Below are 115,343 nucleotides of genomic sequence, written 5' to 3' on the forward strand. Positions count from 1 at the left end.
CCAAAAACTGGGTGACAGAACGAACCAAAACACTCAAACAAGTGAGTTAATATTGGAACATAGAACTGGACACCCTATAAGATAATATAACTCAAGTTTCGCTCCACACGCCCTGAACCAACGGTCACCGGCGAAGGGAAAGGTAAAGGGCAGAAGCTCCTAGCCCGTACTTAAACCATATGCGAAACTTCTGTAATATAATATAATATAAGAATAATGAAGTATATAATTTTTGATTTTGATGGAACCATCGGAGATTCGCAGAGCTTGATAGTGAAGACCTTGCAGGATACGATGCGTGCAAGAAAACTGGAGGTGAAATCGGAGGAGGCTTGTGCCAAGACCATCGGTTTAAGACTGGATGAGGCTTTCGTCTCGCTCTTCGGAATGAGCGATGAGGAGGGAATGGAATGTGCGGCAACCTATCGCGAGATTTTCCTGGATAACAAGAAGACAATGAGCGTGCAGCCCTTCCCTCACGTAATAGAAACCCTGAGAGCGTTGCACCGTCAGGGCTATGTTCTGGGTATGGCCAGCAGTCGAAACCATTGCTCGCTGGATGGATACGTGAAGCAGATGCAGCTGGAAGATATTTTCTCTTCTATCGTGGCAGGCGATGATGTGGAGCATGCGAAGCCGGCACCCGATATGGTCTTCAAGGCATTGAAGGAGATGAAGAGAACGGCAGATGAAACCCTTGTAGTGGGCGATATGACCTTCGATGTAGATATGGCGCATCATGCCGGCTGCAAGGCCTGTGCCGTGACTTATGGCAACGGAACCCGCCAACAGCTCGCCTCTGCCGAATGGATCATCGATGATTTCGCAGAACTTCTGGAAATCGTAAAAGAATAAACTGAACTCTGAATAAAAAGATAATTTTATCCTTGCTGGAATAAAAAAGCGGATAAAGTTATCTTTTTATTCATTTTTTTATAGTAACTTTGCATCCGCAATTGGTTCGCTGCCACCTTCTGCCGCCTCAGGCAGGATGAGTGCGTAGTGATTAAAAGGGAATCGGGTGAGAAGCCCGGACAGTCCCGCTGCTGTAAGCGTCTTATTGCGGCAAGCTCCATGGTCACTGACATTTTTTCGGGAAGACCGCTTGCCATGAGTTTTGCATCTTTTTATGTTTACATAGAGTGAGATGCGGGGAGGACGCAAGTCAGAAGACCTGCCGTTGCCATCGGAAACAATATGATGAAAGAGTGTCTTTAGGATAAGAGATTCCGATGATTCTATCCAACCCCGTGGGATGGGTTCGTGATGGAGACACAGATAATAATATAAAAAATAGAATGAATGAAGGCATTGAGGATATTTTGTCTCGGTGGCTTGCTACTGTTGTATGCACAAGTGGGTATGGGGCAAGATACCATTCGTACCGAGCACTTGCAGGAAGTAAAAGTGAATGCTCGGCAGTACCGGATACTTACGAGCACGTCGCCTCTCCAGCTTTTGGACAAGGGGGATATGTTAAGGCTTGGCGTTACGGACATGGCCGACGCTTTGCACCGCATGCCAGGCATCAACCTGCGCGACTATGGTGGGGCAGGAGGAATGAAGACGGTAGCTGTGCGTGGATTCGGAGCGGGACATACGGGAGTGAGTTACGATGGTGTGCTGCTCAGCGAATGTCAGGGCGGCGAAATAGATGTGTCCCGTTATTCGCTCGACCAAGTGCAGACATTGCGACTCACCATTGGTGACAACGACGACATTTTCATTTCGGCCCGGCAAGCCTCGGTGGCAGCTTTACTTGCCATCGAGACCATGAGCGAGATTCCCATCGACCAGCAGCCTCACCTCTCTACTCAGTTGCAGGTGGGGTCCTTCGGATATGTCTCGCCTTATCTGCGCTATGTGCAGAGATTGTCTGATAGGTTCACCCTCCAGGCGATGGGTGAGTACACCTATGCCGAAAACAACTATCCTTTCATCTTGCACAATGGTAAATATACTACCCATGAGCGAAGAACCAACAGCCGGATGAACTCGGGGCATGGCGAACTGAATATGCACTGGATGATGGGCAGACGATCCGATGGCATGAGCCGGAGCCAATTGTGGGCAAAGCTTTACTATTATGACAACGACCGACAGTTGCCAGGCATCGTGAGATTTTATACCGATGTAACAGCCGAACAGTTGCACGACCGCAACGCCTTTGCTCAGGCGAGATGGCAAGCCAGAAGTCTTGATGACCGTTGGATGCTGAAGGTGCAAGCCAAGATGAACTGGGCGAGTTCTGCCTATCAGGACACGCTCGTGGCAAATCGGCGCAATGATGCTACCTACTGGCAGAGGGAATATTATACTTCGGCAGCACTGATGTGGATGCCGGATGATGGCTGGGCGGTGGATTACTCTGCCGACTGGATGATGAACTCGCTCAACAGCACCCTCGCCACCGACCTGCGACCTTATCGACATGGCATCCTGCAGTCGCTCTCCGTTCGATATGCGAAGGGAAGATGGGTGGCTCTTGCCAGGATGCTGGCTTCGGTTTACCTCAACAGCGTGGGGCGCAAGATAGAGACTCAGCCAGGCAGCGCCAATCCTGCCAAGGCAGGACAGGCAGCCAAGGATGCACGCCGGCTTTCGCCATCGCTTTCGCTTTCCTATCGGCTCCTGGGGAATGGTACAGCCAGCGATGAACTTTATCTCAGGGCTTCGTACAAGGACATCTTCCGGGTTCCTACTTTCAACGAGAACTATTTCTTCCATTATGGAAGTTCTGATCTGAAGCCTGAGAAAACCCGACAGTTGAATATCGGGCTTACGTGGAAAAAAACTTCTTCAGGAGATGGGGGGAATGGCGAATCCCTACGTTATAAGGGATGGAATATTCAAGCAACGCTGGACGGCTATTGCAATCGGGTGACCGACAAGATTGTGGGCGTTCCTTACAATATGTTCGTTTGGCGTACTGTGAACTTGGCACGGGTTGATGTAGTTGGCGTGGATGCCTCTTTGCGTGGTTTCTGGCAGATGGCTCCGGGGCAGCAACTCTCGCTGCAAGGGTCGTATAGCTACCAGCACGTGGTGAACCATACCGACCGCTCGTCCAGATATTATGGCAATCAAGTAGCCTACATCCCTCTGCACTCGGGCAGTATTGCCTTGGGGTGGGAGAATCCCTGGGTGAATGTCTCGCTCCATGGACAGGGAATGAGCAAGCGATGGGCCAACAACGAGCACTATGACGGCACCGAAGTGGATGGTTACTGGGACATGGGGCTGACGCTCTATCGTCAGCTGGACGGACTGAGTCTTTTGGGGAAATCCCTGAGAGGTGTGAAGGTCAGGATGGATGTGAAGAACCTGCTGTCGGAGCAGTATGAACTCGTAGGGCATTATCCGATGCCTCGCTGCAGCTGGATGTTAAGCATCGGGTATAACTTCTAGATAGTAACAAATTAGATTCAAATATAAACAGAAAAAAGAAAATGAAAAAGTATTTATTAGGTTTGGCGGTGCTCTTGATGGGTACTGCAGTGATGACATCATGTAGCGACGACAACGATGGTCCTGAGACTTATCTCCAGGTGTATAGTACGGGCGCTTATGTTGTGAATTCAGGTAACATGTATAGCAATATTGAGAGCTCTCTCACCGCTATCGACTATGCTTCAAGCACAGCCACACAGAACGTATTCAAGACTGCTAACGGTCGTTCGCTCGGTAATACTGCCAATGACGGCATCGTATATGGCAACAAGATTTATCTCGCCGTAGATCAGAGCAACACCATCGAGGTAATCGACAAGAAAACCAAGCAGAGCATCAAGCAAATCAAGACCACAGACCTGCTGGGCAATGCCGAGGGTGCTGAGCCTCGCCATATCATCGCAGATGGTGGCAAGGTATATTTCACCACATTCGGTGGCTATGTAGCAGCCGTGGACACCACAAGCTTTGCTCTTCAGAAGAAGTGGCAGGTGGGCAGCTATCCTGAGGGCTTGGTCATCGCCCATGGCAATATCTATGTAGCCAACAGCAACTATGGTAAGGGCGGCGGCAATATCTCTTGCATCAATCTTGCCAACGACAATGTAGAGACTAAGAATATCGAGGGCGTGAACAATCCTACCAGCATCTATTATGCATCTAATGTTTTGTATGTTCTCGACAACCAGTATTATGATGCTTCTTATAATGCTTATGGCGAGAATGCCCTACGTGCAGTGAGTTTCGCCGAGGGCAAGTCACAGAAGGTGGCAGATGGCAACTATGCTGCATGCGTAACCCCTGGTGCTACAACAACAGCACGTACGAGTGTGAAGGAGGTTCGTCCTTATTTCTTTGTGCTCAATGCACCTTTTGGCGGCACTCCTAGCGTGAGTGTGCTCGCAGCAGGAAGTACGCAAGCACAGACGATGACACTCTCAGAGATGCCTGTGAGCCCATGCGGTATCTTCGCCGACCCATTGAACGGTCATATCTTCGTGCTCTCTTATAGATTGGGCGATAATGGCTATGCCGACTATAATGGTAACGGCTATGTAGTGGAGTATGACAGCACTGGTCAGAAGCTGCATGAGTATGAGACTGGTGTAGGTTCTTGCGCTATGTTCTTTGACTCTGCCTACAAGACAGCATACGCAGAATAAGATGTCGCGAGACAGATGATTATATAACTCATCCAATCCATGGGGAAGTGTCGTTTCGGCGCTTCCCTTGTTTTGTGTGTCATCAGTGCTTGCTGATGACAGTGGTTTGATAACCCAGCAGATAACGATAAATGTTCCTAAGGCAGGAACGCTGAGTAGTTTGGGATAATTGTACTCTTTGAAACAAAAAAAAGAGGGTGCGTCTTGTACTTATGACACACCCTCTCTTTTGTTTTTATTGTTTCCGAAACGATTATTCTTATCGTTTCCAAGTCCTTCTTTATCTTTTTCGAATCTTTATTCCTCCATCAACTTGCGATAGCGACCCTTCTTGATCTCTGTATCGCCCAGGCGGCGGGCCTTGTTGATTTCATACTCAGAATAGCTGCCCTCGAAGAAAAAGACCTCACCATTGCCCTCGAAGGCAAGGATATGGGTACAGATACGGTCGAGGAACCAGCGGTCGTGGCTGATAACCACTGCACAGCCGGCAAATGCTTCCAAACCTTCCTCCAAGGCACGCAGCGTGTTCACGTCGATATCGTTGGTAGGCTCATCGAGAAGCAATACATTACCCTCCTGCTTCAATGCCAAGGCCAACTGCAGACGGTTGCGCTCACCACCCGAGAGAACACTGCAGAGCTTGCTCTGGTCGGTGCCCGAGAAATTGAAACGGCTGATGTAAGCACGTGCATTCACATCTCTGCCCCCCAGACGCAAGGTCTCGTTGCCCTGAGAAATCACCTCGTAAACTGTCTTCTGAGGGTCGATGTCCTTGTGCTGCTGGTCAACATAAGCCAGCTTCACGGTCTCACCCACCTCGAATGTACCGCCATCTGCCTGATCCAAGCCCATGATGAGGCGGAAGAGGGTAGTCTTGCCGGCTCCGTTAGGACCAATCACACCTACGATGCCGTTAGGAGGAAGCATGAAGTTGAGGTCGTTGAAGAGAACCTTCTCGCCGAATGCCTTCTTTACATGCTGAGCCTCAATCACCTTGTTGCCCAGACGAGGACCGTTAGGGATGAAGATTTCCAGCTTCTCCTCGCGCTCCTTCTGCTCCTGGTTGAGCATCTGCTCGTAAGAGTTCAGACGAGCCTTACCCTTAGCCTGACGGGCCTTAGGTGCCATGCGAACCCATTCCAACTCGCGCTCCAATGTCTTGCGGCGCTTAGAGGCAGTCTTCTCCTCCTGAATCATTCGCTTGGTCTTCTGGTCGAGCCAAGAAGAGTAGTTGCCCTTCCATGGAATACCCTCGCCACGGTCCAACTCCAGAATCCACTCGCTCACGTCGTCGAGGAAGTAGCGGTCGTGGGTTACGGCGATGACGGTACCCTCATACTGCTGCAGGTGCTGCTCCAGCCAGTCGATGCTCTCAGCATCCAGGTGGTTGGTAGGCTCATCGAGCAGGAGTACATCCGGCTTCTGCAGGAGCAGGCGGCAGAGAGCCACACGGCGGCGCTCACCACCCGAGAGATTGGTAACAGGCCAATCACCAGGAGGACAATGCAGGGCAGCCATCGCACGCTCCAGCTTGGAGTCGATGTTCCAGGCATCGGTAGCATCAATGATATCCTGCACCTCAGCCTGGCGCTGCATCAGCTTGTCCATCTTATCAGGGTCTCCGTAATATTCTTCGAGACCGAACTTATTGTTGATGTCCTCATATTCTGCGAGTGCATCATAGATTTTCTGCACACCCTCCATCACGTTTTCCTTCACGGTCTTGTTCTCGTCAAGCGGAGGATCCTGAGGCAAGTAGCCCACAGAGTAGCCTGGGCTCCAAACCACCTCACCCTGGGTAGGTTGCTCAAGCCCTGCGATGATTTTCATCAACGTAGATTTACCGGCACCGTTCAAACCGATGATACCGATTTTTGCTCCGTAGAAGAACGATAGGTAGATGTTCTTCAGAATCTGCTTCTGGTTTTGTGGGATAATCTTGGATACACCCACCATTGAGAAGATGATCTTCTTGTCGTCAACTGTTGCCATATATATTATTAAATAATGTGTATTTGTGAATAAATAGAGTAAATTGCCGAAATTGGCACTAACAGTTGCAAAGATACATTATTTTTTTGAAATTCTTGCCTTTCTTTCCAAGAAAAGTTGTATATTTGCAATTAAATGATTTTTTTGTTGATTAATTAAAGAAAGGACAATAATATGGATGCAACTTATATTGACTTGACCATTCGCCTTTCTCTTGCCCTGCTTTTGGGAGGTGCGATAGGCATTGAGCGAGAATACCGTGCCAAGGAGGCTGGTTTCCGCACCCACTTCCTGGTGGCATTGGGAAGTGCGCTTTTCTGTGTGGTTTCGCAGTATGGATTTGGAGTGGATCTGAAAGATTCCTCGCGTGTGGCGGCGCAGGTGGTTTCGGGCATCGGATTCCTGGGCGCCGGTACCATCATTTTCCAGAAGAATGTGGTGCGTGGTCTTACTACGGCGGCTGGCTTGTGGGTGACGGCGGCCATCGGATTGGCGTGCGGTACGGGAATGTATGTTGCGGCGGCTCTTACCACGGTGATGGTGCTGCTGGGACTGGAGGTGCTGAACTATTGGATTCCGCCATTGGGAACCACTACCGTTGAGCTGAATTTCTCTGCCCCGTCTCGTGAGAGCGTGAAGAAATTCATCAGTCAAATCAAGCAGAAGGGAATGGAGGTGCATTCCTACGAACTGAAAGAGCGCCGGTTATCCAAGGAGGAATTCCTGGAGGCGAATATCGAAGTGAAGGCGAAGAAGGATTTCCATACCCTGGAGATTCTTGACCTGATGAACGATTTCTCGGATGTCACGATTTCTGCGATAAAATAGAAATCCTACGATAAGTATCTATGATAAAATATAAAGAAAAAAGGAGTTAAGACCATCATCTTAACTCCTTTTTTCTTTATATACTGTAAAATCTTATCGTCTTTATTATGCTTGGAAGATCCTCGCCAGATAGTCGTAGTGTTCGCCTTCTGCCACGAGTTCACTATGTAGGCAGCAGGTTTCGGCGATGGATTTCAGTAATGGGAAATCCACGTAGAGCCAGTCGAAGCGGTCTCCCTTTACATCCTTGTAGATCATCTGATAATCTACTTCTCCGTAATAGGCTCCATTCAGATTGATGTCGAAACTTCCATCCTCATTCTCATAGATGTATTTCAGGTCGGAGGAATCGATGAGAATCTGACCGCCCGGATTCAGCAACGCCTTCAAGCGCTGGAAGAGGTCAGGGAGATGCTCTATCTTTCCGGCAATTCCCGTTCCGTTCATCAGAAGGAGAATCGTATCGAAACCGCCTTCAAACTGCTCCTGATTTTCTCCGGAATGATTCTCCTGAATCTCTCCGGAATGATTTCCACTGCTCAGATGTGGGTCGAAGAGATTGATGCATTCCGCATCCTTCACTCCTCTCAACTTCATTGCTTCGCAACTCAAGGGCGAAATATCTATCGCCTTCACCGTAAAGCCCTTCTCTTGCAGGGCGAGCGTATGGCAACCGCTGCCGGCTCCAATATCCAGCACCCGTCCCTTGGCTAGCTGCAAGGCCTTCTGTTCCAGCACCGGCATTTCCCGGGTGCTTCTGAACAGATGTTTCACTGGCATTTCGTCTTCCTCGAACATCGAAGAGAGCACTCTCAGTCGGGCCGCCTTCCCCTGCTTTTGGAAGTCGAGAATGGCTGCGCCCATCGGGTCTTTATCTGCTGATAATATTTCTGTATTCATTCTTCTTTTTTTCTATCTGTTTTATCTCAAGCTTATTCCTATTTTACTCAAGTTCCGCAAGTAAACTCCATACGCCCTGAAAGGGCAGAAGCTGCTAGCCCAGGGCAACGCCCTGGGTTTTTATGGACGCAAACCTGTCGCCCTGTAAGGGCAAAAGCTTTCAAGTACCAGGCAATTTACAAAGCTTTTGTCCTTACAGGGCGCATTGTAGGTTGCCGTTATACCCAGGGCGATGCCCTGGACTAGGAGCTTTTGGGCCTTCAGCCCGTTCTTGAACCCCATGCGAAAGTTAACTCCTTTACTCCTTAAATATGTTCCTCCTTATAGAACTTAACTCCTTAAATATGTCCTTCCTTATAGAATTTCAACATATTGATGTTGAGGATGGCGAGGTATTTGGCCTGGAGCTCGTTCTGCTTCGCTTTGAGCAGGTTATCCTTTCCTGTTCTTAGCTCAACGATATTCTTCAATCCCAGCTTAAACTGCTCGCTCAGCAGATTGTAACTGGTCTGGGCACTCTCGCTGCTAACCTTTGCCGCCTTAAACTGGCTCTGGTTGGTGGTAGCCTGCAACCAGTAGTTCTCAATGGTAGAGTAGAGCTGGGTCTGCTGGTTCTTCAGGTCGAGCTGGATGCTTTCGCGCTGAATCAAAGCCTTGTTCACCTGAGTCTTGGTGGTTCGGTTTTCAAAGAGAGGGATGCTCACTCCTACGCCGCCTCCAACGCTGAAGTTGGTCTTCAACTGCTTGGCAAGACCATTGCTGTTCATGGAAGTATTGCTGGTAGAGATACCTCCGTTGGCGCTGATGGTAGGCAGCTTGCCCGCCTTTGCAATCTTGATGTTCAAGTCGTTCTGAGCCAACTGATTCTTGATGGTCTTGAACTCCGGACGGTTGTCGAGAGCCGCAGCATAGACTCCGTTCATTGCCGGAACAGCCACGAGAGCCATCTCATCGGTGGTATTCGGAATCTCGATGTCAAAAGCTTCATCGCTTGTAATCTGAAGCAGTTCCTTCAACTGTCGCTTATAGTTCTTCACATTGCTTTCAGCCTGTACGATGTTGAATTCATCCTGAGCCCGCTGAGCGGTGAGCTGTGCCAGGTCAGCCTGACTCATCTTACCTATCTTCACCATCTCCTTGCCACGTTCTTCGTTCTGCTGGCTCGAGAGATAGCTCTCCTTGTTCACCTGGATAGCCTCTGTAGAGTAGAGAATCTGCACGTAGAGCTGCGCAATCTGTTCCTGCAGCTTGATGGCCTGGGTAGCCGAATCGAGCTGTGCAGCCTCGGCAGAGAGTTGGTTCAGCTTTACCTGATTATGGTTCTTGTTTCCATTCCAGATGGTATAGTTACCCATCACGGAGTAGTTTCCGTTGTAATACACCTTGTCGATGCTGGCTCTTGAGAAACCATCACCGCTGATACCGCTAGCCACCCAAGGAGTATAGTTCACGCTTTGGTTGGTGCTGGCGCTGAGCGACGGAAGCAGAGCAGCTTTCGACTGCAGATAATCTTCTTGGGCGCTTGCCTTGGTGAGTTGCGTCTTCTGAAGAGCGATGTTGTTGGCAAGCGCATAGTCGATACAGTCTTTCAGCGACCATTGTTTTGCCTGCGTAGCCAATGGTGCCGCCACAAGAAGCAGCGCAGCCATTGCGTTTTTTACTTTTCCGTTCATAATCTTCTTCTATTTTCTTTTTATCCCGTTTTATTTATTTCAGAAAGATATTAATCTGATTGCATTTAGACGGAAAAGTTTAGCATAAAGTTTCAATTTTAACAATCCTTGTGATTTTTGTAAAAAAATGGAAAGGGAGGGGGCAAAGCATTTTCATACGGGTATTACCTCAATTGTTTAGTCGATTTTACAGAAATATGATTATTTTGTAAAATCGACTAAACAATATGCATGATTTGGCATAAAAAAGTAGCTCGTGGATTTCACGGTTGTAATTCTCTTAATTGATAATAAAGTCCGTGAGCAAAAGAATGCCCACGGACTTTATTTTCTTAGATGAATGGTATCATATAGAAAGGTATCAACAATGTGTTTCCATCTTTTTGTAAATCCTTATTGTAGATCAAATAGCGTTGCGCTACAACCTTCGAATATTTCTCACAGAAATTATCGAGTGAGGCGTGAGTCTTGTGACTGGAAGATTTTACTTCGATTGGACATAGCTTATTGCCATGTGATATGAGAAAATCTATCTCATAGTAATGCTTTTCGTCCTTTTTCCATGTGTGGTAAAAAAGCCTGTTCCCCGAAGCTGTAAGCATTTGAGCTGCAAGATTCTCATATACGTATCCCAAGTTGGCTGCTAACTTGTCGGTTAGCAGCTTTGTGTAGATAATATTTTCAGTATAAGACTTGTCCCAGAATGCAAGGGTAATAAACAAACCTGTGTCTGCAACAAACATTTTGAACTTATCAAAGTTTGTGCTCAACGGCATTCCAACGTTAGGATCATCTACGTGATATGCCATATTGATAATCTTACTGTCTTCCAATGTTTTGAGCAGTTCTATCATTTTTCCCTCGTTTGTTTCGCCGATTATAGAAGAAGGAACGTAGCGTGATGCGTTACGACTGAGTGCTGCTGGTATGGATAAGAACATTTTGGATGCTCGCCCTGAAGGGTCTATCTTTAGTAAATCATCCTCGTAGAGTTTGATGATTTTACGCTTCGTTTCATCTACCTTACTCAGATTGTTGGTGTCTAGATAGGTATTGATGGCTTGTGGCATTCCACCAACTAACATATAGAGGCGTAAGTTTTTGATAGCTTCTCGGTGAGCACCTTCCAAAGAAAGCTTCTTTTCCCAAAACTTAGCTAGAATATTTATAGAGGTTTTGTCGCCGATAGCCCATCTGAACTCCTCATAATCCAAGGGATACATTTCTATTCTGTCTTCTTCGCTTGGAATGGTAATGTCCTTGGTGTTCTTTTTCACGCTAATCAGTGAGCCTGTCTCAATATAGTCGTAACGACCATCTTGCACAAGATACTTAATGGCTTGTCGTGCAAGTGGGCATTGTTGTACTTCATCAAAGATGATAACAGAATTTCTGTCAATTAATTCCATATGATACATTTGCTGTAATTTGAGGAAGAGTAAGTCTAGGTCCATCAAGTCTTCAAATAGTTCTTTCACCTCTTTTCTTGCTTTGTTGAAGTCGATGATAATGCATGACTGGTATTCCTTGCGGGCAAATTCTTCAACAATTGTTGATTTTCCCACACGGTGAGCGCCTTCTATCAGAAGGGCTGTCTTGCCATGATTCTCTTCTTTCCATTTGAGAATCTTGTCGTATATTTTGCGTTTAAATATTCTTCGTTCCATATTACTTTTCTTTATTTCAGTGCAAAGATACGAAAAAATATCTGAAAATGAGAGAGATAAATGAAGAAAATCCGATTCCCCTGTTTTTTTTTAGGGCGAAATATCCGATTCCCCCGAAAAAAAATAAGGTGAAATATCCGATTCCCCCGAAATTTTATATCATGGTCTTGTCACCCCCCCCCTCTTTGATTCTGTGGTTATCTGCTATTTCTGATGATTTCCTCAGCCTTATCCTTTTCGCTGTCAAAGCTGAATACTTTATAGATGAGGCCTGTATTCTGAAGATCCACGATATGTGGCGCCATCATTTTGAGCGCTTTCAGCTGTTCGTCGTCGAAAGGAAATATCTTCATGATGCGGACCACCTGGGCGCAGGAATAATAGCAGCCGAGGCTAGCCACTTCTATCAGGTCGAACTTGTTGTCATCGAAGCTTGCTTTCTTCACCTTATTATATAGTTTGGAGAAGGAAGCATCATCGAGGCTGTAGCTATAATCCATTCTGCCATCGGGATCACATCTTCCATCGTAGATGGGTGGGGTAGGGTGTTGTGGTTGCTGTACATTTGATGTTTGGCTGTTTGGTTCTATGATTCTTGTATCGTACTGCACAACCTTTCCGTTTCTGTCGAAGAAGACCGTGATGTATTTGGAATCTCCAAACAGATTATTATATTTAGCATATTCCCATTTGTCCCCATACATGTCGAAACTGGTGAGCTTAGGTTCTCCGAGAATGGCTATTACTTCCTGCTTGGTCATTCCCCGCTCCACGTTTCTTTTCCCCTTAGCCGAAGCCGAGAGGCATACGGCAAACATCAATATGGTTGTGGCGATGAGTGCCATTACTTCATTTCTTTTCATAAGCGGTACTGTTTTTGAAAGTTATTATCTTGAGCCCCTTTTAAAAAGAGTGCTCGGTCATTATCTTGTTTACGCCTGCAAAAGTACTACTTTCTTCCGAAAGGAAACGAGAAGGATTCCCTAAAGTAGAAGGGGGAATCCCTATTCAAGCAATGGGAAGCGTTTGATCAGATTCAGTGACCTGGAATAGAAGTATAAGGAGTCTGTTTCTAGAACCTTCTGACTACAGTGAGCTGAGCCTAGTGACAACCCTCTTTAGTTGTACGACTATACACCCTTTAGTTGTACGACTATACACCCTTTAGTTGTACGACTATACACTCTTTAGTTGTACGACTATATACCTTTTAGTTGTACAACTATACATCTTTTGGTTGTACAACTATACACCTTTTGGTTGTACGACTATATACCTTTTAACTGTACAACTATATACCAACTTTAGGGTCGAACCATGAAGCGAATAAGTTTACGGCAAGACTTCTGCTCCATCATTTTCTCAGCAAGGAGAATATGGAATGGTTGGCTCAATATGCCGAGTTTGGCTTGATGAATGAGCAGAAGTTGGCTCTAGTCTTCGTGAGAGAAGTGGGTGCGATAGATAATGCTACTTATCGCCAGCTGGATTCTTCGATTACTCATGCCCGTGTACGCTTGGAGATTCATAAACTCTGTGATCTTGGATTCCTAGAGAAAAAAAAGGCAAGGTCGTAACACTTATTATATAAGAACCTCCAAGGTGGTATCCTTAGGAGAAAGGTTACGACCTTAGTGCGAAAGGTTACTACCTCAGCATGGTACATTGGGAGAAAAGATACTACCTCAGCATGGTACATTGGGCAAAAAGATACCACCTCAAGGCGAGAAGATACCACCTCAGCATGGTACATTTGAGATCGAAAGCCAACCGAATAGTCGTAACGAATTACTGAGGGAACTTCCTAAAGGGCTCCAAGAACGAGTTGCAAAATTAGGAAAGTGGGCATCTCGGGAAAAGGTTAGTCAACTCCTTGTAGATTTATGCGCTTTTAAGCCTTATAGCTACGAAGAGCTTGCTTTGATAATTCAAAGAGCGGCCAAGCCGATGAAGGATAAGTACATAAAGCCTTTACGATTAGCAAACAAGCTCTTCTATTGGATTCCTGAGATGATTAATCATCCACTGCAAAAGTATGTAGCTGACCCCTTGATGGCGAGAAGTAATACAAAGAAGAAAAAATAAAATGAAAAAGTCCGTGGGTAAATAAATTCCCACGGACTTTCTTATTATATAGTTATTGAAGCTTATGCCTTGAAGCTCTCCAAGTCTTCTGCCTTGAAGTTCTGGATGTATGCTGAATGGCCGAGAACTTCTTCCTCTGCCATGCGAACATAAACATTGGCACTCTTGGCAAACATCTCTGGAGCCTTGGTAGCATCATCGAGGATGAGGAGTGACATTACGATGTCGCCAGTCATATTGTAGAGACGGCGAGCCAGGAAGTCGTGAATTGCCTGATCGTTAGCTTCCTTCACCTTGTTGATGGCTGCCTCGTAAAGATCTACGAGCTTAGCTACACGCTCCTTCAATGGCTTCAAGTCATCTGATACCTCGCTCTCCAACATCTCCTTGATGATGCTGAGATAAGTACCGTTGGTGATGTAGCGGATAGCTGCAACAACCTGAAGCTGAGTAGTTCCCTCGTAGATAGAGAAGATGCGGGCATCACGGAACAGGCGCTGGCACTTGTACTCCATGATGAAACCAGAACCACCGTGAATGCTGATGGCATCGTATGCATTCTGGTTGGCATACTCTGAGTTCATACCCTTAGCCAATGGTGTAAATGCATCAGCCAAGCGGGTATATTTCTTCATCTCCTGACGTTCCTCTGGAGTGAGCTTGGTGTCGCGGGCGATGTCTTCCAAAGCCTTGTAGATATCTACGTAGCGAGCGCAGCAGTAGAGGAGTGAACGACCTGCATCCAACTTAGCCTTCATTCTTGAAAGCATGTCATATACAGCAGGGAAGTTGATGATCTTCTCTCCAAACTGAGCACGCTCCTTGGCATAAGCCAGTCCCTCGTTGTAAGCCTCCTGCTCAACACCTACACTCTGAGCTGCAATACCCAGACGGGCACCGTTCATCAAAGCCATCACGTACTTAATCAATCCGAGACGGGTGTTACCGCAAAGTTCTGCCTTGGCATTCTTATAAACCAACTCGCAGGTTGGAGAACCATGAATACCCAACTTGTGCTCGATGTGACGAACAGTTACGCCACCATCACGCTTGTCGTAGATGAACATAGAAAGGCCACGACCATCCTTGGTTCCTTCCTCAGAACGAGCCAGAACCAAGTGGATGTCTGAGTCACCATTGGTGATGAAACGCTTCACACCGTTCAGACGCCATGTGCCGTCCTCATCCTGTGTAGCCTTCAACATCACGCGCTGCAAGTCAGAACCTGCATCAGGCTCTGTCAAGTCCATACTCATGGTCTCGCCAGCGCAGATGCGAGGAATGTACTTTTGGCGTTGCTCCTCAGAACCGAACTCATAGAGTGTATCGATACAGCTCTGGAGAGACCAGATGTTCTGGAAACCTGCATCAGCAGCTGCGATAATCTCAGAAGCCATAGAGAAGATGGCGTTAGGCAAGTTCAAACCGCCATAACGACGAGGCATTGACAAGCCCCAGAGGCCAGCCTTGCGGGTAGCATCGAGGTTCTCGAATGTCTTGCTGGCATAAATCATGCGACCGTTTTCCAAGTGTGGACCTTCGAGGTCAACATCCTCAGAGTTTGGTTCGATGATGTTAGCAGCTACATCGCCAGTAATATCCAGCAATCGCTTGTAGTTCTCGATAGCATCCTCGTAGTTTACTGGAGCATCTTCAAACTGGTCTTTTTCAGCGTAGTTGCGCTCCTTCAAGTCAACAACACGCTTCATCAATGGGTGATTGAGATGAAATTCAATCTCAGGGTGATCACTATAGTAATTAGCCATTTTGCTTTTCTTATTTAAATAATGTATAATGCAGATTACTTTGAATTCTGCTTGTAGTACTTGATGAGCTTAGGAACCACATCCTCTACATTACCGTTGATAACGTAATCGGCAATCTTGTTGATTGGAGCATCTGGGTCGTTGTTTACAGAGATGATGATGCCTGAATCCTGCATACCGGCGATGTGCTGAATCTGACCAGAGATTCCGCAGGCGATATATACCTTAGGATGAACGGTAACACCAGTCTGACCAATCTGACGGTCGTGATCTACCCAACCTGCATCTACTGCAGCACGGGAAGCACCAACCTCACCATGGAGGAGATGAGCCAACTCGAAGAGCTGGTCGAAACCTTCCTTGCTTCCTACGCCATAACCACCGGCTACAACGATGGCAGAACCCTTCAGGTTGTGCTTGGCAGCCTCTACGTGGTGGTCGAGTACCTTTACTACGAAGTCCTCAGCAGGAACATACTTGCTTACCTCTGGATAAACCACTTCCTTCTTGCACTCACCCTCGTAGATGCTCTTCTGCATCACGCCAGAGCGGACTGTAGCCATCTGTGGACGGTGGTCTGGGTTTACGATAGTAGCCACGATGTTACCACCGAAGGCAGGACGAATCTGATAGAGCAGACCCTCGTAGTGCTTGCCGCTCTTCTTGTCGTCGTAATCACCGATTTCAAGCTCTGTACAGTCGGCGGTAAGACCGCTGGTCAATGAAGAAGAAACACGAGGACCGAGGTCGCGACCGATAACGGTAGCACCCATCAATGCAATCTGAGGCTTCTCCTCCTTGAAGAGGTTGACGAGAATGTCGGTATGTGGAGCTGAAGTGTATGGGAACAAGCCCTCAGCATCGAAAACAAATAATTTATCTACACCATAAGGGAGAATCTGATCCTCTACCTGACCCTTGATGCCGGTACCAGCCACGATGGCATGGAGTTCCACGCCCTGCTGGTTAGCGAGCTTACGACCCTTGGTGAGCAATTCCTGAGATACTTCGGCAACGGTTGTGCCTTCTACCTCGCAATATACAAATACGTTGTTCATTGTCTTTTCTAATAAAGCATTTTTTAATGAATCGGAATCTGAATCATCCTTCGATGATTATCCGATAATACTTTCGTCCAACAATTCCTTCATCAGTCCGTCGATGTCCTCATCGCTGCTGGTCAAGGTCTTGCTCTCCTTTGCCTGGAACACGATGTTCTTCACGGCCTTCACCTTGGTAGGTGAACCGCTCAAACCGCACTGTGCAGGGTCGCCATCCACATCAGCAACGCTCCACTGGTTCAGGGTGAGGTAAGGGCGCTCCTCATAGAGGTTGGCCCAAGGCTCATCACCCTTGCGCTCCATAGGGCAGGTAGCGTATTTATATTTCATTACGAGCTTCACGTTGCATGGGCGACATGGAGCAGCACTTCCGTTTACGGTAATTACCAGTGGCAATGGAGCCTCTACGGTCTCAACACCACCATCGATGAGGCGGCGGATAGTAGCCTTGCCGTCTTCTACCTTGAGGATTTCCTCTGCGTAGGTTACCTGGTTCAATTCCAGTTTCTGAGCCACCTGAGGACCTACCTGCGCAGTATCACCATCGATAGCCTGGCGACCGCCGATTACGATATCCACGTCACCGATCTTCTGGATTCCGGTAGCAAGGGCATAGGAAGTAGCCAGTGTATCAGCACCGGCAAAGAGGCGGTCGGTGAGCAACCAACCCGTATCTGCACCACGATAAAGACCCTGGCGGATGATTTCTCCAGCACGTGGAGGACCCATGGTCAAAATTCCAACTGTAGAACCTGGATTCTGCTCCTTCAGACGGAGAGCCTGCTCCAGCGCGTTCAAATCTTCTGGATTGAAGATAGCAGGAAGGGCTGCACGGTTCACGGTGCCCTCGGCTGTCATCGCATCCTTACCCACATTTCTTGTGTCAGGTACTTGCTTGGCAAGTACAACGATTTTCAAACTCATATTTAAAAATGGTTATTGTTATAATTCTCTTAAGTTGTTAGTGTTCGGAGCTCAAATCCTTGATTTGGGAGCAAACACGTCGGCAAAAGTACCATTTTTTTGTCTTTTACCCAAATATTTCGAAGAAAAAATGCACAAATTACTATATATTGTGCGCAAAACGTAATATTTGTGCAGTTTTTTCTTGCTGGTTTTGAATATTTATTGTAGTTTTGCAAACAAAATATGGCAAATCTATCTTTTATCTGATAATTTGTCCTGGACAAGAAAAGTAGCTTAAAATTATGAAGAAAGTTTTTGTAAGTGGTTGTTATGACCTGTTGCATAGCGGCCACGTTGAGTTTTTCCGCCAGGCGTCTCAGTACGGTGACCTCTACGTAGGTATCGGATCCGACCAGACGATTCTCGGCTACAAGCATCATAAGACGTTCTATCCCGAGCAGGAGCGCCTCTTTATGGTGAAGTCTATTAAATATGTAAAGGATGCCTATATCAATGCTGGTGATGGCATTATGGACTTTGTTCCTACCATCGACATCGTGAAGCCTGACATCTTTGTGGTGAATGCGGATGGCAGCAGCGAAGCCAAGCGCCAGTTCTGCCAGGAGCGGGGCATCGAGTATGTGGTGCTCCAGCGCACTCCGGCTGATGGCCTCACCGCCCGTTCGAGCACGGATATCAAGGATTCTACCTGTCAGCTTCCTACCCGTCTCGACCTGGCTGGTACCTGGATAGACCAGCCATACGTAAGCTGCCATGCTCCGGGCTGGGCTATCACCATGTCGCTCCTCCCTACCTTCGAAGTGCGTGAGCGCTGCGGTCTTTCTACTTCAACCCGCAACATGATCAAGAAGATATGGCCGGTGAAGTTGCCTGACATGAATCCAGAGATTCTTGCCAAACTGGTGTTCTGTTTCGAGAACGATCCTGAGCGCAGCGACGGTATCGTGAGTGGTGCGCAGGATGCCATCGGTATCTGCATGCCGGGACTGGTGAGACATTATTATGATAACCGTTTCTGGCCGGATAAGTTTGAAACCTGTCTGGATGAGAAGGTTCTCTCGTGGTTGGAGAGCCATGTCTGCATGATTCCGATGGAGCCACGCCGTCCGGGCTGTTCTGTGGTAGAGGGCAAGGACATTACCGAGCCAAAGGTGAAGAACCTTGCCAAGGCTGCCGATGACTGCTGGAATGCTATCCTCGCAATGGATTTTGCAGCCTTTGCATCTGCCTTCCAGGCATCCTTCGATGCTCAGGTAGCCATGTTCCCAGCCATGATTCAGGGCTGCGTACAGGGCTTCATTGATGAGTATTCCGTCCTTCCTGAGGTTCATGCCTGGAAGATGCCGGGAGCTGGTGGCGGCGGCTATCTCGTGCTGGTGGTAGATGATGTGAAGTCGTTTGCACGGCAGCATCCGGAGGCTATCGAACTGACAATCAGAAGAAAGTAAACAGCCATATAAACAAGAAATGCCACAGCATATTCGCTGCGGCATTTTTTGTTTTATTAGAAAATCTTTATTCGATTTATTCGAAGCTCTTTTATTCGAAGTTCTTTATTCGATTATTCGAAGCTCTTCAGTCTTGCGATATACTTGCCGAGAATATCGAATTCGATATTCACCACGGTTCCTACTTCGATGTTGCAGAAGTTGGTGTTCTCTCGGGTGTAAGGTATGATGGCTACGGTGAAGGTGTTGTCGGTTGGCTCGCAGACGGTGAGTGAAACGCCGTTCACGGTCACGCTGCCCTTATCTACGGTGAAGTAACCCTTGCGCGCCATCTCCTTGTTCAGTTCATATTCGAAGGTGAAGTAGGTAGAACCGTCTGCATCCTTCATGTTGATGCACTTGGCGGTTTCATCCACGTGTCCCTGCACGATATGGCCGTCCAGTCGGCCGTTCATGATCATCGAGCGCTCCACGTTCACCTTGTCGCCCACCTTGAGCAGTCCCAGGTTGCTGCGGTCCAGGGTTTCCTTCATGGCAGTAACGGTATAGGTACCGTCCTTGATTTCCACCACGGTGAGGCAGACGCCGTTGTGCGCCACGCTCTGGTCGATGCCGAGTTCATCTACGAACGAACATTTCAGGGTAAAGTCGATGTTCTCCTTATCCTGCTTAATCGCCACTACGGTGGCCATTTCTTCTACGATTCCACTAAACATATATTCTATTTTTATTTTGTTTCATGATTATTTCAGTTTGCAAAGATATTGCATTAGCTTGAAGCAACCAAATTATTTAAGTTCTTTTGATAAAATAATCGAGATATATTTGTTTAATTGCCATATTTTTTATATTTTTGCACATTATAATATGTGCACATGATAAATGTGATATACATGTCTTTCCAAAACTCTACCGAATATGAAGAAGAATGAAATCCCAGTGGCGCAAAACAATGACTTCGATGGTCTTGTAGTCCATATTCAGCAAACGCAAGATGTATTGCAGAACAATGCTCGCTTAGTGATAAATCGCCACGTCACAGCCAAGGCTTGGTTGACGGGCTATTATATTGTGGAGTATGAGCAGAAGGGAGCTGATAGAGCTAAGTATGGTGAGCAACTTTTGAAGAAGTTGGCAGAGAAGTTGAAAGACAAGAAGACTTTCAGCTATAGAACATTGTGACTTTATCGACAATTCTATCTTGTATATAACAGATTGGGGTTACCGATAAAAAAGTATTTATGTGGCAATCTTTCAATTGTTCACTCATCTTGCAGCCATTCTCCCTATTAGCGACCCTTTAGAGCGTACTTTCTACGAGACGATGGCAATTCGTGGTACTTGGAGTGTCAGAGAATTGCAACGCCAGATTGATTCCAACTATTATTTCCGCAGTGGATGGAGTCAAAAGCCTGAGGCGTTGGCGAAGTTGGTGGAAGGCAAGGCTGAGACAGATACGCTCGCCCTTGACATCAAGTCGCCATTTACCTTTGAATTTTTGGGTTTACAAGCCAAGGATGTAGTGGAAGAGTCTGACTTGGAGACAGCCCTCATCACCCATCTTCAAGACTTTATCTTGGAGCTTGGTATGGGCTTCTGCTTTGAGGAGCGTCAGAAGAAAATGTTGATTGACGACCGCTCTTGCGTAAGGAAAATGAGGGATTATATAATAAGGTATAGGAGCAGCAAAATTAGATAACACAGTTTAGGTAACAATAAAAACATTTGAAGACAATGGAAATCAAGGAAGGATATATGCCCTTCATGGGCTATCAAACATATTATCGTATCGTAGGTAAAACAGAGGAGGGCAAGAGCCCTATCATCCTCTTGCATGGTGGACCAGGCAGTACCCACAACTATTTCGAGCTATTGGATAGGGTAGCGGAATCAGGTAGAGCTGTCATCATGTACGACCAGTTGGGCTGTGGCAACTCATTTGTGGAGGGACATCCCGAACTCTGGACTCCTGAGACTTGGCTCAACGAACTCTGTGTGCTCATCGACTATCTCCACATCGACCATTTTCATCTCTTGGGACAGTCGTGGGGTGGCATGCTCGCCATCATCTATCTGATAGAGAAGCAAGCAAAGGGCGTGAAGTCAGCCATCCTCAGCAGCACTCTTTCGAGCAGCAAGCTTTGGGCAAGTGAGCAACATCGCATGATTAAGTTTATGTCGGAGGAAGACCAGCGTGCCATCGCTGAGGCTGAGGCGAAGGATGACTTTTCGAGCGAGGCGTATGCCAAGGCGAATGAACACTTCATGCTCCTGCATTGTGCCGGTGAGGTGACGGAGGATAGTCCAGAGTGTCTTCGCCGGAAGAAACGTGCTGGTGCTGAGGCTTATCTCCATGGTTGGGGACCAAATGAATACACTCCTACTGGTACGCTCCGTGATTATGATTACACCGACCGCTTGGGCGAGATACAAGTACCATGCCTTGTGATGAGTGGAACCAATGACCTCTGTACTCCATTGGTAGCAAAGACACTTTATGATGGTATCCAAGATTCCAAGTGGCATCTCTTCGTAGGAGCCCGACACATGCCATTTGCCGAGCAAAATGATGAGTATTGCAAGGTATTGGAAGAATGGTTAGGGGAGAAAGATTAGGCTTCTTCAAACTTTTGAAAAATGGAATTTCATCCAATCGATTGGACAAATTAAAATAAAACCGTCCAATCGATTGGATGAAATGTATAGAATCAATAATCAATATTAGTAACTTAAAGAGAGCTTTTCTCTTTTTCTGGTGCAAAGGGTAGTAAGTTATTTCCAAACTTGCAAGAAGGCACGATTAGGTTACTCAGTTTCCCTGAGGTTACTATTACTGATAATGAATGGCTTGTGAAATGTAGATTTAACGATAATTAATGTGAACAAGCTATGTTAATAGAGAAACTATTGCTTCTTGAGAGTTAAGTTGGGCTCTATTCCATTGATGCCAAGTCCTAGAATGTTGGTTACTTCCCTGCATCCACAATCACAATTCTTAGCCGATGAACATCCATTGCAGGCTGTAGGCTGATAAGAGCGGAATGCAAATTTGTTCCAATAATCAGTATCCTTAATCCAAGGTTCTTCGAAAACATTTCCTACGATGTGAGGAGAATGATTGCAGGTTCTTATTTGTCCTGCTGGATCAATAACGAAGAATCCTTTTGCCGCAGCGCATAGATACCCTACATGTATTCTTTTGTATGAATTAGCAGAAGCTATGATGCACTTTGGTATTTCTGTACCCACATTTCCATAGCGATTAGCTAGTGTTAGTACTTCTTCTGCAGTATCAAGCATTCCGTTGATTTGCTCTGTGGAAAGGCAAAGTTCATTCATATATTTCAAACCACGTCCACCAGGCAGAAAACGGTTGAGAAGAATTTCTGTAGCTCCATTGATGAGGGCAAGCGATATGGTCTCAAATAGCTCATAATAGTTCTTTTTTGTAACGGTAATGTTTGCTGTGCATTCTAAGCCGATTTCTTTGGCTTTCGAAAAGTATTCTAACACATAATCTGCATTAGCAACTCCTGTATGCTCTTCAAATGATTGGTAGCCAGGAAGGCTCATGCTAAGATGAACATTCATTTCCTTGAAGAATTTGAGTTGTTCTTCATTCATGAGTTTTCCATTGGAGATGAGTATGATTGGATAATTCATCTTCCTTTGGTTGCCAATCATTCGGATGTGTCCGATGATTTCATGAAGATCATCTCTTAGCAATGCTTCTCCGCCAGACAAAGAGAAAGTCTTTACCCCATAGTCATATAGTTTTTCTATTATCCATTTCCTTTGAGTGGTGGATAGTTCCTTTCCTAATGGATATGAAGAGTTAGGCGCATACCAAGGGCATGAGCAAAACAAGCAATGGTGATTGCATTTATATGTCAATTCCAAAGCAACAGACTTTGGAAGAATGGGTATGCTATTCTTCATTGCTATCATTTTCTTTTATTCCTATTCCTGTCATTCTCTTGATAGTATCTTGCTCATCCATGATGCTATGGTAGCGGTCATAACTATCTTCAAAATAAGACTCTCCTTTTAAGAATGCCAATACGGCTTGATAGTCATAAAGTGATTCCATATCAGTTATAGCTTGATGATAGTCCTTGTCGCTTTTTGTCTTGAAGCAGAAAAGATGGTATGCATTTTCCTCACAGATATCATCTTCGGAAGTAAATGGTAAATCGAAAAACTCTGCTTCTTCCTTCGCTTCTAGGGCGCATGAACCACATATTACTTCAAGAGACGCATCATATCCCAAATCTTTTATCTCTTTGATGATGGAGTTGAACATTTCTTCATCACTGTGGAAAGCTTGATAGGTCAATGGACGATGGCAATGTTGGCATATTGTGGAAAAACTATCTATCATCGAAGGTTCATAGCACATGGCTCCCATGTGATTTGCCAGATACGTTGGCAGCTTTTGAGCAGCTAGTTCCTTTAGCTGCTCAATAAGCTCTTCTCTGTTAAGTGAATGTTTCATATTCCTGTTACTTTTTTCTCTTGATAGGAGAGAGGTTAAACAATAATTTATCTATGTCTTCTGCTGGCATGTCTTTGAAGGACTCTAGAAGTTCCTCTTGTCTGGGCTGTCCCATGGTTAGACGGTAGAGGCGTAATACAGACTTCATGTGTCTGTATCTATCATAGTCCATGCTCAGAGGATAGAGTGGTACAATAGATTCGATATACTCTCTGTCTGTTTCAGCTATGCTTTTTAGCATATCTTGTGGAATCGACCAATAGGGAACTAGCTCGCAGAAGCCCTTATCTTTTGCTTCGGTTCTTGCCAAATCAAACATCTCATTCCAGGTATATGTCTCAGGGTGGAACTTGGCTACGTTTCGTCTTACAAACAAACTCTTGTATCGATCTATTCTTCCTTCTCTCTGCTCCATGTCTTGTGGATTGGATGAGATGTTCCAGTGCATGATTTTACGGCAATACCAATGGAAGTCAAGACCTTCTTGTCCTACGCTTGTTGAGGCTAAGACGAATGGACGAAAAGGAGAGTTGAATGCCAAACGAACATCATTTGCCCTGTTGGTGGCTTGATCTGTCATTCTAATGTTGCCATAAGGCATAGCGTAATGAGTGCGGATTCTCCATTTCTTTTTCTTCTCTTTGCCAAATGACTCGGTAGTATCAATCTCTTGATAGTTTCGATCGATGAACGATTCTATCATTCTTTTCTGAATCATTTCTACATTTCGCTCACCATTACTTCTTTCATCTATCATGTAGGCGAACTCATCCAATACGGCTTGCAGATTGCCCATCACGCAATAATCGATGACTTGCTTGAAGTAGGTTTGAACGCTCTTCTTGTTGTAGAGTATGTCTATGACGGCTGCATTGTATCTACGGTTGAAGATATTATTGCAGAATTTTGTTGCTGCTTCTTGGGCTAAGTCTTTGTTGCCCAATAGACGATAAAAGCAAATACCAGGTGAACCTATAGCCATATTGACCAAAGTGTCTAAGCCGTCTTCGGATATTAGGATTTTCTCTCCTGCATTCGAATCTAAAAGTCTTATGGCTTCCAAAAGAAACTTTACTGTTGTTGGCTGCTCAACTAAGGTGAGTCGGCCTGTGTTCTTTATATTCTCCTTTATGTTGGCTCTTATTTCTTTGATGTCTTGTCCAAGGTTGGTTTTTGGATTATAGGCATCTGTCAAGAAATCAGAGCTGCAAGTTACCAGTTCCAAGCTTTCTCTACGTAATCTTCCTGTGCCGGCTTTTTCTCCCTGTTGTTTATCAAGTGCATCCTTTTCGGAATTTTCTTTCGTGTTTGTATATGTGGCAGATGGAAATGCACGGCTGATACTCTTTTGCTCGACGGCATAGGAAATCATACAAGCTATCATACGTGGTACCATTTCCCATGCAGAAAAGACCAACACCTTGGAAAAGTCATGGTTCTTGGCAAACATGTTGTTGGCTGGTATCTTGTAATAAGGGTGAGACGCTGGAATCCAAAATAGTTGCTCTCCATGCTTTTCACCTTTTTCATCAAATAGAATGTTGCTTAGTTTGGATAATTTTGCATTGCATAATGGAATGTCGTTATATTTATATATATCATTTGTCTTCAACAGAAGTCTTTGTTTCTGCATATTGCTATTCCATGGATTCTCAACGTATGCTTTTACAAGTTTCTCCTTTAGCTTATATTTATCCATGAAGGACAACAAATAAGGAGAAGATTTGGCGTATTCCATAGGCAAAGTTTTTACGCTGAATCTTCCTTCGCTCATTTTGTTGCATTCATCAATAACCTCTTGCATTTGGCAATAAGACACAATATCCCCTGTACTGATTTTCAAGTGGGTGTCATCTTGGGCAGAATTGCGGTAACGCTCTGTTCTGCTCATGGCTTGATACATTGCTTCCTCTGCTATGTTCTTTCTAGCAATGAGTATGTCTAAGTTATCCGATGAGATGTGGCACAATTCTTTTGAATAGTCATGCCAAACCTGTTGGAATGTAATGTCCTCTCTGTTGTCAAAGAGAAAATCTGTCAACTTGTTGAAGTCTTGATATTGAGTGTCTATCTTGTTTTCATTCAATTCCTCCAAAGTCGTGAATGGTTTGTAAGGTGTGGCAGACACTAACAATATGAAAGGACCATCCTCTTTTCCAAAAAATGTACGTGTTAGCATAGCCTCTTCGCTATTCCCTTCCAAGTCAAGAAGTGAACTGAAGCGTTGGAACTCATCCATGATAACCAAATCGGGATTAAGTTCTTTCATGCTAATTTTGCAGAAGATGATTCTGAACTGAGTGATGGCTCTGTTCTTGGTGTTATAGTCAGCTTTTTCCTCTATGGCTTTGAGAAGTAAATTCTTAGCCTCTTGATAGTTGTCATCCTTTACCACTTCTTTGCAGATGTTTTCTCTGTATCCAGTGCATACTTTTTCTATTTCAGAGACTTCGTTTTCGTATTTTTTGATGGTATTTTCCCAATTGTCGTTATTTGCTTCATAAATGTTTAGACGATTCTTCAATGCCTTCGTATGTTCTTTGAAGTCTTTCACATGGCTAAGTATAGCGAACATCAGCGCACGTTCGTTCATGTTGCCCGCTGATGTTTGGAGATTGAAAGATGTACCAGGTGTGAGAGGAATCAATATGCTAGGTTTGTCCTTCTTAGCCTCGATTAGCTCTTTCACCTTTTTAGCCACGATGAAGTGCTGCATGGACAATCTGCTTTCTTCTATGTTCATGACATCCTCTATTCCCAAGTTTTCTGTGTTTTGCTTTACGATATTGGCGTTGGAGCAGATATACACTACTCGATAGGTGTTGTCGTTCCATATACCATATTCATCGCTTAATTCTCCAACTGCTTGAATGACACCTTTGGACACGATAGTCTTACCCAGTCCCACTTCGTCTGAAAGCAGAACTCGGCGTTGCTTCTTGCTTTTGAATATATCAACGATGTGTTTTACCGTTGCCTTTTGAAAATCCTTTAATTCCTTTTCCATCATTATTTCTGTTTTATGGCTTCCTTAAAAGTTTTGTAGATCTCAAGAAATTCTTGGGTGTATTCTTCTTTGCCGATTTTTCTGATGACATCCTCTATCTCTATGAACTTTTTGGGATTGCTGCTAGCAGCTTTCAGCAGTTGCTCATAAATGTTGAGTGAGAGAGGCACGGAATCTTTATCATTGCCGTGCTGAGCAATCAGCTTCATGCTTTGTTCTGCATCAAACAGATATTCGTCTATGTCATCGGTCAGTATAAATGACAAGTAACGGAGAAACTTCTCCTTGCTATCCACAAACGTTTTATATATAGCAATGTCTCTATCTTCGTATGGTATGCCTTCGGTCGGAATCTTGATGACTTTGTCCATATTCTGTCCATTGGCATCTTGTACCGATATAATGTAGAAGTCTGACAGTTGAGCCAATGTCAGGTTTGAAAGTATTGCCTCGTTTTCTAGTTCTACTTTGTAACCTGCTGTTTGCATGGGTGCAATCTGTATTCTGTACCTGTTGTCGTGATGTCCTGCCTTGATAATGACATTATAGTTGCCATCTTTACAGGAATAGCACTTTGCCAAGAAGTTATTCGTGATATAATTTCGTACAAAGGCTTCTAGCTCTGATGTCTCATGCGTTTCTTCTGATTCTGGAGGGAAGTTGACGGTCTCGAAGATTTTACTTTCTTCTCTTGCATCCATTTGTAGAAATTCCTCTTTGAAAGAGTCAAATACTAAATGCTTGCCATACTTGTATTGCAGTCGGATGATGAATTCTGAATTTTTATGGAAGGCTGCATATGTGGCATTAGCAGATCCGACGAACAGAAAATTTCCGTATTCCCCTTTAGGGTTACATACTAGAAATGTCTTTGCATGAAGGTCAGTTGGCATAATGTCGTTATGCGTCATTCCATCTTTCATTACGTAGATTTCATGATTTTCTTTATTGAACAGGTCGTATATGTCTTTAGATACATATCCTGATGTGGTAACGAGAATGTGCCTGTTTTTTGCATTCTTGTCTAACTCTCGTAGAGTTTTTATGTCAATAAATGGAGAGATGGTCATTTGGTCTGTTCCTTGCCATGCTTCTGGATAACTGATGTTCTTGTTCAGGTTTTGCCCAAAGAGTATCGGGATGAATTCATACCCATCCTTTTCGAATAAATCTGTATCTATCTCAAAATGTTTGACTTTTCTTATGGATTCAATGACCATTTTCATCTTTTTCTTCTTGTCTTTGATGATGTGCTGGTTGTTGGTAGTGCCATTTCCCATCAAGGGAATTAATGAAGTCAGAAAGTCAATGAGAGGCTTATGCTTCTTGTTGTTGATGGTTTGTTTCCCGATTTTACCAGTGAGGCTAACAACCATATCAAGGTTATTGTCTAGAGTAAGGTTTCTGCTCATGACGATGACTTTGATTTGCTGGTCGTTTTTTTCTTCTCTGTTGGTCTCTTTGATAATCCATACTTTCGGATGGAAGTTGGATAGAAATTGAGACTTTTGAGGGCTTTGTACTTCATAGATACAGTTATCCATGAGGGATAGATAGGGTTGGCAGTTTGATGGTATGTACGTTCCACCTTTGTTGCAGAACAACACAAATTTGTTTGCACTTCTTCTAATTCCTTCTAATAGGCAAATGGGGGATTGAACGGCAGCTTCGTTGTTGCTGCTTAGCAAACCTAATGCCATAGGGATGATAAGCAATGCTTGTGGATTAACGCTATAGGTTGTACCAATAGCGAAGTCCACGTCATAGCCTGGTGAGACCAGCATCTCGCCATAAGTATAATTGCAGAGTTGTTCTTTAGCCATTTAACAGTCCTTTCTTTATTTCTGTGATGATGTTATATACGGTTCCCCAACGATAATCGAAGAAATAGGCTTCTATTCTGTCGATTCCCTTATATTTGTTAGGATTCGCCAACTTACTTCTTGATGAACCTTTTGTTTGTTTTTCCCGATTAACAATGATTTCTTGCAATCGGATGAAGTTTTCATCTGTAGGGTTGTTAATTAATGAGCATGCTTCTTTGCAAAATTTGATGGATCCATTGTCTTGTAGGGTATAGCCAACGAAATCTAATGCTTGGAAGAGGTTTTCTTCGCTAAAGTCTGATTTCCATTCTTCTTTCAACTGTTCGTAACGTTCAAATTCCTTTTCTGCTTCTTCTGTTCTATCTGTTCTTGTGTAAAACACATAGTTATAGACTAACCGAAGAAGATACTGAAACTTAGAAAATCTTGCGGATAGCGTATAAATCATGAAATGCTCATCGGTTATGTATTTCTTCCATTGGTCTCCAAGGTCGAAATATGACTTCTGGGCAAGTCCAATAGGGTAGTTGTCACGAAGAATAGTAGCCAAAAATGAATCTTTGGCTATTGATGAGGCTATTATCTTGTCTTTGATAAACTTAGCTTCGTCAGATGTCAAGTCTATATTGATGGGAGTGTAGCCATCAAATGTATATGACAATCCACCGCCATCAAATAGTTGGTAATTGCCTGATAACTGATTAGCATCTCCCATTTCTTTTTCTTCATCTTGGGAAATGTATTTCTTGGGTTGTTTGTGGATGGTCTTGCTTTTTTCATAAATAAGACTGTAGATGTTGCTGTTTGTCAATATCATACCATAAGAAACAAGTGCGCCATAATAGATGTAAACTGGGTCGTATTTTACGTATTTGCTATTCTCGGCTTCTGCCGCATCGATTACACTACTTCCTGTTATTCCCCAGTTGTTGGCTGGTTCTGTACCTCGCAATAGTTGACGAGTCAATTTAATCTCCAGATTCAATACCTTGGCTCTTACTTCGTTTGCACTTTTGTATGTTCCTTTCTCTGCTTCCAAAAAAAGAGAAGGGAGTATGGCATAGTATTTTGCTCTATTATGTAAAGTAGAGATTCCAGGAAACAACTTGTTGGAAAAGGCATCGCGAATGCGCCCCAGTCCAAGTTCGTCAATTGCTTGATGCTCTTGGATGGCTTGCATTACTTGGTGCATTTTAAGTTGTTCCTCTGTGCTGAAGTTTATGAATCCTAATTTCATTCTTATTTCTTTTTTGTTGTGACATGGTTACAGACATAGTTACTTTTTTCTTCATTAAGTAACTTTGTCAGTCTTGTTGTTCCTATTTAAGTGAGACTAAAAGTCCTTTTCCTTTCACCTATCTTGCAATCATTTGTGAATCATTTGTTTATGGTGAAAGGAGAATGGAGAAAGCTGCCTTTGTTACTTTAGAAAATAGATAGGCGCATGGGGAGTTCCTTCCTTCACCATGATACCCTTTTCGCAGAAATGGTTGAGCCACTTCTGAGCCATGTATGGAGTCAAGCCGAAGTGGATGCGCAGGATGCGAGTGGTGATGTAACGATTCTTTTGAAGATACTCCTTGATATTCTCTAACATCTTTTCCTCGGAGTATTTTGTAGATTGGTTGGAATAACGGGAGCGGACGAAATGGACGTTGCGCTGTACTTCCTCCATTAGCTTACCTTCTGGTCGGAAGTTGATGCCGGTGATGCGTACTTCCTTGCCCGTAATCTTCTTGTCTGGATTCTCCTCTGGCATCTCTAGGCTAGCCGACATGGAGAAGTAGCCTATCTCTGGGATATAAAAGCGGCGTCCCATGGAGAATTCTTCCACCAAAAGGTCATGAAGCTCTGCCAACACCGCAGCCACATCTCCCTTGGTGAGTGAGCAGCGGCTCTGGATTTTCTCTTGCAGTTGCTTCTCGGTCATAGGTTCATGCTGCACGATACGAATGTATTGGCGCTTTTCTCCTGTGCCCTGGGCATTGTTGAGCATGTAAATGTCGTATTTCAGTTCCATATTTCTTGTTGTTTGATGGTTCGTTGTTTTCTATATTCTTTGTCTTCTATGAAAGATGATGCAAATATATATAATAATGTGATAACTTGTATCTTTTGGTGTAAACTATTAGATTTATTTAAACATTGGTATATGTCATGTGATTATACGGCATTTGTCATCCGACCGTATGATAAGTGTCGTATAATCGTATGACAAATGTCACGCAATCGTTATAATTGCTTCCTTGCATCATATAAGTCACAACATTGTTACCATCCATCTCACCCTTGGCAATTCGCAGGGGAGGTATGTGATGAGGCTGAGACTATCTATTACACCTTCGGACCTGAGAAGGCGCAGGAAATGGGGTTCAGTGGATGCAAGGTAGAAGGTGAATAAAAGGCGTTTTTCAAGAAACGCTCATTCAGAATGAGTGGTTTTGCTCAGAATTACTCATTCTGAATGAGTAAAAATGATAGAAATTACTCATCGAGTGGTTATCGTAGGATAGTAAATGCTGTAGATGTTCTCTGGCTTCTCATTCATGTCGGCATTGAAATTTACCTCTATTGGGGATGCGCTAATTTGAAGCAAAAATGCCATCTCCATCAAAACTGATAGAGGTGGCATTGGGTTCTATGCAGTATATCCTTTCTTACATCACATATGTATTAAATGAATGTGACTGAAAGTTGAGATTTTTATAATTTATTGTTCATATGCTTTTTGATAAAGCGACCCACATGATTCTCTTGTAGAGTTGTTGGGAGGGCTTTGAATATTTTCTTTTGATTCGAAGAACCTTTTATCAAATGCTGATAGAACAGATAGCAGATGATGCCAGGAGAATGGATATTGCTGAGTGCGTAAGCCGTATACTTGCGCTCGTCCCATCCATCATGGTTCTTGCTTTCCTCTTCCACCCACTGCTTATAGAAACTTGATCCTGTGAGGCTGTAGTAACCATTGTGTACGCTTAGCTCTGCTATCTCTCCTGGTACAAAAGGAATGTCTATCCATTCCGAGCAGATGGTTCCATCTTTCATCAGTGCTCTCACTCTTCCCATGGTAATGTCCTTCAAGTCGTGCTTGTATGAGAAGTTAGTGCCGTTGGTAGCCACAAGGATGGGTTCTACATACATATCTGTTTCGTCTTTGTAACAGATAAAATAGCCACGGTCCCAAAGTTCAGGGTCACGCTTGCCAATAATCTCAAAGTTGCCTTTCAGGTTGGTCTGAGCATCTTTAAGCATCTTGGTCAACTGCTCATTAGGTACTTCTTTTTCTTCTTTTGTCTCTTCTTTAGGAGCTGCCTTTTCGTTTATGGTGTCTTTTGGGATTGTTAAATCGACTGTATATTGTGTGGCTTTATACGTTTGCTGGTTTATTTCATTTGCTACGTGGTGCTTGTTTAAAGGAGCTTTTCCTTCTACGATGCTGATGTTTCCTTCATAGCCTTTTTCGTTAACCCAACCATTCTCTACGATATGGCCCCATTCTATGGCACAGACTCTGCGCATGCCAGAGTGACCCATCTGTTGGCGATTGATAAGGACGCTATATGCCGAGAAATTTCCAACCATAATAAGGTCGTTGCCTACAGATATGTCAAAGTTCATCCATGTTTTAAGTGGGTTGTTGTTTCCATCTACCATATAGTAAAAGTCAGTTACAGGCTGATTGCAATCTTTTTGAAAAGCCTTGTTGATTCTGTCCAGTTCCTTGAGAAACTTGTCTTTCTTGAGAGTTTTAAAGCGATATTTTTTCCAACTCCATTGTGCTGTGTCACCAACCTCATTTTTTGCTCCTGATTGATTCATGGTGAACGCCTTGTTGCTTACCAATTTCTCCAAAGCCTCTTTGAAATAAGACTTTTGTGCCTGTGCTCCCATTGATGAGAACATCATGAGTAATAAATATATGACATACTTTTTCATGTTCTTTGTTCTTTAATGTTTATACCTTATTATATATACTTTCTTTAGAGTTTTACGGTGATTCGCCGTATTTGTTGGCGGTCATCCTCACTTTGCACGGCATTGCTTGTAGTGGCTTGAGCTTCTGCTGTCTGCATTTTGAAAAGATGCTCTTCGGGCAAGGTTGACATAGGGAAGAGTACCGGACCTTTTTCTTCGGTGTCTGGCATGTCATCTCCAAACTCAGCTTTAGGTTTAGCCTTCCTTTTGGGAGCATTGAGCTTGGCGAAAGTCTTTTTCTTCTCGTATGTTCTGCTCTCTTCTGTGATGGCTTTTTCTGCTGTATTTTCCTTTTCTGCCGTCAAATTCTTTTCTTGCATCATAGCTTTTTGCATCGGCTGTGTAGCCTTTCTCACAGCCATTGTCGCATTGCCCGACGCAGAAGTGGTATCCTTGGGTGGTTGCAGGATGATAGCGATGATGCCAGCCACGCATGCTGCGCAAATCCATGGAAAGATACGCAAGGTGCGATGGCTGACCAAGCTCTTCCTAGCCTTCTCTATTACTTGTTGCTTGGTTTGGGAGGAGGCATGGAAATCACATTGAGGTTGGAGCAGTTGCTCTATATCCTCAAATCCTTTGTCATTATGGATGTTCTTTTGATCTTTCATATACTTTTCTCCTTTCTGAGTCGTTGTTGGATATGTTGGATGGCATAGCGATAGCGAGATTTCACGGTAGCTTCTGGTATCTCCTCCAGTTCGGCTATCTCTCGGAACGTCAAGTTGTCGTAACATTTCATTCTTACGATTTCCGCTTGCTCCTGTGGAATATCTTCCAGCAGTTTTGATATTCTGAGAAATTCCTCGTGTATTTGTTTGTCACCATTGCTGTTAGGTATGCTTGCCGCTTCATTGATAGCTATGATTTGCGGACGATTTTTGCGCAAGTAGTCTCGGCATGCGTTGCTAACAGAGCGAATGATGTAGCGGTCCAACTCTTCCACTTGTTGCCCTTCTTTCAGTTTCTTGAAAGCTGCAAGCAGCACCTCTTGCACAATATCTTCTGCATCCTCACGTTGCCCGATTCGAATATAGGCAAAACGAAATAGCCAGTCTTGCCGATTGTCGACAAGACTCTCCAGTTGTTTTATGAGTTTTGGATTGTCTATATTCATTCGTTTCTTGTTTTTATGTTTCTAACTTTACTCATATAAACGTATATTTCTCAAAAAAGATTTAAAAAATACTCTTTTTTTTCATTTATTTGTTTCTATTGTGATTGTTTATGTAAAAATGAATGCTACGAAGTATGGAACATAAGAAGATAGTGATAGTTTGCGTAAAAAGAATAGGCACGCATCCTTTCGTGGGTGCGTGCCTATACCTTTTTATTATATGCTACTTTTAAATCACCTTGACACTCTTTTTTCCTTCTCTTCCATCAATCACGATTTTCTCGAAGACGATGGCTGGGTCGTTAGGAGTGAGGGTGAGGCTGTGGATGCCATCGGTAGTAGCCGGCAGTTCCAACTCTATCACTTGATCCACGATGCGAGTGGCTATCGTTGGATAATAGATATTGTAGATGTTCTCCGGCTTCTCGTTCAAATCTTTGTTGAAGTTAACCTCTACAGGAGAAGCACCATCTAAACTTACACCATAGGTTAAGCCGCCCTTGTTGAGATAATCCAAGGTTGATTTAGTAATCACATGAATGCGAACCTTCTGCTTGCCATTGGAAACATTGCTATTAAATGCCTTGTCATCCGAAGTTTTGCTAACTTGCATCTTAAATTTGTAAGTGATGCTGGCTCCCTTTACACTCTTGGTATATGGCATCAGAGTCATTGCCGATACGCTTTTGCCCATGAATGGAATCTCTGTCCATTTTGCCTCGGCAGCATCCGTCTTGCTGCTATAGTAAGGAGCTTCGATTTCTACCACGCCGTTGTTTTCGCTGATAATCACTCCATCCTTGGAGGTTACCCGGAAGAGCTCCGGACAGGTATCCTTCTCGAAATCATCATTCCAACTCTTATAGCCGATATGCTTCTGGGTCATCATTCCGTTCCACTTGCCGCCCGACATCTTGTGGTTGTAGAAGTCGCAGATCAGTGAGTCGCGCTTGAAGAGGCGCTCGCACTCATCCGCCCATACGTTCGCCTTCGGATTGCCCTGCTTGTAGAGGGCATTGTTCTGAGCCTGGGCAAAATACATCTGATGCAGGTTGCTCATCATCTCGATAGGGAAGAGGATGATCTGGCGGTAGGCATCGTGATAGGCTGCCGGCAGACTGTTGTATTGGCGCAAGGCATCTGCTTCGAGCTGGAGATGCTGGTTCACCACCTCCTGCCATTCGCCGTTCTCCAGACTGTAGGTGTTCTTGTCGAGCATCTCCGGAGTGCAGCGGCCGTTGTATTTGCATACGAGGTTCAGGATGCGTGCCGCTTCATCAGCCTGCGATTCGCCGAACTGCTGGGCGCACCAGTCGCGGGTGTGGCGGGTGATGCTGTTTACATCGTATTTGCGAGGATTCCAAGCCATGTCCATAAACTGGCTGATAGGATATTCCATCGGCTTGAGGTCGCCCACGTTGAGAATCCAGAGTCGGTCGATGCCGTTCTCATAGGCAAGCGTCAACTGCTCCCAAGGGTTCTGCACAGGGGTAACATTGAGCATCTTCGAGTTTCTTGGCGCACCCACGTAATCTACGTGATAGTACAATCCCCAACCGCCCTTGTGCTTGCGTTCCTTGTCGTTAGGCACACGGCGTACGTTGCCCCAGTTGTCATCGCAGAGCAGCAGGGTTACGTCATCAGGTACCTTCATACCCTTGTCGTAGTAATCCAGCACCTCTTTATATAATGCCCATACCTGCGGTGTCTCGCTTGCCTTCTTTCCCGTTACATCAGCGATAATCTTGCGCTGGTCGTTGATGATGTTGGTCATCAGTCGTGTATCAGCCTCTTCGCTCATCGCCTCATCGCCGTCGCCACGCATTCCGATGGTTACAATCTGTTCGGTTCCCTTCATTCGTTCTATGCCTTCACGGAAGAACTTCTGCAGGTTAGCCTTGTTCTTCTGATAGTTCCAAGGTCCCCATCCCTTTCGGTTGCGGGCGTATTCCTGGTGGTTGCGTGCCATCGGCTCATGATGCGAGGTGCTCATCACCACGCCCATTTCATCTGCCGTCTTCTCGTTCTCCGCATCGTCGGCATAGAAAGCCCAGCCCCACATGGCTGGCCACATCATGTTGCCCCTGAGGCGCAGCACCAGTTCGAAGACGCGCTGGTAGAAGCGGTGGTCGCCATACTCGGTGCCGTATGTATTCTTCACCCACGAGGTGAGGCAAGGTGCTTCGTCGTTGAGGAAGATGCCACGATATCTGACGGCTGGTTCGCCATCGGTATAGATTCCCTTGTTTACGAAGATGGAATCGTGATGAACCACGGGCACGTCAGCCCAGTCATACCAAGGCGATACGCCCATCTGCTGGGAGAGTTCGTAGATGCCATAGATGGTGCCTCGGCGGTCGCTTCCTGCGATGACGAGCTGCTGATCTACGAGGGTGATGATGAATTTCTCGCGCTTGCCCTTGAGTTGTCGGGCATCGATGCGTTTCTGGCGCACCAGCTGGTCGATGGCGGCAGAATGGCCCAGGGTTCCTACCAGGATGCCTGGCTGGGAGTTTTTGCCATGGGTACTGCCATACAGGGAGGTGAGGGTAGCCTGACATCCGCTTACCTGACGGAAGTCCTTGATAAGTGCCTGGACCGCATAGCTTACACCCTTGCAGTCGTTGGCATCCATATAGATTTCAACCCGGTTGCCTGGGTTGAGAAGTACATCGCCCTGATGGAAATGTACGAATTGCTGGGCTGCCTGCACGCTGAAAGAAGAGAGCAGGGCAGCGCATAACATAATTGATTTTTTGATCTTGTTTAGTCTCATAAATAATAATTGCTGTTGTGGGTGCAAAGGTAGGAAAAGTTTTGGGAATATTCTTTGCTGGATGTAATCTCTTCTTTTTTATATGTTTCATTTGTGCATTTCTGGGCCTTTCTCTTTGCTTTTTCAAAGATTTATCGTACCTTTGCATAAGAAAAGCTGCACTCGGCAAATTGAAAGCAAGCTTTCTTTGCGCTCGTTTGCATTTTCTTTGCACATAAAAATAAGAGGATTAGAATTATGATAGACAAACCGACGATAGCACGTATCATGGACTCCACCAAGATAGAAGAGGTGGTGTCTGAATTCGTCACGCTCAAAAAGCGCGGCATCAATTATGTCGGCTTGTGTCCTTTCCATAACGATTCCCATCCATCCTTCTCCGTTTCTCCTACGCGTGGCATCTGCCACTGCTTTACCTGCGGAAAGGGTGGCAATGCCATCAACTTCCTGATGGAGCTGGAGCAGATGACTTATCCTGAGGCTCTGAGATGGTTGGCTGACAAATACCATATCGAGATTCAGGAACGCGAGATGACCAACGAGGAGAAGCAGCGCGAAAACGAACGCGAATCGATGTTCATCGTGAATGAATGGGCGGCGAAATACTTCCAGGACATCCTGCAGAATGATGTGGACGGTAGAGCCATCGGCATGCAGTATTTCAGAAGCCGAGGATTCAGAGATGACATCATCAGGAAATTCCAGCTGGGATTCGCCCTGAACCAGCGCACGGCGCTCTTCGACGAGGCGGTGAAGAAAGGATATCAGCCGAAATACCTGGTGGATACCGGTCTCTGCTTCAAGGTGGACAAGGAGGAAGCGGGCAACAAGAGCGGACAGGATAAGTATCTGGACCGATTCTCCGGGCGTGCCATCTTCCCGTGGCTGAGTGTGAGCGGAAAGGTGGTGGCTTTCGGCGGACGTGTGCTGGATACCCGTACCAAGGGTGTGAGCCAGAAATACGTGAACTCGCCCGACAGTATCATCTACCACAAGGAGCGGGAGCTCTACGGACTGTATCAGGCAAAGAAGGCCATCGCCAAGGAAGACTGCGTGTATATGGTGGAGGGATATACGGATGTAATCTCCATGCACCAGTGCGGCATCGAAAACGTGGTGGCCAACTCGGGTACGGCGCTGAGCATCCATCAGATCAGACTGCTCCACCGATTCACCAGCAACATCGTATTGCTCTACGACGGCGATGCTGCGGGCGTGCATGCAGCGCTGCGAGGTACCGACATGCTGCTGGAGGAGGAGATGAACGTGAAGGTGCTCTTCCTGCCGGATGGAAACGACCCGGACAGCTTTGCCCGAAGCCATACCGCTGCAGATTTCAGAAAATACATAGAGGAAAACCAGAAGGACTTCATACAGTTTAAGACCGACCTCTCGCTGAACGGCGTGACCGATCCGGTGAAGAGAAGCCAGGCAATCAACAGCATCGTGGAGAGCATCTCAAAGATCAAGAACCAGATTACCCGAGCCTCTTATATCACCGACTGCGCCCACCGGCTGGGCGTGAACGAGGCGATTATCGTGAATGCGCTGAACAACTTCGTGAGAAACGGCATGAGCGAGCAGGTGAAGGCTGAACGGCGCGCAGCTGGACTGAGAGACCCGAAGGCTACTGCCCCACAGCAGGGAATGCAGGCTGCTATGAGGGGCGTGACGCCGCTGGACAAGCTGCTGGAGGTGGAGGACCTGCTGGTGAAGCTGATCATACACCACGGAGAAAAGCATATTGTGGTGAAGGATGTGGAGGGCAACGATATAGAACTGCCGATAGCACAATATATCTATCTGGATATGTCGGGCGATGAGTTCAGGTTCCATAACGAACTTTATAACAGAATCTTGCAGGAAACGCTGGAGCATCTGGAGGATGAGAACTTCGTGGCAGAAACCTATTTTGCCAACCATCCGAATCCGGAGGTGAGCAGGATTGCCAGTCTGCCGACGGGAGAACAGGAGGTTTCTACGGCGAGTCTGCAGCTGCAGCTGAATGCTGAAAAGCTGCGCCAGTTTGTCTTCAAGGATCTGCTGAGCTTCCGCACACATTATATCGCACAGCGACTGATAGAGGTGCAGCAGGAATTTGCCAGAAATCCTTCGAACAGGGAACTGGTGGAGGAGTTTATGAAACTGAAGAAGATGAACTCGCTGCTTGCCAGCCAGACCAACTCGGTATTCAACTAGATTAAAAAAGAAAGGTATGATATATATTCATTGGATTTATCTCTTGCTTTATATGGCAATCATGATTCCCGCTATCACCACCGTCTTGATGGACAACCGACAGCCCGCCAAGACGATGGCGTGGATTCTTGTGCTTGCCTTCATGCCTTTCGTGGGAATCATCTTCTACATCTTCTTCGGGCAGAACACGAGAAAGGAACGGCTGATCAGCGATAGAAGCATGGACCAGTTGACCAAGCGCTCGATGCTGGAGTTTGCCGAGCAGGAGAATCTGCATATCCCAGCCAACAACAAGCCGCTGATGAATCTCTTTACCAATCAGAACTGGGCATTCCCGTTTAAGGACAATCAGGTGGATATCTTTACCGATGGTTATGAATTCATCTTCTCCTTATTATATAATATAGGTAAGGCTCAGCATCACATCCATCTGGATACCTACATCTTCGAGGATGATGCCCTGGGCTATCTGGTGGCTGATGCCCTGATAGACAAGGCGGAACAGGGAGTGGAAGTCAGACTGATATACGATGACGTGGGCTGCTGGAAGGTGAAGGATGCCTTCTTTGAGCGCATGAGGGAAGCGGGCATCGATGTGCATTCGTTTATGCCGGTAAGGTTTCCGGCGTTTACCAGCAAGGTGAACTACCGCAATCACCGCAAGATATGCGTGATAGACGGCAGGGTAGGATTCATCGGTGGTATGAACATTGCCAAGCGCTATGTGAAGGGCACCGGGAAGCAGAAGTGGCGCGATACGCATCTGAGGATAGAGGGCGGAGGCGTGTATGCCCTGCAGCGTGCTTTCCTGATAGACTGGTATTTTGTGGATCGCACCTTGGTGTCAAACCGAAAGTATTATCCTCCGGTGGATTCGAAAATCAGGAATAATTGTCTGGTGCAGGTAGTAACGAGTAGTCCGATTGCTCCATGGCCTGATATCATGCAGGGATATGTGCGCATTCTGCTCCAGGCGCAGAAGTATGTGTATATGGAGACGCCTTATTTCCTGCCTACCGAACCTGTGCTTTTTGCGATGCGCACGGCGGCGCTGGCGGGAGTAGATATCCGCCTGCTGATGCCTAGACATTCCGATGCCAGGATGGTGGAGTGGGCTTCGCGTTCTTATCTGATGGAGGCGATAGAGGCTGGCGTGAAGGTTTATCTCTATACGGGTGGATTCAATCACAGCAAGTTGCTGGTGAGCGATGACAACCTCTGTACCGTGGGCAGCACGAATGTGGATTTCCGCAGTTTCGAGAATAATTTCGAGGCGAATGCCTTCTTCTATGATGAGGAAATGGCTCAGAGAATCAAACGGATTTATCTGAAGGATGAATCCAGCAGCATTTTGGTGGATGATGTGGCGTATTTCGTAAAGCGCCCGTTCCTGAAAAGATTGTTCGAGAGTATTGTAAGATTGCTTTCGCCGCTGCTGTAATTAGGCACGGATTTTTATTAAGCCGTGCCTAAATTTGCTTTTATCTGAATATCGAGAAGTTTACGCTTCCGTAACTTCTATGCTCCAGGAATCTTGGATGGTCGGAGAAATCGTAGTTCTTGCCATGCTCGAAAACGAAGATGCCCTCTTCGTTCAGAAGATCGCCATTGAGTACGAGGTCTGGAATCTCGGGAAGCTTCTCCAGTGCGTATGGCGGATCGGCAAAGATGAAATCGAACTTCTGCTTGCAGGTTCTCAGGAAGCGGAATACATCGCCGCGAATCAGAAGATCCCTGTCTTCGCCCAGTTTCTTGAAACACTCGCGGATGAAGTTGGCATGGTCGCGGTCGGCCTCTACGCTGATTACTCGGCTGCATCCACGGGATACCAGTTCCAGCGAGATGCTGCCTGTGCCGGCAAAGAGGTCGAGGGCTGTGGCATCCTCGAAATCGATGTAATTCTGCAAAACATTAAAGATGTTCTCCTTTGCGAAATCTGTAGTTGGTCGCGCCTTGAACGAACGTGGTATGTCGAAGTGGCGACCCTTATATTGTCCTGTTATGATTCTCATAATTAGCTTTTAACTATCAATTTTTAACTATTAACTTTTAACAATCAACTTTTAATAATCAATTCCTACTTGCTTAAGTAGAGCGTCAGCAGATCGAACGGCATTCCCTTGATTTCCGTGATGGGCGCACGATTGAATTCGGCGCTTGGATTCAGGAGAAAAGTCTTCTTGACATAGAGCTTGGCATTGTAGAGGAACCAATCCTTATCCGGAATATCGCCCGAAACATGCAGCTCATCCTGCATCTGCTGCAATCCCAGCTGCTTCCATACGAAGAGGATGAAGTAGAGTGCATCCTTGGCATAATCAGCCTGGAAGGAATTGTAGAACTTGAATCTGTTTTTCTCGAAACAGAAGATGTCCACCTTCTTGTCGTGGAAATACGCATAGAGCTTGTGGTTGATACCCGTGAAGCTGCGCTTGTGCAGATAGTTCCACATCGGCTGCATGATAGGAGTGAAGCGCACATCCTGGAAGTTGTCTTCTATCACCATCTTCAGATCCTTGTTGATCGGGAAAACGGCCACCACATTCAGATTCGGCTGCACCCTGTAGAGGATGGCATCGCTGTGGCTGCCCGTGAAGGCATGCTGATAGAGCACGGTGAGGTCTTCCTCGTGGAATTCCTCGATAGGTACCAGCAGGATAGGCGTATCGATATAGACACGCACCTTCTGATAGCCGCGCTGCAGGAGTTCGCTTTCGCCGAAAGCCTGTCTGAGGTTGGCTGCTATCGATACACCGCTTTTCACGGTGTAAGGTTCGTATATCAACTGGTGCTCGGCTTCGCGATCTACAACCGAGAAGCTGAGTGTATTCTTGCTCACACGGATGGTGAGTCGTGCTTGCTGTGTTCTTTTCTTACCAATTACTTGCATTGTCGTTGTCTTTGGTGATGTCTCCGATCTTTAATCCAGGGAAGTTGCCGGCATCGGAAGCTTTTTCTGTTACCTGTTGGATCGCCTCCTCGTTGAGACCATCGAGATAGTCTTCGTAGGTGGCTCCACATTCCATCAGCGGAATCTGCTTTCCGCTTTTATGGATAATGGTAGTGGCGGCGAGCGAGAATTTCCTGCCATCGGAATAAGGGATGAGGGTATCCTCAGCCTTGAGATACTTCGCCTTGACGAGGACAGCGAAATCGCCGGTATAGACTCCGTGCTTCGCCCTGTATCTTTCTTCGGCAGAACGGATGAGCATCAGTTTCTCCTTCACCTCGGCTTCGCGGTTCGCCATCTGTTTCTCGAAGATGAGAGGCTGGCTGATACTGAGAGCGCAAAGTAGCATCATGATGATGACGCAGGCGCCCAGGATGGCATTATTGTTTATTTTTCTTAATTTCATTCTCATTTCAAAAAGTATTAGTACTTTTGCATCTGCTTCTGCAGCTTATCTTCTGCAAAGATAATGCAAGTGAGCGCAATGAAAGCTTGCTTTCACATTGCCGAGTGCAGCTTATCTTCTGCAAAGATAATGCAAAACGGAGACAACGCAAAATATTTGGTATTGAAATTATTAATTATTAAAGGATAAATAACAAATTGATGATAATAGACGAGCTAAAATATAAGATATTGCAGCAATTTGGCTTTCCGCCAACCCAGGAACAGGCACATGCCCTGGAGGTGTTTGCTGAGTTTCTTACCGATAGAGATCCGCATGCCGTGATGATTCTGCGAGGTAGTGCGGGTACGGGTAAGACAACGCTCTCGGGTGCCATCGTCAGGACCCTGAAGGAGATTCGTCAGAAGGTGATGCTCCTGGCACCTACGGGTAGGGCTGCGAAGGTTTTCTCGCTGAACAGCGGTTCGCCTGCCTATACCATCCATCGCCGTATCTATCGTGAAAAATCGTTTTCGGGGGTAGAGGGACAGTTTAATCTGAATGATAATCTCTATACCGATACGCTTTTCATGGTAGATGAGGCATCGATGATTGCCAATATGGGATTGGGAGGGATGAGCTTCGGAAGCGGATGCCTGTTGGATGACCTGGTGCATTTCGTGTATCAGGGACGGAACGACCGCTTGCTGCTGATAGGTGACAAGGCGCAGTTGCCTCCTGTCGGAGAGGAGGAATCGCCAGCCCTGCATGCAGCGATGCTGGAGGGATATGGACTGAAGGTGTATGAATGTGATCTGAACGAGGTGCTCCGACAGAGCGAGGAATCGGGTATTCTCTATAATGCCACGATGATCAGACAGATGATTACGCATGATGACATTACCCAACTTCCGAAGATTCATTTCGCTGGCTATTCGGATATCAAGCAGATGCCTGGAGCCGAACTGATAGAGGCTCTAGCCGACAGCTATCACCATGTGGGGCTGGACGATACCATCGTGGTGACCCGCAGCAACAAGCGTGCAAACATCTTCAATCAGGGCATCCGCAATATGGTGCTGGATAGGGAGGAAGAGCTTTCGCAGGGCGATATCCTGATGATTGTGAAGAACAATTATTACTGGATGGAAGAAGAGAGGAAGAGTAATAATAAACTTCAAAGCAACGAGATTCCTGCTTTTCTGGCGAATGGCGATCGGGCGAAAGTGCTGAAGGTGCGCCGCCGCATTGACCTCTATGGCTTCCGCTTTGCCACGTTGCTGCTCCAGTTTCCCGATTACGGCAACTATGAGCTGGAAGCTACGGTGCTGCTGGATACATTGACGAGCGAGGCGCCTGCCCTGACACATGAACAGCAGGAGCAGCTTTTCCATCAGATAGAAGAGGATTATCAGGATATTCCGCTCAAGACAGATAGGATGAAGGCAATCCGACAGGATCAGTTCTTCAATGCCCTGCAGGTGAAATTCGCATACGCCGTAACCTGCCACAAGGCGCAGGGCGGACAGTGGGCACATGTGTATGTGGATCAGGGGTATATGACGGATGATATGCTCAATCCCGACTATATCCACTGGCTCTATACCGCCTTTACGCGAGCTACGGAAATGCTGTATCTGGTGAACTGGCCGGAGACGCAGACGGTTCAATGTTAGAGAAAAAAGTAAATAAATGACAGAAAGTTTGATAGTCTGAGAAAAAAGTCGTACTTTTGCAACGAATTTATTAATTTATCATATAAAGAAGTAAATGGAAAATAGAAAAGTAGCTTTAATTACAGGTATCACAGGTCAGGATGGCTCTTACTTAGCTGAATTGTTGTTGAGTAAGGGGTATGATGTTCACGGAACAATCCGTCGCTCATCTACCGATTATCGCGAGCGCATCGCACATTTGGAGGGTACCCCAAACTTTCACCTTCATTATGCCGACCTCGGTGACTCTATGAGCATCATCCAGGTGATGAACAAGGTGAAACCAACCGAAGTTTATAATCTCGCAGCTCAGAGCCACGTACAAGTGAGCTTCGACTCTCCTGAGTTTACAGCCGACGTAGATGCAACAGGTGTACTCCGTATTCTGGAGGCAATCCGCCAGTGCGGTTTGGAGAAGACTTGCCGTATGTATCAGGCTTCCACATCTGAGCTTTATGGTAAGGTAGAGGAGGTTCCTCAGAACGAGAACACTCCATTCCATCCTTATTCTCCATACGCAGTTGCCAAGCAGTATGGCTTCTGGATTGTCAAGGAGTATCGTGAGGCATACAATATGTTCTGCTGCTCGGGTATTCTCTTCAATCACGAGAGTGAGCGCCGTGGTGAGACTTTCGTTACCCGCAAGATTACATTGGCTGCAGCCCGTATCAAGCAGGGCAAGCAGAGCAAGCTCTATCTCGGTAACCTGGATTCTCTCCGCGACTGGGGTTATGCCAAGGATTACGTAGAGTGTATGTGGTTGATTCTCCAGGCAGAGAAGCCAGAGGATTTCGTGATTGCAACAGGTAAGCAGCACTCAGTTCGTGAGTTCGCCCAGTTGGCTTTCCACCACGTAGGCATCGAACTGAAGTGGGAAGGCAAGAATGAGAACGAGAAGGGTATCTGCGTTGAGGGTCCTGAGGAGCTTATCGGCAAGACTCTCGTTGAGGTTTCTCCAGATTTCTATCGTCCTACCGACGTGGTTAACCTCTGGGGTGACCCAACAAAGGCAAAGGCTAAGCTCGGCTGGAATCCAAACACCACCTCTTTTGAAGATCTCGTCAAGATCATGGTAGAGAGCGATATGGCCAAGGTGGCTGCCGAGGCTGCCGGTGAGAAGGTTCGCTGCAACCTCGTGGAATACTTGGAGAAGGGTATTGTTAAGTAATAGTTAACAGTTGATAGTTTACAATAATAATCAATGTTATCAAAAGATTCTAAGATTTATATAGCAGGACACCACGGACTCGTGGGTTCTGCTATCTGGAATAACCTCGAGAAGAGAGGCTATCACAATCTGGTGGGTCGTTCTCACAAAGAACTCGACTTGACCGACCAGTATGCAGTAGAGAAGTTCTTTGATGAGGAGAAGCCGGATGCTGTGGTTTTGGCCGCAGCCTTCGTGGGCGGAATCATGGCGAATTCGCTCTATCGTGCCGACTTCATCATGCAGAATATGAAAATGCAATGCAACGTAATCAGTAATGCTTATTCTCATGGTGTGAAGAAGCTCCTCTTCCTGGGCTCTACCTGCATCTATCCGAAGGATGCTCCGCAGCCAATGAAGGAGGATGTGCTCCTCACTTCTCCGCTGGAATACACCAACGAGGAATATGCCATCGCCAAGATTGCCGGACTGAAGATGTGCGAGAGCTACAACCTTCAGTATGGTACCAACTATATCGCTGTGATGCCAACCAACCTCTATGGTCCGAACGATAACTTCCACCTGGAGAACAGCCACGTAATGCCTGCGATGATGCGCAAGATTTATCTTGCCAAGCTCATCCACGACGGCGACTGGCACAGCATCGAGGTAGATATGAACAAGCGTCCTATCAATCCTACAGACAAGCTCCGTGCCATCATCGGCGAGGGTAATGTGGATGGAAACAACTCTCATGAGCGCATTCTGAAGGCACTGGAGTTCTATGGCATCTACGACAACAAGGTGGTGCTCTGGGGAACCGGAACACCGCTCCGTGAGTTCCTCTGGAGCGAGGATATGGCAGATGCCAGCGTACATGTGCTCCTGAATGTGGATTTCAAGGACATCATCGGTATCGAGAAGTACAGTTCTGTATTCTATGGTGCCAAGGTAGATGGTGCCGTGGATAGAAACAATTCTGAGGGCCGTGGTGGCGCTATCCCATCTCTCGGTGAGATTCGCAACTGCCACATCAATGTGGGAACCGGTAAGGAACTCACTATCCGTGAACTTTCTGAGCTTGTAGTAAAGGCGGTAGGTTTCGAGGGTGAGGTTGAGTTTGATGCCAGCAAGCCTGATGGAACCCCAAGAAAGCTCATCTCAGTAGATAAGCTTCATAGCCTCGGCTGGACTCACAAGGTAGAGATCGAGGATGGTGTGAAGAAGCTCTTCGACTGGTATCAGGAGAGTTTGAAGGACTAATCTTTTGGTAGAGAAATATGAAAAGCGATGGACTGCTGAAATCCATCGCTTTTTCGTTTTGTATTATTTGTGGATAATATAAAAATAAAAAATCCGATTCTCATAATGAAAACCGAATCTTTATATCTTTGAGTTATTTTTGGGAAAAGTGGGTAGTGATGGATTCGAACCACCGAAGGCATAGCCAGCAGATTTACAGTCTGCCCCATTTGGCCACTCTGGTAACTACCCAAAAGCTTTTGAATTGCGAACTTTCTTTATTTGATAAAAGCTTTGTTCTTAAAAGCGAGTGCAAAGGTAGTGCTTTTTTTTCATTCCACCAAATTTTTCTGCATCTTTTTTCACTTTTTTCTCAAAAAACTTCATTTTCCCCCTAAAAAGAAGGTTTTTGCCCTTTCAGGGCGTCTTGTTGACTGCCATTATACCCAGGGTGTTGCCCTGGGCTAGGAGCTTCTGCCCTTTACCTTTCCCTTCGGCCGGTGACCGTTGGTTCAGGGCGTGAGGGGGTATGAGCTTTTATCCTTTTACTTTTTACCCTTTAACTTTTATAATGTGGTGTCTGCGATGTTTTCTCGACAATCTTCTGTGCTTGTAGTGCTCGATTTTCTTGATAGAAACGAAGACGGTTAAGCCCAAGACCACTGCAAGAAGGAAAATCACGATGCCACCACCCAGGTTGTCACCCTTTACTTTCGACCACATATCCAGAACTTCCGGAGTATGATCACCGGCATCATGAATCATCGCACATCTTGCCACTACCGTGCTGTCAGGATACATAATCGGGTTGAGATGCGCCTTTCTGCCTTCCTCTCCGAAGAAATAAGCCAGATTCACCGTCTCAGGATAAGCCTCCTTGTCGCTCATTGCTTCGAAGACCTTCTTGCCCGCTATACTGCTCACATATCCCGTGGTTTCCATATTAGCGAGAGCCACATCCTCTCGGCAGAGATAGTTGATGAAGTAGGAAGCAGCCTTCGGATTGCGGGAATACTTCGGAATCACCCATCCGTCGAACCATACATTGCTTCCCTCTTTAGGAACTTCGTATCCCAGATCTACGCCCACTTTCCCGGCTTCTTCTATCGCCCAGACCGCATCACCGCTCCAGGTCATGTTCAGATAAGCCTTGCCTTTGGTCATCGTCTCCTTGCCGAAATCAGCCTCCCATCCCTCGATGTTCGGTTTCAGCGCTTTCAGCTGTTTCTCTACGATGGCAACTGCTTTTGGCGAATAATCGTTCATCAGTTCCGGAACGGTCACCTTGCCGGCAGCCAGTTCCTTGCGGTGCTCCCAGATCAGGGCGGTGCCGTAAGAATCGCGGTAGGAATCCTTCATAAGAAGTTTGCCACGATATCTGGGACTCCACAGCGTGCCCCAGGTTTGCGCGTCTTTTATAGGTACGTGTACCTTATTATATAAGATGCCGCAGGTTCCCCACATATACGGAACGGCATAATTGTGGGCGATTCTGCCATGATTCGAGGTGGCGTCAATCTGCTTCACGATGTATGGCGACACGTTCTTGAGATAATTCGACGTCTTGCCGAAAGCGGTGTCGATAGGCAGCAGAAGGTCTTTGCGAAGCATTCGCTCAATGATGTATTCTGATGGGCACACCACATCATAATCTTCGTGACCACGCTCAATCTTGGTGAGCATCACTTCATTGATGTCGAAGGTCTGGTAGATGACGCGGATCTTCTTGCCCGTCTGCTCCTCATACCATTTCGGGAATTCAGCAAGAATATCCTCATCGATGTAATCTCCCCAGTTGTAAACCTTCAGAATCTCCTCTCTGTTCTCCTTATTGTAACAGGAAGAGAGCGGCAGAATCATCAGCAGGCTCAGGAAGAGAAAAGCAATTGTCTTAACTCCTTTAACTCCTAAAAATATCTTGTTCTTCATTCTTATTTCTTCTTGTTTTTATCCGAACGACGATTGATGATAATCAGCATCACGAGCACCAATACGAAGATGATCGTACTCAGCGGACGAAGTTCCGGCGTCAGGCCTCCCTTTCTGGCATCGGCATAAATGAAGGTGGAGAGTGTCTCCAATCCCTCGTTTCCGATAGTGAAGATGGTGACGGCGAAATCGTCGATACTCATCGTGATGGCGAGCATGAAGCCCGAAATCATACCGGGCAGAATCTCCGGAATAATCACCTTGCGCAATGCCTGCATCGGAGAAGCACCCAGGTCGAGTGCCGCTTCATAGAGGTTCGGGTTCATCTGCTTCAGTCTAGGCATCACACTCAGGATGACGTAGGGCAGACAGAAAGTGATGTGAGAGAGAACCACCGTGGTGTAGCCCTGCGGAATGCCCAGCGTGATGAAGAGCAGGAAGAGCGAGATACCGATGATGATGTCGCCGTTCAGAATCGGGATATTGTTGACGAACTGGATGGCGTTTCTCGCATACCGGTTTCTCAGATTGTAGATTCCGATGGCGGTGAGGGTTCCGAAAATCGTAGATACGGTGGCGGTGATCAGTGCGATGGTAATCGTATTGATGAGTGCCGCCGTGAGCGAGTGGTGGGTGCCTTCTACGAAGAGATTCTTGTAGAGCTGCAGCGAGAAGCCCGTCCAGTTGCCCATGACCCTGGCCTCGGTAAACGAGAAGATGACGATGATGAGGATAGGGGAGTAGAGCAGCAGCAGGAGCAGCCACAGATAACCCTGACAGAATATCTTCTTCATCATATCCCTGGTAAATAGTGAATTCATCATCTGATACCTCCTTCCTGTTTACTGCCGTCGCCGGCGATGAGTGTTGATGCACCGATGAGGAAGAGCATGATGAGCGAGAGGGCTGCACCATAGTTCCACATCGAATTGTTGATATTCTCCTGGATGGTGGTACCGAAGAGCTTGATGTTGTTCATCGTGAGCAACTCTGAGATGGCGAAGGTTGAGATGGTTGGCATGAACACCATCAGGATTCCGCTTGCCACGCCCGGCATCGACAGAGGCAGTATCACCTTATAGAACTGTTGCCAAGGCGATGCGCCCAGGTCTTCGGCTGCCTCGATATAACTGCGGTCCATCTTCTGGAGGGTGTTGTAGATTGGATAGATCATGAAGGGGATGAAGTTATATACCATACCGAACAGCAGTGCTCCCTCGCCCAGTGGCAGGTCGGCGAAATCGAAGAGTGCCACGGTAGCGAGTGTTCTCACCAGGATGTTCACCCACATGGGCAGGATGAAGAGCATCACGATGGTATTGGCATACTTCATCTTGGTCTGCGTGAGTATATACGCTGCCGGATAGCCCAGCAGGATACAGAGCAGGGTGTTGAGAAAGGCGATTCCGATGGAATACACAAAGGTATTGATGGCTTCGGGATGCGCCAGGAATTTCTGGAAATTATAGAGCGTGATGTGACCATACTCATCGGTGAATGCGAAGAACACGATGAGCAGCAAGGGGAGCATCACGAAAATTGCCGCGAAGATGGCGTATGGAATCGACCAACTCTGTCGCGAAGAGATAAACTTAATGAGTTTCAATTTCTGATCTACAATTTTATAATTTAATAAGTAATCACTAATTTCTTTCTTCTTTTTCGAATAATAGGAAAACTTCTTTTCGAATTTACTGGAATCTGATATTCTTTCGAGGAATGGTGATTGCTACGTGGTCGCCCAGATCCCATACATCCTGTGTATCCACATAGAGCTTCTCGCCCCAGTCGGTGTCGATGGTCAGGTGATAGTGGTCGCCCTTGTAAAGGATGAAGCTGATGTCGCCCGTAAAGGTTCCTTCGCTCTCGTTGTCGAAGAGTTCGATCTTTCCGAAATCCACGTTGACATTAATCACTTCCTTGCCGTCTTCATCGGTATGAATCAGATTCTTCTTATCCTCCGGAATCTCTATCTGGTATTCGCAGCCCAGGAACTCGATGGTGCCGTCTCCATTCACCTTTGCTTCGAAGGTATTGGTGGTGCGCTCCTTCTTCATAATGTGGATGTTGTCGGGAATCACGCTCATGCCGATGCTCTGTCCCACCTCGAAATGCTTGTAGTTCTGAATCAGGAATTCGCAACCCTTGTCGCTTTCGGCAAGCATCTCGTAGTGTACGCCCTTGAAGATGGATGAGGTAATCTTGCCGACAAACTGGGCGTGCTCTGTGTCGGTGCTCACCTCGATATCTTCCGGTCTAATCACTACATCTACCTCCTGGTTGCATCCGAACCCCTTATCCACACAAGGAATCTCCGATCCGGCAACCTTTACCAGACAGTCGTGGATCATCGTTCCGCAGAGGATGTTGCTCTCGCCGATGAAATCTGCCACAAACGAATTGGCTGGCTCGTTGTAGATATCGGTAGGCGTTCCTATCTGTTGGATTTCTCCCTCGCTCATCACCACGATGGTGTCGCTCAGGGTCAATGCTTCTTCCTGGTCGTGGGTAACATAAACGAAGGTGATTCCCAGACGGTCGTGCATCTCCTTCAACTCCAGCTGCATGTCTTTTCTCATCTTGAGGTCGAGTGCTGCCAGCGGTTCATCGAGTAGGAGTACTTCCGGCTCGTTGACGATGGCACGGGCGATGGCGATACGCTGCTGCTGTCCACCCGAAAGCGAGTTCACGTCGCGATATTCGTAATCACTCATGTTCACCATTTTCAGGGCACGCTTCACCTTGGGTATGATCTGGTCTTTCGGCGTGTCCTTGAGTTTCAAGCCGAAAGCGATGTTGTCAAATACATTGAGGTGAGGAAACAGGGCGTATTTCTGAAACACCGTGTTCACGTTTCGTTTGTAGGGTGGCAGGTTGGTAATGTCGTTGCCGCTGATGGTTATCACGCCTTCTGTGGCTGTTTCGAATCCTGCCAAGAGTCTCAGAAGAGTAGTTTTTCCGCATCCCGAGGGACCGAGAATGGTCATGAATTCACCCTTTCTCACAAAGAGATTAATGTTGTTGAGGGCTGTTTTCTCGCCGAATCTTTTCGACACATTTTGTATGTCAATGATGTGCTGTGCAGTCTTGTTCATTTTATCGTTTAAATTTGGCTGCAAAGTTACTCATTTTCGACAAGAAAATGCTATAAAAATACAAAAAAATAGTCTCTGCAAGTTACAATCCTGTTGCAGAGGCTAAAAAAGTTTGATATGGAGATACAGAAGTCTAAGCTTCTGCATATTTATTCGTAATATATGCAAGAGGGGCTGCGTTGTTATGCAAGGAATGTGCCTCGCCCATCTTCTTAAGGAGTATGGTAAGCTGTTCTATGCTTCTGTCGAAGTCATAGTTCTTCCATCTTGCCTTGAAGAAGAAACTCTTTGGAATGGCCAGATAGCTTTCAGCGTTCTTCCAGAAGAGTACAGAGTTTGTATTTGTGTTAATCTGCTGGCAGTCTGCATAGTTGATCACGTAGATATTCTTGTTGCTGCCAATGCATTGTGGGATATAGACGATGCGTCTGTTGGTGATAACCAGTCCCTCTGTTCGGTTGTTCCAGATAGAAGTATCGCGAGCCAGCAGGATAATCTCGTCCTGTCTCAACTTGAAGTTCTCTCTAAACATCTCCTCTACTTTGCCAGGAATGTCTAGGATGAAGCAATCTGCATCATTACTCTGATGAATGATCGAAACATCGCCATAGCGATGAGCGCGTACGCCTTCTTCGAAAAGCTTCATACAATGAAAATCGTAATCGTATCGTTCCATAAGTTCTTCGTTAAAGATTATAAGTCATTTTATCATATTTCTAATAATTGTATTTGCAATAACATCTGTCTTCTGCTAAGTACCAATCATTTACTCTTTCTTGCCTCTCGTATAATATCTTTTTTAAAATAGCCGAGTGCAACGTCTCTTTGGCTGCAAATTTAAGGAAAAAAACGATAGGTTGCAAATTTTTAAGGGATTATTTTCAAAAAAGAAGGGAAATGAAACAAATTGAACCAGTTTGAACCAGTTTTTAGTGATTTGTTTTTGTTTTATGAGCAAAATGCTGTACCTTTGCCGCTATGATTGTAACAGTAGAATGGATGGAAGAGTGGTTTCGGCGTTTCGACCACGACTACTTCGGCGGCAAACTGCCCGTTCCGGAGTTGGGGCTGACCCGTGCCAAGACCCGCCTGGGACAGCTTGCCTACAAGCGTGCCACTCGCTGGGGGCGCACCAAACTCTATGATTTCAAGCTTTCCATGAGTACGTATTACGATATGACCGACCGGCAGGCAAAGAGTGTCCTGCTCCACGAGATGATTCACTACATCATCGGCTTTACCGGTTTGAAGGATACGGCTCCTCACGGCATCGTGTTCAGGGGGATGATGGATAATCTGAACAGGAAATACGGTTGGGATATCCGGGTGATGACTTCCACCAAGGGCTGGAAGGTGAGTGAGTGGGCAGAGGAGAGGCAGAAGGCAAAGGGACCGCAAACCTATCTGATGCTTGCCATCGAAATGCAGGATGGCAAGCATTATCTTTCGCGTGTGAATCCCAGCTTTGCCCGTCGCATCGAATCGAAACTGGCTCTGGTTCGCGAGCTCCGTTCTCATCGCTGGTACACCACCCAGGAGCCTTATTTTGAGGATTATCCGCAGGTGAGAAGTCTTCGGGGCAGACGAATCTCGAAATCCGATTTCGAAAAGCTTCGGAATGTGTTGACTCCATTCGAAATGTAAGTCCTGCGATGTATGATTGATAAAATGTATTGTATATAAATGAATTAGAAAAAATAGAGATATCGTATGAAAAGAATGATTACCATTGCCTTCATGATGACGGTTGTCGTGATGATGGCGCATGCTCAGGGAGCATTGAAGAGAGTGTATAATGAGACTATCGACCCGATGACTCAGATAGACGAGGGATTGCAGAAGGCGAAGGCTGAGGGCAAGTTTGTGATTTGTCAGGTGGGTGGCAACTGGTGCCCATGGTGCCTGCGCTTTGCCGATTTCGTAGAGAAGGATACGGCGGTGAACAAGGCGGTGAACGATAACTTCGTGTATCTTCACGTGAATTACAATCCTCGCAAGAAGGAAGGCGATGCTTCTGTTGAGAAGGCTGCGCAGCTGATGAAGCGATTGAATTATCCTCAGCGTTTCGGTTTCCCAGTCTTCGTGGTTCTGGACGAGAATGGAAATGTACTCCATATCCAGGATTCCAGCTTCCTGGAGCAGGGCAAGGGCTACGATGAGCAGAAGACACTCCGATTCCTGAAGAACTGGACTCCTAAAGCGGTGAAGCAGTAAGGACGAAAAAATATAAAATAGAAAAGCAGTTAAGCTGCAGTTTTGAATAAAAAAGCTCCACATACCCAAAAGGGCGTGTGGAGCTTTTTATCATTATATGTCTTTTACATTTTTCCTTTTATGCGTCTTTTACAATCCTCTTGCCTTTAGGAAACCAGAGGCATCAGGTTCCTTCATACCCGTGAAATCGGTGAACATTTCCATCTGGTCCTTGGTATTACCACGGCTCAGAACCTTATCACGGAATGCCTGACCGATAGCTGGATCCAAGGCACCATGCTTGGCAAAGTAATCGGCTACATTCACGGCGAGCACCTCTGTCCAGAGATAGCTGTAGTAACCGGCAGCATAACCGCCACCCCATACGTGATTGAAATAGGTGGTAGAGTAGCGAGGAGGAATCTGGGAATTGAGCAGACCCACATTATTGAGGGCTTCCTTCTCGAAGGCACTTGCCATATATGGAGATGGAATCTCGTCTGGCGTCAACTCGTGCCAAGCCAGATCAAGGCAGGTAGCTGCAAGGTTCTCCCCCAAAGCATAGGCTGGCTGGAAGTTGATGCTCTTCAGCATGCGCTCCTTCAAGTCTGCTGGCATCGCTGCACCGGTCTCAGTGTGACGGGCGTAGTGATCGAAGATTTCTGGGATGCTGGCAAATGACTCGTTAAACTGTGATGGCATTTCCACGAAGTCGCGAGCCACTGCTGTGCCCGAAAGGGTATTGTAACCGCACTTTGACAACATGCCGTGGAGAGCGTGACCGAACTCATGGAACATGGTGCAAACCTCATCCCATGTAATCAGGGTAGGCTGACCCTCAGGAGCCTTGGCATTGTTGCATACATTATAGATAATAGGCAACTGTCCCCACTTGTCGCTCTGCTTGGCGAAGGCACTCATCCAGGCACCTCCACGCTTGGTAGGGCGACGGAAGTAGTCGCTGTAGAAGAGGGCGATAGGCTTGCCGCTCTTGTCGCTTACCTCGAATACTTTCATGTCAGGATGATAGGTAGGAATGTCCTTGCGCTGCTTGAAGTTCAGACCATATACACGATGAGCAGCATAGAATACACCATTTATCTGAACGCTATCCACATTGAAGTAAGGCTTGATTTCATCGTCAGAGATATTGAGCATCTCCTTCTTCATCTTGGCAGAATAGTAGAAGCGGTCGTATGGCTGGAGCTTGAAGTCCTTGCCCTCGCTCTTCTGTGCGTAAGCTTCGATTTCGCGGGTCTCGGCATCTGCCTTAGGAGCGTATTCCTTGATGAGGCTCTGCAGGAAGTTGTTTACGTTCTTGGCAGTCTTTGCCATCGTCTTCTCCAGTGAATAGTCAGCATAGGTGCTGTAGCCCATCAACTGTCCCTTCTCGGCACGGAGCTTGGCAATCTCGGTTACGATAGGGAAGGTGTTGAACATAGGGTCGGTACCGTCGGCACGGTGGATGCTTGCCATGTAAACCTTGCGGCGGAGCTCACGGTTCTGGAGATTGGTGAGGATAGCCTGCTGGGTAGTGTTCACGATGACGATGCAGTATGGAGCCTTGTTGCCCAGGCTTTCTGCATCTTTTTTGCACTGTGCGATGTCGGCGTCGCTGAGTCCGGCAAGTTCTTCCTTGCTGTTCACCCAAACCACAGAGTTGTTGGTAGCTGCAGGAAGAAGATTGCCAAACTGCTCCTGGAGGTCTGAGATGCGTGTGTTGATTTGCTTCATGCGCTCCATTTTCTCTGGAGAGAGCAGGGCACCTGAGCGGACGAAGCCTTTGTAGATGACTTCGGTGAGTTGCTTGTCTTCGCCCTTGAGCTTGTTGTACTCATGGTCGTAAACGTATTTGATACGTTCGAAGAGTTTCTGATTGAATGAAATCTCGTTGTCGAGGTCGGTGAGCAAAGGCATCACTTTCTTCTGAGCCTCTGCGATTCCAGGAGTCTTGTGTGCGCTGGTAAGACCGAAGAACACATTGGAAACACGATCCAGCAACATACCGCTGTTCTCGTAAGCGAGGATGGTGTTCTGGAAGGTTGGCTTCTTCTTGTTGCTGATAATCTTCTGGATATTGGCACGCTGTTCCTTGATACCTGCTTCGAAGGCAGGGAGATAGTCGCTCTCCTGAATCTTGCTGAAATCTGGAGCGCCGAAAGGAAGACTGCTCTTTACCAGGAGCGGGTTCTGGCGGTTGCCACCTGCATTCTGGGCAACCGATGAGGTTGGCATCTGCAAGAGTGTTGCAGCCAAACCGAGGGTAAGAAATGTCTTGTTGAAATTCATTTTTATTATTTTTGTATTGATTAGTCCGCCACTCCGATAGGTTTTTCCATATCTTCAAGTGCGAGTTCCACCTCTACATATTCAGATGGCGAATTTGAATACAAAGGTAATTATAATACATCACAATTCTGCATAAACGCAGTGAATTTTACGTTTATTTAGCAACTTGATGAAAACATCGCAGAATAGTTAAATAAGCACAAGATTTCGTCTCTTCTGCCGAATTATCTTTTAAAAACATTACTTTTGCAAAGAATAAAGAATAAAAGAAATAATTGAAATAATAAATGGAATCATCTTCAAAATGAAAAATAAAGGTTTATCATATTTCCTAAGATTGCAGGTTGCTTTCCTGTGGCTCTTGTGCATGGTGTTGTGTTCGCAGCTCCATGCACAGGAACATTTGACCCGCAATATGCTGATGTTGTCGAATCTTAATACGGACAATGGGCTCTCCAGTGCCCGTGTGTATTCGATAGTTGAGGCTGAAGATGGGGCTATGTGGATCAGTACCAAGCGAGGCGTTGACAGGTACAATGGTCAACAGGTACGGAACTATACATTGGCTACGGATATGCAGTTTAGTGATGCCTGTGGCAGAAACATCAAGTTGACTAAGAATAGCCAACAGCATATCTATGCCTATGATAATAAAGGAAAGATCTATATATATAATAAGGTGAAAGACACATTCCAACTCCAGGTCAATCTGCTGAATGTGCTTGGAGAAAGTGTGGTGCTCAATGACTTGTTGGTCGATGACAAGGGATGCTTTTGGATGGCATTGGATAAGGGCGTGTATAGGATGGCTCCTCAATCTATTGCTGGTAGCAAAGACAAAATAGCCCCTAGTTCGCCAAGCAAAGGAAAATACATTCTGAAGAACACGTATGTCAATCATATCCGATTCATAGGTAAACAGTTATTGATAGGTTCTCCTTCGGGAGTCTTCGCCTATTCATCGAATGCAGCCCAGCCTCGATTACTCTTGCGAGGGTATTCCGTTCTTTCGTCTTATCACGACGTGAAGGTTCATCAGATATGGTTAGGAACTTTCCATCGTGGCATTGTCTTGCTCGATGACAGAACCTGGAAGCCATTGTCTTCTCTCGCGCAATTCTCATCCTTGGCTGATATTCCGCTCATCCCTGTTCGTTCCATTATCCCCTACGATGTAGCCACCATCTTGATGGCGGTGGATGGAGCAGGTGTCTATGCCTACGACAAGAAGACCTGTAAGACGAATCTACTTTTGAATACGGATGGCAGACCGGAGAATGTATTGCATGGCAATGGCGTCTATGCCCTTTGCAAGGATCATCTTGGCGACCTTTGGATTGGCTCCTATTCGGGAGGTGTGGATATGGCTATTCCGATGGAGCATACCTTGGAGTTTGTGCGCCATGAGTATCTCAACAGCCAGTCGCTTATCAATAATGGTGTGAACGACGTCATGCAGAGCGTGGATGCACTGGGTCGCAATAGCAAGATATGGTATGCTACCGACAAGGGGGTGAGCATCTATGACGAGCAAACCCAACAGTGGCATCATGCCCTATATAATAAGGTGGTGCTTACCCTTTGTCAGACTGCCGACGGCAAGGTCTTGGCGGGAACCTATGGTGATGGCATCTTTCAGGTTCATGCCGATGGAAGCAGCAGTCGGGCTTACTCTGTGTCGAATGGCAAGTTAAAGACCGACTATGTGTATAGCATATTCAAGGATAGCGAAGGAGGCTTGTGGATAGGTTGTTTGGATGGAGACTTGGTACATATCCCATCATCATTAGAAAAGAATGGAAATGTGGCTAACTCTGTTAACTACTTGCCAATCAATGAAGTTCAGAGTATCGTGGAGTCTCCAGACAAGAAGAGTATTGCAGTGGGAACGTCTCATGGATGTTATCGTATCGACAAGCGAAGCCTTCGTGTCAGTAGATTCTTCTATCCGTCGGAATTTCCAGCTTTCGATTATAATTTCTTTGTCAATGCGATGGCTTTTCAGGATGCACGGCATATCTGGATAGCCACCGATGGAGGAGGCGTGTACCTTTACGATTGGCAGAAGCATCAGGTCAAGAACTATACTATCTCGCAGTCTTTGCCTTCCAACACCGTCTATGCCTTGGTCAAGACTCCAATTGGCAAGGTGTGGATGAGTACCGACAAGGGACTGGCTTTCATCAGTCATGGCAAGGTGACCAATCTCAACTTCTTCAAGGGATTGGAGCGGGAGTACAGGCGTATGGCTGTGGCCCGAATCCAAGACGGGCGAATGATTTTCGGAAGCAATGATGGTGCAGTGGTCTTGACATCCAAGTTTGCCAGGGGATTGAACTACAAAGCTCCTCTTCATATCACGGGTGTTGAGGTGGAAGGAAAGACTTTCGATGAGGCTGACCAACTGGAAGATTGGCATACAGAACTCTTCGGGATGTTGCAGGAAGGCAAGATGAATTTCTCTCATGATGAGAAAACCCTCATCGTGCATTTCGAGAGCATCAACTATCCGTATCAGCATGACATCCAGTATCAGTATTATCTGGAGGGGTACGACCATCAGTGGAGTGTGCCTTCTGCCTACCAGCAGGCTCGTTTTGCCAACTTGCCTCCTGGCAGTTACACCCTGCATGTCAAGGCAATGGGTAGGAGTAACGGACGCATATTGGGAGAATCCACCTTACGCATTCATATCGCCCAACCATGGTGGAACTCTTGGTGGGCATGGATTGTCTATCTCTGTATCTTAGGTTCTCTCGCCTATTTCGGCTGGGATTACTACAGGGAGCGTTTGCATCGCAAGTACTACGATGAAAAGATCAACTTCTTTGTGAATACCGCCCATAACATCCGTACCCCTTTGAGTCTTGTGCTGGCTCCTCTTGCCGATTTGGCGAAGGATGCTACACTGGGCGATAAGAGCCGAAAGTTCTTGGAGATGGCACAGCGTAATGGCGATAAGCTTCTGAAGATGGTGACCGAGTTGCTTGATTTCCAGAAAATAGCCGTAGCGAAGACACAAGTTCGCTTGCAGGAAGTGGAACTGTCTGTCCTCTTGCGTCAGCAGGTGGATAAGTTCCAGATGTCAGCCCAGGAGAAACGTATCAGTCTTCGGTTGGCAACCTGTGGACAGCATACCTTCTCTACCGATCTTTCTATGATGGATTTGATATTCGAGAATCTGCTCTCCAATGCCGTAAAATATACGCAGGTGGGTGGAACCATCACCGTTTCAGCTTCGCTCGATGAGGTTGCCAAGCAAGTCTGCATCCAGGTAAGCGATACCGGCATCGGTATCCCGAAAACCGAGGCCAAGCATATCTTCCAGAGTTTCTTCCGTGCCTCCAATGCGGTCAATTCTCAGGAGATGGGCAGTGGCTTGGGCTTGATGCTCACTCGCCAGCTTGTGCAGAAACTGGGAGGAAAGTTAAAATTCGAGAGCGAGGAAGGCAAGGGAACTGCTTTCTTGGTTGTATTGCCTGATAACGGAAATGTTGATGTTTCCGTTTCTTCCAAGCCAGCAAGTCTGCCGAAAACTTCAGATACCTCCGTGTCTGCCAATGAAAGAATAATATCAGAGGAACCCCTTAAGGACACGCTCCTTTTTGTAGATGACAACGAAGACCTCCGTCAATACATCCGTATGGCTTTCGCCGACCAATATCATGTAGTGGAGGTGGAGAGTGGCGAGGCTGCCTTGAAGTATCTGTCTGAGAATGGTGAGTGTGACATCGTGGTATCCGATGTGATGATGCCGGGTATGCAGGGCGACGAACTCTGCCGTCGCATCAAGGAAAACAAGGAGACCAGTTGGCTGCCTGTCATCCTCCTGACGGCGAAGGCTGGTCGCGATTTCATGATAGAAGGTCTAGACCTTGGAGCAGACGATTATATTGCCAAGCCGTTCGACTCAGCCATCCTTGCCAGCAAGATTGCGAGCATGTTGAAGAACCGTCGCCGTCTGAGTCAATACTATATGGAGCAAAGTATCGCCATCGTAAGAGGAGAGGACTCTGGGCAATCGTCTTCAAAGAGCCTGTTGCCAAGCGAACCTTCTCTGCCATCCGTGGCTTCCGATGAAACGAATAAATCATCTGATGAAGCAAATAAATCATCTGATAAAAAAGAACCGGATTTGGATCCGATGGACCAGTCTTTCGTTGAGAAAGCAACCCGTCTCGTTCTCGATAACCTGAGTGACACCGACTTCACCATCGACCGCCTTTGCCGGGAGATGGCGATGAGCCGTACTCTCTTTTATGGCAAGTTGAAGACTCTGACTGGGCAAGGACCGCAAGACTTCATGCGACTCATCCGTTTGGAGCAGGCTGCCCAGTATCTGAAGCAAGGCGATAGCGTCTTGGATGTCTCCGTGAAGACTGGATTTGTAAACGTAAAGTACTTCAGTACAGTCTTCAAGAAGCATTTCGGGGTGTCACCGAGTAAGTATGAATAAAATGAGCCATGTAAATGGCTGGTAAAGAAAGTAGGATTACTACCTTCTGATATTTAGCTGGTTATATATAAATGTAAGGTTTCAGACCTGGCGATAAGTCAGATTTGAAACCTTTTTTGTTTGCATTCTAACCTGGTTTTTCTCCCTATTCTGTACTTTTGCAGCCGAGTTCTTATAGTAACTCGCAATGAATAAACAATTAAACAGCAACTATAAACTAGGTTTAAAAATTTAATAATGAAAAGGAACTTTTTGAAAATCTGCTTGCTATTTGCAAGTATGTTTACTGCATTTTCTTGCAGTGCTAGTCCTTCGGTGATGGATACGCCAGATGCAAGCGAATCGATTCCTACCGCCCAGCAATGGAACAAGGATGTAGTAGGTTGGAATCTCGGCAATGAATTCGAGTGCTCAGCTCCTGGACAAGATGGTGAGTCGATGCAGATTGGCAACCCTGATGGTTCCATCCATGCAGAGACAGCCTGGGGCAATCCCGTTGTTACCAAGAAGATGATACAAGCCGTGAAGAAGGCAGGTTTCAATGCCATCCGTATTCCAATCCGTTGGCAGTGCCACATTACCAACGCTCAGGCGATGAGCATCGACAAGGTTTGGATAGCCCGTATCAAGGAGGTGGTGGGCTGGTGCCTTGAAAACGGTTTGAAGGTTATCATCAATGTGCATCATGAAAAATGGCTCGAAGGTCGTCCTACCTATCAATATAAGGAAGAAAACTGCCAGAAGCTTGCGCTCCTCTGGATGAATATCGCCTCTGAGTTTGCCAATTATGACAGTCGCTTGGCTTTCGCCGGTACCAATGAGGTTCACATCAGGGACAACTGGGACAAGCCTACTGCCGAGAACCTCGAAGTGCAGAATGCTTACAATCAGATATTCGTGGATATGGTTCGTGCCACAGGCGGCAACAATGCCAAGCGCCACCTCATCTTACAGACTTACGTTTGTAACCCTTGGTTTGGCATCGAGAATGGAGATTTCATCATTCCAAAGGATGCCGAAGGCAATGGCAACAACTATATGAGTGTGGAATTCCACTACTATCAGCCATGGAGCTACGCTGGCGATTGCACCTACGATTACTGGGGTGATGCTTACAAGGATGCAGGCAAGATACCTGCTGAAAACGAGAAGACGATGACGGATTTCTTCGACAAGGCGGTGAATACCTGGAGCAACAAAGGACTGGGTATCGTAATAGGAGAGTGGGGAGTAACCGATCACTATAAGTCAAACTCAGAGAAAGTGCATGAAAACATGACCTACTACTGTAAGTTCTTGACTACGGAGGCTCGCAAACGAGGCTTCTCTACTTTCGTTTGGGACAACAACCACTTCGGCAACGGCTCTGAGAAGTATGGCATCTTCGACCGTTTCAAGAGTATGAAGGTGAATGCTCCTTGGATTCTCGAAGGAATCTTTGGGAAAGAATAATGTTAAACTAAAAACAAGATATCAATTATGAGAAAGAAAACTATGTTTCTCGGCCTGCTCGGTGCAGGTTTGATGTGGATGCCTGCTTCTGCCATTCTCGCTGCCCAGATGAACAATGCTGCGATGAGCGTTCAGCAGAACCAGGACATCAAGGGTACAGTGGTGGATGCCACTGGCGAAACCTTGATTGGCGCTAGCGTGAAGGTGGCTGGTACAACCAACGGTGCCGTTACCGATATGGATGGTAACTTTACGTTGAACTGCAAGCCTGGAGCAACGCTCGAAGTGAGCTACATCGGTTTCAAGACGATGACCGTGAAAGCTGCTAATGGCATGAAAATCACGATGCAAGAGGATGGTAAGGCCTTGAATGAGGTAGTTGTCACCGCCCTCGGTATTAAGCGAGACCGCAAGGCTCTCGGCTATGGCTTGGAGGAAGTGAAGGGTGAGGAACTCACCAAGGCAAAGGAAACCAACGTCATCAACTCTCTTTCTGGTAAGGTGGCTGGTCTCGTTGTGCAGAACACCGCTGGCGGTGCTTCTGGTTCTACCCGCGTGCTTCTTCGTGGTAATACAGAAATGGCAGGCAACAACCAGCCTCTCTACGTGGTGGATGGTGTGCCTTTGGATAATACCAACTTTGGCAGTGCTGGTGAAGCTGGTGGTTATGACCTCGGTGATGGTATCTCTGCCATCAATCCTGACGACATCGAGACGATGACCGTATTGAAAGGTCCTGCTGCCTCTGCCCTCTATGGTAGCCGTGCTTCCCACGGTGTTATCTTGATTACGACCAAGAAGGCGGAGAAGGATAAGATTTCCGTGGAGTACAATGGTTCTTATACTGTCGATACCCAGTTGGCTAAGTGGGACGACATCCAGGAGATATATGGCGCTGGCTACAATGGCGAGCTTCCTAATTCGAGCACTTCTGGTACGAACTCAAGTTGGGGACCTAAGGCCGATGACTTCATGTTCAAGTATTTCGATGGCGAGGAGCGTCCTTTCCTGATGCACCCTAACAACGCCTCCGATTTCTTCCGCACAGGTTTCACCGCCCAGAACTCTGCCATCCTCTCAGTTAATTCCGGTAAGACGGGTATGCGTTTCTCTGTTACCGATATGCGCAACAAAGACATCCTGCCTAACACCAATATGAGTCGTGACAACTTCAACCTCCGTGTGAATACCTCTGCAGGTCCTGTTGACTTCGACTTCACCGCCAACTATACTCGTGAGAAGGTGAAGAACCGTCCTGCCCTTGGTGACTCTCAGAGCAATGTAGGTAAGAACCTCATGACCCTGGCGGGTACCTACGACCAGGCTTGGTTGAAGCACTATGAGGATGCCGACGGCAACTACTCCAACTGGAATGGTAACGACCAGTATAACAAGAATCCATACTGGGATCTCTACAAGAACAGCAATACATCCGACAAGGATGTGTTCCGTTTTACGGGTAAGGCCATCTGGAACATCGACAAGCACCTCAAACTGCAGGGTACCATCGGTACCGACATCAACAGCATGAACTTCGAGGACTTCATCGCCAAGACAACTCCTGGAACTCCTGCCGGAAAGCTTACCGACCAAATCTTCAACAACCGCACACTCAACGCCGAGATACTCGCCCTCTACAATAACTCATGGGGCGACTTCGATGTCAACGCTACCGCTGGTGGTAACATCTTCAAGGTGAACAACAAGACCACTACCAACATCGGTCTCAACCAGCAGATGAATGGCATCCAGAACATCATGAACTATCAGGAACAGAACACTCGCGAGAGCATGTACAAGAAACAGATCAGCTCTCTCTATGCCAGTGCAAGCCTCGGCTACAAACATACTTACTATCTGGAGGGAACTCTCCGTGGAGATAAGTCTTCTACGCTCCCTTCTGGCAATAATACATATATTTATCCTTCTGTATCTGGTAGCTTGGTTTTCTCCGAGTTTATCAAGAACAAGAAGTTAATCAATTATGGTAAGATTCGCGCATCTTGGGCAAAGGTAGGTAGCGATACCGATCCATATCTGTTGGCACTCAACTATACCACGGGCAAGTACAGCTACGCGGGTTATACCATCGGTATGATAGCCAACTCAACACAGCCAAACAAGGATTTGAAGCCTACAATGACAGGTTCTTACGAGGTAGGTTTGGAGATGAAGTTCTTCAACGGGCGCTTGGGCTTGGATGCCACCTATTACAACCAGAACTCCAAGAACCAGATTTTGAGTTTGGCTTCAACCACCACCTCTGGCTATGCTTACCGCCTCATCAATGCCGGTGAGATTCAGAACCAGGGTGTCGAGATTGCCCTCAATGCCCGTGCCTTGCAGATCAAGGACTTCGCTTGGGACTTGGGTGTCAACTTCTCGAAGAATACCAACAAGGTGAAGTCGCTCACCGATGGCATGGACTACTTCGAGTTGGCGAAGGCATACTGGTGCGGTGTTTCTGTAGGTGCCAAGGTAGGTGAGAACTATGGAGCTATCCGTGGACACGACTTCCTCTACAACGACAAGGGTCAGGTGGTTGTCGATGCAGCTACTGGTCTTCCAAAGATTGACCAGAAGATCAAGACCATCGGCAACTCTACTTGGGACTGGACAGGTGGTTTCTACTCAACCTTCAGCTACAAGAACTTCCGCCTCTCTGCTGCATTCGATGTGAAGGTAGGTGCCGACATCTACTCTATGTCTATGCGTTCTGCATACCAGACTGGTAAGGCAAAGGGAACATTGGCAGGTCGTGAGGATTGGTACACTTCTGAGGAGGCTCGCAAGGCTTCGGGTATGGACCTTGCCGCATGGCGTGAGTCTGGCAACTGCAAGGGACTCGTAGTGGATGGTGTTATCGACAATGGTGATGGTACTTATCGCAAGAACGACATCGCCGTGAACCCTGAAGATTACTGGAAGCATGTGGCAAATGGCGTGCAGAGTGCCTTCGTTTACGACAACTCTTACGTGAAGTGTCGTGAGATTACTTTCGGCTATACCTTCCCAGAGAGCATCCTGGGCAAGTATGTCAAGGGCTTGACCGTATCCTTCGTGGCTCGTAACCCATTCATTGTTTGGAAGAACATTCCTAACATCGACCCAGACTCCAGCTACAATACTTCAGGTCTCGGTCTGGAATATGGTTCCCTGCCATCTCGCAAGAGTTATGGTTTGAACGTGAACGTGAAGTTCTAATCTCGAAAAAATAGAATCAATTTCTTTAGAAGAGTTCTAATATATAATAAGGTAAGAAAATGAACAATATAATCAAGAAATATATAGGTAAGAGCAGCCTGATGATGGCTTTCGCCCTGATGGCAACCGGCACTGCGATGACTTCTTGCTCAGATGATACCTTGAGCAACATCAATACCGACAAGACCAAGGTGAACGAGCTCGACCCTAACGCACAGTTGACAACAGCTTTGTTGCAGACTTACGGTGACTTCAGTCTGATGGATACCTACCGTAACTATATAACTGGTTTTCCACAGTATTTCGCTGGTGGTTGGAATGTAACCAATTACGCTGGTTCTAATTTCAGAGAAGATGATATGACCCGTCGAGTTTGGGACCGCTATTATGAAATCAGTATCAAGAACCTTGTGGATGCCATCCACAATTCTGCTGACAAGGCAAACTTGAATGCGGCACTTCGTATCCATCGTGTCTATCTCACGGCAGTTTTGGCAGATACCTACGGTGACGTGCCTTGTTCGGAGGCAGGTCTGGGTTATATCTCAGGTATCTCCACCCCTAAGTATGATACCGTAGAGGAACTCTACAGCTGGTTCTTCGAGGAACTTGACGCTTGCGAGAAGCAGCTTGGCACAGGTACCGACCACATTTCTGGTGATGTTACCAGCATGGGTGGTGATGTAGCTCAGTGGAAGAAGTATGCCAATGCACTCCGTATGCGCTATGCCATGCGCATTTCCGATGTTAATCCACAGAAGGCAAAGGAGGAGTTTGAGAAGGCTGTAGCTGCCGGTGCCATCGCCAGTGCAGCCGATGATGCTTATATCAAGTATGCTGATGCTCCATTTACCTATTATGATGGAGCCAACGATTACGATTTCCGTGCCAATGCATTGAGCGAGACTCTCTATGGTCAGGATGCCACATCGCCTACCATGGTATGCTCTACCTTGTTCTATCAGTTGCAGAAAACCAACGACCCTCGTCTCTATCGCATCTGCCGTCACTACTACAATATCAAGCGTAGTCAGGTGAAGCCAGATAAGGAGCAGAACATCGACTTGACCGATGATTTCCTGGCTTACTTCCAGAGCAAGAACCTCGGTGAGGAGCCTTGCAACCCTGGTGCAGCCTGGTACACAGACTGGATGAATCCAGCTACGTTGGATGACCTTCCTACTTTGAAGAAGTATGCAGAGATAGACGAGAACACTTATGCCAACTCTGATTATATAGCCCGGGCTAGTCGTCCTTGCCTGAACATCGACTTCGAGATGCCTTCTTGTCCTGGCGACTTGATGAGCTATGCTGAGGTGGAGTTCCTCAAGGCTGAGGCTGCAACCAAGGGTTGGAATGTAGGTGGTGGTGATGCAGAGAGTCACTACGAGGCTGGTGTTCGTGCCAGCATGGAGTTGCTCAACAACTACTATCTTACATCCAACAAGATTTCCAAGGAAGAAATCAATGAGTTCATTGCTAACAACAAGTTGGGTGACAATCCTAAGGAGACCATCAACACCCAGGCTTGGATTCTCCACATGATGAACCCTTCTGAGGGTTGGGCTAACATGCGCCGCTCTGACTATCCTGCCATCTTGAATCGTGATCTCTTGACCAAGAATGGTTTCACTTATACGGATCCTGATTGGTCAATGCCTGTCCGCTTGCAGTATCCTGAGTTGGAAGCTCAGTACAACAATGCCAACTACAAGGCTGCCATCGAGCGTATGGGTGGTACTGATGATTGGCACAAGAAGCTTTGGTGGGACAAGGCTGATGTAAAACTTCAGCCAGACTTCAATCCTCCATTCGGAAAGGGATATAGCAAGTAGTGTTTAATGTTAAGTGTTAAATGTTAAGTCTTATAGGACAATAGAATAGAATAATTAATTATGAATAAGACAATGAAACAATATAAGGGAAAAGTCTTGAAGGCTATGATGATGCTCTTAGCCGTGGGTTTCGCACTGGCTGGTACATCTACCTTGTCTTCTTGCTCTTCTGACGATGAACCATACTTCACTGTCAGCGAAGATGACGATCCACGTATCTTGAACACAGACTTGGCTGATTCCAAGATAGACCGCAAGACTAATTATAAGTTGGAAATCAAGGTGACTCCTGTTCACTACACCACTGTGACATGGTTGCTCGATGGCATTCAGATTTATGAAGGTACCACCATCGACCAGACTTTGCCTGTAGGTAATCATGAACTGAAGATTGTGGCAACCACCACCAAGGGCAAGAGCACATCCCGCACCTTGAACGTTACCGTGACTCCTGCTGCCGATGACCCAGCCCTGGGTACCAATGCCATCGAGCTTTGGGTAGCTCCGGGTGCTGAGACCACTATCCATAAGTGCAAGAATCTCGGTACAGTTACTAAAGTAATGGTAGGTGGCAAGGAAGTAGCCTTTGAGGTTCTCGAAGAGGGCACAGCCTTGAAGCTCACAGCTCCTACAGGTTTGGAGAATGGTGACTATGATATCACTTTGGTAGATGGTGAGGGCAACCAGTTCTCTGGCGGAATCATCAAGGTAACCACCGAGGCTCGCCCATCTATGGAGAACACCATCTGGGAAGGTGAGTTTGCCGTGACATGGGGTACACCATTCGATGCCTTGAAGGATACCTTCCTCTCAAAGGTGAAGGCGGGCACCATCCTCCGTGTTTATGTGGATGGAAACGGTCAGGGTACCGCTGCCACAGCTTGGTGGAACAACATCCTTACTGGTAAGGGCGACCCAGATCGTGGCGACAACATGGTGAATGGACCTGCTACATGGGAATTTGAACTGACCGACTTGTCTATCCAACTCTTGACAGAGCAGAATGGTCTCCTCCTCGTGGGTGACGGTTACACCGTAAAGAAAGTAACTATTGAATAAAATATTAGAAAGATTTCCGTTTTTAACATAAAACGTCAAACCTTTGAATTTATGAAGAAAATATTATTATCTATTTCAATGTTGGCATTGGCTTATACAGCCAGTGCCAATGTTCCAGTTATCAAGAGCGACCCTAAGATAGAGGCTCAGGTAGAACAAACCCTGAAGAAACTCACCTTGGAGGAAAAGATAGGTCAGATGATGGAATTGGTGACCGACCTCTTTGGTGCCAACAACAAGAATGGTGTGTTCTATATCGACGAGCACAAGACCGATTCTATCCTTTCTCGCTATAAGATTGGATCTATCCTCAACGCTCCTAATACTTGCGCACCAACCGCCAAGCAGTGGGAGAAGTACATCTCACAGATTCAGAAGATTTCGATGAAGCGCATCGGCATTCCTTGTGTCTTCGGTCTCGATCAGAACCATGGTTCTACCTATACACAGGACGGAACCCTCTTCCCGCAGAACATCAATGTGGCTGCCACCTTCAATCGTGAGATAGCTCGCCGTTCGGCTGAGGCTACCGCTTATGAGACTCGTGCGGTGAGTGTGCCTTGGACTTACAGTCCTACCGTTGACCTTGGTCGTGATGCCCGTTGGCCTCGCATCTGGGAGAACTTTGGCGAAGATTGCTACCTCAGTTCGGAGATGGGCAAGGCGATGGTCTATGGTTTCCAGGGCGAGGACCCAAACAACATCGACCAGTATCACATTGCCACTTCAATGAAGCACTTCATGGGCTATGGTGTGCCTTGGACCGGTAAAGACCGTACGCCAGCCTATATCTCTCCTGCCGACTTGCGAGAGAAGCACTTCGCTCCTTTCCTGGCGGGTCTGCAGGCTGGAGCCTTGACCGTGATGGTGAATTCCGCTTCCGTCAATGGTATGCCGATGCACGCCAACAAGGACATCCTGACAGGATGGCTGAAGGAAGAGACAGGATGGGATGGTGTGCTCATCACCGACTGGGCAGACATCAACAATCTCTATACTCGTGAGATGGTGGCAAAGGACAAGAAGGATGCGCTCCGCATTGCCATCAATGCTGGTATCGATATGATTATGGAACCTTATTCTTGCGATGCTTGTGGCTATCTTGTAGAACTGGTGAAGGAAGGTAAGATTCCGATGAGTCGCATCGACGATGCCTGTCGCCGTGTGCTTCGCATGAAGTACCGTCTCGACCTCTTCAAGAACCCAACCCAGAAACTGAAGAATTATCCTAAGTTTGGTGGCAAGGAGTTTGCCAAGCTCGCCTTGGAGGGAGCTACCGAGAGTATGGTGCTTCTGAAGAACGAGGGTAATATCCTTCCTTTGCAGCATGGCAAGAAGATTCTCCTCACGGGTCCTAATGCCAATCAGATGCGCTGCCTGGACGGTGGATGGAGCTATACCTGGCAGGGTCATCGTGCCGATGAGTTTGCCGGCAAGTACAATACTATCTATGAGGCATTCTGTAATGAGTATGGCAAGGAGAATGTTATCTTGAACCAGGGTGTTACCTATAATGAGAAGGGAAAATACTGGGAGGAGAACGAACCTCAGATTCCGGGGGCAGTGGCAGCAGCGAAGGATGCCGACGTCATCGTGGCTTGCATTGGCGAGAATTCCTATACCGAGACTCCGGGCAACCTGACCGACCTTTGGCTCTCAGAGAATCAGCGTAATCTGGTCAAGGCTTTGGCTCAGACAGGCAAGCCTGTCATCTTGGTGCTGAATGAAGGTCGTCCTCGTCTCATTGCTGATATCGAACCATTGGCACAGGGCATCATCGACATCCTTATCCCTGGCAACATGGGTGGCGATGCCTTGGTAAACTTGGTATCGGGCAAGTCAAACTTCAGTGGCAAGATGCCTTACACCTATCCTAAGGAAATCAATTCGCTCGCCAACTATGACTTCAAGAAGAGTGAGGAGGTGGGTACGATGGAAGGTGCTTACGACTACAATGCGAAGATTACTCAGCAGTGGGGCTTCGGATATGGTTTGAGTTATACCTCTTACAAATATAGCAACCTGAAGGTTTCCCAGTCTGATTTCCGCCACGGCGACATCATCAAGGTGAGCGTGGATGTAAAGAATACAGGTAAAATGGCTGGTAAGGAAAGTGTGCTCCTGTTCAGCAGTGATCTTATCGCTAGTATGGTGCCTGATGGCCGTCGTCTTCGTGCCTTCGACAAGGTGGAACTTCAGCCTGGTGAGACCAAGACCGTGAGCTTTGAATTAAAGGCAGACGATTTGGCCTTCGTTGGTTGGGATGGCAAATGGAGATTGGAGGAAGGTGACTTCAAGTTGATGATTGCTGACCAGAGTGCTGATATCCATTGTACTGATACTTATCTATGGAAATCTGCTAACCGATAAAGTATATATAAAAGAAGAGTTTTAGAAAAGAGCGTACCAATAGTGGTGCGCTCTTTTTGTTTGCTTAGTTACTTCTATAGGGGTGCTGAGTAGTTACTTCTATGGGTGCTTCTTAACAGTAAGATTCTGGGTCTTTACCTCTTTACTGTTTCCTCCCACCATAATCTGGAAGTCGCCAGGTTCAATCACATGCTTTAATTCTGCGTTATAGAATTTGAGCATTTCAGAAGTGATGTCGAAGCTGATTTCCCTGCTTTCTCCTGCAGCCAGATGGATGCGCTGGAAACCTTTCAGTTCCTTGACAGGGCGAGAGATGCTGGCAACCATATCACGGATATAGAGCTGAACTACCTCGTCGGCATCACGGCTGCCCGTATTCTTTACGTTGATGGTGGCTGTAATCTTCCAGTCATCCATATTGACTTCATGGCTGCTCAGCTTCAAATCGCCATACTCGAAAGTGGTGTAGCTCAATCCATAGCCGAATGGATAGAGAGGACCATTGCTTACATCCAGACAGTTGCTGGCAAACTTGGCAAATTTCTGATTGTCATCAGGTACTGGTCTTCCCGTATTCAGATGATTGTAGTAGAGAGGCTCCTGTCCGGTTGTCTTTGGCATGGAAGTGGTGAGCTTACCTGATGGAACCTTGTCGCCGAAGATGACATCGCAAAGTGCATCTCCCACTTCAGAACCACCAAACCATACGTTCATGATGGCAGGAATGTGTTCATTCTCCCATGACAAAACCGTAGGGCGACCGGCAAAGTTGAGCAATACGACAGGTTTTCCCGTCTTTGCGAGTTCTGCCAGAAGTTCCTGCTGCACATCAGGCATTTCCAGATTAGTGCGGCTTGCGCATTCACCGCTCATGTCGGCAGTTTCGCCCATGGCGCATACTATCACGTCTGCTTCCTTTGCTATCTGCAGTGCCTCGTTCTTCATTTTTACCTCATCTCCCCAGGCAATAGACTTGCCCTGTTCGCCGTTCTTCTGAAGTTCATGTTTGCGCCAGATATTGCTGCCCTGTGCATATAATAAGGTGGCTTTGCCATCGAGCGCTTTCTTCATGGCTTCCTTGATAGTAGTATATTTCTCAGGAGCCTGAGCTACACTCCATGTGCCGGCAATATTGTTGCGGGTATCTGCAAGAGGACCAATCAGCGCTATCTTTCCCTGTTTCTTCAGAGGAAGAAGATTTCCTTCATTTTTCAGAAGCACGAAGGTCTCGGCTGCTACGTCGCGAGCTATCTGTCGGTTTTCGGCAGAGTAGATGTCGGTCTTGTTTCGCTTGGTATTGCAGTAGCGGTAAGGATTGCTGAACAATCCCAGTTTGTATTTTGCCTCGAGGATGCGGCGGCAGGCAGTGTTGATGTCTTCCTCCGTCACCTTGCCCTCTGCCACGCTTTGTGCCAGATGCTTGACGAAGGCATTGGAGCACATATCCATATCCGTACCAGCCAGGAGTGCCTGTTCTGATGCTTCTTTCAGATCCTTGGCAGTGCCGTGGTTCAGAATCTCGGCGATAGATGCATAATCTGTTACGAGAAAGCCCTTGAATCCCCATTGTTTTCTCAAGACATCGGTCATCATCCAGTGGTTGGCGGTGGCAGGGGTATAATCTATCAGGTTGAACGAAGACATTACGCTGCCTACGCCAGCCTTTACCACGGCTTCGTAAGGAGGCAGGTATTGGTTCATCATGCGTATGCGACTCATATCCACGGTGTTGTATTCCTTTCCGCTCTCCACGGCTCCGTAGAGGGCAAAGTGCTTGAGGCAAGCCATGATTCTATCGGCTCTCAATATCTCCTCTGTGCGCATGTCGGCGCCCTGGTAACCCTGTGTGAGTGCGGCACCCATCACGCCGCTCAGGTAAGGATCCTCTCCGTTGCCCTCGCTGATTCGTCCCCATCGGGCATCGAGTGCAATATCTACCATGGGCGAGTAAGTCCAGTTGATTCCTGCAGCACTGGCTTCCTTTGCCGATACTTCGCCTACCTTCTTCATCGCTTCTGTATCCCAGGAGCAGGAGAGGGCGAGGGGGATAGGGAACATGGTCTCGTAGCCGTGGATTACGTCCATGCCCACCAGCAGCGGAATGCCCAGACGGCTGTTCTTGATGGCGATGTCCTGGAGAGCCTTGATTTTGTCGAGTCCCTTGATGTTGAATACGCCGCCCATGTTGCCTTTTGCAATGTCGCCACCTACCTGGGTGTCCAGGGCTCCACCGGTAGTGATATCGCCAGCCACCATCAGGTTGAGCTGACCGATTTTCTCCTGCAGAGTCATCTTTGCCATCAGCTGGTCGATATACTCCTTCATCGGCAGGATTTTACCTTTTTGAGTTGTTGTAGCAACTTTCTTCTTGCTGGCGGGTGTATGGGCGATGGCAGGAACCATCAGCGAGCCAGCCAGCAGAAATGATAGTGATATGAATGCTGTTCTCATGTTTATAATGTTAGTATGGTTATTATGCAACTTATATTATTGCTAGTATTGTTTTGCAAAAGTAATAAAAAAACTGGAGCCCACATAGGATAAAGGGCGAAAATGTGGATTGTTTTTTCTATTAAAGAAGAAAAGGGGTTGATAATGATGTCGTTATGAATTGGCGTGCCAGATGAAAAAGTGGATGTAAAATGGTAGGAAAAGGCAAAAAAATATCCTTATGTTTTGGCATTATCTGAAAAAATGATTATATTTGCATCGGCATTCTGCAAAGAAAGTCCAAAAGTTGAAAATGATTTTTAAAAAATCAAATCTTTATACAATTTCTTAAAGCGTAACAAATAATGAAGAATAGATGGTTCTTACTGATATGCTTGTTGCTGTTGACGCATATAGCCAATGCTGCAAAGTATAATTTAGATTCTCTTTATCAATGTCTGGATGAAGCCATCCTGCAGTCGCCTCGTTATGTGGCAGTGCGAGAGGGACGTATAGCCAAACTTGCAAGTCAACTGAATGCTTGCAAGAATGATGGAGCAAGGTACCAAATGAGTTTTGCTCTTTTTCAGGAGTATCAGGCTTATAAAAACGATTCAGCCGTGAGTTATCTGAATCGTTGCATTGCCTTGGCTGAGCGTATGGGCGATCAGGCAAAAAAGGGCAATGCTATATCGCTGCTTGCTTTTCAGAGTTCTACTATAGGTGATTATGTGGAATCGTATAGTCTGCTGAACAAGATGGATACTACTAAGCTTGATGCAGAAGGGTATTGCAACTATCTTTGGGCTGGTCAGCATCTTTATGGAGAGCTGGCTTTTTATAGCAATGTGCCGTCATTGAAAGAGCATTATGCACAAAAGGCGCAGGTGATGAAGAAACAGATAGCCAGGATTTTTTCGCATACAGACGATAGATACCTGCAGATGATGGAGGAAGACTGTCGTAGTGCTAACGACCTGAAGGGTGCTTTGTATTATAGCAATCTGCGTATGAAGCAGGTAAAGCCTGGAACGCATGAATATGCTATCGTGGCTTACTATAGGGCGGTGATCTGCAAGCATTTCAATAAGGATGAGGATGCCATCTATTACTTCCTCGCCTCGGCTCTTTGTGATGTCCGTACGGCGGTGATGGATCAGGGCTCAATGTGGGAACTTGCCAATCTTCTGAATCAAAACCAAAAGGAGTTTGCCCATACCTATGCTTACATCAAGTTTGCATGGAATGCAGCCCGCATTTTCAATACCGCTCTTCGAAGTCGCCAAATCATGCCGTTGCTCTCTGCCGTTGAGGGTACTTATCAGAAGGAAATTACGCAGAGTAACCGGCAGCTTAAACTGATGATGGCAGTATCTGTAGTACTTTTAGTATTAGTATGTACCCTGCTTCTGTATGTAAACAAGCAGCGCCGTCATCTTGCCTTGGCTCATAAGGAATTGGAAAAGGCGAATAAGAATCTGGAACAAACCAATAGGGAATTGCAGCAAACCAACAGACATTTAGAGCAGGCTTATGGCAGCTTGAATGAGAGCAATAAGATGAAAGAGGTTTATATTGGCCGATTCTTGCGTTTATGTGCTATCTATGTCGATAAGATAGAAACCATGCGCAAGTGCGTGGTGAAGTTGGTCAAGCAGCGTGAGTTGACCAAATTGATAGATATGATGCAAACCGATCATGAATATATCGGCGAGTTATACGATTACTTTGATGCTGCGTTTCTGAAACTCTTCCCTGATTTTGTAGAGGAATTCAATGCTCTTTTGAAGCCTGAGGAGCGTATCGTCTTGGAGGATGACGGTAAACTTTCTACCACCATTCGCATCTTTGCTCTTATTCGCCTGGGTATCGAAGATAGTTCTAAAATCGCCGAATTTCTGCATTATTCGGTAAATACCATTTATAATTATCGTGCCAAGGTAAAGAATGGAGCCATCTGTGAAAGAGATGAATTTGAAACAAAGGTAAAGCAGATTGGAATGAGATGATATTCGGTATAAGTTTAGTGCAAACTTATACCGGGTACAAAAATAAAAGGTTCCTTGATGGAGTTTGATAATCTCCAAAGGAACCCTTTTTTGTTTTATTTCAGTTCAAACGCCTTTTTGAGTTTCAGCTGATCGGAAGCATTTCCGACGAGTGCCTCAAACTTGCCTGCTTCTGCCTTCCAGGATGCAGCTGTTTCATCATAGAAGCTGAGTGCCTGCTTATTGATGGTGATGTTTACATCCTTGCTCTCTCCCGGCTGCAGGTAAACCTTCTGGAATCCCTTCAGCTCCTTGTAAGGGCGATCGACAGAAGCCTTTACATCATGGATATAGAGCTGGATGGTTTCTGCACCGGCACGTTTGCCAGTGTTCTTTACATTCACGGTAAAGGTGATAGAGTCATTCTGATTCATCAGATTCTTATCACTGCGAAGATTAGAGATGGCAAACTGAGTGTAGCTCAATCCATGTCCAAAGGCGAATGCTGGCTTGATGTTTTTCTTATCAGTCCAACGGTAACCTACGTAGATGCCTTCCTTATACTCCTCATCAATGATGTTGCCCTCAGTTTTGGCTCCACCTTCCTTGCGCCAGGTGCCCGGATAGGTGTTTAATGCGTGGGCACCCACTTCCTGCAATGAGTTTACCCATGTGAATGGTAATTTGCCGCTAGGATTCTTGTCGCCGGTGAGGATAGAAGCCAGAGCTTCACCGCTTTCGCTACCGATATACCATCCCTGAATGATGCCAGCCACTTTTTCTTTCCAAGGCATAGCCACAGCATTACCTGAGATATTCACATAGATGAAGTTCTTGTTGGCTTTAGCCAAAGCCTCGATGAGCTTGTCTTGAGCGTATGGCAATTCAAGCTGTTTGCGGTCGTGACCTTCGCAATCCTGATAATCACTCTTGTTCAAGCCGCCAAACATCACCACGTAATCAGCATGCTTGGCTTTTTCTACGGCTTCGGCTATCAGCTCAGCCTCGCTGCGTTTGTCATCCAGATTCTGTCCGGTAGTTACGCCATTGTAATTTCCGCTTACATCGCCTACATAACCTCGGGCAAACTCCACTTCCACATTATCTTTTTCCAGTCGAGATTTTAATCCGTCGAGCGGCGAAATCTCCCGCTGTACCTTGAGAGAAGAGCTGCCTCCACCCACGGTCATCATCTTCACGGCATTTTCTCCTACTACCAAAACACGTTGTGCTTTCTGGGTATTGATAGGAAGCACATGGTTCTTGTTCTGGAGTAGTACGATACCTTCTTCGGCAATCTGTCTGGCTGCAGCATAGTGGCTGTCAGAACAGAGGAAACCATGAGGACGGTTCGGATTCATGGTGGTGCGATAGAAGAGGCGCAATACGCGGCGCACCTTTTCATCCAATTCCTTGGTGGTGTATTTACCTTCCTGGATACCTTTTATATATGGTACGGCAAGGTAGTAATTATCGTAGGCATTGCTGGCACCCATGGTCAATCCGTTCGTCCATGTGCCGAACTCTATGTCGAGCCCGTTCTTCACGGCTTGGTCGGTATCGTGTGCGCCTCCCCAGTCGCTTACCACTACGCCGTCATATTTCCAGTCGCCCTTCAGAATCTTGTTCAGAGTCCACTGGTTATGGCAGTTGTGTTCGTTCTTGTAGAGATTGTATGCACCCATGATTCCCCAAGTCTTTCCTTTCTCTACAGCAGCCTTGAAGGCTGGGAGATAGATTTCATGGAGGGCACGGTCGCTCACGATGACGTTTACCTGATGACGGTATTCCTCGTCGTTATTGAGGCAGTAATGTTTCACGCAGGCTGATACTCCTTTAGATTGTAATCCTTGGATATAAGGTACAACCATGATGCTTGCCAGGTAAGGATCTTCACCCATATATTCGAAGTTGCGTCCGTTCAATGGGGTGCGATAGATGTTCACGCCAGGACCTAGAATCATGTCTTTTCCTCGATACAAAGCCTCTTCGCCTAATGATTCTCCATAGATTCTGCTCATCTGTGGGTTCCAGGATGCTGCCAGGCAGGTGAGGGCAGGGAAGGCTACGCAGGAGTCATTGGTCTGGCCAGCCTGCTCCCATTCGTCCCACAATACATCTGGGCGAACACCATGAGGACCGTCATCTGTCCAGAAGTCAGGAAATCCCAAACGGGGAACTCCTGCAGAGGAAAACTTACTCTGTGCATGAATGATGCGAATCTTCTCTTGAAGTGTCATTCGGGCAATGGCATCGTCGATGCGTTGTTCTACAGGTTTGGTGTTGTCGAGATAGACAGGCAACTGACCAGTTTGTTGTGCGCTGGAGGTGGCTATAGCCGCCATCGACAGTGCGCAGGATAGAATGAAGTGTTTCATGTTTCTTGTGAATATTATTTCTTATGAATATTAAATTGTTAGTTATGAAAATGCGTATCTGTCATTTTCGGTTGCAAAGTTACTAAATAATAAGGTATAAACCGAGTGCTTGTAAAGGAAAAGTGGAAAAATGTTATCTGTGATTTTTATAAGTGCCTGATAAATAGTGTTGTATGAAAAATAGAAATGTGGCTAAAAGTGGAAATAAATGAAAATGAAGAAAGCGTTGGAGAAATAATTGATAGATAAGAAGGGTACAAAATACAATTTTTATTCCATCCACTTTCAAAGGTATGGAAGATAACAGAAAACAGTTGCTAATGAGGTTGTTATTACGTTCTAGGGTTGTTTTTGTTCCACTATTCTATTAATGAGGTTAGGAAAACTCGAAAAAACCTATTAAATTTGCAATCGCATAAATGCCTAAGTGCATTCTACAACTGGCACGAAACCAACCTTCGTATCAACAACGGAGAAATACTTCGCAACTAACATATATTAATAATGAATAAAATCAATTCTAAACAAACTTTCAAAATATGAAAACAAAAAGTTTATTGCTGGCTTCCGCATTATTAATGTCGGCGTCAGCGTTTGCACAGAAGAACATCTTTAAAGGTGTTGTGTTGGATGACCAGGGAGAACCTGTTATCGGTGCCACCATCCAGGTGAAAGGCAACAAGGGAACAGGTACAATTACCGATCTGGATGGTAACTTCTCCATTGAGACAGATGCCAGCCAACCTCTGGTAATTACTTATGTGGGTTATCAGAATGTAGAGGTGAAGCCATCTGCTAATATGCGCATCACCCTGAAACAAGATGATAAAACCCTCGACGAAGTGGTGGTAGTAGGTTATGGTACGCAGAAAAAGAGCGTAGTTACCGCTTCTATTGCCAAGATTGGAGCTGATGAACTGGGAAAAACTCAGCCTGTGCGTGTGGATGCTGCTCTCAAGGGATTGGTATCTGGTGTACAGGTTACTACTGCCGGTGGTCAGCCTGGTGCTGCCAGCAAGATTCGCGTACGTGGTACGGGTACCGTGAATAGTGCCGACCCTCTCTACATCGTAGATGGAATGCCTATTGAGGGTGGTATCGACTATTTGAATCCTAGTGATATTCAGAGCATCGAAATTCTGAAAGATGCAGCTTCTGGAGCTGTGTATGGTGCGCGTGCAGCCAATGGTGTAGTTCTTGTTACCACCAAGACTGGTAGTATCGGCAAGACTGTGGTTAAGTATGATTTCTCCATAGGATGGCAGAATCCTTGGCGTAAGCGCAAGCTGCTCAATGCCGAGCAATATACTACCCTGATGAAGGAGGCTGCTGCATACGCTGGTGAAAAAGATATCGATAATATCCTGAAGAATATGGGTTCCAGCGATACCAATTGGCAGGATGTGCTCTACAATGATAATGCTCCTGTACAGAATCATCAGTTGAGCATCAGCGGTGCATCAGAGAAGTTTAATTACTATCTCTCTCTGGGTTACTATAAGAGTGAAGGTGTGATAGGTGGCGATTATGGACGTGCCAATTACGAGCGTATGACAGTAAGAAGTAACAATACTTATGTTGTCTTCGACCAGAGCAAGGTGCGTAACTGGCTCAAGACGGGTAAGGTGGGTGTTAATCTGGCTTATTCCCGCATCAACAATACCAGTATGGATATCAACAATCTTACCGGTGGTTCTGCCCTTGGTAATGCCATGTTCCTTTCTCCATTGATGGGTGTCTATGCTGAAGATGAGGATGCTCTCAATTCGCAGTATGCTGGAGAAATTGCGAAATATGGTCCTTTGGTAAAAGACAAGAAAACGGGCAAGTTGCTTAATGTGCCAACCAAGGACTTCAATGAACTTTCCAATCCTTTGGCATGGCTCTCTCTGCCTGGTGAAAAGTATAATTCTGATAAGTTCGTTGCTAACTTCTGGGCAGAGCTGGGTATTTGGGATAACCTGAAGTTTAAGACTTCTTATGGCGTTGATCTCAGTTTCTGGGGGTCTGACGGATGGACTCTTCCATACTATATGAATGCTGCTCAGCATAATGACAAGTCATCTGTCTGGAGTTCCATGAATCGTGGCAACCGTTGGCAGGTAGAGAATATCCTGACTTATGATAAGCAGTTGGGAGATCATAATTTCTCGGTTGTAGTCGGACAATCTGCTATCAAATATTCCGGACGTAATATTAGTGGCTCTGCTCAGGATATGATAGCTCTGGATCCTGGCAAGGCAAACCTTGATTTCACCACCGGTTTGGCTACTGATGGCAAGCGGGATGTATCGGGTGGATTGTTCAACCCTCATACCTTGGCTTCTTATTTCGGTCGATTCTCTTACAACTATGCCGAGCGTTATATGGCTCAGTTTACCATTCGCCGTGATGGTTCTTCCAATTTCGGCCCGAACAACAAGTGGGGTACCTTCCCTTCTGTATCATTGGGTTGGAATGTGACAAATGAAAAGTTCATGGAAAAACGTCCTGAGTGGTTTAGCAAGATGAAGCTCCGCCTGAGTTGGGGTAAGAATGGTAACGAGGCTATCGGTGATTTCCGATATACAGCCAATGTGGCTATGGGCAACAACTATACCTTTGGTGGTGCTGGCAACCAGATAATCATGGGTGGTAGTAAGCCATCGGGAACTCCTAATGCCGACTTGAAGTGGGAGGAGAGCGAGCAGTATGATGCTGGATTGGATTTCAGCTTCTTCAATAATGCCTTGACTTTCACGGTAGATTGGTTTAAGAAGAAAACCAATGGTATGCTGAAAACCATGAGTGTGCCTTCTTACTTGGGCGAATCAAAGCCTTGGGGTAATGTGGGCGATATGGAGAATAGCGGTATCGAGTTTGAACTGGGATACAAGTTCCGTAAGGGTGATTGGGCTTTCAATATCAACGCCAATGCCAGTTATCTGAAGAACAAGTTGATCAATCTGGGTAATGATACCGGTTATGAGACATCGGACAATGTTCACCAGATTGGTAATGTGAGCCGTGCAGAAAACGGTCAGCCATATCCTTTCTTCTATGGTTACAAGACGGCTGGTATCTTCCAGAATCAGAATCAGGTAGATGCTTATGTGAATGATAAGGGAGAGAAATTGCAGCCAAATGCGCAGCCGGGTGATGTAATCTTTGTAGATTATAATGGGGATGGCAGGATTGATGATGCTGATAAGACCAATATCGGTAAGGGTGATCCTGATTGGACTTTCGGTTTCAATCTGGGTGCCAGCTGGAAGATGCTCGACTTCTCTATGTTGTGGGCTGGTTCCTTCGGCAACAAGATCTTCGATGCCACTCGCCGTGTAGATCTCCGTTACGTCAATCTTCCTGAAGAGTTTATGGATCGTTGGCACGGAGAGGGTACATCCAATACCATGCCGCGCTTCGCCTGGTCAACAGCCAATGATAATAATAAGGTGTCTGACCTTTACATCAAGAATGGTTCCTATGTTCGCCTGAAGAACATCCAGCTAGGTGTTACCCTGCCGAAGAAATGGACGGAGACAGTATTCATCTCTAATCTGCGTTTCTATGTAGCAGCCGAAAACCTGCTCACTCTTACAGGTTACAAGGGTATGGAACCGGAGATTTACAATGGTACACAGTCGGGTATCGACCGTGGATTCTATCCACAGAATCGAACCATCACCGTGGGTGCCAATGTGACATTCTAAATAAATATGAATCATTCAGAATTAAGTAGAACACTTTAAAAAGAAACAATGATGAAAGCAAAAAATATATTATTATATAGTGCAATGGCAGGTATGGCATTGTCGTTGTCTTCTTGCGGCGATGATTTCCTAAGCGTAGATCCAGCAAGTAGTTTACCTATCGATGGTTATTACAACACCAAGGCGCATGTGGATGAGGCGGTTACCGCAGCATACGCTCCTATGGCCTGGTATGATTACTTTGAGGGCTGGTGTCCTCTCTTCCTTGTATCTGATGCGCAGGGCGATGATATCTATGTGGGTGGTGGCAATACTACCGACCAGGCAGAAATTCATTTGGCATCGCAGTATAAGAGTACCAGTCTGATGAACTTCAAGGGTGCATGGACAACCAGCTATTCGGGTATCAACCGTTCCAACTGGGTAATCAAGGATGCCGAAGAATCAACAGAGCTTTCTGATGCCGAGAAGGTTGCTTATATTGCAGAGGCAAAGACCTTGAAGGCTTTTTATTACCTGCAGCTTTGGAAGTTCTGGGGCAATGTGCCTTATTACGAGAAGAATCTGGAGTTCCCTTATATTGCCGAGCAGCTTTCAGCCAGCGAGGTATATGATAAGGTAATAGTCATGTTGGAAGAGGTTATCAAGAGCAATGCCCTGCCAATGAAGGAAACTGCTGCCCGCAGCGGACATGCTACTCAGGCTTTTGCCGAGATGCTTTTTGCCGATTACGTGATGTATCAGAAGGATGAGAGCCGTTACCAGCAGGCACTCGGTTATATGGAGGATATCATCAATAGCAGGAAGTATAGCCTGATGAGCGATTATGCCGGCATCTGGGAACAGAGTGGTGAGTGGTGTGATGAGTCAATCTACGAAATCAACTATTGCGCCAAGGGTAGTAAACGTGGTTGGGGAAATGCCAATGCGCCTGGTGGTACCGTAGTGCCAGCCATGATTGGTATCGATGGCTTGAGCTATAAGGCTTCTGCTGCCCATCTGGCAGAAAATCCTTCCTACGCTCCTAAGCAGGAACTGAATGGTGGATGGGGCTTCTGCGATGTATCCAAGGAGGTGTACGATCTTTATGAGAAAGATGACATTCGCCGTACTGGTGGAATTGTTAACATGGCTGATTATGCTGCCGATTACAAGGCTCGTACGGGTGATGAGGTAACTTACAATGGCCGTTATCAGAACACGGGTATCTTCCTCTTGAAGTATTTGGGCCGCCCTGGTGGTAATGATGGGGTAGTGGCTGATGCCGACTTGGGTTGGGATAACAACCAGCGTATCTATCGTTATTCTGAAACTCTGCTCAATGCCGCTGAGTTGATTCTCCGCACTGGCGGTGATGCAGCCAAGGCACAGGGATTTTATAATGAGGTTCGAAATCGTGCGCATGCTTCTGCCCGTACAGTTTCTCTTGATAATCTCTTGGAGGAACGCCGTATGGAATTTGTTGGCGAGGGCAAGCGTTACTACGACTTGATTCGCTTTGGCAAGGCTGCCGAGGTATTGAAGCCTGGTGGAGGAAAGGTACTCAACAAGGCAAAGACTGCATACGATGTGCTTGGTGTACCTGAGCGTATCCAGTGGACGGAAAGCAAGAAATACTTGCCAATCCCTCAGGATGAAATAGAGGCTGCTAAGGGTACTTTAAAGCAGAATGAGTATTAATAGTCTGTTCTCCTAGTAATAAGTTATGTTCGGCACTGTTGAACCTATGTTCAGCAGTGCTGAACTTATGTTTCGCAGTGCTGAACTTATGTTCAATACTGCTGAACATAGATTTCTTCGTAGTTTAAAAACTTTTATTCCTAGGAATAAGTGATAATATAAAAAAGAGTGTGAGTTTTCTCGGTTAGAAGACTCACACTCTTTTTCTTATGTCATTACTCTGCATTCATATATTACTCTGCTTTCAGTCCCATAGACTTGATATATCCAGCTTGAGGCATGCAATTCTGAAACTTGGCATTCTCAACAAACTCCATCAGCAGCTTTTTGCCTTGTTCCTGGTTTGGACGGTTCTTGCGAATCTCAGCGAAGCTGCTGCGGTCGGCTTCTGCAAACTTTACGATGATGCTATCCCATTCAGCAGGCTTTCTGATGCCCATCATGCAGGAACTGTCTATCTTCTTGTAGGGCCAGAAGGTATAGCCGATATTGGCTTTCCGCATGGTCTCGCAGAAATCGGCTTGCCATTGGTCGGTATTGTGACCGATTTCACCCATATACATCGGCAGCTGGGTCTTGTCGCGGAAGTCGATAATCTTCTGGATGGCTGCCTGGGTGGGTTCTCCACCATATCGGTGACAGGTGTACATCAGCTTATCATCGAATTTCCAGTCGTTGAATGGTTCGAAATTGCCATTCCATTGAGAGCCTCCGAGTAGGATGATATGGTTGTTATCCACCTCTCTGATTGCCCTGGTAGCCCGCTTGTAGATACCTTCGAGCTTGGCATTCATCTTTGCCTGAAGCTCTTTGCTGAACATGGTGGCTATTGGCTCGTTCATCAGTTCATATCCCAGTATCACGGGCTCATCCTTGTATTTCTGGGCTATAGTCTTCCAGATGTCGCAGAAGAGCTGTTGGCTTGCTTCACTCTCGAAAAGCCATGGATAACCATGGCCGTTGTCGATATTATCGCCCGTCTGTCCACCTGGACAATCGTGCATATCCAGGATAAGATGCAATCCGTATTTACGGCACCATTCAATGGTTTTGTCCATCATGCGAAATCCTTCAGTCTCATCGTTCTTTCCCATATAATCTTCTCGGGTGAAGAGCTTGTAGTTGAAAGGCAGGCGGATGGTATTGGCGCCTGTCTGGGCGATGTAAGCAATATCAGCCTCGGTGATGTAGTTGTCCTTGAATGCCTGCCAGAACTCTCGTGTGAAATCTGGTCCTGCTAATTCGCTTACCATCAGATTGATCATCCATTCGCAATTGGTTTTACGGAAGTTGAACATATAGCCTTCCGGGTTGAGCCAGTTGCCCAGGTTGGTACCTACGATGTAGAGTTGGCTGCCATCGGGCTTTATCAGATTTTTGCCCTTTACGATGACATACTGGCTTCCTGTAGGTGTGAGCATCTTCATTTCTTTCTTCACTTTCTTTTTGCCGCCTGTTGCTGCAAAAGAATGTTGGCTGCCCATACATAGCAGTAGTGACAGCGCTGCAATAAGATAATTTGTTCTTTTCATGTTGTTATTGATATTTTGGGTAAAAATATATCCGATTGTTTCCGGGGGATAACTATAACATTTCTGATGCAAAGATAGTAATTATTATTTGAAGTGGATAGAATATCCAGTAAAATGGTGGACGAAAAACTTTTATGTGTGTTGTAAGCTGTTGCTTAACAGATTGTTGTGCTGTGTTGCTGGACGTAAATAAGTGGATGGCTTATCGGGTGATAAAATGATAGTTGTAGTATAAAAAGTGGAGCTTTTACATTTATCAGAATCTACTTTTCCAAGATTGTGTGAAGAATGGAATGTCTTGATTGTGAATTGCTTATATTTTTCTGTCTATTTCTTAATCCACTAATAAAGTCTTAGATGTTGTTTGGTATGGAATTTTTCCCTATCTTTGCCTTGTAAAATCATAAGTTATATATTAGGTTAAATTTGTTAGGTTTATATTTTATTAGGTTTATATTTATTAGTTAAGTCATAATACAAACTAATGGGGAGTGAGCCGTCTGGGAAGATGCCCCACTCCCTTATAATTCAGTTCGTTGTGTAGTTTCTCTTCTTACTGTTCTGTAATAAGCCCCTTTCAAGATTTGATCTTCTTGAGTGGATCTTATGCGATTATCATACAGAGCTTGAGTACGTTCTCCTCGAAGTGCTCCTTGTCTATGGCATTGTTCTTGAGTATGGAACGGTAGTTGTATACAGTTTGTGGTGAATAAGACAGGATGCCGGCAATCTTGGAACTTTCAGTAATGCCTAATCGCAACAAGGCGCACACACGTAGGATAGGGGGCATTTCTCCGTTCTCTTTCAGCTGGATGTGTGCCGATTCGGTGAGTTGCTGGTTCAGCTCGCTTACAAAAGTTGGGTACAGAGACAGGAATGCCTTGTCGAATTCCGTCAAAAACTCCTTGTTTTCCTTTTCTGTACTGGTTGAGGAAGAAAGGAGGCTCAGAAGTTCCTTGCTTTGGTTGGCTTTTATCTTTCTTACTGCCAAGGTGCGCAGTTTGCTGTTTCTCTCTATATTCTTATAACATAGGTCAATATACACCTTTACCAGTCTTTCGCGCTTCTGGTTGGTATCCTTCAGTTCGTCGTTGATGAGATGCAACTGTCCATTGAGAATTTCCATTTTTGCGGATGTTGCTGAGATTTCATCTTTCTTTTGTTTCAGCAGCCTGTTCTTTTTGCGGATGAACAGGCTGCTAATACCTACTCCAAGTAGGAGCAGGATAATGACCAATAGGGCGATGTTGAGCAATCTGTTGGTTGTTTTGATGTCATCTGTATAGGCATTGGTAATCAATTGTAATTTGGATGAAATCTCAATGCGTCGCAACCGGTTGTTGTATGTATAAGCATCTTCCAGGGATAGATTGATGTATTCCTGGGCTTTTTTCAGACTTCTTGTCTTATGTTTGTAGATGAAGAGTGCGATGTCCTGTAGGGCTACGTTTTCTTTTGTTGCAGAAGTGACGTCTGAGATGGCTGCAACCAGGAGGTAATGCTCCATTAGCTCTAGGTTGTTGGCTTTCTGATAGACCTCTGAAAGCGCAAAGGCGGTCATGGCATGCAGACGGCTGTTGGCCTTTTCCATACTCAGTGCCTTTTTGTAGTATTGGATGGTCTTGTTATTGTTGGGATGATTGCTGAAATAGTATAATTCTCCCATCAGGTAGTAATAGAATGCATCTTTCTTTGGAGATAGTTCTATTGCTTTCTTCAGGTATTTCACTTTCTGCTGGTTGTAATTCTTGCTGAATTCATTGTTTTCACAAAAGGTTGCCCAGTTATTGTATAGTCCGTAAAGAGTATAATAATATAGGAACTGGTAGTCATGCGAATCTTCTTGAGGTTCTATCTTCTGAAGAATTTCCTTTGCTTCTGCATAGAATCCACGTGTGATCAATAACCTGGTTTGGCTAAGCTGGAATCTTTTGTTAAATAATATATTGTTACTCTTTTGGGCAAGGATGAGGCCTTTGTTTACATAGGTCATCGCCGAGTCGTATTCGTAGGCTTTGTATTCGTTGGCGAGTTGTTCGTATAGTTTTAATTTGTCTTCGTTGCTGGTAACATACTTAGCTCCTTGCTTGATTTCGTTTAAGTTTTTCTCTTTTAACTCTACATAATGGGCACGTTGTGCCAGGGCAGCATCCAGTTGCTTGTATAACTGGTTGTTGTCTCCTTTTACGTATATCGGCTGTATCATCAGGGTGATGATTATAATGATAAGATGTCTCATATTTCCTATGTTTTTAGATTCCGCTGCAAAAATAATAAAAAACATTGAGAATCTCGCATCTACTAGCCGCTTTTTTTGAGAATTCGCAAAATCTTGATATTCAGAGCTGTGAGATTGGTTCTAGATACCGACAATCTACCAAAAGCCTACTATTCGCACCAACTTATTGATTTTTGCCGTACTTTTGCGGCAACAAACAATTTTAATCATAATAAACCTATTAAATTATGGATAAAACGAACTTATCAAAGAAAGCAGGTCTGCTGATGGCAGGATGCTTGATTACTTTAAATGCTTTTGGTCAGGCAACCATTAAAGGACAGGTGGTGGATGCCACTGGTGAACCCGTCATTGGTGCCAGCATTCTGGTGAAGGACACCAAGAATGGTGCGGTATCTGACTTGGATGGCGGTTACACACTTAATAATGTAAAGGATGGTGCCGTCCTGGTATTCTCTTACTTGGGTTATCGTACCCAGGAGATTCCTGTAAAGGGAAATCATGTCATCAATGTGACGCTGAAGGAAAATGATGAGGTGCTCGACGAAGTGCTTGTCGTGGGTTATGCCGTGGGCAGCAAGCGAACTGTGTCGGGTGCTGTTGATCGCATCAAGAAGGAAGATATGAACAAGGGAGTAGTAACCAGTCCTGCCGAGGCCTTGAAGGGTAAGGTCGCTGGCGTTGTCATCTCTCAGGCAGGTGGCGATCCTACCAGTTCGCCAAGTATCCGTGTTCGTGGAACCTCTTCTCTTTCAGGTGGTAACGACCCGTTGGTTATCATTGATGGCGTCTTTGCTGATATGACGATGTTCAATTCCCTGGCTCCTGGCGATATTGAGAGTCTGACCATCCTGAAGGATGCTTCTGAGACTGCCCAGTATGGTTCACGTGGTGCTTCCGGTGTCATCGTTGTTACTACTGCCAAGGGTAAGCTGGGTTATTCCAGCCTGAGTTACAATGGTCAGTTTGGTGTCAATACAGTTTACAAGAATCTGGATATGATGTCGGCTTCTGAATATCGTGAGACAGCCAAGTCTTTGGGACTGACCTATACCGATATGGGTGGCGATACCAATTTCCTTGAGGAGATTGAGCGCAATGTGGGTCTCACCCAGAATCATAATCTCTCTTTTTCTTCAGGTACAGATACTTCCAGTCTGCGTGCTTCTCTGGGATTCATTCTCCGTCAAGGTGCCTTGAAGAATTCTGATATGAAGAATTTCACGGTAAAATTGGATGGCACCCAGTATCTTTTCGATAAGCATCTGAAGCTGGAACTCGGAATGTTTGGCTCTCAGCGCAACAGCAATATTCAGTATGATATGCACAAGATGTTCTATTCTGCCACTGCTTACAACCCTACCTATCCTCATGTAAGAAACGACAAGGGTGAATGGGATGAGGACTTGCTTGCCAATGAAATCTGGAATCCACTGGGATTGCTAGATATTGATGACTTCTACAAGGATGCCTCTGTCAATGTTCATGGAAAGGCAACTGTCAATATCATCGACGGACTCTCTGTAAGTGCCTTTGGCTCATACAACTATTGGAATCGTGATAACAAGTTCTATATTCCTAACAACATCCAGATGGGTAAGTTGAACGGTAATGGATGGGCTTATATCGCCAATACCAACCGCAAGGACTATATGGGCAACATCATGGTGAATTTCTCCAAGGATTTCGGTAAGCATCACATTGATGCCTTGGCTCTGATGGAGGGACAGAAATACACCTATGACTGGAACTCACAGGAAGCACATGGATTTGACTCCAACTACTTCAAGTTCAATAATATGAAGGCTGCTGCCAATGTGAGCTGGGGTAATCTGCAGTCTAACTATAACGAATATACCCTGAGTTCTTATATGGCTCGTGTCAACTATATGTTTGCTGACAGATACATCGCTACGATCAATGTACGTACCGATGGCTCTTCCAAGTTGGGTGATGGCCAGAAGTGGGGCTGGTTCCCTTCTGCTTCCTTGGCCTGGGTAATCAGTAATGAGCCTTGGATGAAGAAAATCAAGCAGATAGACAATTTCAAGATTCGTGCAGGATATGGCGTAACCGGTAATCAGGATGCCATCGATCCTTATACCTCTCTCGCCCTGATGGAGCCTAATGGTGTAACTACCGTCAACGGCGCAACAAGTACTACTTTTGCGGTTACCTCCAACAGCAACCCTGATCTGAAGTGGGAGGTAAAGAAGACGTTTGATGCCGGTTTCGACCTGTCGATGTTCAAGCAGCGTCTCAACGTAACCTTCGACTGGTACACGTCCGAGACTTCGGATATGCTTTATACCTATACAGTGCCGGTGCCGCCTTTTACTTACGACCGTCTGTTGGCCAATATGGGTACCATGACTAATATGGGATTTGAACTGGCTGTTCGTGGTGACATCATCAAGACAAAGGACTTCACCTTCAATTCCGGTCTGAATTTCTCTTATCAGAAGAATAAGCTGAAGAAGTTGAGCGGTACCTACAAGGGACAGCCTATGACAACGAGCGAGCATATCTCTGTTGCCACCGTAGGTGCGGCTGGTCTGGTACATAATAATGGTGTAACCTATCTCATTGAGGGACAGCCTGTAGGTGTGTTCTATCTGCCTCACTGCACAGGTATCGATGAGAATGGACAGTATATCATCGAAGACCTTGATGATAATGGTACCATTGATACGGGTGACAGTGGCGACCGCAAGGTTTGCGGACAGGCAATCCCTAAGTACTTCCTCGGTTGGGATATGGGCTTCAAGTACAAGAACTGGGATTTGAGCATGCAGTTTAATGGTGCTTTCGGTCATAAGATTTACAATGCTACATCCATGACCTTGAGCAATATGAGTAATTTCCCAACCTATAATATTCTGAGCGGTGCACAGCATCTCAACAATGGCAAGGGAATCCATGATGTTCAGATTTCAGATTACTGGTTGGAAAAGGGTGACTATATGAACTTCGAATACGCTTCTCTGGGCTACACCTTCACCAAGGATATGCTCAAGTGGAAGTTCATCAACAACATTCACCTATCGTTGTCGGTCAACAATATCTGTACCCTCACAGGTTACAAGGGCTTGACTCCAATGATCAACTCTGCAACCATCAGTGGTGACAATCTGGGTATTGACGACAAGAACATCTATCCTCTGAGCCGTACCTATACATTGTCGCTCTCTGTGAATTTCTAGATGTTTACGCTAGTATATAATGGATTATATTATTCTTATCAAGAACTACATTATTAATATATAAAGGATTACAGTTATGAAACAATATATTATAGGTTCGATGCTTCTTTCATCGATATTACTGGCTAGTTGCTCACTGGAAGAAACTCCACGAAGCAAGTTTTCTGAGGAGGAGGCTTTCAGCACCCCTAAGCTGGTATATGTAAACACAGTGGCTAATGTATATTCTTCCATCGGCAATGGATTGTATGGAAGTGATGGTGGCTCTGTGCATACCTTTCAGGAGTTCTCTTCTGATGCCAGTATGATTCCTGGCCGCCAGGGTGACTGGTTGGATGGTGGAGCCTGGCAGAACATTTTCCTCCACAATTTCGAATCGTCTGTAAGCAAGTATAACGATGTTTGGAACAACCTGTATCGTGTCATCGGTCTTGCCAATTCTTCCATCGACCGACTCAACAAGTATCTGGGTGAGCATCCGGAGTATGCAGACTATGTGTATGAGTTGAGAGCACTTCGTGCCATCTATTATTATTATGTGATGGATCTCTTCGGACAGGTACCATTGGTTGTTTCTTCTGAAGTAAATGCTAATGAGGTGGCGCAGTCCAATCGCTCTGATGTCTTCAAGTTTGTCACTTCAGAATTGGCGGAATGCATTCCTCATCTTTCCGGTCAGAAGAGCCAAAATGAGGGAGAGTATTATGGTCGAATTACCAAGGCTGTGGCATATATGTGTATGGCTAAGTGTGCCATCAATGCGCCGGTCTATACCATCGATGATACCACTCCAACCTGCTACAGTGCCTTTGTGGGAACAGACAAGAGCGGCAAGGCCACTGCCAGCGAGGAGCAGGGAAAGACTATTTCGGAAATGGGCAAAAAGATTAACATCACTTTGGATGGTGAAACTCGCAATGCGTGGGAAACAGCAGCCTATTGTGCTGATCAGATTGCCAGCTTGGGTTACCGCCTGCAGCCTAGCTATGCAGACAACTTCATCGTAGCCAACCAGAATTCCGTGGAAAATATCTGGACCCGTCCGAACGACTGCGTTAACTATAAGATAGAGGATTATAACATCGTGCGTACCCTGCATTACAACCATGGTGGTGCCATCGGTTACCAGGGCTGGAATGGAGCCTGCTCTTCCAAGCAGCAGATGCTGGTATATGGCTATGGAACGGCAAATCCGGACCCTCGTCTGAAACTCAACTTCTATACCGATAAGGATTATATGGAGGAGATAGGAAAGGCTGTAGAGGATGGTGCCACAGGCAAGGATCTTGAGTATATGCCACTGGCAGTAAAGGTGGATTTCTCTGCAGATGATGACCCTCATGCCATGAAGTGTGCTGGTGCCAGAATGAAGAAGTATGAGTTTGACAAGTCCACTACCCAGCAGTATAGCTTCAACAACGACTTGGTGATTTGGCGTTATGCCGATGCCTTGCTCTTGAAGGCTGAGGCAGCATATCGAATGGGCAACAAGGCTGAGGCTCTCACGATAGTGAACGAGATTCGTGCCCGTGTTGCAGCTACCCCTCGTACAGAGCTTACGCTCAATGATATTCTGGATGAGCGAATGCTGGAACTGGCTTGGGAGGGTGTTCGACGCCCAGACCAGATCAGATTCTGCACCTTTACGGAGCCTACGGTTGACCGCTTCAATGGGGTGACCCACAATGCTTCTGCAGGTGATTACAATGATGATACGCAGGGCTATACCATAGTTTATCCAATCCCTTATGCCGTGCTCAACTTGAATAAGAATCTCAAGCAGAATCCAGGATATACTAAGTAGTCAATCATAAACTAAAAATGAAGAATAATATGAAAAAAATATTTTTGCTCGCAAGCCTTCTGATGGCTTTTGGCATCTCGGCAGATGCTGGAGACATTACTTCTCCTAACGGACAAATCAAGGTGAACTTCACCTTGGATGGCACTGTGCCTACCTATAGTGTGACCTATCAGGGCAAGACCATCATCAAGCCTAGCCGTCTGGGTTATCAGCTCGCCAAGGGTGGTAAGGATGGCAAGGACCTGCTTGCCGATTTTAGCGTCATCGATGAGAAAACTTCCACTTTCGATGAGACTTGGACTCCTGTTTGGGGAGAGAACAAGTCTATCCGCAATCATTATAATGATATGCTGGTAGAGTTGAAGCAGAATTCCACCGACAGTTATATGAACGTCCGTTTCCGTGTCTATGACGATGGAGTAGGATTGCGCTATGAGTTTCCTCAGAAAGGCAGTCTCAACTACTTCACCATCAATGAAGAACGTACAGAATTTGCCATGACGGGCGATCATACCGCCTGGTGGATTCCTGGTGATTACGATACCCAGGAATATGAATACACCAAGACCCGCCTGTCGGGCATCCGTCCAGCCTTGCATGCTGCTGTCAGCAGCAATCTCTCACAGACTGTCTTTTCAGATACCGGTGTACAGACCTCACTCCAGTTGAAGACTGATGATGGTATCTATATCAATCTGCATGAGGCTGCTCTGGTGGATTATCCAGCCATGCACCTGAATCTGGATGACAAGACCATGACCTTTACCTCTTGGCTTACCCCTGATGCCCAGGGAATGAAGGGATACATGCAGACTCCGTTCAAGAGCCCTTGGCGTACCATGGTCATTACAGATGATGCCCGCAAGGTTCTGTCTTCCAACTTGATTCTCAACCTCAATGAGCCTTGCAAGATCAAGGATACCTCCTGGATTCACCCAGTGAAGTACGTGGGGGTATGGTGGGAGATGATTTCCGGTAAGGGAGAGTGGGCCTATACCCATAATTATCCTACCGTGAAGTTGGATGGAACCGACTATGTACATGCCAAGCCATCTGGCAAGCATTCTGCCAACAATGCCAATGTGCGCCGTTACATCGACTTTGCTGCAGCCCATGGTTTCGATGCTGTCCTGGTAGAAGGATGGAATATCGGTTGGGAAGACTGGAGTGGCTATATGAAGGAAAAAGTATTCGATTTCCTGACTCCATATCCTGATTTCGACATCAAGGCACTCAATGAGTATGCACATTCCAAGGGAGTGAAGCTCATCATGCATCATGAGACCTCTTCTTCTGTGATGAACTATGAGAAGTATATGGACAGAGCTTACCAGTTGATGAAGGATTATGGCTACGATGCTGTGAAGAGCGGTTATGTGGGCAACATCATTCCTCGTGGCGAGCATCACTACAGTCAGTTGGAAATCAATCACTATCTGCATGCCGTAACCCGTGCTGCCGATTATCACATCATGGTAAATGCCCATGAGGCTGTGCGTCCTACCGGTCTCTGCCGCACTTATCCTAACCTGATTGGCAACGAGAGTGCTCGCGGTACAGAATATCAGGCTTTCGGAGGAACCAAACCGGGACATACCGCCATCTTGCCTTTCACCCGTCTGCAGGGTGGTCCGATGGATTATACCCCTGGTATCTTTGATATGGATTGTGCCAATGGTTCACATTGCAACTCTACCATCTGCGGTCAGTTGGCACTTTATGTTACTATGTATAGTCCATTGCAGATGGCTGCTGATTTCCCTGAGAATTACGAGAAGCACATGGATGCCTTCCAGTTTATCAAGGATGTGGCCGTAGATTGGGACAAGTCTATCTATCTGGAGGCTGAACCAATGGAGTATATCACCGCTGCCCGCAAGGCAAAGGGTTCTGATAACTGGTTTGTCGGTGGTGTAACGGGCATGAAGGCTCATCAATCTACCGTAAAGCTCGATTTCCTCGACAAGGGAAAGAAGTATGTGGCTACCATCTATCAGGATGCAAAGAATGCCAACTACAAGACAAATCCTCAGGCTTATGTCATCACCAAGAAGACTGTAACCAGCAAGTCTGTCTTGAAGTTGAACTCTGTTGCAGGTGGCGGATTTGCAATTAGCATTCTCGCACAATAACACAATAAAATGCAGGATTTTGAGTTATTATGAAAGAAAGTTTTCTTGAATTAATAATTATGCTCATGAAAAGAATGAATAAAATGTTGTTGGTTGCTGCCTTGGCGGCAACCACACTTTCTGTTCAGGCAGAACAGAAGAAGGGACCGGCTTGGTTGAGTGATGCACTTTTCTATCAGATTTATCCATCTTCCTATATGGATACTGATGGCAACGGTATTGGCGATCTGCCGGGTATCACTTCCAAGTTGGATTACATCAAGTCTCTGGGGGTGAACGCCCTCTGGCTCAATCCAATCTTTGAATCGGGATGGTTTGATGGTGGCTATGATGTCATCGATTTCTACAAGGTGGATCCTCGATTCGGTACCAATACCGATTTGGTTACTTTGGTAAATGAGGCCCATAAGCGTGGCATCAAGGTTTGTCTCGACCTGGTGGCAGGACATTCCAGCACCAAGTGTTCCTGGTTTAAGGAGTCTTCCGAGAAAGATCCTAACCAGCGTTACAGCGACTATTATATCTGGATGAATGATATCCCTGAGAGTGAGAAGAAAGAAATAGAAGCCCGTCATCAGGAGGCAAGTCCGGAGTCTAGTACCCGAGGCAGATATGTGGAGGCTAATGCTCCTCGTGCCAAGTATTATGAGAAGAATTTCTTCGAGTGCCAGCCTGCCTTGAACTATGGTTTTGCTCATCCAGATCCAAATCATCCTTGGGAGCAAGGCGTAGATGCTCCAGGACCACAGGCTGTCCGCAGGGAAATACGTAACATTATGGCTTTCTGGTTTGATAAGGGTGTGGATGGCTTCCGTGTAGATATGGCGTCATCGCTTATCAAGAACGACCCCGACAAGAAGGAGGTTTCCAAGCTCTGGAAGGAGATGCGTGCCTGGAAGGATAAGTATTATCCAGAGACCGTCTTGATTTCTGAGTGGGCTAATCCGCAGCAAGCCATTCCTGCCGGCTTCAACATCGATTTCTACATCCATTTCGGTCTCAAGGGATATGCTTCTCTGTTCTTCGACCGCAAGACTCCATGGGGCAAGTGGGAGCAGAGTTACCAGAACTGCTATTTCGACAGGCAGGGTAAGGGTTCGCTCAAGGAGTTTAGCGAGAATTATACCAAGGCATTCAATGCTACCAAGAATCTCGGCTACATTGCTGTTCCATCTGCCAACCACGATTACCAGCGCCCTAACATCGGTACCCGCAATACGCCTGACCAGTTGAAGGTGGCGATGACCTTCTTCCTCACCATGCCAGGTATTCCGTTTATCTATTATGGTGATGAGATTGGTATGAAGTATCAGATGAATCTCCCTAACAAGGAGGGTAGCAATGAGCGTTCGGGTACCCGTACTCCGATGCAGTGGACCAAGGGCAAGAATGCCGGATTCTCTACAAGTGCACCCGATAAGCTTTACTTTCCTGTAGATACGGAAAACGGAAAGTTGACCGTTGAGGCTCAGCAGGGTGATCAGAATTCTCTGTTGTCATATACCCGTAAGCTGACCGCTTTGCGTCATTCAGCCAAGGCTCTTGACAATGAGGGTGATTGGAAGCTCCTGAACCAGAAGGGGCAGGAATATCCGATGGTATATGAGCGCACTTTGGGTGAGGAGAAGTATGTTGTTATCGTGAATCCTGGTGCCAAGGCAGCCTCTCTCAATATCAGCTCCGTAGGTGGTAAGGCTGTTTCTGTTCTTTCCACAGGAAAGGTTGTGTATAAATCAGGAAAAAAGACTGATGTGATTAAAGCGTCAGGCATAAGTGCCGCCATATTCAAGGTGGAAAGATAGTTTATGAGAAGGAACGTTTATCTGAATGAGAAAACGTTCCTTCTCTTACTTTTTTTGCAAGCGATATCTATAAAAAAGCCTTCAATTCTTATTTTTGTTGCTTTTCTCTTTCCTATTTCGGAGTTTTACTGTACTTTTGTACCGGAATAGGAAAAAGATAAGTAAGATGAATAGACGAAAAATGAAAACTGGGTCAATGGTGATGGTGAAAGCATCATTTCTTGTGGTGGTATTTTCTATGGGAGTACTTGCTCCTGCCATTGCCCAGAACGGACAGAACAGGAAACCTCGAAAGAAGCTGAAAGAACTACTGATGATGGCAGATAGCCTGCGACTCCAGTTGCGACAGTCTGCTGATAGGGGACGTATGCTCCAATGGGGCGACTCTCTTCTCATGGCAGAATTGGGAAAGAGCAAAATGAGTGAGAAGAAAAAACAAAGGTTCATGAAGCATTATGCCAAGATTCAAAGACGATTGAGCCTATACGACCGCCAATTGTTCAGAGGAGATTCACTGCTGGCAGCCAATTATTACAAGATAAAGTATGATACTACCTACATCTCCCGTCCAAATGCCCGATGGACCATTAAACTAAGAGGCAATCTTTCGGGAGCTGATTTGGAAACTACAGCGAAGACGGATGGAACGGAAACGCATACCAAGGTGATGGCAGACTGCCGTGGAACCCTCTCTATGGCAGTGGCTTACCGGGGATTGGGACTTGGCTTGGCTGTGAACCCAGCCAAGTTGGCTGGCAAGAATCAGGACTACGAGTTCAACCTCAATTCCTATAGCAACCGCTATGGCTTTGATGTGGTCTATCTCTCGTCCAAGACATTCCATGGTCATCAGGAAATGGGAGGTAGCGAGATAGATATCCATAAGGGAGAAATCTCGCAGAAGGCATTGAATCTCAATTTCTATTATGCCTTCAACTATCGCAAGTTCTCCTTCCCGGCAGCCTTCAGCCAGAGCTACATTCAGAAGCGAAGTGCCGGAAGTTGGATGGTAGGCGCCAGTTTTGATGGTTCCAAGACGAAGGTGAAGGGAATGACCATCCGTCTTAACGAGTTGGCGCTCGGTGCAGGCTATGGATATAATCTCGTTCCATCTTCTCATCTGCTGTTCCATCTGTCAGCCTTGCCAACTATCACGGTGTATTCGCATGACTATACCAAGATGAGAGCTGAAGCAGAAGAGGGGAGTAGTGATACAGAAATCCCAACCGTTCGTAACAGCATGAAATATCATTTTCCGTCTGCCATCATTACCGGTAGAGGTGCAGCCGTGTATTCCTGGCGCAACAAGTTTGCCGGTGCCACTGCGGTTTATAATTTCTCAGTAGCAGGAGATGAGGATCACCTGCAGGTGAAGAGAAACAAATGGCGAGTAAGAATGTTTTTCGGATTCCGGTTCTAGGAACATACTTTTCTTCTTCCTATGTCAGTTTTTGACGCATCCGGATTGTACTTTTGCGGCAGAAATTACAATCACTCTATATATAATAAGGTATGAAGGCAGGAAGAAGAGGGGTTAGGAGTCCCTGAAAATAAAATATAAGAGGAATCCATAAGATTTCTTGTTAAAAGTTTGGTGGTTCATCAGATTTTTACTAAATTTGCCATTGTATTAGTGACAGGGCAGGTGAAAGTCCTTGCTTGAAGTCGCTATGATGCAGAGAAACAAGATAATCTTGTGGACACGAGCAAACTATTCAGTTCTGTAGGTTGAAATCTGGTAAATTGAAACGTAGAAAGAATGAGAATTTGTTTGAGCGAGTCTACACCGTCATATGGTGTGGATTCCTCTTTCACATTTTCTTTTCTACGGGTTTTACCAGAGCCTAACTTGCAAGGAAGTGAAGAAAGTAGGGGTTCGCACCATCTTTTTTCGCTTATGAGCCATTATGAACTTGTTTAGTTCGCAGATTTTTCTTAACTTTGCAGAAGATTAGCTGCACCTCAGCATAACATTCAAGCAAGCTTGATGATTCTGCTTTCGGTTTGCATAATCTTTGCAGAAGATTAGCTGCACTCGGCAATTTGAAAGCAAGCTTTCATTGCGCTCGTTTGCATAATCTTTGCCCCTTGAAAGTAAACAACTAGCTGTTTCGGCAGAAAAGCAGGAGCAGTAATACATAATGAACTTAAAAACAGAATGCTTATGAGCAAGGTATTTCAAGTAAAGCCTAAGCGCCTTAAACGCTCTAACGGTACAGTCCTCACTCCCGATATGGTAGTGACAGTAACAACCATGCAGCACACCGCCACCCCTTTTTACAATGGAGCCAAGGAGGTGCAAGAAGCCTACATGCGCATCTATGCTTTCGATTATAAGAAAGCATGCTGCAATCCGAATGATTTTGAATTTAAAAAGTTGGATTAAAATCTATTGATATATGATAATAACAGTATTGGATTATGGTTTGGGTAAATTACAAATTATAAAGATAATTAAGGAACATTTGGATATGGACCTCCCGGAGATAAAGAATTTATTTTCCTCTTGTCCTTTCCAGTTAAATGTAGATGATGCTATTAAGGCAATTAAATTGAAAGACGCTTTGGTCAGAAATGGATGTAAGGTTAGTTGTACGTCTGAGCCTGATGATATTAATTATGGGGAACTCTCAACAAAGGATCTTCAATTATTGGCAGAGGAATGTGATGGCAAAGCTTGTCTTGAATTGTCAAAACGATATGCTCATGGTACTACATTGTTGCAGTGTGATAAAGAACGCTCAAAAGAGTTGCGACGATTAGGAATGCTTTACCTTTACGGTTCAACTGTATCTCCTGAATTTGAAGAAGAGAAACAAGTATATAGGTCTATTTTCCTTGACGAAAACGGCAAGCCATATATTGATTGGAAGATTAAAAGTGAACAGATGAAGAAACTGTTCGTTAATATTGAAACTTTGTCTGAACGATATAATGACCTTGCATCCAACAACGACAATACCCAAGGTGTGCTGTCTAAGTTGGTTAGGCCAGAAGAAGTAGAGATGGCTCCAAAATTCTTCTCAAAATGGTTCAATATCGTATTTGCAATTAGTTTGATCGCAATACTAATTCACCCGATAATAGTTTTTATAGTACTTGCATGGAGATATTATAGTGTTAAGAGAAAAAAAGAAAAGTATAATAAATATTTACAGGATTTGCAGGTTTACAGAAATGAAAAGAGCAGATTGTCTATAGAAAACGCAAAGGAGGAACGAGAAGTAGCCTCGGCACTTGTCAACGTACAGGATGCGCTTTATGATGGATTGAATGTAGGCTTGAGTATTCCGTTAAATAAGGATACCATAACAAGGAATACTTATATTGAGTTTGGTGAGGAACTCAAGAAGTTGTTTGATCTGAACGATAAGGCGATGCTTAAAAATGATCCTGTGAGCAAGATTGTTGCGAATAAAAGATATTATGATGCTAAACTACGTTTCTTCTACACATACTCATTGCGTGCTGAAACAGAGTTGGATGAGGTATATAACTACTACCAAGAGATTATTCAGAAATCAGCATCTACGGGTGATTCTGACTTGTTGAGAAAAGATGACTTACCATTCATTAAGCAACACGATGCGGAGATGTCTCAAGACTTATCGGAGATAAAAACTATGCTTGATGACGACCGTCTGGCTAATGTCATGTCTGAACTTGGATATGTACAGGGACAAGAAACATCTACGTTTGGCGGATTGTGGACAGACGAGAAGAAACTGACAGATAAATCGAACGAGCTTAAGAAACTGTATGATGTCGCTAAGTACGAGTATGAGGAAATAACTGATTCCAACAAGAAGATAAACTATTGGTTGGATTATGTACGAGCATATGCTTACCGCAATATATACTTGGGTGCAGAACTCATCAATATTGTGAGGAGTAGTAATGGAGGACGAACGTTAGCTACGCAAAAAGACGGCATAGATGTCTCGATGCAATCGTTTGATTTGCAAGAAGTAACAATCAATGATGCTTCTGTGGATTTGGATGCTCACATCAACAAAACCGTAGACATGTTTACTCATGCTCTGAGGAACAAACAGTCACGAAAATGGATGAAGAGCAATCCTAAGATGGCAATGGGTGCAGCAGCTCTTACCTTTGTTGGGGGCGCATTGCTGGATAAGCTTGACAAACACACACAGTTGGTAGAAGAGCATACGGAATTCCAGAAAAACCTCATCTCGAACATAAAGGTTATGACCGAAGGCTACGAAGAAGGAAAGGCAAGTTCTCTGCGTGCAATAGAGATAATCAGAGCCATTGCCAAAGCTAACAAGGGCTTTATGGCTGTTTACGAACCATTGCGGGAGAAATGCCTTGAAAACGGCGAGCCCTTAACCATGCTAGATATGCAAGCCATTGCTAAAGCAACCAAGGACTACAAGATTATTAGTGATTCAAAATTAAAAAATAAATAATTATGAGTGATTCGTATGATATAGCAGAATATGCTTCAAATGAAGAAGCATATCCTGTGAGTTTAGAACAAAACAATGATATAATTGGTGAAGTGCAAGAAGTCGGACAGTCTTTGTCGAATTTAGTGCATACGTCAGAACGTGCTATTGATGCCGCACAGAATATCGCTGGCATGTTCACGGAATGTATTTTAGCCCAAGAACGTACTAAACAAATGCAAGAATGGGGTAAAGTTGAAATAGCTAACACAATTGCCAAATTCAAAACAGCCCAATCATTCTTAGAAGGTACGTTTGGGGAACGTGATAAGGCTTTGGTAAAGCACTACGATTTGTTAGACAAGGCAGTAGCTTCAAATGACAGAGACTTAATTCTTGCTTCGTTACAAGGTATAAGTTCGATTGTTACAAAATCACCATTAGACGATTTTGAGAAGTTTGTGGAATTGTATAACGACCCGTCACAGGAACTTTTGGATTTTTAGGAAGAATAAGAGTAAATACTGGGTTAATCGGCATTTTCACTTAAAGCTTTTAGAAGCTAACAAACGGTACCGTCCTCACTCCCGATATGGTAGTGACAGTAACAACCATGCAGCACACCGCCACCCCTTTTTACAATGGAGCCAAGGAGGTGCAAGAAGCCTACATGCGCATCTATGCTTTCGATTATAAGAAAGCATGCTGCAATCAGAATGATTTTGAATTTATAAAGTTGGACTAAAAAACTATTGTGAGAGAATGAATATATTGACAATTTCAATAATCTGTGTTGTGATAATCAGCACAGCGTTACTTATTTATTATTTCGCTTTCTATAGAAAGAAGCATGTTCCGATAAAACATAAAGAATACTATGAGGATAAGTCTCTATGTCGTACCTATGTCACGATAAATGGAGTGATGAATGGTCAAGAGATCACTTATTATCCTAATCAGCAGGTTAAGTCTGAAATTATGTGGATTAATGGTGAGAAGATCGGTCCTTTTGTAGAATATTATGATAATGGATTGATAGCTTGTAAAGGTGAATTTCAAGATAATGACAAGGTTGCAGAATGCTTTGTGTATTATCCAACTGGGGAAACCAATAAGGAACAGATCAAAATTAATGATGTTCCAGATGGTCCTTTCACCATTTATTTTAAGAATGGCCATCCTTATATACAAGGTAACTATAAAAAAGGTGTACTTGAAGGAGAATACATCGTGTATTCAATAGATGGCAATGTAAAACTTAAAAAACAATATTGATATGGGCTTATTAAAATCTATTTCTAAATCAATGAAGGGTACCTTCGTTGGTGATCTGGCTAAATCAGCCGATAAGGCCATTGATGCAACAAGTTCTTTTATTGGTGATTGCATTGATGAAACTTTTAATGAGGTTTGTGATAGCGCTAAATCTTTAACAAAGGGTGCCAAAAATGTAGCGAAGGGTGCGGGTAAAATAGGACGAGTAGTAACAGGTTATGAGGCTTATGATTCTCGTAAAAAGGCCAAAGAGGCAAAGGAACTTGCTGATAGAATGGTTGCTAATATAGAAGAGGAAAACAGAAGAAGAAGAGAAGAATCCAACCGTGTGTTGTCGGATTTTGGTAAGACAAAATTGGAACTTCTGAAGACTTGTCTTTCTCCATTTTTAGGTTATCTTAAGGTTATGGGAAATAATTATAAGGATAAAGAATATGAGTTTGGTGGTAAGATAAATCTTGATCAGTTAGATATAGATACCTTAGAATCTATAGAAATGAATGCTTCCACAGCTGGAAAAATAGCAGTGGCTTCTACAGGTGTAGCAACAATTGCATTATGTGGAGTACCTGCAGCTACTACGTCTGCAGTAATGGCTTTTGGGGCAGCAAGTACTGGTACTGCAATAAGTTCTTTGTCTGGTGCTGCCGCTACAAATGCAACATTGGCTTGGTTGGGAGGCGGATCATTAGCTGCTGGTGGAGGTGGAATGGCTGCAGGTTCGGCTGTACTTGGCGCGATTACAGCTACCACTACGGGAGTGTTTGCTTTAGCTGCTGCTGGAATTGTTGCATCGGCATATTATTCTAAAAAATATACGGAAGCCACTGCGTATTTGGAAGAGGTGAAAAAGGCACGGGCAAAGGCGAAGTTAGGTTGGGCTGCTATGGAAGCAATCAACCAAAGGGCCATTGAACTTGAATCTGTAATGAAGCGACTCTGTGAAAGAATAAACGACAAGTTGCTTTATTTGGAACCATTAATTTATGACTTCCAAATAGAGGATGAATATTATTTGAATACTTTTAGAGAAACTTCTCTATTGGTTAAATCATTAAGTGAAATAGCTCAGGTTCCTTTGATTGATAAGAACGGTATGCTTAGTAATGAGTCTTCTGTTACTTTAGCTAATACCCAAAAGATACTAAATAAAAACTTGTAATATGGGAAAGTCTGTTTCTGATTATATGAAGATAGCATGGAATGTATTTGGCAAAAAGGTAGTAAACCGTATGGTTTCTGAAAAAGCTGCCTCTTTTGTCGGAGACATCTGCTCTAAATATCAGGTTGAGGTTAAGTATAAGGAAGATCTGATGTTTCGTATACGTAATATTGTTGCGTATTTGGTAAATTGTAGACTTGAGGGGGCACCTATAAACAATAAATATGTATCAGATCAAATTAAGGGTCCGATAGCTCACTCTTTAGCTAATGCAGCTGCATCGTCAAATGATTATGATAATATGATGGCTGATTTTGTTAATTGGCTTGATGACGAACAATTGGATGATATCGAAAAATGTTTGATAGAAATTGGGCATAAAGAAGGTGCAGACTATATACAGTTGTTTAGGGAGATGTTTGCCGAAGTAAGAAGTAAGAAATGTTCTGAAATTGCTGATAATAGTTCTGAAGAACATTATGACTCTTATGAAATTATGCCTGAGAGACAATACGATAAAGGTGTAAGTGATTACAGAAGAGAGTCGGAAAAGGATGATGAGTTCATTAATGGTCTAACATCTTCTATTAATAATAAGATGCTTTCTGTGTCTAATGGAAAGCCTGGTCCTGCACAGATGGTGGAGATGACCAAGTTCTTTATAGATAAATCTGCTGAAGTTGCAAAGTTTTGTGAGGAGCAGAGAACCAAGCGAGCTGATATAAGAGCAAGGGCACAAGTGGCAATACATCAGATAGATGCTGTGAGAGAATTCTTGCAAAACTATCTCGATAAGACGTTTGACGAACGACGCATGTTGTTTGCTAAGGAATTTGAAATTGTGGATAAATGTCTTGCCACAGGTAATGTTCAAGCTTTGGCTGTATCGTTGAATGCAATAACAGATTTGGCAAAATCAAGTCCATTCAAAGCTTTAGCTGATATCAAGAGTGTGAAAAATGCCATAGAGAACCATAGTACGTTTGATATTTAATCTGAAAATATAAAAAAATAAATATGGAGAATGAAAATAGCAAAATCTTAGATGAGCTTAGACGACGGGGCAAGATATTTGAAGATCCTTGTCCTAACTCTGAGAGTATTATTGGTAAGTTGATAGATATTTTCTCGAAGAGGAAATAATGATTCGTCCGATGCGTAGCACGAAACAATGACTGGATGGATATAGATTTGTTTGTTTACTGCGCATCGGATGTGTGTTAGTTGTTCCGTTTAGAGAAGATGAGAAGTGTATTTGATTAAAAGAAAGTATGCAGTAAAATGAATACTTTTTAATTTTAAAAAAGGAATAGTCCAAACATATATTTATTTATGGTTAATGTAATAGAAATACAATTTAAAACTTTATTTATTTGTTTTATTGTACTAGGAGGTTTTTCTTCTTGTAACTTTAGTTCCTCTTCTACGGAAGATATAGAATTAACTCAAGAGGAAGCTATTGGCAAACTTGCAGACTTATCTCCTACAGAAGGAGCACATTTTTTTGTAGATAATCGTTCGCAATATCCTTTTTTGGATACATTGTATACAGACAATATAGTCCCTATTATAGGACAATGTAGTTTTGACACAATAAAAGCAGTAAAAGAAACTATTGAAAATACTCCTGCTAATGTTGCGTTATTACCTTTGTATGATAATGCAAGAAAGGTTTATCTTGAAAACATAAAGCAAGAAATAAAGGAAAATGCCAATTCCCAGAAGAAAGCCTTTGTTGATTATATGATTCCTGCTATGCAGGTTGAAATAGACTCCTTGCTCGATGTGGATATGAGTGAGGTGATGAGCAAGTATGCGGGTGGCTTTATGAATTGGAGAAAACTTAAATATTGGTTTGGTACGGGGACTGATGATTTTGAAAAAATATGGAATGATAATATAGATAATGATAAGTACACAGAATGTGTAGCAAAGTATATTAATACATATTTAGATTCTTTGGCTGAGCAAAGGAACAATTATTATATTGACATTGTAGGTAAGGGGGAATTTGAGAGCGAGTCGCGAATAAGTCAGGCAACAATGGATTTGTTGTTGGCTAAAAAGTGTGTACGCGAAGTAAAGAAGTTTACTGAAAAGGAAAAGGAGGAGATGACCACTTCCTTCTTAAAGGATTGGGTAGCTCCTACAATTTTAGGAGTGTTTACAGGTGGTGCCGGTACTGCTGTGTCGTGGGCATACGATGCAGGCAATTTTCTTTATGATGTAAAGGTTACATTAGATGATATTAAATCCCAAAAACTTGATTCTGAAGAAGTTATAAAGTATGCTTGCATGGAAAATATAGGATTCCAAATACGTCAGGCATATTTGAAATATTATACAGAACGAGTGTTTAGAAATATCGATGAGAATAGCGATAAGTTGTATAATATAATATCTGAAAATCTATGAAAAAGTTTATTCTAAAAATAATTCTTATATATATTTTAATGGTCTTGCCATATTCTTCTTTTGCACAAAAACAATTGGTAAAGACGGTCTATAAAGGAACTAAAGGACTGTTTAGAACCGAGGCAAAAGTCCTTACAAAGGAAGGAATAGAGGCAGCAAACAAATCAATGCTGAAAGATGCCTTTAAGTCAGGTGCAGAGGAAATAGGTAAGAATTATGTTCAGAAAGCATCGGCAAAGCAGCTTGTAAGAAGTGCTGTACGCAAGAATCTATTGAAAGAAATAGAAGAAAAAGAACTAGGCTCACTTCTTCGTTATGGCATGATTGGAGCAAAAAAGGAAATTGCTCATACGGAGAAGTCGGCGGTGAAGGTTTTGTTAAAGAAAAGTTCTTATGACGAGAGCTACAATCAGGGTGTTCAAAAGTTGGTCAAAGAAGTTTCTGCTAAGGAGAAGAAAATGGCCACAAAACTTGTAGCTGAAGAATATTCGACTCTTTTAAAAAAGTATGGTTCTCATTTGTCTAAAAAAAAATATACAAAATTACTTTCCGAGATGTCCAATAATAAAGCTTTGGTGCAGTTAATAAAAGAAAACCCGAAGCTAAATATAATGAGATGGGAGAAATCGCAAAGAAAAACAGTTGATTTGTCTAAAATTGTACGCACTAACAAGGGAAACTTACCGCCTAACTATAAATATGCGGGTTCTACATTTTATGCAAATCCAGCTCTTAATCCTGAATTGGAAAAAAAATTGATTGATAATGGTGGTAAAATAAATTTAAATGGAACGATAGTTACAAGAGAAGAACTCATAAAGTTGGATAAAAAGTATCCTGGTGGAGTAACTTATGGAGATAATGGTTTGCCTGATTTTACCAAGGCTGCTAAAACTTATCCTGATGGAACTCCTGTAATAGAAGAAATTAAAGGTGGATTGACAAAAAGTAGCAAAAAAGATAGAGATTTAGCTACAAAACAGTTGGGGGACAAAGGTATCACTTGGGACCTTGGATCGTATACGTGGCATCATATAGAAGGTACTAATAAGTTGATATTGGTAGATTGGTATTATCATGCTTTGTGTAAACATGCCGGTGGTAGAGCAATCTCTAAAATTTAATTTTGTTGCCTAGTATACAGCTCCAGTGAAATGCCCTAAGTGTGGTGGATGGCATACCTATCCACCAGGCTTTTTAGGCTTGAATAAATATTTTTATCTTTGTAACTGGTTGATAAACAATAATTTGTATCATTTCAATACCTATTTTTAGGTGACGCAATAACGAAGTTTGGTGAAGTTTACATATTGTAGAAAGGTAAGTGCACTAATTTTGTCAATGATTCTGGCAAACACAACCATTCAATACTTTTTTCTTGATGTTCTATCACCATTTGACACACCTGTATAGTTATTTCGCAGCCGAAATCAAATGTATAACTATATTAAGGTAATGTAACAATGGAAAAGAACATCAAGAAAAGAGTATGTAGGTTGGCTGCGGTATTGAGTGCCGTGCTGGTAGTATTTTTTAATTTTCTGTCATATTTTGGTCTTTGCAGTTAAAAATGTTCCGGAAAATTTGGTGGTTATCTTGATAATTACTACATTTGCAGAAGGATACTCCACCTCATCATATCGTGAGTTGGGTATTTCCTTAGTTAAATAAAAAAAGAATGGAATATCAAGAAATAGAGGCACTTATAGCCTTAAAAGAAAGTAAAAATTTGGAGTTTAAAGAATCGACAGGTCAATTAGACCGTTCGATGGAAACTTTATGTGCCTTTCTTAATGGCGATGGTGGTATTGTACTTTATGGAGTAAAGGACAATGGAAATGTTGTAGGTCAAGAAGTTTCTGATAGTACAAAACGTGCTATTGCTGAGGCTATTAATCGTATCGAACCTTTTGTGTCTTTGGAAATAAACTATGTCCGGATTCCAAATTCCGATAAGTTTGTTATAATTGTCAATGCGGAAAAACAACGTTTTATGCGTCCTTTCGCTTACAAAGGTAGGGCTTATCTTCGTATAGAAAGTACTACTACGGTAATGCCGCAAGAGCAATATAACCATTTGTTGATGCAACGTGGTGGAAAATATGGTTGGGAAGCAATGGTCAATCCCGATTTGAAAATATCGGACCTTGATGAGAATGCCATTCTTGGTGCAGTACGTGAGGGTATAAGAAATGGTCGTCTTCCAGAAGTGACTATTCGGGAAGAAATACCTACGATTCTCAGGAAGTTTGGTTTGCTTCGTGATGGGAATTTGAATAATGCGGCAGCTGTGTTGTTTGGCGTGGATTTCTATGACTATCCGCAATGTCTTTTGCGAATGGCACGTTTTAAGGGAACTACCAAAGAAGAGTTTATTGATAACCAAAGAGCGCAAGGTAATATTTATATCTTGCTTGATGCAGCAATGGCTTTTTTCTTTAAGCATCTTTCTTTGTCTGGGAAGATAAATGGACTTTATCGAGAAGAAGAATTGAGTATTCCTTACAAGGCTTTGCGTGAATGTTGTATCAATTCACTTTGCCATCGTTCGTACCATCATCCTGGTAGTTCTGTCAGCATAGCTATTTATGATGATAGGGTAGAGGTTACCAATACAGGAACATTTCCGGCAGATTTACCCGTTGAGCGATTGATGCAAGAGCATGATTCCAAACCTCAAAATCCAATCATTGCCAATGTGCTTTATAAGAGCAAGATTCTTGAAAGTTGGGGACGTGGTATTGGTACGATGGTAGATGAATGTAAACGTGTTGGATTACCTGCGCCAGAATTCAAAACAGATGGTAATTTCGTGACTGTAGTCTTTAAATATAACTGTGATGGTGTTAACCTACAGTTGGTAAATAGCAATCCAACAAGTAACCAACAAGTACCCAACAAGTACCCAACAAGTACCCAACAAGTATTGGAACTTGTCGGAATATTGAAGGATGGAGAGTATTCTGTTAGAGAAATCATGTCTTTTTTAATGTTGAAGGATAGGGTGAATTTCTTGTATAAATACTTAACACCAGCATTGGAAGAAGGATTGGTTTCCATGAAATATCCTGATAATCCAAAGCACCCAAAGCAGAAGTATATGCTAACAGAAAAAGGACGAAAGATATTGGAAAAATAGAATGAATAGCAGTAATCTATGTGTTTTATACTTTTTTCTTGATGTTCTGTCACCATTTGACATATCTATATAGTTATTTCGCAGCCGAAATCAAATGTATAACTATATAAGGTAATGTAACAATGGAAAAGAACATCAAGAAAAGAGTGTGTTGGTTGGCTGCGGTATTGAGTGCCGGGCTGGTAGTATTATTTGGCTATTGGTTCTTCTTGAACCCTCATGGCTATTGGCAAAAGGAGAAGGAGGCTGAGAAGAATGAATATATGGATAAGAGGATGCTTTGGCGGAAGTCGGAGAAAATGACCATGCAACAGATGCTGTCGGACATGACGCTAATGGCTAAGGGGGATTCGGTCCTGGTTTGTTGGCTAACTGGTCTCTCGCTTCCCGTTTATCGTGACTTCATTCATGGTACTGCGCAACCTACAAGGAATGCTTGGGCTGAGACGAGATATTGGTATATGTCTTCTCTCGCTAAAGGCAGAGAATGGATTGAGGAACGTGCCAAGACGAGGATTCACAAGAGCCTGATTTTTGTGGAAACGAGTAGATTTCAGGTGCAGAAGGATTCCTTGAAGGATTATCGTAAAGAGAAACTTACTCCAACTGAGATTAGAAACAACAAGATGTATCTAAAAGATAATTGTCTGTATAGATGAAATCATAGCATAAATAAAGTATAACGAAAAATGAATAAAATTATAGGGTTTCTTGTAATGGTTTTCATGTTCCTACCCTGGCGACCAATCGTTGCAATAGTGGCAGCAGTATTGTTTGTCAACATCAATGGTACGGAATTGTATGGATGGCAAGCTGGTTTGGCGCATGGATTGTTCTTCCTGCCTAATCTGGTGAGGCATCTCTTTGACGGCGATGTCCTTTTCAAGGCTACCAATTGTACTACAGGTTATCATGTTGCCTGGTGGATAGCTACAGTTGGCTCATGTATCGGTTGGCTCGTTGATGCAACCTTCTCTTTTATGAAGGCATCGGTATTTGTGGGTAGTGATAAAGAATAAATAAATATAAATACGATGAATAGTATGGTTAATAAAAAAGCTGCTAAGCGTGAGAAGATGATGAACATGCCATCTTATCGTCTGATGGTAGGTACGGCGAAGTATATGGACAAGTGGTTCTTGGATCCTATCCTTGGCTTCATCCTTCCTGTCGGTATCGGTGATGCTTTGACGAGCGTGTTTGCATTCCCATTCATCTATTACAGTCTTTGCGTGGTTAAGTCGATTCCGCTGACTTTGGCTGTCATCTATAATATCTTGATGGATGTGCTGATTGGTGCCATACCTTTCTATATAGGTGATGTGCTGGATGTATTCAAACGTTCGTATGTAGAGAACCTGAGATTGGTTACCGGGTATATCGAGGATGATAAGGAGATTATCAATAAGGTGAATAAGAAGGCCTTCTGGACGGCTGTGTTCATCGTCGTGCTTTGCTGGTTGATTTATGTGGTGATTTCATGGGCCATTCGCTTGGGAAATTGGATTGTTTCATTATTTTAAAATATGAATAGCAACATTTTCTTTCAGCCTTTCGTTGGCAAGGATTATGCCAATGGGGGGATATTCGGCAAGCGAATCATGATATTGGGCGAGAGTCATTATTGTGATGAGAGTTGTACGGATTGTGGCGACTGCCAGCTACATCGGGAGTGTATGAACTTTACGCAGCAGGTGCTTGATGATTATCTCAATGAGAACAAGGAACGGCAAAACTGGATGCGGACTTTCTTGAAGTTTGAGCGTTCGTTAGTGGGTGAGGAGACCAATCAAGCAATGAGGCTGAAGATCTGGAACTCGGTCATCTTCTTCAACTATCTGCAAGTGGCGATGGGTGGTCCTCGCGAGGCTGGCGCAGCCGAACAATATCACCAGGCTGGGAAGGCTTTCTTTGAGGTCATCGAAAAGTATCAGCCTCAGTACATCATTGTATGGGGTAAGAGGCTTTGGAACAATTTACCTGGCGGTCACTGGCGCCAAGAGCAAATTTCTGATGTTCACTGGGTGGATTGCAATGACATGGAAGTGGAAGGCACTTGGGTGCCTAATGGCTTCTACATGATGCCTGGTGGCAAGCATGTTAAGGCTCTTGTGGTGAATCATCCTTCCGTAGGCTATTCCTGGGACTATTGGTACAAGGTGATACAAAGATTTTTGAGATAATTTTCTCGCTTGCGTCACGATTTGACACACCTGACCTGTACCTTTGCAGCTGTAAACATAAAACAAGGAATTATGGCACAGATTACAATCAATATCCAGACTTTGGACTGGACAATGGGGGAAACCGTAGGCTTGCACTTGATGTTGAAGAAAGACAGCAAGGCAGGGATTGCATGGGGCGATGGAAGGGTACAGGTCGTGACAGGCAAACAGGAACAGAATTCTGAGAAGTTGACTTGGGTTAAGGCTGGTCATTCCTATCCTGAGAAGGGCGTGAACTATACCATTACCATCTGCTCGGAAGAGGAAGATGCCATTATCGGATTTGATGGCTGTGGCATGTTCGAGGTGAAAACCTTTGATGTGATTCTCACGGAATGTCCTAGCTTGCGTATCCTGGGATATTCGGGATATGGTGGGCAATGGCTCGACGTAAGCAAAAATCCTTTGCTGGAGTTCATCGACTTCAGCGCGATAAGAAACGAGAAGTTGGATTTCTCTGCCAATCCTCTCTTGGAGGAGTTGCATATTGATGGATCCGAAGATTTGGTGTCTTTGGATTTGAGTAAGAACGACAAGTTGCGTCGCTTGGACATCTTCATGTGTCACAATCTTCAGCATCTCGCCTTGAGCAATCAGTCACAGCTGAATGAGGTGGATTTCGCTCTCACTCATCTCCGTCCCAAGGACTTGGAGTATTTGGAGAAGACGTTGAAGCGAAACTCTCCTTACAAGGTACGGGGCGGAAGCTTTGGCGATGATAAGATAATAGAAGTTAGTAATGGTGAAATCGTAGGTGAAGATGAAGGAAAATTGGATTCAACTTATCGATACAATTGAGAAAGATCCGTTTGAAACGGAGGCTTTCTTCGCTTTGATGGAGTATGTGGGCGAAGCGTCGGATGAGGACAAACGCAGAGTTGTACAAGAAGTAGAGCGTCGCATCAAGATGATTGCCCGTTATGATGCGGACAAGAGTTTCCGCTTCCGTAAGTTCAGTGAACAGGAGCGGGAGGTGCTTGATTCCCTTTGGAGTACTCGGGTAAAGATTCTCAATGTGATGATGTTAAATCCTACAGAGGAAGAAATCGAGCGTTTGGGACATCAGAATGACAAACTCCGTGAGTTGTCGAAGGATGCTTTTGCGCAAGGGCGCAACCTATGGCAGTCTTTACTGCATTCTCCTCATCTGAAAGCTGACGACGACCGCTATGATGTAGAAGAACACGTAGGTTTCTGTTATAATGATGAGGATTCCGTCCTCAAGATGGATAATGATGACTATTATGGCTCAGACTTCGAGTATATGCTCCATTTTCATTGCAATTTTAGGGATAGTGGGCGGTATTATGTGGGTGAACCTTTGGTGGCTGATGATGGGACCAACTGGAATTTGGATTATCTCGACAATCAGGCTTTCGACAGATTTTGTATCTGCCATCTCTTGCACTCGTTACATAGTCATGAATATTATTCGTTGCCAGACATTCTCCGCATGGATGACTTCTATGTACATGTCTGGCTGCAGTATGAGCGAGAGGTGTATCAATGGAAAAAAGGAAACGTAATCTTTAAAGAGGAAGTAAATGGAAAAGGAATGGAAAAAACTGATTGATGAAGTTGAGAACAACCGTAGCTATAGTTCGGAGCCTAACTTCAAATTTGTAGACTTTATAAGAGAAAAGTCTACGATAGAGGATAAGCGTGCCATCATACAAGATGTGGAACGTCGTATCAAGAAGGTGGTGAATTGTGAGGATAATAATCCAGGTTGGTTCTTCCGTAACTTCAGTGATACGGAGCGGGATTTGCTGGACGATTTGCTCGGGCTTCGTGAGGTGACGCTCGATGAGATGATGCTTCATCCTACTGCTGCCGAGGTGGAACGATTGAGCAAGTTGAACGACAAACTCTACAAGCTCACCTTGGAGTGTTTTGAGCAGTGCCGTAACCTTTGGCTTACGCTCTACCGTTCGCCATACAAGGTGGACGACCGTTTCTGCTACGACTTGGACAGTACGCTTCGATTCGAGTATGCTGACAAAGACTCGGTCTTGCATCTGGAGAATGATGACTATTACGGTTCCGACTTCGACTATATGATTCATCTGACAGATGAGTTGCTCAGTACAGGACATTGCAAGATGGATACCATCGTGAATGGTGCGTCTGCCAACTTTTTCGGCAACGAAGAGGATACGTTGAGAGAGTTGACTGATACGCTCGACGATGGCACGTCGTGGGCGGAAGGCTATCTGCACAACAAGGCGTACGACCATTTGTGTATCTGTTATGCGATGCATGCCTTGCATACTCATGAGCCTTGGTGCCTGCCAGACATTCTTCGTATGGATGATTTCACTATTAATGTGAAATTGAATTATGAGCGCAGCGTGTCAGAGCAGCGAGATATTCATTATCCTGATGTAAACGAGAATGACCCTCATTGGCCTGAGGGTGTGCCTTGTTTGGAAAGGTGAAAAATAATTTGTGATGCAATAAAAATAAAATTAGAACGTCATATATAAAAATAGAAGATTATGAAGTTAGCAGAAGCATTGAGCATCAGAGCCGATTTGCAGAAGAAAGTGGCTCAACTGAAAGAACGTATCAAGGAGAGCGCCAAGGTACAGGAGGGCGATGAACCTTGCGATAACGTGGAGGAACTGTACAAGGAACTGGATGAAGCACTCGTCCAGTTGGAAGACTTGATTTATCGCATCAACATCACCAACGTTCAGATAGTTCAGGACGGAGACTCCTTGACTCGATTGATAGCCAAGAGAGACGTCTTGTCGATGCGTGTCAAGGCATTGAAAGAGGTGGTGAACTACGTAGCTGCCAACGATACTCGCTTTGGCAGAAACGAACTGAAATATGTTAGAACCATAGATATAAAGGTTCTTCGCAAGGAGGCTGATACCTATGCCAAGCAGTATCGGGAGCTCGACCTGAAAATTCAGAGTTTGAACTGGACTGTAGATTTGGTGGATTTGCAAGACTTGCCCCGATAATGGAGCGAGGATTGAAATTTTCATTGAGTAGATTAAAATTTTCGGAGAAAAGATAGAGGCAGCAAGAAACTGACATCAGGCAATAGGTCTGTGTTAGCATTATTAAAAATTCATGTGTTTCATGCAAAGAGACGAGTTTGTTCACAGTTCATTTCAAGCATCGGGCACAAGTGTATCGCGCATTGGTATATGACAAAAGTCAGAAACGCCAGCATTTAGCATTACCATTTTGTTGGCTATCTTTTCTCCTTTTCTTTTTATGCATTTCTCGTAAATATTCATTAGATTTTTAGAGATTATGGACAATCGTGTAAAATTCTATAGTTGGCTGATAGGCCTCTTGGATCGTAAGCATCTTACCTTTGAGGAGATTGCTAATGAGTGGCGTGATGCCAACGCTAATCAGGATGAGGATGAGCTGGACAAACGTACCTTTCATCGTTATCGTGAAAATATCCAGTCGCAGTTTGGTATTACTGTGGAATGCGACAAGAGCGACGGCTATCGGTATTATCTGAAGCGTGATCCGATCGCTAATGATGATGTGACGGAATGGATGCTGAGTTCCCTGCGGCTGGCTTCGTTAGGTGATATGCTGAAGTTTCACAATAAGGTGATGCTCGATACACCGCCATACAACACGGAATATCTGGATGATATTCTTGCAGCGATAGATAAGCAATATCTGCTGAAGTTTAAATACGTTTCGGGATTTGGAGCAGAGAGTGATATTATTCTGCAACCGGCTTTCGTGAGATACTTCAAACAACGGTGGTACGTTGTTGGAGTGAAGAAACAACGTTCGGCGTCCGAAGGGAAAGCCAATTCAAGTGCTGAACAGGATGAGAGGAAGCTCGTTCGCTGTCTTCCTTTTGACCGCATCAGTTTCCTTAAGCTTATTTGCGAGAAGCATCCGTTGCCGGCAAAGATGAAGAAGTTCCTGACTCCAGAGAATTATTATGAAGATTGCTTCGGCATCTATCGGATGGAAGATGTGCCCGTGGAGCAAATCCGCATCCGTGCCTTCTATCCGGAATACAATTACATCGAGGAGGTTCCGCTGCACGAGAGTCAGCAGAAAGTGAAGGAGTCGAAAGATGGAATGTATCGGGAATATACCCTCACCGTTCGCCCCAGCCGTGATTTCCTTCAGGAACTGTTGTGGCATGGCAGAAATATCATTGTACTGAAGCCTGAGAGCTTGAGGCAGGAGATGATTGATATCTTAAAGGATATGACGAAGAGTTATGAGACGGGCGAATGCCTGAATGGGGAGGAATAAAAGAATCCTCAGATCGGGAACACACTGTGTGCCCAATCTGAGAAATTCCTGTTATTTATATTCCTTCTGTCAGGAATTTGCGAAGATGCAGGTGCGTGATTCCGTCATTATCATTTTTGGTGAGCAGAGGAGTCATGGAGATAACGTACTTCGGATAGTTGTCTTTGATGGAACGGAGATTGCCAAACTCACGCTCTCTGGTTGCATCGTCGGCTATGATGTAGGAAGCTTGCACGTAGATGCGTTCGCCGCCTGGCTTAGTACAAACAAAGTCGATTTCTCCAGCTTGCAGTTGTCCTACATAAACTTGATAGCCCAAGCGTATGAGGTTCTGATATATGATATTCTCTATCACTTTCTCGATGTCTCCTTCACGTGTTCCCCCGGCAATGGCATTTCTAATGCCGTTGTCTTCAAAATAAAACTTATCGTTGGTTTCAAAGATACGTTTGCCGTGGATGTCATAGCGGTTCACCTTGTGTAGGATATAGGCTTCACAAAGGAAGGATATGTAATTGATGATAGCTGTGGACGTTATAGATTCGCCTTGTGATTTCATATATTTGGCGATACTGTTGGCGGAAATCAACTTACCGGTGTTGTCTGCGAGGAAACGTACTAAATTCTCTAAGAATGGCACGTTTCTTATCTGGTTGCGCATAATGACATCCTTAAGTAAGACGGTATGGTAAATATCCATTTGATATTCACGTGCATCATCCTCTTCAAGCCCTATCTTTGCCAGACCAGGCAGGCCACCATACTGAATGTACAGAGCAAGTGCTTCGTCATTATCTGATAGTTGATGAAATTCCAGAAACTCGTTATAGATCAGCGATTGGATATAGATTTCCTTATATCTGCCACCGATGAGTGTGCTCAGTTCATTGCTCAGCATGCGAGCATTGCTACCTGTGATGATAATGTCGGTGTTGGGTTCTGTGCGATAACTTCGAATGGAGCGTTCAAATTCCCTGATGTCTTGTATCTCATCGATAAGGATATAGTTATGTTTATCGGATAAAAAGTGCTGTCCGATATAGTCGTTGAGATCCTGGTAGGTCTGAATGTAGTCAAACTCTCTTTTCTCCTTGTCTATATAGATGATATTATTGTCGTCATCTGCCATTTTACGGTCACGAATCATCTTCATCATGCAGCTTTTTCCTACACGACGTTGACCTACTAATACGATGATGGTCTCCTTTCCAAGATACTTTTCTATCTTGTCGATATATGATTGACGAATAATAGTTGCCATATTTTTATCACTTATAAATGAAATTTTCTGCAAATATACGATTTTTATCTTTTATAAAAGATGAAAATCCTAAATATTTTGCTTTTATCTTCTATAAAAGATAAAAAATGGCGTTTTATTCTCATTTTATGATAATCATAAAGTGATTATTTATCTTCCTTAAGATACCAGCCTTTGATGTATCCGGAATAATGCTTGGCAAACTCCTCGGCTTGGCCGGGAGCACAGGCCTTTACTTTCCTGGCTGGAATACCCGCCCAAATCTCATGTGCTGGAACTTTAGTGCCATGGGTAACCACAGCACCTGCAGCAATGATAGCTCCTTCGCCAATATCAGCCTTATCTAGCACGGTAGCATTCATGCCGATGAGTGCGCCTTTTCTGACTGTGGCTCCGTGGACGATGGCACCATGTCCCACAGATACATCATCCTCCAGGATGCAAGGCATCGTACCGGTTTGATGGATGCAGGCGCAATCCTGCACATTTACCCTGTTTCCACATCTGATGGCATCCACGTCAGAGCGCAATACCGCACAATACCAGATGCTGCAGTCATCACCAAGGATACAGTCACCTGTCAGTACGGCATTCTCAGCGATAAAACAATTCTTTCCCCAACGGGGAGTCTTTCCTTC

General features: G+C 45.1%; 84 protein-coding genes, 1 tRNA gene, 1 pseudogene and 1 riboswitch (1 of these 87 running past the window's edge). Of the genes and pseudogenes, 51 read left to right on the forward strand and 35 right to left on the reverse strand.

The window, feature by feature from the left end:
- Positions 1-216: 216 nt before the first annotated feature.
- The 3 genes from AAAT87_RS01855 (at position 217) to AAAT87_RS01865 (ending at position 4,613) form a co-directional block, all read left to right on the forward strand.
- Entirely contained in the window at positions 217-855 is a 639-nt protein-coding gene (locus AAAT87_RS01855; RefSeq protein ID WP_349225453.1) for an HAD family hydrolase, read from the forward strand.
- Between the two features lie 85 nt (positions 856-940).
- Positions 941-1,196: riboswitch (cobalamin riboswitch) on the forward strand.
- A gap of 106 nt (positions 1,197-1,302) precedes the next feature.
- On the forward strand, positions 1,303-3,408 hold the full coding sequence (locus AAAT87_RS01860; protein WP_349225454.1) for a TonB-dependent receptor plug domain-containing protein: 2,106 nt from the start codon (positions 1,303-1,305) through the stop codon (positions 3,406-3,408).
- 41 nt (positions 3,409-3,449) lie between these two features.
- Positions 3,450-4,613, forward strand: coding sequence for a YncE family protein (locus tag AAAT87_RS01865; protein ID WP_349225455.1), 1,164 nt, complete (start codon positions 3,450-3,452; stop codon positions 4,611-4,613).
- Between the two features lie 297 nt (positions 4,614-4,910).
- Here the strand turns inward: AAAT87_RS01865 and ettA are convergent, their stop codons facing one another.
- Positions 4,911-6,608, reverse strand: coding sequence for an energy-dependent translational throttle protein EttA (ettA, locus tag AAAT87_RS01870; protein WP_006847047.1), 1,698 nt, complete (start codon positions 6,606-6,608; stop codon positions 4,911-4,913).
- Positions 6,609-6,782: 174 nt separating this feature from the next.
- Between ettA and AAAT87_RS01875 the strand changes: the two genes are divergently transcribed.
- Positions 6,783-7,436, forward strand: a complete 654-nt coding sequence (locus tag AAAT87_RS01875) for an MgtC/SapB family protein (RefSeq protein WP_295024966.1) — start codon at positions 6,783-6,785, stop codon at positions 7,434-7,436.
- A gap of 105 nt (positions 7,437-7,541) precedes the next feature.
- Here the strand turns inward: AAAT87_RS01875 and AAAT87_RS01880 are convergent, their stop codons facing one another.
- The 4 genes from AAAT87_RS01880 to AAAT87_RS01895 form a co-directional block, all read right to left on the reverse strand.
- Positions 7,542-8,336, reverse strand: a complete 795-nt coding sequence (locus tag AAAT87_RS01880) for a class I SAM-dependent methyltransferase (RefSeq protein ID WP_295024965.1) — start codon at positions 8,334-8,336, stop codon at positions 7,542-7,544.
- A 338-nt stretch (positions 8,337-8,674) separates the two neighbouring features.
- Positions 8,675-10,009 (reverse strand): TolC family protein, encoded by a 1,335-nt coding sequence (locus tag AAAT87_RS01885; RefSeq protein ID WP_349225456.1) that lies wholly within the window; start codon positions 10,007-10,009, stop codon positions 8,675-8,677.
- Positions 10,010-10,341: 332 nt separating this feature from the next.
- Complete coding sequence (locus AAAT87_RS01890) at positions 10,342-11,676, reverse strand: ATP-binding protein (RefSeq protein WP_349225457.1); 1,335 nt, start codon at positions 11,674-11,676, stop codon at positions 10,342-10,344.
- A 197-nt stretch (positions 11,677-11,873) separates the two neighbouring features.
- Positions 11,874-12,539, reverse strand: coding sequence for a DUF4476 domain-containing protein (locus AAAT87_RS01895; protein WP_349225458.1), 666 nt, complete (start codon positions 12,537-12,539; stop codon positions 11,874-11,876).
- Between the two features lie 513 nt (positions 12,540-13,052).
- Here AAAT87_RS01895 and AAAT87_RS01900 point away from each other — a divergent pair.
- Together AAAT87_RS01900 and AAAT87_RS01905 are read left to right on the forward strand one after the other, a co-directional pair.
- The gene (locus AAAT87_RS01900; RefSeq protein WP_349225459.1) at positions 13,053-13,253 is read left to right on the forward strand and encodes a hypothetical protein; all 201 of its coding nucleotides are present in this window, start codon (positions 13,053-13,055) and stop codon (positions 13,251-13,253) included.
- A gap of 88 nt (positions 13,254-13,341) precedes the next feature.
- Positions 13,342-13,761: a hypothetical protein gene (locus AAAT87_RS01905; RefSeq protein ID WP_349225460.1), complete on the forward strand. Its 420-nt coding sequence runs from the start codon at positions 13,342-13,344 to the stop codon at positions 13,759-13,761.
- 62 nt (positions 13,762-13,823) lie between these two features.
- On the opposite strand, the gene AAAT87_RS01910 is transcribed toward AAAT87_RS01905, so the two are convergent.
- From AAAT87_RS01910 to AAAT87_RS01920, 3 genes are read right to left on the reverse strand one after another with little or no spacing between them, the layout of a single operon-like run.
- Positions 13,824-15,527, reverse strand: coding sequence for an acyl-CoA dehydrogenase family protein (locus tag AAAT87_RS01910; RefSeq protein WP_295347360.1), 1,704 nt, complete (start codon positions 15,525-15,527; stop codon positions 13,824-13,826).
- A 35-nt stretch (positions 15,528-15,562) separates the two neighbouring features.
- On the reverse strand, positions 15,563-16,585 hold the full coding sequence (locus AAAT87_RS01915) for an electron transfer flavoprotein subunit alpha/FixB family protein (protein ID WP_006847062.1): 1,023 nt from the start codon (positions 16,583-16,585) through the stop codon (positions 15,563-15,565).
- A gap of 57 nt (positions 16,586-16,642) precedes the next feature.
- Complete coding sequence (locus tag AAAT87_RS01920) at positions 16,643-17,512, reverse strand: electron transfer flavoprotein subunit beta/FixA family protein (RefSeq protein WP_349225461.1); 870 nt, start codon at positions 17,510-17,512, stop codon at positions 16,643-16,645.
- A gap of 284 nt (positions 17,513-17,796) precedes the next feature.
- Between AAAT87_RS01920 and AAAT87_RS01925 the strand changes: the two genes are divergently transcribed.
- Positions 17,797-18,963: an FAD synthase family protein gene (locus tag AAAT87_RS01925; RefSeq protein WP_349225462.1), complete on the forward strand. Its 1,167-nt coding sequence runs from the start codon at positions 17,797-17,799 to the stop codon at positions 18,961-18,963.
- Between the two features lie 113 nt (positions 18,964-19,076).
- Here AAAT87_RS01925 and AAAT87_RS01930 read toward each other — a convergent pair whose 3' ends face one another.
- On the reverse strand, positions 19,077-19,679 hold the full coding sequence (locus AAAT87_RS01930; RefSeq protein ID WP_089545011.1) for a riboflavin synthase: 603 nt from the start codon (positions 19,677-19,679) through the stop codon (positions 19,077-19,079).
- A gap of 202 nt (positions 19,680-19,881) precedes the next feature.
- On the opposite strand from AAAT87_RS01930, the gene AAAT87_RS01935 reads away from it, so the two are divergent.
- The 3 genes from AAAT87_RS01935 (at position 19,882) to pepI (ending at position 21,579) form a co-directional block, all read left to right on the forward strand.
- Positions 19,882-20,145, forward strand: a complete 264-nt coding sequence (locus AAAT87_RS01935; protein ID WP_349225463.1) for a DUF1016 N-terminal domain-containing protein — start codon at positions 19,882-19,884, stop codon at positions 20,143-20,145.
- 61 nt (positions 20,146-20,206) lie between these two features.
- Positions 20,207-20,662, forward strand: a complete 456-nt coding sequence (locus AAAT87_RS01940) for a PDDEXK nuclease domain-containing protein (protein WP_296973726.1) — start codon at positions 20,207-20,209, stop codon at positions 20,660-20,662.
- 35 nt (positions 20,663-20,697) lie between these two features.
- Entirely contained in the window at positions 20,698-21,579 is an 882-nt protein-coding gene (gene pepI, locus AAAT87_RS01945) for a proline iminopeptidase (protein ID WP_298532643.1), read from the forward strand.
- A gap of 288 nt (positions 21,580-21,867) precedes the next feature.
- On the opposite strand, the gene AAAT87_RS01950 is transcribed toward pepI, so the two are convergent.
- The 6 genes from AAAT87_RS01950 to AAAT87_RS01975 form a co-directional block, all read right to left on the reverse strand.
- Positions 21,868-22,911, reverse strand: coding sequence for a radical SAM/SPASM domain-containing protein (locus tag AAAT87_RS01950; RefSeq protein WP_349225464.1), 1,044 nt, complete (start codon positions 22,909-22,911; stop codon positions 21,868-21,870).
- Complete coding sequence (locus AAAT87_RS01955) at positions 22,892-23,458, reverse strand: hypothetical protein (protein WP_153125491.1); 567 nt, start codon at positions 23,456-23,458, stop codon at positions 22,892-22,894. Before AAAT87_RS01955 ends, AAAT87_RS01950 begins: the two co-directional genes overlap by 20 nt.
- A 7-nt stretch (positions 23,459-23,465) precedes the next feature.
- Positions 23,466-26,468: a P-loop NTPase family protein gene (locus AAAT87_RS01960; protein ID WP_298530460.1), complete on the reverse strand. Its 3,003-nt coding sequence runs from the start codon at positions 26,466-26,468 to the stop codon at positions 23,466-23,468.
- On the reverse strand, positions 26,468-28,288 hold the full coding sequence (locus AAAT87_RS01965) for a phospholipase D-like domain-containing protein (protein WP_349225465.1): 1,821 nt from the start codon (positions 28,286-28,288) through the stop codon (positions 26,468-26,470). The genes AAAT87_RS01960 and AAAT87_RS01965 overlap by 1 nt, the downstream gene beginning before the upstream one ends.
- On the reverse strand, positions 28,281-29,528 hold the full coding sequence (locus AAAT87_RS01970) for a DUF6361 family protein (protein ID WP_349225466.1): 1,248 nt from the start codon (positions 29,526-29,528) through the stop codon (positions 28,281-28,283). The genes AAAT87_RS01965 and AAAT87_RS01970 overlap by 8 nt, the downstream gene beginning before the upstream one ends.
- Before the next feature lie 183 nt (positions 29,529-29,711).
- Positions 29,712-30,311, reverse strand: coding sequence for an HU family DNA-binding protein (locus tag AAAT87_RS01975; RefSeq protein ID WP_349225467.1), 600 nt, complete (start codon positions 30,309-30,311; stop codon positions 29,712-29,714).
- Positions 30,312-30,509: 198 nt separating this feature from the next.
- On the opposite strand from AAAT87_RS01975, the gene AAAT87_RS01980 reads away from it, so the two are divergent.
- Positions 30,510-30,692 carry a hypothetical protein gene (locus AAAT87_RS01980; RefSeq protein WP_296973740.1) on the forward strand — a complete coding sequence of 61 codons (183 nt, stop codon included), beginning with the start codon at positions 30,510-30,512 and terminating at the stop codon, positions 30,690-30,692.
- A gap of 302 nt (positions 30,693-30,994) precedes the next feature.
- Here AAAT87_RS01980 and AAAT87_RS01985 read toward each other — a convergent pair whose 3' ends face one another.
- From AAAT87_RS01985 to AAAT87_RS02000, 4 genes are all read right to left on the reverse strand, one after another.
- A complete protein-coding gene (locus AAAT87_RS01985; protein ID WP_349225468.1) occupies positions 30,995-32,230 on the reverse strand; it encodes a hypothetical protein in 1,236 nt (411 codons plus the stop codon).
- A gap of 44 nt (positions 32,231-32,274) precedes the next feature.
- Positions 32,275-32,880 carry a hypothetical protein gene (locus AAAT87_RS01990; protein ID WP_349225469.1) on the reverse strand — a complete coding sequence of 202 codons (606 nt, stop codon included), beginning with the start codon at positions 32,878-32,880 and terminating at the stop codon, positions 32,275-32,277.
- Positions 32,877-33,386, reverse strand: a complete 510-nt coding sequence (locus tag AAAT87_RS01995; protein WP_153090251.1) for an RNA polymerase sigma factor — start codon at positions 33,384-33,386, stop codon at positions 32,877-32,879. Before AAAT87_RS01995 ends, AAAT87_RS01990 begins: the two co-directional genes overlap by 4 nt.
- 229 nt (positions 33,387-33,615) lie before the next feature.
- Entirely contained in the window at positions 33,616-36,162 is a 2,547-nt protein-coding gene (locus AAAT87_RS02000) for a glycosyl hydrolase 115 family protein (RefSeq protein ID WP_349225470.1), read from the reverse strand.
- Between the two features lie 237 nt (positions 36,163-36,399).
- Here AAAT87_RS02000 and dnaG point away from each other — a divergent pair, with 237 nt between their 5' ends.
- Complete coding sequence (dnaG, locus tag AAAT87_RS02005) at positions 36,400-38,361, forward strand: DNA primase (protein WP_349225471.1); 1,962 nt, start codon at positions 36,400-36,402, stop codon at positions 38,359-38,361.
- A 16-nt stretch (positions 38,362-38,377) separates the two neighbouring features.
- Positions 38,378-39,802: a cardiolipin synthase gene (gene cls / locus AAAT87_RS02010; protein WP_349225472.1), complete on the forward strand. Its 1,425-nt coding sequence runs from the start codon at positions 38,378-38,380 to the stop codon at positions 39,800-39,802.
- Between the two features lie 40 nt (positions 39,803-39,842).
- Here cls and AAAT87_RS02015 read toward each other — a convergent pair whose 3' ends face one another.
- The 3 genes from AAAT87_RS02015 to AAAT87_RS02025 form a co-directional block, all read right to left on the reverse strand.
- A complete protein-coding gene (locus AAAT87_RS02015; RefSeq protein ID WP_089545023.1) occupies positions 39,843-40,373 on the reverse strand; it encodes an RsmD family RNA methyltransferase in 531 nt (176 codons plus the stop codon).
- A gap of 65 nt (positions 40,374-40,438) precedes the next feature.
- On the reverse strand, positions 40,439-41,251 hold the full coding sequence (locus AAAT87_RS02020) for a DUF3822 family protein (RefSeq protein ID WP_296973762.1): 813 nt from the start codon (positions 41,249-41,251) through the stop codon (positions 40,439-40,441).
- A complete protein-coding gene (locus tag AAAT87_RS02025) occupies positions 41,235-41,717 on the reverse strand; it encodes a hypothetical protein (protein ID WP_295024830.1) in 483 nt (160 codons plus the stop codon). Before AAAT87_RS02025 ends, AAAT87_RS02020 begins: the two co-directional genes overlap by 17 nt.
- 200 nt (positions 41,718-41,917) lie before the next feature.
- Between AAAT87_RS02025 and AAAT87_RS02030 the strand changes: the two genes are divergently transcribed.
- The 3 genes from AAAT87_RS02030 to AAAT87_RS02040 all read left to right on the forward strand — a co-directional run bounded on the left by AAAT87_RS02030 (position 41,918) and on the right by AAAT87_RS02040 (position 45,821).
- Positions 41,918-43,372: an ATP-dependent DNA helicase gene (locus AAAT87_RS02030; RefSeq protein WP_295024836.1), complete on the forward strand. Its 1,455-nt coding sequence runs from the start codon at positions 41,918-41,920 to the stop codon at positions 43,370-43,372.
- 94 nt (positions 43,373-43,466) lie between these two features.
- Positions 43,467-44,579 carry a GDP-mannose 4,6-dehydratase gene (gene gmd / locus AAAT87_RS02035; RefSeq protein ID WP_153129006.1) on the forward strand — a complete coding sequence of 371 codons (1,113 nt, stop codon included), beginning with the start codon at positions 43,467-43,469 and terminating at the stop codon, positions 44,577-44,579.
- Between the two features lie 33 nt (positions 44,580-44,612).
- Entirely contained in the window at positions 44,613-45,821 is a 1,209-nt protein-coding gene (locus AAAT87_RS02040) for a GDP-L-fucose synthase family protein (protein ID WP_295024826.1), read from the forward strand.
- A gap of 149 nt (positions 45,822-45,970) precedes the next feature.
- Here the strand turns inward: AAAT87_RS02040 and AAAT87_RS02045 are convergent.
- The 6 genes from AAAT87_RS02045 to AAAT87_RS02070 form a co-directional block, all read right to left on the reverse strand.
- A tRNA-Tyr gene (locus AAAT87_RS02045) sits at positions 45,971-46,052 on the reverse strand.
- A 300-nt stretch (positions 46,053-46,352) separates the two neighbouring features.
- A complete protein-coding gene (locus AAAT87_RS02050) occupies positions 46,353-47,729 on the reverse strand; it encodes an ABC transporter substrate-binding protein (protein ID WP_428848556.1) in 1,377 nt (458 codons plus the stop codon).
- A 2-nt stretch (positions 47,730-47,731) separates the two neighbouring features.
- On the reverse strand, positions 47,732-48,526 hold the full coding sequence (locus AAAT87_RS02055) for an ABC transporter permease (protein ID WP_089544712.1): 795 nt from the start codon (positions 48,524-48,526) through the stop codon (positions 47,732-47,734).
- Positions 48,527-48,549: 23 nt separating this feature from the next.
- The gene (locus AAAT87_RS02060; protein WP_427865795.1) at positions 48,550-49,260 is read right to left on the reverse strand and encodes an ABC transporter permease; all 711 of its coding nucleotides are present in this window, start codon (positions 49,258-49,260) and stop codon (positions 48,550-48,552) included.
- 160 nt (positions 49,261-49,420) lie between these two features.
- Entirely contained in the window at positions 49,421-50,824 is a 1,404-nt protein-coding gene (locus tag AAAT87_RS02065; RefSeq protein ID WP_295024823.1) for a polyamine ABC transporter ATP-binding protein, read from the reverse strand.
- 133 nt (positions 50,825-50,957) lie between these two features.
- A complete protein-coding gene (locus AAAT87_RS02070; RefSeq protein ID WP_349225473.1) occupies positions 50,958-51,500 on the reverse strand; it encodes a hypothetical protein in 543 nt (180 codons plus the stop codon).
- A 302-nt stretch (positions 51,501-51,802) separates the two neighbouring features.
- Between AAAT87_RS02070 and AAAT87_RS02075 the strand changes: the two genes are divergently transcribed.
- Together AAAT87_RS02075 and AAAT87_RS02080 are read left to right on the forward strand one after the other, a co-directional pair.
- Positions 51,803-52,468 carry a SprT-like domain-containing protein gene (locus tag AAAT87_RS02075; RefSeq protein WP_349225474.1) on the forward strand — a complete coding sequence of 222 codons (666 nt, stop codon included), beginning with the start codon at positions 51,803-51,805 and terminating at the stop codon, positions 52,466-52,468.
- A gap of 66 nt (positions 52,469-52,534) precedes the next feature.
- Positions 52,535-53,038 carry a thioredoxin fold domain-containing protein gene (locus tag AAAT87_RS02080; RefSeq protein ID WP_089544716.1) on the forward strand — a complete coding sequence of 168 codons (504 nt, stop codon included), beginning with the start codon at positions 52,535-52,537 and terminating at the stop codon, positions 53,036-53,038.
- 129 nt (positions 53,039-53,167) lie between these two features.
- On the opposite strand, the gene AAAT87_RS02085 is transcribed toward AAAT87_RS02080, so the two are convergent.
- On the reverse strand, positions 53,168-55,306 hold the full coding sequence (locus tag AAAT87_RS02085) for a M3 family metallopeptidase (protein ID WP_296973123.1): 2,139 nt from the start codon (positions 55,304-55,306) through the stop codon (positions 53,168-53,170).
- 415 nt (positions 55,307-55,721) lie between these two features.
- Here AAAT87_RS02085 and AAAT87_RS02090 point away from each other — a divergent pair, with 415 nt between their 5' ends.
- The 6 genes from AAAT87_RS02090 to AAAT87_RS02115 all read left to right on the forward strand — a co-directional run bounded on the left by AAAT87_RS02090 (position 55,722) and on the right by AAAT87_RS02115 (position 69,682).
- Positions 55,722-59,762, forward strand: a complete 4,041-nt coding sequence (locus AAAT87_RS02090) for a hybrid sensor histidine kinase/response regulator transcription factor (RefSeq protein ID WP_349225504.1) — start codon at positions 55,722-55,724, stop codon at positions 59,760-59,762.
- A 237-nt stretch (positions 59,763-59,999) separates the two neighbouring features.
- Entirely contained in the window at positions 60,000-61,214 is a 1,215-nt protein-coding gene (locus AAAT87_RS02095; RefSeq protein WP_349225475.1) for a glycoside hydrolase family 5 protein, read from the forward strand.
- A gap of 27 nt (positions 61,215-61,241) precedes the next feature.
- Entirely contained in the window at positions 61,242-64,418 is a 3,177-nt protein-coding gene (locus AAAT87_RS02100) for a SusC/RagA family TonB-linked outer membrane protein (protein ID WP_349225476.1), read from the forward strand.
- Positions 64,419-64,477: 59 nt separating this feature from the next.
- The gene (locus AAAT87_RS02105; RefSeq protein WP_349225477.1) at positions 64,478-66,253 is read left to right on the forward strand and encodes a SusD/RagB family nutrient-binding outer membrane lipoprotein; all 1,776 of its coding nucleotides are present in this window, start codon (positions 64,478-64,480) and stop codon (positions 66,251-66,253) included.
- Between the two features lie 72 nt (positions 66,254-66,325).
- A complete protein-coding gene (locus tag AAAT87_RS02110) occupies positions 66,326-67,312 on the forward strand; it encodes a hypothetical protein (protein ID WP_349225478.1) in 987 nt (328 codons plus the stop codon).
- A 51-nt stretch (positions 67,313-67,363) separates the two neighbouring features.
- Entirely contained in the window at positions 67,364-69,682 is a 2,319-nt protein-coding gene (locus AAAT87_RS02115; protein WP_349225479.1) for a glycoside hydrolase family 3 N-terminal domain-containing protein, read from the forward strand.
- Between the two features lie 99 nt (positions 69,683-69,781).
- Here AAAT87_RS02115 and bglX read toward each other — a convergent pair whose 3' ends face one another.
- On the reverse strand, positions 69,782-72,133 hold the full coding sequence (gene bglX / locus AAAT87_RS02120; protein WP_349225480.1) for a beta-glucosidase BglX: 2,352 nt from the start codon (positions 72,131-72,133) through the stop codon (positions 69,782-69,784).
- A gap of 344 nt (positions 72,134-72,477) precedes the next feature.
- Here bglX and AAAT87_RS02125 point away from each other — a divergent pair, with 344 nt between their 5' ends.
- Positions 72,478-74,121, forward strand: a complete 1,644-nt coding sequence (locus AAAT87_RS02125; RefSeq protein WP_349225481.1) for a DUF6377 domain-containing protein — start codon at positions 72,478-72,480, stop codon at positions 74,119-74,121.
- Positions 74,122-74,216: 95 nt separating this feature from the next.
- Here the strand turns inward: AAAT87_RS02125 and AAAT87_RS02130 are convergent, their stop codons facing one another.
- A complete protein-coding gene (locus AAAT87_RS02130; RefSeq protein WP_428848555.1) occupies positions 74,217-76,478 on the reverse strand; it encodes a glycoside hydrolase family 3 C-terminal domain-containing protein in 2,262 nt (753 codons plus the stop codon).
- A 539-nt stretch (positions 76,479-77,017) separates the two neighbouring features.
- On the opposite strand from AAAT87_RS02130, the gene AAAT87_RS02135 reads away from it, so the two are divergent.
- Complete coding sequence (locus tag AAAT87_RS02135) at positions 77,018-80,170, forward strand: SusC/RagA family TonB-linked outer membrane protein (RefSeq protein WP_349225482.1); 3,153 nt, start codon at positions 77,018-77,020, stop codon at positions 80,168-80,170.
- A 48-nt stretch (positions 80,171-80,218) separates the two neighbouring features.
- Positions 80,219-81,850 carry a RagB/SusD family nutrient uptake outer membrane protein gene (locus tag AAAT87_RS02140; RefSeq protein WP_349225483.1) on the forward strand — a complete coding sequence of 544 codons (1,632 nt, stop codon included), beginning with the start codon at positions 80,219-80,221 and terminating at the stop codon, positions 81,848-81,850.
- 233 nt (positions 81,851-82,083) lie between these two features.
- Here AAAT87_RS02140 and AAAT87_RS02145 read toward each other — a convergent pair whose 3' ends face one another.
- A complete protein-coding gene (locus AAAT87_RS02145; RefSeq protein ID WP_428848557.1) occupies positions 82,084-83,277 on the reverse strand; it encodes a glycoside hydrolase family 5 protein in 1,194 nt (397 codons plus the stop codon).
- Positions 83,278-83,986: 709 nt separating this feature from the next.
- Positions 83,987-85,621, reverse strand: coding sequence for a DUF6377 domain-containing protein (locus tag AAAT87_RS02150; protein ID WP_349225485.1), 1,635 nt, complete (start codon positions 85,619-85,621; stop codon positions 83,987-83,989).
- 227 nt (positions 85,622-85,848) lie between these two features.
- Between AAAT87_RS02150 and AAAT87_RS02155 the strand changes: the two genes are divergently transcribed.
- The 24 genes and pseudogenes from AAAT87_RS02155 (at position 85,849) to AAAT87_RS02270 (ending at position 113,444) form a co-directional block, all read left to right on the forward strand.
- Positions 85,849-88,824, forward strand: coding sequence for a SusC/RagA family TonB-linked outer membrane protein (locus tag AAAT87_RS02155; protein ID WP_349225486.1), 2,976 nt, complete (start codon positions 85,849-85,851; stop codon positions 88,822-88,824).
- Between the two features lie 76 nt (positions 88,825-88,900).
- Positions 88,901-90,628, forward strand: coding sequence for a RagB/SusD family nutrient uptake outer membrane protein (locus AAAT87_RS02160; RefSeq protein WP_349225487.1), 1,728 nt, complete (start codon positions 88,901-88,903; stop codon positions 90,626-90,628).
- A 29-nt stretch (positions 90,629-90,657) separates the two neighbouring features.
- Entirely contained in the window at positions 90,658-92,760 is a 2,103-nt protein-coding gene (locus AAAT87_RS02165; RefSeq protein WP_349225488.1) for a glycoside hydrolase family 97 protein, read from the forward strand.
- 74 nt (positions 92,761-92,834) lie between these two features.
- Complete coding sequence (locus AAAT87_RS02170) at positions 92,835-94,562, forward strand: alpha-amylase family glycosyl hydrolase (RefSeq protein WP_349225489.1); 1,728 nt, start codon at positions 92,835-92,837, stop codon at positions 94,560-94,562.
- A 181-nt stretch (positions 94,563-94,743) separates the two neighbouring features.
- The gene (locus tag AAAT87_RS02175) at positions 94,744-95,982 is read left to right on the forward strand and encodes a DUF4421 family protein (RefSeq protein ID WP_349225490.1); all 1,239 of its coding nucleotides are present in this window, start codon (positions 94,744-94,746) and stop codon (positions 95,980-95,982) included.
- 744 nt (positions 95,983-96,726) lie between these two features.
- Positions 96,727-96,948: a DUF6140 family protein gene (locus AAAT87_RS02180; RefSeq protein ID WP_040552952.1), complete on the forward strand. Its 222-nt coding sequence runs from the start codon at positions 96,727-96,729 to the stop codon at positions 96,946-96,948.
- A 13-nt stretch (positions 96,949-96,961) separates the two neighbouring features.
- Complete coding sequence (locus AAAT87_RS02185) at positions 96,962-98,995, forward strand: hypothetical protein (RefSeq protein WP_349225491.1); 2,034 nt, start codon at positions 96,962-96,964, stop codon at positions 98,993-98,995.
- A gap of 2 nt (positions 98,996-98,997) precedes the next feature.
- Positions 98,998-99,480: a hypothetical protein gene (locus tag AAAT87_RS02190; RefSeq protein WP_288232426.1), complete on the forward strand. Its 483-nt coding sequence runs from the start codon at positions 98,998-99,000 to the stop codon at positions 99,478-99,480.
- Between the two features lie 71 nt (positions 99,481-99,551).
- Positions 99,552-99,719: pseudogene (locus tag AAAT87_RS02195) on the forward strand (DUF6140 family protein); the annotation flags it as partial.
- Between the two features lie 179 nt (positions 99,720-99,898).
- Complete coding sequence (locus AAAT87_RS02200; RefSeq protein ID WP_349225492.1) at positions 99,899-100,249, forward strand: toxin-antitoxin system YwqK family antitoxin; 351 nt, start codon at positions 99,899-99,901, stop codon at positions 100,247-100,249.
- Position 100,250: 1 nt separating this feature from the next.
- Positions 100,251-101,411, forward strand: a complete 1,161-nt coding sequence (locus AAAT87_RS02205; protein WP_288282539.1) for a hypothetical protein — start codon at positions 100,251-100,253, stop codon at positions 101,409-101,411.
- Between the two features lies 1 nt (position 101,412).
- Positions 101,413-102,405 carry a hypothetical protein gene (locus AAAT87_RS02210; protein WP_349225493.1) on the forward strand — a complete coding sequence of 331 codons (993 nt, stop codon included), beginning with the start codon at positions 101,413-101,415 and terminating at the stop codon, positions 102,403-102,405.
- 338 nt (positions 102,406-102,743) lie between these two features.
- Positions 102,744-103,826, forward strand: a complete 1,083-nt coding sequence (locus tag AAAT87_RS02215; RefSeq protein ID WP_349225494.1) for a hypothetical protein — start codon at positions 102,744-102,746, stop codon at positions 103,824-103,826.
- Positions 103,823-104,950 (forward strand): HNH endonuclease, encoded by a 1,128-nt coding sequence (locus AAAT87_RS02220; RefSeq protein ID WP_349225495.1) that lies wholly within the window; start codon positions 103,823-103,825, stop codon positions 104,948-104,950. The genes AAAT87_RS02215 and AAAT87_RS02220 overlap by 4 nt, the downstream gene beginning before the upstream one ends.
- Positions 104,951-105,504: 554 nt before the next feature.
- Positions 105,505-106,965, forward strand: a complete 1,461-nt coding sequence (locus AAAT87_RS02225) for an ATP-binding protein (protein WP_349225496.1) — start codon at positions 105,505-105,507, stop codon at positions 106,963-106,965.
- A gap of 122 nt (positions 106,966-107,087) precedes the next feature.
- The gene (locus AAAT87_RS02230; protein ID WP_349225497.1) at positions 107,088-107,624 is read left to right on the forward strand and encodes a hypothetical protein; all 537 of its coding nucleotides are present in this window, start codon (positions 107,088-107,090) and stop codon (positions 107,622-107,624) included.
- A gap of 30 nt (positions 107,625-107,654) precedes the next feature.
- Entirely contained in the window at positions 107,655-107,984 is a 330-nt protein-coding gene (locus tag AAAT87_RS02235; protein WP_349225498.1) for a hypothetical protein, read from the forward strand.
- A 24-nt stretch (positions 107,985-108,008) separates the two neighbouring features.
- Positions 108,009-108,488, forward strand: coding sequence for a DUF4112 domain-containing protein (locus AAAT87_RS02240; protein ID WP_259306279.1), 480 nt, complete (start codon positions 108,009-108,011; stop codon positions 108,486-108,488).
- 3 nt (positions 108,489-108,491) lie between these two features.
- The gene (locus tag AAAT87_RS02245) at positions 108,492-109,148 is read left to right on the forward strand and encodes a hypothetical protein (RefSeq protein WP_349225499.1); all 657 of its coding nucleotides are present in this window, start codon (positions 108,492-108,494) and stop codon (positions 109,146-109,148) included.
- Positions 109,149-109,220: 72 nt separating this feature from the next.
- Complete coding sequence (locus tag AAAT87_RS02250; protein ID WP_296971562.1) at positions 109,221-109,988, forward strand: hypothetical protein; 768 nt, start codon at positions 109,221-109,223, stop codon at positions 109,986-109,988.
- Positions 109,951-110,763 (forward strand): hypothetical protein, encoded by an 813-nt coding sequence (locus AAAT87_RS02255; protein ID WP_349225500.1) that lies wholly within the window; start codon positions 109,951-109,953, stop codon positions 110,761-110,763. The genes AAAT87_RS02250 and AAAT87_RS02255 overlap by 38 nt, the downstream gene beginning before the upstream one ends.
- Positions 110,735-111,628: a hypothetical protein gene (locus AAAT87_RS02260; RefSeq protein ID WP_295025576.1), complete on the forward strand. Its 894-nt coding sequence runs from the start codon at positions 110,735-110,737 to the stop codon at positions 111,626-111,628. Before AAAT87_RS02255 ends, AAAT87_RS02260 begins: the two co-directional genes overlap by 29 nt.
- 60 nt (positions 111,629-111,688) lie before the next feature.
- The gene (locus tag AAAT87_RS02265) at positions 111,689-112,162 is read left to right on the forward strand and encodes a DIP1984 family protein (protein ID WP_293629314.1); all 474 of its coding nucleotides are present in this window, start codon (positions 111,689-111,691) and stop codon (positions 112,160-112,162) included.
- A 298-nt stretch (positions 112,163-112,460) separates the two neighbouring features.
- Positions 112,461-113,444 carry a helix-turn-helix transcriptional regulator gene (locus AAAT87_RS02270; protein WP_349225501.1) on the forward strand — a complete coding sequence of 328 codons (984 nt, stop codon included), beginning with the start codon at positions 112,461-112,463 and terminating at the stop codon, positions 113,442-113,444.
- Positions 113,445-113,499: 55 nt separating this feature from the next.
- On the opposite strand, the gene AAAT87_RS02275 is transcribed toward AAAT87_RS02270, so the two are convergent.
- Positions 113,500-114,705 (reverse strand): ATP-binding protein, encoded by a 1,206-nt coding sequence (locus tag AAAT87_RS02275; protein WP_349225502.1) that lies wholly within the window; start codon positions 114,703-114,705, stop codon positions 113,500-113,502.
- A gap of 146 nt (positions 114,706-114,851) precedes the next feature.
- Positions 114,852-115,343: the 3' portion of a gamma carbonic anhydrase family protein gene (locus AAAT87_RS02280; RefSeq protein ID WP_349225503.1), read on the reverse strand. 21 nt of this gene lie beyond the right edge of the window; 492 of the gene's 513 nt are visible here — the last part of the coding sequence; the start codon falls outside the window, past its right edge; the stop codon is at positions 114,852-114,854.

The sequence above is a fragment of the Segatella sinensis genome, assembly GCF_040095255.1.
In the GTDB taxonomy this organism is placed as follows: Bacteria; Bacteroidota; Bacteroidia; order Bacteroidales; family Bacteroidaceae; genus Prevotella; species Prevotella sinensis.

Bases quoted from the DNA above. Each gene is read 5' to 3' on its own strand.
- AAAT87_RS01985 (WP_349225468.1), bottom strand. From the start codon at position 32,230: ATGAAAAAGTATGTCATATATTTATTACTCATGATGTTCTCATCAATG.
- AAAT87_RS01995 (WP_153090251.1), bottom strand. From the start codon at position 33,386: ATGAATATAGACAATCCAAAACTCATAAAACAACTGGAGAGTCTTGTC.
- AAAT87_RS02100 (WP_349225476.1), top strand. From the start codon at position 61,242: ATGAGAAAGAAAACTATGTTTCTCGGCCTGCTCGGTGCAGGTTTGATG.
- AAAT87_RS02065 (WP_295024823.1), bottom strand. From the start codon at position 50,824: ATGAACAAGACTGCACAGCACATCATTGACATACAAAATGTGTCGAAA.
- AAAT87_RS02000 (WP_349225470.1), bottom strand. From the start codon at position 36,162: ATGAGACTAAACAAGATCAAAAAATCAATTATGTTATGCGCTGCCCTG.
- AAAT87_RS02235 (WP_349225498.1), top strand. From the start codon at position 107,655: ATGAATAAAATTATAGGGTTTCTTGTAATGGTTTTCATGTTCCTACCC.
- AAAT87_RS02105 (WP_349225477.1), top strand. From the start codon at position 64,478: ATGAACAATATAATCAAGAAATATATAGGTAAGAGCAGCCTGATGATG.
- AAAT87_RS01910 (WP_295347360.1), bottom strand. From the start codon at position 15,527: ATGGCTAATTACTATAGTGATCACCCTGAGATTGAATTTCATCTCAAT.
- AAAT87_RS02230 (WP_349225497.1), top strand. From the start codon at position 107,088: ATGGAAAAGAACATCAAGAAAAGAGTGTGTTGGTTGGCTGCGGTATTG.
- AAAT87_RS02125 (WP_349225481.1), top strand. From the start codon at position 72,478: ATGAAGAATAGATGGTTCTTACTGATATGCTTGTTGCTGTTGACGCAT.
- AAAT87_RS01900 (WP_349225459.1), top strand. From the start codon at position 13,053: ATGGAATGGTTGGCTCAATATGCCGAGTTTGGCTTGATGAATGAGCAG.
- AAAT87_RS02215 (WP_349225494.1), top strand. From the start codon at position 102,744: ATGGTTAATGTAATAGAAATACAATTTAAAACTTTATTTATTTGTTTT.
- AAAT87_RS01875 (WP_295024966.1), top strand. From the start codon at position 6,783: ATGGATGCAACTTATATTGACTTGACCATTCGCCTTTCTCTTGCCCTG.
- AAAT87_RS02075 (WP_349225474.1), top strand. From the start codon at position 51,803: ATGATTGTAACAGTAGAATGGATGGAAGAGTGGTTTCGGCGTTTCGAC.
- AAAT87_RS01935 (WP_349225463.1), top strand. From the start codon at position 19,882: ATGAAGAAGAATGAAATCCCAGTGGCGCAAAACAATGACTTCGATGGT.
- AAAT87_RS01930 (WP_089545011.1), bottom strand. From the start codon at position 19,679: ATGTTTAGTGGAATCGTAGAAGAAATGGCCACCGTAGTGGCGATTAAG.
- AAAT87_RS02180 (WP_040552952.1), top strand. From the start codon at position 96,727: ATGAGCAAGGTATTTCAAGTAAAGCCTAAGCGCCTTAAACGCTCTAAC.
- AAAT87_RS02150 (WP_349225485.1), bottom strand. From the start codon at position 85,621: ATGAGACATCTTATCATTATAATCATCACCCTGATGATACAGCCGATA.
- AAAT87_RS01950 (WP_349225464.1), bottom strand. From the start codon at position 22,911: ATGATAGCAATGAAGAATAGCATACCCATTCTTCCAAAGTCTGTTGCT.
- AAAT87_RS02255 (WP_349225500.1), top strand. From the start codon at position 109,951: ATGAAGGAAAATTGGATTCAACTTATCGATACAATTGAGAAAGATCCG.
- AAAT87_RS02090 (WP_349225504.1), top strand. From the start codon at position 55,722: ATGCTGATGTTGTCGAATCTTAATACGGACAATGGGCTCTCCAGTGCC.
- AAAT87_RS01915 (WP_006847062.1), bottom strand. From the start codon at position 16,585: ATGAACAACGTATTTGTATATTGCGAGGTAGAAGGCACAACCGTTGCC.
- AAAT87_RS02165 (WP_349225488.1), top strand. From the start codon at position 90,658: ATGAAAAAAATATTTTTGCTCGCAAGCCTTCTGATGGCTTTTGGCATC.
- cls (WP_349225472.1), top strand. From the start codon at position 38,378: ATGATATATATTCATTGGATTTATCTCTTGCTTTATATGGCAATCATG.
- ettA (WP_006847047.1), bottom strand. From the start codon at position 6,608: ATGGCAACAGTTGACGACAAGAAGATCATCTTCTCAATGGTGGGTGTA.
- AAAT87_RS01885 (WP_349225456.1), bottom strand. From the start codon at position 10,009: ATGAACGGAAAAGTAAAAAACGCAATGGCTGCGCTGCTTCTTGTGGCG.
- AAAT87_RS02220 (WP_349225495.1), top strand. From the start codon at position 103,823: ATGAAAAAGTTTATTCTAAAAATAATTCTTATATATATTTTAATGGTC.
- AAAT87_RS01965 (WP_349225465.1), bottom strand. From the start codon at position 28,288: ATGGCTAAAGAACAACTCTGCAATTATACTTATGGCGAGATGCTGGTC.
- AAAT87_RS02135 (WP_349225482.1), top strand. From the start codon at position 77,018: ATGAAAACAAAAAGTTTATTGCTGGCTTCCGCATTATTAATGTCGGCG.
- AAAT87_RS02020 (WP_296973762.1), bottom strand. From the start codon at position 41,251: ATGCAAGTAATTGGTAAGAAAAGAACACAGCAAGCACGACTCACCATC.
- AAAT87_RS01855 (WP_349225453.1), top strand. From the start codon at position 217: ATGAAGTATATAATTTTTGATTTTGATGGAACCATCGGAGATTCGCAG.
- AAAT87_RS02145 (WP_428848557.1), bottom strand. From the start codon at position 83,277: ATGAAGATGCTCACACCTACAGGAAGCCAGTATGTCATCGTAAAGGGC.
- AAAT87_RS01980 (WP_296973740.1), top strand. From the start codon at position 30,510: ATGTCACGCAATCGTTATAATTGCTTCCTTGCATCATATAAGTCACAA.
- AAAT87_RS02270 (WP_349225501.1), top strand. From the start codon at position 112,461: ATGGACAATCGTGTAAAATTCTATAGTTGGCTGATAGGCCTCTTGGAT.
- AAAT87_RS02265 (WP_293629314.1), top strand. From the start codon at position 111,689: ATGAAGTTAGCAGAAGCATTGAGCATCAGAGCCGATTTGCAGAAGAAA.
- AAAT87_RS01955 (WP_153125491.1), bottom strand. From the start codon at position 23,458: ATGAAACATTCACTTAACAGAGAAGAGCTTATTGAGCAGCTAAAGGAA.
- AAAT87_RS01960 (WP_298530460.1), bottom strand. From the start codon at position 26,468: ATGATGGAAAAGGAATTAAAGGATTTTCAAAAGGCAACGGTAAAACAC.
- AAAT87_RS02140 (WP_349225483.1), top strand. From the start codon at position 80,219: ATGATGAAAGCAAAAAATATATTATTATATAGTGCAATGGCAGGTATG.
- AAAT87_RS02250 (WP_296971562.1), top strand. From the start codon at position 109,221: ATGGCACAGATTACAATCAATATCCAGACTTTGGACTGGACAATGGGG.
- AAAT87_RS02015 (WP_089545023.1), bottom strand. From the start codon at position 40,373: ATGAGAATCATAACAGGACAATATAAGGGTCGCCACTTCGACATACCA.
- AAAT87_RS02225 (WP_349225496.1), top strand. From the start codon at position 105,505: ATGGAATATCAAGAAATAGAGGCACTTATAGCCTTAAAAGAAAGTAAA.
- AAAT87_RS01890 (WP_349225457.1), bottom strand. From the start codon at position 11,676: ATGGAACGAAGAATATTTAAACGCAAAATATACGACAAGATTCTCAAA.
- dnaG (WP_349225471.1), top strand. From the start codon at position 36,400: ATGATAGACAAACCGACGATAGCACGTATCATGGACTCCACCAAGATA.
- AAAT87_RS02260 (WP_295025576.1), top strand. From the start codon at position 110,735: ATGGAAAAGGAATGGAAAAAACTGATTGATGAAGTTGAGAACAACCGT.
- AAAT87_RS02190 (WP_288232426.1), top strand. From the start codon at position 98,998: ATGAGTGATTCGTATGATATAGCAGAATATGCTTCAAATGAAGAAGCA.
- AAAT87_RS02200 (WP_349225492.1), top strand. From the start codon at position 99,899: ATGAATGGTCAAGAGATCACTTATTATCCTAATCAGCAGGTTAAGTCT.
- AAAT87_RS02095 (WP_349225475.1), top strand. From the start codon at position 60,000: ATGAAAAGGAACTTTTTGAAAATCTGCTTGCTATTTGCAAGTATGTTT.
- AAAT87_RS02155 (WP_349225486.1), top strand. From the start codon at position 85,849: ATGGATAAAACGAACTTATCAAAGAAAGCAGGTCTGCTGATGGCAGGA.
- AAAT87_RS02040 (WP_295024826.1), top strand. From the start codon at position 44,613: ATGTTATCAAAAGATTCTAAGATTTATATAGCAGGACACCACGGACTC.
- AAAT87_RS02130 (WP_428848555.1), bottom strand. From the start codon at position 76,478: ATGAAACACTTCATTCTATCCTGCGCACTGTCGATGGCGGCTATAGCC.
- AAAT87_RS01975 (WP_349225467.1), bottom strand. From the start codon at position 30,311: ATGGAACTGAAATACGACATTTACATGCTCAACAATGCCCAGGGCACA.
- AAAT87_RS02185 (WP_349225491.1), top strand. From the start codon at position 96,962: ATGATAATAACAGTATTGGATTATGGTTTGGGTAAATTACAAATTATA.
- AAAT87_RS02080 (WP_089544716.1), top strand. From the start codon at position 52,535: ATGAAAAGAATGATTACCATTGCCTTCATGATGACGGTTGTCGTGATG.
- bglX (WP_349225480.1), bottom strand. From the start codon at position 72,133: ATGAGAACAGCATTCATATCACTATCATTTCTGCTGGCTGGCTCGCTG.
- AAAT87_RS01970 (WP_349225466.1), bottom strand. From the start codon at position 29,528: ATGAAATTAGGATTCATAAACTTCAGCACAGAGGAACAACTTAAAATG.
- AAAT87_RS02160 (WP_349225487.1), top strand. From the start codon at position 88,901: ATGAAACAATATATTATAGGTTCGATGCTTCTTTCATCGATATTACTG.
- AAAT87_RS02210 (WP_349225493.1), top strand. From the start codon at position 101,413: ATGGGAAAGTCTGTTTCTGATTATATGAAGATAGCATGGAATGTATTT.
- AAAT87_RS02175 (WP_349225490.1), top strand. From the start codon at position 94,744: ATGAAAACTGGGTCAATGGTGATGGTGAAAGCATCATTTCTTGTGGTG.
- AAAT87_RS02030 (WP_295024836.1), top strand. From the start codon at position 41,918: ATGATAATAGACGAGCTAAAATATAAGATATTGCAGCAATTTGGCTTT.
- gmd (WP_153129006.1), top strand. From the start codon at position 43,467: ATGGAAAATAGAAAAGTAGCTTTAATTACAGGTATCACAGGTCAGGAT.
- pepI (WP_298532643.1), top strand. From the start codon at position 20,698: ATGGAAATCAAGGAAGGATATATGCCCTTCATGGGCTATCAAACATAT.
- AAAT87_RS02050 (WP_428848556.1), bottom strand. From the start codon at position 47,729: ATGAAGAACAAGATATTTTTAGGAGTTAAAGGAGTTAAGACAATTGCT.
- AAAT87_RS02205 (WP_288282539.1), top strand. From the start codon at position 100,251: ATGGGCTTATTAAAATCTATTTCTAAATCAATGAAGGGTACCTTCGTT.
- AAAT87_RS02240 (WP_259306279.1), top strand. From the start codon at position 108,009: ATGGTTAATAAAAAAGCTGCTAAGCGTGAGAAGATGATGAACATGCCA.
- AAAT87_RS02170 (WP_349225489.1), top strand. From the start codon at position 92,835: ATGAATAAAATGTTGTTGGTTGCTGCCTTGGCGGCAACCACACTTTCT.
- AAAT87_RS01920 (WP_349225461.1), bottom strand. From the start codon at position 17,512: ATGAGTTTGAAAATCGTTGTACTTGCCAAGCAAGTACCTGACACAAGA.
- AAAT87_RS02055 (WP_089544712.1), bottom strand. From the start codon at position 48,526: ATGATGAAGAAGATATTCTGTCAGGGTTATCTGTGGCTGCTCCTGCTG.
- AAAT87_RS01990 (WP_349225469.1), bottom strand. From the start codon at position 32,880: ATGAAAGATCAAAAGAACATCCATAATGACAAAGGATTTGAGGATATA.
- AAAT87_RS02115 (WP_349225479.1), top strand. From the start codon at position 67,364: ATGAAGAAAATATTATTATCTATTTCAATGTTGGCATTGGCTTATACA.
- AAAT87_RS02085 (WP_296973123.1), bottom strand. From the start codon at position 55,306: ATGAATTTCAACAAGACATTTCTTACCCTCGGTTTGGCTGCAACACTC.
- AAAT87_RS02070 (WP_349225473.1), bottom strand. From the start codon at position 51,500: ATGGAACGATACGATTACGATTTTCATTGTATGAAGCTTTTCGAAGAA.
- AAAT87_RS02025 (WP_295024830.1), bottom strand. From the start codon at position 41,717: ATGAAATTAAGAAAAATAAACAATAATGCCATCCTGGGCGCCTGCGTC.
- AAAT87_RS01895 (WP_349225458.1), bottom strand. From the start codon at position 12,539: ATGAAAAGAAATGAAGTAATGGCACTCATCGCCACAACCATATTGATG.
- AAAT87_RS02245 (WP_349225499.1), top strand. From the start codon at position 108,492: ATGAATAGCAACATTTTCTTTCAGCCTTTCGTTGGCAAGGATTATGCC.
- AAAT87_RS02060 (WP_427865795.1), bottom strand. From the start codon at position 49,260: ATGCTCCCCTTGCTGCTCATCGTGTTCTTCGCATTCACCGATGAGTAT.
- AAAT87_RS02275 (WP_349225502.1), bottom strand. From the start codon at position 114,705: ATGGCAACTATTATTCGTCAATCATATATCGACAAGATAGAAAAGTAT.
- AAAT87_RS02110 (WP_349225478.1), top strand. From the start codon at position 66,326: ATGAAACAATATAAGGGAAAAGTCTTGAAGGCTATGATGATGCTCTTA.
- AAAT87_RS01880 (WP_295024965.1), bottom strand. From the start codon at position 8,336: ATGAATACAGAAATATTATCAGCAGATAAAGACCCGATGGGCGCAGCC.
- AAAT87_RS01865 (WP_349225455.1), top strand. From the start codon at position 3,450: ATGAAAAAGTATTTATTAGGTTTGGCGGTGCTCTTGATGGGTACTGCA.
- AAAT87_RS01860 (WP_349225454.1), top strand. From the start codon at position 1,303: ATGAAGGCATTGAGGATATTTTGTCTCGGTGGCTTGCTACTGTTGTAT.
- AAAT87_RS01925 (WP_349225462.1), top strand. From the start codon at position 17,797: ATGAAGAAAGTTTTTGTAAGTGGTTGTTATGACCTGTTGCATAGCGGC.